General features: G+C 61.9%; 110 protein-coding genes, 3 tRNA genes, 5 pseudogenes and 1 riboswitch (2 of these 119 only partly in view). Of the genes and pseudogenes, 50 read left to right on the top strand and 68 right to left on the bottom strand.

Annotated features, from left to right (window positions below):
- Positions 1-205, bottom strand: partial view of an ATP-dependent Clp protease adapter ClpS gene (gene clpS / locus V4R08_RS03050; protein WP_335580164.1) — the 5' portion only. It extends 128 nt beyond the left edge of the window; the window shows 205 of its 333 coding nt (coding positions 1-205); the start codon lies at positions 203-205; the stop codon falls past the left edge of the window.
- 343 nt (positions 206-548) lie between these two features.
- Between clpS and V4R08_RS03045 the strand changes: the two genes are divergently transcribed.
- Positions 549-2,339 (top strand): TadE/TadG family type IV pilus assembly protein, encoded by a 1,791-nt coding sequence (locus tag V4R08_RS03045; protein ID WP_335577982.1) that lies wholly within the window; start codon positions 549-551, stop codon positions 2,337-2,339.
- Between the two features lie 75 nt (positions 2,340-2,414).
- Here the strand turns inward: V4R08_RS03045 and V4R08_RS03040 are convergent, their stop codons facing one another.
- Entirely contained in the window at positions 2,415-2,753 is a 339-nt protein-coding gene (locus V4R08_RS03040; RefSeq protein WP_335577981.1) for a phasin family protein, read from the bottom strand.
- Positions 2,754-3,118: 365 nt separating this feature from the next.
- Here V4R08_RS03040 and V4R08_RS03035 point away from each other — a divergent pair, with 365 nt between their 5' ends.
- Positions 3,119-4,885 carry a serine hydrolase gene (locus tag V4R08_RS03035; RefSeq protein WP_335577980.1) on the top strand — a complete coding sequence of 589 codons (1,767 nt, stop codon included), beginning with the start codon at positions 3,119-3,121 and terminating at the stop codon, positions 4,883-4,885.
- Positions 4,886-5,132: 247 nt separating this feature from the next.
- Here V4R08_RS03035 and V4R08_RS03030 read toward each other — a convergent pair whose 3' ends face one another.
- Both V4R08_RS03030 and V4R08_RS03025 read right to left on the bottom strand, forming a co-directional pair.
- Positions 5,133-5,852, bottom strand: coding sequence for a DnaJ domain-containing protein (locus tag V4R08_RS03030; RefSeq protein ID WP_335577979.1), 720 nt, complete (start codon positions 5,850-5,852; stop codon positions 5,133-5,135).
- Between the two features lie 92 nt (positions 5,853-5,944).
- Positions 5,945-6,721 (bottom strand): vWA domain-containing protein, encoded by a 777-nt coding sequence (locus V4R08_RS03025; RefSeq protein WP_335577978.1) that lies wholly within the window; start codon positions 6,719-6,721, stop codon positions 5,945-5,947.
- Positions 6,722-6,922: 201 nt separating this feature from the next.
- On the opposite strand from V4R08_RS03025, the gene panC reads away from it, so the two are divergent.
- Entirely contained in the window at positions 6,923-7,774 is an 852-nt protein-coding gene (gene panC, locus V4R08_RS03020; protein WP_335577977.1) for a pantoate--beta-alanine ligase, read from the top strand.
- 20 nt (positions 7,775-7,794) lie between these two features.
- On the opposite strand, the gene V4R08_RS03015 is transcribed toward panC, so the two are convergent.
- The 6 genes from V4R08_RS03015 to tolA all read right to left on the bottom strand — a co-directional run bounded on the left by V4R08_RS03015 (position 7,795) and on the right by tolA (position 12,752).
- Entirely contained in the window at positions 7,795-8,232 is a 438-nt protein-coding gene (locus V4R08_RS03015) for a DUF1489 family protein (RefSeq protein WP_335580163.1), read from the bottom strand.
- 51 nt (positions 8,233-8,283) lie between these two features.
- Positions 8,284-9,225, bottom strand: a complete 942-nt coding sequence (locus V4R08_RS03010) for a hypothetical protein (protein ID WP_335577976.1) — start codon at positions 9,223-9,225, stop codon at positions 8,284-8,286.
- A gap of 170 nt (positions 9,226-9,395) precedes the next feature.
- Complete coding sequence (locus tag V4R08_RS03005) at positions 9,396-9,599, bottom strand: hypothetical protein (RefSeq protein WP_086008320.1); 204 nt, start codon at positions 9,597-9,599, stop codon at positions 9,396-9,398.
- A 489-nt stretch (positions 9,600-10,088) separates the two neighbouring features.
- Positions 10,089-11,114, bottom strand: a complete 1,026-nt coding sequence (locus V4R08_RS03000; protein ID WP_335577975.1) for an IS110 family RNA-guided transposase — start codon at positions 11,112-11,114, stop codon at positions 10,089-10,091.
- A gap of 89 nt (positions 11,115-11,203) precedes the next feature.
- Entirely contained in the window at positions 11,204-11,860 is a 657-nt protein-coding gene (locus V4R08_RS02995; RefSeq protein ID WP_335577974.1) for a glutathione S-transferase family protein, read from the bottom strand.
- Between the two features lie 91 nt (positions 11,861-11,951).
- Positions 11,952-12,752, bottom strand: coding sequence for a cell envelope integrity protein TolA (tolA, locus tag V4R08_RS02990; RefSeq protein ID WP_335577973.1), 801 nt, complete (start codon positions 12,750-12,752; stop codon positions 11,952-11,954).
- A gap of 312 nt (positions 12,753-13,064) precedes the next feature.
- Here tolA and V4R08_RS02985 point away from each other — a divergent pair, with 312 nt between their 5' ends.
- A complete protein-coding gene (locus tag V4R08_RS02985; protein ID WP_335577972.1) occupies positions 13,065-13,334 on the top strand; it encodes a DUF3253 domain-containing protein in 270 nt (89 codons plus the stop codon).
- Positions 13,335-13,351: 17 nt separating this feature from the next.
- Here the strand turns inward: V4R08_RS02985 and V4R08_RS02980 are convergent, their stop codons facing one another.
- The 3 genes from V4R08_RS02980 to V4R08_RS02970 all read right to left on the bottom strand — a co-directional run bounded on the left by V4R08_RS02980 (position 13,352) and on the right by V4R08_RS02970 (position 15,541).
- Positions 13,352-14,149, bottom strand: coding sequence for a YdcF family protein (locus V4R08_RS02980; protein ID WP_335577971.1), 798 nt, complete (start codon positions 14,147-14,149; stop codon positions 13,352-13,354).
- A gap of 99 nt (positions 14,150-14,248) precedes the next feature.
- Positions 14,249-15,067, bottom strand: coding sequence for an aldo/keto reductase (locus V4R08_RS02975; RefSeq protein ID WP_335577970.1), 819 nt, complete (start codon positions 15,065-15,067; stop codon positions 14,249-14,251).
- A gap of 93 nt (positions 15,068-15,160) precedes the next feature.
- The gene (locus V4R08_RS02970; protein WP_335577969.1) at positions 15,161-15,541 is read right to left on the bottom strand and encodes a helix-turn-helix domain-containing protein; all 381 of its coding nucleotides are present in this window, start codon (positions 15,539-15,541) and stop codon (positions 15,161-15,163) included.
- Positions 15,542-15,620: 79 nt separating this feature from the next.
- Between V4R08_RS02970 and V4R08_RS02965 the strand changes: the two are divergent.
- Together V4R08_RS02965 and V4R08_RS02960 are read left to right on the top strand one after the other, a co-directional pair.
- Positions 15,621-15,791, top strand: a pseudogene (locus tag V4R08_RS02965) (polysaccharide deacetylase family protein); the annotation flags it as partial.
- An 84-nt stretch (positions 15,792-15,875) separates the two neighbouring features.
- Positions 15,876-17,162 carry a polysaccharide deacetylase family protein gene (locus V4R08_RS02960; RefSeq protein ID WP_335577968.1) on the top strand — a complete coding sequence of 429 codons (1,287 nt, stop codon included), beginning with the start codon at positions 15,876-15,878 and terminating at the stop codon, positions 17,160-17,162.
- Positions 17,163-17,230: 68 nt separating this feature from the next.
- Here V4R08_RS02960 and V4R08_RS02955 read toward each other — a convergent pair whose 3' ends face one another.
- The gene (locus V4R08_RS02955) at positions 17,231-17,461 is read right to left on the bottom strand and encodes a hypothetical protein (RefSeq protein WP_335577967.1); all 231 of its coding nucleotides are present in this window, start codon (positions 17,459-17,461) and stop codon (positions 17,231-17,233) included.
- 255 nt (positions 17,462-17,716) lie between these two features.
- Here V4R08_RS02955 and topA point away from each other — a divergent pair, with 255 nt between their 5' ends.
- From topA to rpmG, 5 genes are all read left to right on the top strand, one after another.
- On the top strand, positions 17,717-20,452 hold the full coding sequence (topA, locus tag V4R08_RS02950) for a type I DNA topoisomerase (RefSeq protein WP_335577966.1): 2,736 nt from the start codon (positions 17,717-17,719) through the stop codon (positions 20,450-20,452).
- A gap of 1 nt (position 20,453) precedes the next feature.
- Positions 20,454-22,805: a ribonuclease R gene (rnr, locus tag V4R08_RS02945; RefSeq protein ID WP_335577965.1), complete on the top strand. Its 2,352-nt coding sequence runs from the start codon at positions 20,454-20,456 to the stop codon at positions 22,803-22,805.
- Positions 22,802-23,242 (top strand): DUF983 domain-containing protein, encoded by a 441-nt coding sequence (locus V4R08_RS02940; protein WP_335577964.1) that lies wholly within the window; start codon positions 22,802-22,804, stop codon positions 23,240-23,242. The genes rnr and V4R08_RS02940 overlap by 4 nt, the downstream gene beginning before the upstream one ends.
- Before the next feature lie 43 nt (positions 23,243-23,285).
- Complete coding sequence (locus tag V4R08_RS02935) at positions 23,286-24,026, top strand: NUDIX hydrolase (protein ID WP_335577963.1); 741 nt, start codon at positions 23,286-23,288, stop codon at positions 24,024-24,026.
- A gap of 169 nt (positions 24,027-24,195) precedes the next feature.
- Complete coding sequence (gene rpmG / locus V4R08_RS02930) at positions 24,196-24,363, top strand: 50S ribosomal protein L33 (RefSeq protein WP_007603295.1); 168 nt, start codon at positions 24,196-24,198, stop codon at positions 24,361-24,363.
- A gap of 112 nt (positions 24,364-24,475) precedes the next feature.
- On the opposite strand, the gene V4R08_RS02925 is transcribed toward rpmG, so the two are convergent.
- Positions 24,476-25,849: a PleD family two-component system response regulator gene (locus V4R08_RS02925; RefSeq protein ID WP_335577961.1), complete on the bottom strand. Its 1,374-nt coding sequence runs from the start codon at positions 25,847-25,849 to the stop codon at positions 24,476-24,478.
- A 10-nt stretch (positions 25,850-25,859) separates the two neighbouring features.
- The gene (locus V4R08_RS02920) at positions 25,860-26,225 is read right to left on the bottom strand and encodes a response regulator (RefSeq protein ID WP_011510904.1); all 366 of its coding nucleotides are present in this window, start codon (positions 26,223-26,225) and stop codon (positions 25,860-25,862) included.
- Positions 26,226-26,459: 234 nt separating this feature from the next.
- On the opposite strand from V4R08_RS02920, the gene V4R08_RS02915 reads away from it, so the two are divergent.
- Positions 26,460-26,759 (top strand): DUF3572 domain-containing protein, encoded by a 300-nt coding sequence (locus V4R08_RS02915; RefSeq protein WP_335577960.1) that lies wholly within the window; start codon positions 26,460-26,462, stop codon positions 26,757-26,759.
- Positions 26,756-28,045 (top strand): DNA polymerase IV, encoded by a 1,290-nt coding sequence (locus V4R08_RS02910; protein ID WP_442935616.1) that lies wholly within the window; start codon positions 26,756-26,758, stop codon positions 28,043-28,045. The genes V4R08_RS02915 and V4R08_RS02910 overlap by 4 nt, the downstream gene beginning before the upstream one ends.
- Before the next feature lie 39 nt (positions 28,046-28,084).
- Here V4R08_RS02910 and V4R08_RS02905 read toward each other — a convergent pair whose 3' ends face one another.
- Positions 28,085-28,972 carry a cell envelope integrity EipB family protein gene (locus tag V4R08_RS02905; RefSeq protein ID WP_335577959.1) on the bottom strand — a complete coding sequence of 296 codons (888 nt, stop codon included), beginning with the start codon at positions 28,970-28,972 and terminating at the stop codon, positions 28,085-28,087.
- 246 nt (positions 28,973-29,218) lie between these two features.
- On the opposite strand from V4R08_RS02905, the gene V4R08_RS02900 reads away from it, so the two are divergent.
- From V4R08_RS02900 to V4R08_RS02890, 3 genes are all read left to right on the top strand, one after another.
- Positions 29,219-29,686 (top strand): RidA family protein, encoded by a 468-nt coding sequence (locus V4R08_RS02900; protein ID WP_335577958.1) that lies wholly within the window; start codon positions 29,219-29,221, stop codon positions 29,684-29,686.
- Between the two features lie 5 nt (positions 29,687-29,691).
- Complete coding sequence (locus tag V4R08_RS02895; protein ID WP_335577957.1) at positions 29,692-30,444, top strand: glycerophosphodiester phosphodiesterase; 753 nt, start codon at positions 29,692-29,694, stop codon at positions 30,442-30,444.
- A gap of 120 nt (positions 30,445-30,564) precedes the next feature.
- The gene (locus V4R08_RS02890; protein ID WP_335580161.1) at positions 30,565-31,806 is read left to right on the top strand and encodes a GNAT family N-acetyltransferase; all 1,242 of its coding nucleotides are present in this window, start codon (positions 30,565-30,567) and stop codon (positions 31,804-31,806) included.
- Between the two features lie 27 nt (positions 31,807-31,833).
- Here V4R08_RS02890 and tsaA read toward each other — a convergent pair whose 3' ends face one another.
- The 5 genes from tsaA to V4R08_RS02865 form a co-directional block, all read right to left on the bottom strand.
- Entirely contained in the window at positions 31,834-32,325 is a 492-nt protein-coding gene (gene tsaA / locus V4R08_RS02885) for a tRNA (N6-threonylcarbamoyladenosine(37)-N6)-methyltransferase TrmO (RefSeq protein WP_335577956.1), read from the bottom strand.
- A gap of 125 nt (positions 32,326-32,450) precedes the next feature.
- A complete protein-coding gene (locus V4R08_RS02880; protein ID WP_442935676.1) occupies positions 32,451-33,392 on the bottom strand; it encodes a transglycosylase SLT domain-containing protein in 942 nt (313 codons plus the stop codon).
- A 376-nt stretch (positions 33,393-33,768) separates the two neighbouring features.
- Positions 33,769-34,245, bottom strand: a complete 477-nt coding sequence (rpsI, locus tag V4R08_RS02875) for a 30S ribosomal protein S9 (RefSeq protein ID WP_335577954.1) — start codon at positions 34,243-34,245, stop codon at positions 33,769-33,771.
- A 2-nt stretch (positions 34,246-34,247) separates the two neighbouring features.
- Entirely contained in the window at positions 34,248-34,712 is a 465-nt protein-coding gene (gene rplM / locus V4R08_RS02870) for a 50S ribosomal protein L13 (RefSeq protein WP_335577953.1), read from the bottom strand.
- 152 nt (positions 34,713-34,864) lie between these two features.
- Complete coding sequence (locus tag V4R08_RS02865; RefSeq protein WP_335577952.1) at positions 34,865-35,293, bottom strand: PaaI family thioesterase; 429 nt, start codon at positions 35,291-35,293, stop codon at positions 34,865-34,867.
- 329 nt (positions 35,294-35,622) lie between these two features.
- Between V4R08_RS02865 and V4R08_RS02860 the strand changes: the two genes are divergently transcribed.
- Positions 35,623-36,900: an O-acetylhomoserine aminocarboxypropyltransferase gene (locus V4R08_RS02860; RefSeq protein ID WP_335577951.1), complete on the top strand. Its 1,278-nt coding sequence runs from the start codon at positions 35,623-35,625 to the stop codon at positions 36,898-36,900.
- A 63-nt stretch (positions 36,901-36,963) separates the two neighbouring features.
- On the opposite strand, the gene V4R08_RS02855 is transcribed toward V4R08_RS02860, so the two are convergent.
- Together V4R08_RS02855 and V4R08_RS02850 are read right to left on the bottom strand one after the other, a co-directional pair.
- Entirely contained in the window at positions 36,964-38,193 is a 1,230-nt protein-coding gene (locus tag V4R08_RS02855; protein ID WP_335577950.1) for an MFS transporter, read from the bottom strand.
- Positions 38,194-38,512: 319 nt separating this feature from the next.
- Entirely contained in the window at positions 38,513-39,595 is a 1,083-nt protein-coding gene (locus tag V4R08_RS02850; protein WP_335577949.1) for a COX15/CtaA family protein, read from the bottom strand.
- 109 nt (positions 39,596-39,704) lie between these two features.
- Between V4R08_RS02850 and V4R08_RS02845 the strand changes: the two genes are divergently transcribed.
- Positions 39,705-39,911, top strand: coding sequence for a DUF2842 domain-containing protein (locus V4R08_RS02845; RefSeq protein ID WP_335577948.1), 207 nt, complete (start codon positions 39,705-39,707; stop codon positions 39,909-39,911).
- Between the two features lie 195 nt (positions 39,912-40,106).
- Positions 40,107-41,300 (top strand): GNAT family N-acetyltransferase, encoded by a 1,194-nt coding sequence (locus V4R08_RS02840; RefSeq protein ID WP_335577947.1) that lies wholly within the window; start codon positions 40,107-40,109, stop codon positions 41,298-41,300.
- A gap of 24 nt (positions 41,301-41,324) precedes the next feature.
- On the opposite strand, the gene V4R08_RS02835 is transcribed toward V4R08_RS02840, so the two are convergent.
- On the bottom strand, positions 41,325-43,469 hold the full coding sequence (locus V4R08_RS02835; RefSeq protein WP_335577946.1) for a GumC family protein: 2,145 nt from the start codon (positions 43,467-43,469) through the stop codon (positions 41,325-41,327).
- Positions 43,470-43,736: 267 nt separating this feature from the next.
- Here V4R08_RS02835 and V4R08_RS02830 point away from each other — a divergent pair, with 267 nt between their 5' ends.
- The 4 genes from V4R08_RS02830 (at position 43,737) to V4R08_RS02815 (ending at position 48,537) form a co-directional block, all read left to right on the top strand.
- On the top strand, positions 43,737-44,444 hold the full coding sequence (locus tag V4R08_RS02830) for a polysaccharide biosynthesis/export family protein (protein ID WP_335577945.1): 708 nt from the start codon (positions 43,737-43,739) through the stop codon (positions 44,442-44,444).
- 3 nt (positions 44,445-44,447) lie between these two features.
- Entirely contained in the window at positions 44,448-45,581 is a 1,134-nt protein-coding gene (locus V4R08_RS02825; RefSeq protein WP_335577944.1) for a glycosyltransferase family 4 protein, read from the top strand.
- Positions 45,582-45,704: 123 nt separating this feature from the next.
- Positions 45,705-47,237: an undecaprenyl-phosphate glucose phosphotransferase gene (locus V4R08_RS02820; RefSeq protein WP_335577943.1), complete on the top strand. Its 1,533-nt coding sequence runs from the start codon at positions 45,705-45,707 to the stop codon at positions 47,235-47,237.
- A gap of 34 nt (positions 47,238-47,271) precedes the next feature.
- Complete coding sequence (locus V4R08_RS02815) at positions 47,272-48,537, top strand: O-antigen ligase family protein (RefSeq protein WP_335577942.1); 1,266 nt, start codon at positions 47,272-47,274, stop codon at positions 48,535-48,537.
- A gap of 14 nt (positions 48,538-48,551) precedes the next feature.
- Here V4R08_RS02815 and V4R08_RS02810 read toward each other — a convergent pair whose 3' ends face one another.
- From V4R08_RS02810 to V4R08_RS02800, 3 genes and pseudogenes are all read right to left on the bottom strand, one after another.
- Positions 48,552-49,730 (bottom strand): saccharopine dehydrogenase family protein, encoded by a 1,179-nt coding sequence (locus V4R08_RS02810; RefSeq protein WP_335577941.1) that lies wholly within the window; start codon positions 49,728-49,730, stop codon positions 48,552-48,554.
- An 80-nt stretch (positions 49,731-49,810) separates the two neighbouring features.
- Positions 49,811-50,103 (bottom strand): annotated as a pseudogene (locus V4R08_RS02805) (Fic family protein); the annotation flags it as partial.
- Positions 50,104-50,202: 99 nt separating this feature from the next.
- Entirely contained in the window at positions 50,203-50,448 is a 246-nt protein-coding gene (locus tag V4R08_RS02800; RefSeq protein ID WP_335577940.1) for a hypothetical protein, read from the bottom strand.
- A gap of 68 nt (positions 50,449-50,516) precedes the next feature.
- On the opposite strand from V4R08_RS02800, the gene V4R08_RS02795 reads away from it, so the two are divergent.
- Genes V4R08_RS02795 through V4R08_RS02785 form a run of 3 tightly spaced genes read left to right on the top strand, consistent with a single transcriptional unit; the run spans position 50,517 to position 54,123 of the window.
- A complete protein-coding gene (locus V4R08_RS02795; RefSeq protein WP_335577939.1) occupies positions 50,517-51,386 on the top strand; it encodes a hypothetical protein in 870 nt (289 codons plus the stop codon).
- Positions 51,334-51,873, top strand: coding sequence for a hypothetical protein (locus V4R08_RS02790; RefSeq protein WP_335577938.1), 540 nt, complete (start codon positions 51,334-51,336; stop codon positions 51,871-51,873). The genes V4R08_RS02795 and V4R08_RS02790 overlap by 53 nt, the downstream gene beginning before the upstream one ends.
- A gap of 9 nt (positions 51,874-51,882) precedes the next feature.
- A complete protein-coding gene (locus tag V4R08_RS02785; protein WP_335577937.1) occupies positions 51,883-54,123 on the top strand; it encodes a TonB-dependent receptor in 2,241 nt (746 codons plus the stop codon).
- A gap of 471 nt (positions 54,124-54,594) precedes the next feature.
- Here V4R08_RS02785 and V4R08_RS02780 read toward each other — a convergent pair.
- The 3 genes and pseudogenes from V4R08_RS02780 to V4R08_RS02770 all read right to left on the bottom strand — a co-directional run.
- Positions 54,595-54,668 (bottom strand) — tRNA-Gly (locus V4R08_RS02780).
- A 330-nt stretch (positions 54,669-54,998) separates the two neighbouring features.
- Positions 54,999-55,649, bottom strand: a complete 651-nt coding sequence (locus tag V4R08_RS02775; RefSeq protein WP_335577936.1) for a hypothetical protein — start codon at positions 55,647-55,649, stop codon at positions 54,999-55,001.
- A gap of 806 nt (positions 55,650-56,455) precedes the next feature.
- Positions 56,456-56,755: pseudogene (locus tag V4R08_RS02770) on the bottom strand (transposase domain-containing protein); the annotation flags it as partial.
- Between the two features lie 336 nt (positions 56,756-57,091).
- Between V4R08_RS02770 and V4R08_RS02765 the strand changes: the two are divergent.
- Together V4R08_RS02765 and V4R08_RS02760 are read left to right on the top strand one after the other, a co-directional pair.
- Positions 57,092-58,186, top strand: a complete 1,095-nt coding sequence (locus tag V4R08_RS02765) for an EAL domain-containing protein (RefSeq protein ID WP_335577935.1) — start codon at positions 57,092-57,094, stop codon at positions 58,184-58,186.
- A gap of 503 nt (positions 58,187-58,689) precedes the next feature.
- The gene (locus V4R08_RS02760; protein ID WP_335577934.1) at positions 58,690-58,935 is read left to right on the top strand and encodes a hypothetical protein; all 246 of its coding nucleotides are present in this window, start codon (positions 58,690-58,692) and stop codon (positions 58,933-58,935) included.
- A 30-nt stretch (positions 58,936-58,965) separates the two neighbouring features.
- Here the strand turns inward: V4R08_RS02760 and V4R08_RS02755 are convergent, their stop codons facing one another.
- The 3 genes from V4R08_RS02755 to V4R08_RS02745 form a co-directional block, all read right to left on the bottom strand.
- Positions 58,966-59,127 carry a hypothetical protein gene (locus tag V4R08_RS02755; RefSeq protein WP_335577933.1) on the bottom strand — a complete coding sequence of 54 codons (162 nt, stop codon included), beginning with the start codon at positions 59,125-59,127 and terminating at the stop codon, positions 58,966-58,968.
- A gap of 266 nt (positions 59,128-59,393) precedes the next feature.
- Positions 59,394-59,546, bottom strand: coding sequence for an aa3-type cytochrome c oxidase subunit IV (locus tag V4R08_RS02750; RefSeq protein ID WP_335577932.1), 153 nt, complete (start codon positions 59,544-59,546; stop codon positions 59,394-59,396).
- 266 nt (positions 59,547-59,812) lie between these two features.
- A complete protein-coding gene (locus V4R08_RS02745) occupies positions 59,813-60,391 on the bottom strand; it encodes a cupin domain-containing protein (protein WP_335577931.1) in 579 nt (192 codons plus the stop codon).
- On the opposite strand from V4R08_RS02745, the gene V4R08_RS18195 reads away from it, so the two are divergent.
- The 3 genes from V4R08_RS18195 (at position 60,382) to V4R08_RS02735 (ending at position 61,939) form a co-directional block, all read left to right on the top strand.
- Positions 60,382-60,705 carry a DUF6886 family protein gene (locus V4R08_RS18195; protein WP_442935615.1) on the top strand — a complete coding sequence of 108 codons (324 nt, stop codon included), beginning with the start codon at positions 60,382-60,384 and terminating at the stop codon, positions 60,703-60,705. The genes V4R08_RS02745 and V4R08_RS18195 overlap by 10 nt on opposite strands.
- A 307-nt stretch (positions 60,706-61,012) precedes the next feature.
- The gene (locus V4R08_RS02740; protein ID WP_335577930.1) at positions 61,013-61,276 is read left to right on the top strand and encodes a cupin domain-containing protein; all 264 of its coding nucleotides are present in this window, start codon (positions 61,013-61,015) and stop codon (positions 61,274-61,276) included.
- Between the two features lie 510 nt (positions 61,277-61,786).
- A complete protein-coding gene (locus V4R08_RS02735; protein ID WP_335577929.1) occupies positions 61,787-61,939 on the top strand; it encodes an aa3-type cytochrome c oxidase subunit IV in 153 nt (50 codons plus the stop codon).
- 1,081 nt (positions 61,940-63,020) lie between these two features.
- Here the strand turns inward: V4R08_RS02735 and V4R08_RS02730 are convergent.
- Positions 63,021-63,106 (bottom strand) — tRNA-Tyr (locus tag V4R08_RS02730).
- Between the two features lie 218 nt (positions 63,107-63,324).
- On the opposite strand from V4R08_RS02730, the gene rlmB reads away from it, so the two are divergent.
- Positions 63,325-64,176, top strand: a complete 852-nt coding sequence (gene rlmB, locus V4R08_RS02725) for a 23S rRNA (guanosine(2251)-2'-O)-methyltransferase RlmB (RefSeq protein ID WP_335577928.1) — start codon at positions 63,325-63,327, stop codon at positions 64,174-64,176.
- A gap of 68 nt (positions 64,177-64,244) precedes the next feature.
- Here the strand turns inward: rlmB and V4R08_RS02720 are convergent, their stop codons facing one another.
- From V4R08_RS02720 to V4R08_RS02695, 6 genes and pseudogenes are all read right to left on the bottom strand, one after another.
- Positions 64,245-64,820, bottom strand: coding sequence for a hypothetical protein (locus V4R08_RS02720; RefSeq protein ID WP_335577927.1), 576 nt, complete (start codon positions 64,818-64,820; stop codon positions 64,245-64,247).
- Between the two features lie 64 nt (positions 64,821-64,884).
- Positions 64,885-65,331, bottom strand: a complete 447-nt coding sequence (locus V4R08_RS02715; RefSeq protein WP_335577926.1) for a hypothetical protein — start codon at positions 65,329-65,331, stop codon at positions 64,885-64,887.
- A 704-nt stretch (positions 65,332-66,035) separates the two neighbouring features.
- Positions 66,036-66,401: a hypothetical protein gene (locus V4R08_RS02710; protein WP_335577925.1), complete on the bottom strand. Its 366-nt coding sequence runs from the start codon at positions 66,399-66,401 to the stop codon at positions 66,036-66,038.
- A gap of 141 nt (positions 66,402-66,542) precedes the next feature.
- Positions 66,543-67,039: pseudogene (locus V4R08_RS02705) on the bottom strand (IS66 family transposase); the annotation flags it as partial.
- 549 nt (positions 67,040-67,588) lie between these two features.
- A complete protein-coding gene (locus V4R08_RS02700) occupies positions 67,589-71,233 on the bottom strand; it encodes a nitrate reductase subunit alpha (protein ID WP_335577924.1) in 3,645 nt (1,214 codons plus the stop codon).
- Positions 71,234-71,788: 555 nt separating this feature from the next.
- Positions 71,789-71,850, top strand: a riboswitch (Fluoride riboswitch).
- A 924-nt stretch (positions 71,851-72,774) separates the two neighbouring features.
- Positions 72,775-72,957, bottom strand: a complete 183-nt coding sequence (locus V4R08_RS02695; RefSeq protein ID WP_335577923.1) for a hypothetical protein — start codon at positions 72,955-72,957, stop codon at positions 72,775-72,777.
- Between the two features lie 418 nt (positions 72,958-73,375).
- On the opposite strand from V4R08_RS02695, the gene V4R08_RS02690 reads away from it, so the two are divergent.
- The 5 genes from V4R08_RS02690 to gdhA all read left to right on the top strand — a co-directional run bounded on the left by V4R08_RS02690 (position 73,376) and on the right by gdhA (position 75,779).
- On the top strand, positions 73,376-73,585 hold the full coding sequence (locus V4R08_RS02690; RefSeq protein WP_335577922.1) for a hypothetical protein: 210 nt from the start codon (positions 73,376-73,378) through the stop codon (positions 73,583-73,585).
- Positions 73,586-73,707: 122 nt separating this feature from the next.
- Positions 73,708-73,782, top strand: a tRNA-Thr gene (locus tag V4R08_RS02685).
- A 176-nt stretch (positions 73,783-73,958) separates the two neighbouring features.
- Complete coding sequence (locus V4R08_RS02680; protein ID WP_335577921.1) at positions 73,959-74,195, top strand: hypothetical protein; 237 nt, start codon at positions 73,959-73,961, stop codon at positions 74,193-74,195.
- The gene (locus V4R08_RS02675; protein WP_335577920.1) at positions 74,170-74,427 is read left to right on the top strand and encodes a restriction endonuclease; all 258 of its coding nucleotides are present in this window, start codon (positions 74,170-74,172) and stop codon (positions 74,425-74,427) included. Before V4R08_RS02680 ends, V4R08_RS02675 begins: the two co-directional genes overlap by 26 nt.
- Positions 74,424-75,779 (top strand): NADP-specific glutamate dehydrogenase, encoded by a 1,356-nt coding sequence (gene gdhA / locus V4R08_RS02670; protein WP_335577919.1) that lies wholly within the window; start codon positions 74,424-74,426, stop codon positions 75,777-75,779. Before V4R08_RS02675 ends, gdhA begins: the two co-directional genes overlap by 4 nt.
- A 141-nt stretch (positions 75,780-75,920) precedes the next feature.
- Here the strand turns inward: gdhA and V4R08_RS02665 are convergent, their stop codons facing one another.
- Complete coding sequence (locus tag V4R08_RS02665) at positions 75,921-76,817, bottom strand: LysR family transcriptional regulator (RefSeq protein WP_335577918.1); 897 nt, start codon at positions 76,815-76,817, stop codon at positions 75,921-75,923.
- A 266-nt stretch (positions 76,818-77,083) separates the two neighbouring features.
- Here V4R08_RS02665 and V4R08_RS02660 point away from each other — a divergent pair, with 266 nt between their 5' ends.
- Both V4R08_RS02660 and V4R08_RS02655 read left to right on the top strand, forming a co-directional pair.
- Positions 77,084-77,818 (top strand): SDR family NAD(P)-dependent oxidoreductase, encoded by a 735-nt coding sequence (locus V4R08_RS02660; RefSeq protein WP_335580160.1) that lies wholly within the window; start codon positions 77,084-77,086, stop codon positions 77,816-77,818.
- A 191-nt stretch (positions 77,819-78,009) separates the two neighbouring features.
- Positions 78,010-78,609, top strand: a complete 600-nt coding sequence (locus V4R08_RS02655; RefSeq protein WP_335577917.1) for an NADPH-dependent F420 reductase — start codon at positions 78,010-78,012, stop codon at positions 78,607-78,609.
- Positions 78,610-78,829: 220 nt separating this feature from the next.
- Here V4R08_RS02655 and guaA read toward each other — a convergent pair whose 3' ends face one another.
- From guaA to V4R08_RS02625, 6 genes are all read right to left on the bottom strand, one after another.
- On the bottom strand, positions 78,830-80,452 hold the full coding sequence (guaA, locus tag V4R08_RS02650; RefSeq protein ID WP_335577916.1) for a glutamine-hydrolyzing GMP synthase: 1,623 nt from the start codon (positions 80,450-80,452) through the stop codon (positions 78,830-78,832).
- A 170-nt stretch (positions 80,453-80,622) separates the two neighbouring features.
- Positions 80,623-81,924 (bottom strand): RsmB/NOP family class I SAM-dependent RNA methyltransferase, encoded by a 1,302-nt coding sequence (locus tag V4R08_RS02645; protein ID WP_335577915.1) that lies wholly within the window; start codon positions 81,922-81,924, stop codon positions 80,623-80,625.
- 28 nt (positions 81,925-81,952) lie between these two features.
- Positions 81,953-82,372: an MAPEG family protein gene (locus tag V4R08_RS02640; protein ID WP_335577914.1), complete on the bottom strand. Its 420-nt coding sequence runs from the start codon at positions 82,370-82,372 to the stop codon at positions 81,953-81,955.
- 35 nt (positions 82,373-82,407) lie between these two features.
- Positions 82,408-83,025: a hypothetical protein gene (locus tag V4R08_RS02635; protein ID WP_335577913.1), complete on the bottom strand. Its 618-nt coding sequence runs from the start codon at positions 83,023-83,025 to the stop codon at positions 82,408-82,410.
- 145 nt (positions 83,026-83,170) lie between these two features.
- Positions 83,171-84,667, bottom strand: a complete 1,497-nt coding sequence (guaB, locus tag V4R08_RS02630; protein WP_335577912.1) for an IMP dehydrogenase — start codon at positions 84,665-84,667, stop codon at positions 83,171-83,173.
- A 185-nt stretch (positions 84,668-84,852) separates the two neighbouring features.
- Entirely contained in the window at positions 84,853-85,101 is a 249-nt protein-coding gene (locus V4R08_RS02625; protein ID WP_335577911.1) for a hypothetical protein, read from the bottom strand.
- A gap of 118 nt (positions 85,102-85,219) precedes the next feature.
- On the opposite strand from V4R08_RS02625, the gene V4R08_RS02620 reads away from it, so the two are divergent.
- Positions 85,220-86,692, top strand: coding sequence for a DHA2 family efflux MFS transporter permease subunit (locus tag V4R08_RS02620; RefSeq protein WP_335577910.1), 1,473 nt, complete (start codon positions 85,220-85,222; stop codon positions 86,690-86,692).
- A gap of 18 nt (positions 86,693-86,710) precedes the next feature.
- On the opposite strand, the gene V4R08_RS02615 is transcribed toward V4R08_RS02620, so the two are convergent.
- Together V4R08_RS02615 and V4R08_RS02610 are read right to left on the bottom strand one after the other, a co-directional pair.
- Positions 86,711-87,409 (bottom strand): RlmE family RNA methyltransferase, encoded by a 699-nt coding sequence (locus V4R08_RS02615; protein WP_335577909.1) that lies wholly within the window; start codon positions 87,407-87,409, stop codon positions 86,711-86,713.
- 136 nt (positions 87,410-87,545) lie between these two features.
- Positions 87,546-88,610, bottom strand: a complete 1,065-nt coding sequence (locus V4R08_RS02610) for a Ppx/GppA phosphatase family protein (RefSeq protein WP_442935614.1) — start codon at positions 88,608-88,610, stop codon at positions 87,546-87,548.
- 317 nt (positions 88,611-88,927) lie between these two features.
- On the opposite strand from V4R08_RS02610, the gene V4R08_RS02605 reads away from it, so the two are divergent.
- Positions 88,928-89,401, top strand: coding sequence for a YaiI/YqxD family protein (locus V4R08_RS02605; protein ID WP_335580158.1), 474 nt, complete (start codon positions 88,928-88,930; stop codon positions 89,399-89,401).
- 4 nt (positions 89,402-89,405) lie between these two features.
- A complete protein-coding gene (locus V4R08_RS02600) occupies positions 89,406-91,220 on the top strand; it encodes an ABC-F family ATP-binding cassette domain-containing protein (protein WP_335577908.1) in 1,815 nt (604 codons plus the stop codon).
- Between the two features lie 3 nt (positions 91,221-91,223).
- On the opposite strand, the gene V4R08_RS02595 is transcribed toward V4R08_RS02600, so the two are convergent.
- From V4R08_RS02595 to V4R08_RS02555, 9 genes and pseudogenes are all read right to left on the bottom strand, one after another.
- Positions 91,224-92,453, bottom strand: a complete 1,230-nt coding sequence (locus V4R08_RS02595; RefSeq protein WP_335577907.1) for a BaiN/RdsA family NAD(P)/FAD-dependent oxidoreductase — start codon at positions 92,451-92,453, stop codon at positions 91,224-91,226.
- A gap of 6 nt (positions 92,454-92,459) precedes the next feature.
- Positions 92,460-92,939, bottom strand: a complete 480-nt coding sequence (locus V4R08_RS02590) for a MaoC family dehydratase (protein WP_335577906.1) — start codon at positions 92,937-92,939, stop codon at positions 92,460-92,462.
- 3 nt (positions 92,940-92,942) lie between these two features.
- Positions 92,943-93,221: pseudogene (locus V4R08_RS02585) on the bottom strand (AMP-binding enzyme); the annotation flags it as partial.
- Positions 93,222-93,400: 179 nt separating this feature from the next.
- A complete protein-coding gene (mmsB, locus tag V4R08_RS02580) occupies positions 93,401-94,300 on the bottom strand; it encodes a 3-hydroxyisobutyrate dehydrogenase (RefSeq protein ID WP_335577905.1) in 900 nt (299 codons plus the stop codon).
- Between the two features lie 27 nt (positions 94,301-94,327).
- Positions 94,328-95,401: an enoyl-CoA hydratase/isomerase family protein gene (locus V4R08_RS02575; RefSeq protein ID WP_335577904.1), complete on the bottom strand. Its 1,074-nt coding sequence runs from the start codon at positions 95,399-95,401 to the stop codon at positions 94,328-94,330.
- Positions 95,398-96,543, bottom strand: a complete 1,146-nt coding sequence (locus V4R08_RS02570) for an isobutyryl-CoA dehydrogenase (RefSeq protein WP_335577903.1) — start codon at positions 96,541-96,543, stop codon at positions 95,398-95,400. The genes V4R08_RS02575 and V4R08_RS02570 overlap by 4 nt, the downstream gene beginning before the upstream one ends.
- Before the next feature lie 16 nt (positions 96,544-96,559).
- The gene (locus V4R08_RS02565) at positions 96,560-98,053 is read right to left on the bottom strand and encodes a CoA-acylating methylmalonate-semialdehyde dehydrogenase (protein ID WP_335577902.1); all 1,494 of its coding nucleotides are present in this window, start codon (positions 98,051-98,053) and stop codon (positions 96,560-96,562) included.
- Positions 98,054-98,159: 106 nt separating this feature from the next.
- Positions 98,160-99,329: an acetyl-CoA acetyltransferase gene (locus V4R08_RS02560; protein WP_335577901.1), complete on the bottom strand. Its 1,170-nt coding sequence runs from the start codon at positions 99,327-99,329 to the stop codon at positions 98,160-98,162.
- A gap of 328 nt (positions 99,330-99,657) precedes the next feature.
- Positions 99,658-100,251 (bottom strand): SET domain-containing protein, encoded by a 594-nt coding sequence (locus tag V4R08_RS02555; RefSeq protein ID WP_335580157.1) that lies wholly within the window; start codon positions 100,249-100,251, stop codon positions 99,658-99,660.
- A gap of 345 nt (positions 100,252-100,596) precedes the next feature.
- On the opposite strand from V4R08_RS02555, the gene V4R08_RS02550 reads away from it, so the two are divergent.
- The 4 genes from V4R08_RS02550 (at position 100,597) to V4R08_RS02535 (ending at position 103,354) form a co-directional block, all read left to right on the top strand.
- Complete coding sequence (locus V4R08_RS02550; protein ID WP_442935613.1) at positions 100,597-101,538, top strand: class I SAM-dependent methyltransferase; 942 nt, start codon at positions 100,597-100,599, stop codon at positions 101,536-101,538.
- Positions 101,539-101,681: 143 nt separating this feature from the next.
- Positions 101,682-102,152, top strand: a complete 471-nt coding sequence (locus V4R08_RS02545) for a hypothetical protein (RefSeq protein WP_335577900.1) — start codon at positions 101,682-101,684, stop codon at positions 102,150-102,152.
- Between the two features lie 118 nt (positions 102,153-102,270).
- Complete coding sequence (locus tag V4R08_RS02540; protein WP_335577899.1) at positions 102,271-102,963, top strand: methyltransferase family protein; 693 nt, start codon at positions 102,271-102,273, stop codon at positions 102,961-102,963.
- A 31-nt stretch (positions 102,964-102,994) separates the two neighbouring features.
- A complete protein-coding gene (locus V4R08_RS02535) occupies positions 102,995-103,354 on the top strand; it encodes a GFA family protein (RefSeq protein WP_335577898.1) in 360 nt (119 codons plus the stop codon).
- Positions 103,355-103,516: 162 nt separating this feature from the next.
- Here V4R08_RS02535 and V4R08_RS02530 read toward each other — a convergent pair whose 3' ends face one another.
- The 3 genes from V4R08_RS02530 to V4R08_RS02520 form a co-directional block, all read right to left on the bottom strand.
- Positions 103,517-104,200, bottom strand: a complete 684-nt coding sequence (locus V4R08_RS02530) for a lectin (protein ID WP_335577897.1) — start codon at positions 104,198-104,200, stop codon at positions 103,517-103,519.
- Positions 104,201-104,371: 171 nt separating this feature from the next.
- The gene (locus V4R08_RS02525) at positions 104,372-105,325 is read right to left on the bottom strand and encodes a Tim44 domain-containing protein (RefSeq protein WP_335577896.1); all 954 of its coding nucleotides are present in this window, start codon (positions 105,323-105,325) and stop codon (positions 104,372-104,374) included.
- Between the two features lie 147 nt (positions 105,326-105,472).
- The gene (locus V4R08_RS02520) at positions 105,473-105,817 is read right to left on the bottom strand and encodes a DUF1491 family protein (RefSeq protein WP_335580155.1); all 345 of its coding nucleotides are present in this window, start codon (positions 105,815-105,817) and stop codon (positions 105,473-105,475) included.
- 122 nt (positions 105,818-105,939) lie between these two features.
- On the opposite strand from V4R08_RS02520, the gene purB reads away from it, so the two are divergent.
- Entirely contained in the window at positions 105,940-107,247 is a 1,308-nt protein-coding gene (gene purB / locus V4R08_RS02515; RefSeq protein ID WP_335577895.1) for an adenylosuccinate lyase, read from the top strand.
- Positions 107,248-107,347: 100 nt separating this feature from the next.
- Here purB and V4R08_RS02510 read toward each other — a convergent pair whose 3' ends face one another.
- Complete coding sequence (locus tag V4R08_RS02510; RefSeq protein ID WP_335577894.1) at positions 107,348-107,893, bottom strand: cytochrome b; 546 nt, start codon at positions 107,891-107,893, stop codon at positions 107,348-107,350.
- A gap of 253 nt (positions 107,894-108,146) precedes the next feature.
- Between V4R08_RS02510 and V4R08_RS02505 the strand changes: the two genes are divergently transcribed.
- Together V4R08_RS02505 and V4R08_RS02500 are read left to right on the top strand one after the other, a co-directional pair.
- A complete protein-coding gene (locus V4R08_RS02505) occupies positions 108,147-108,755 on the top strand; it encodes a PilZ domain-containing protein (protein ID WP_335577893.1) in 609 nt (202 codons plus the stop codon).
- A 320-nt stretch (positions 108,756-109,075) separates the two neighbouring features.
- Positions 109,076-109,696 carry a transglutaminase-like cysteine peptidase gene (locus V4R08_RS02500; RefSeq protein ID WP_335577892.1) on the top strand — a complete coding sequence of 207 codons (621 nt, stop codon included), beginning with the start codon at positions 109,076-109,078 and terminating at the stop codon, positions 109,694-109,696.
- 206 nt (positions 109,697-109,902) lie between these two features.
- Here V4R08_RS02500 and V4R08_RS02495 read toward each other — a convergent pair whose 3' ends face one another.
- From V4R08_RS02495 to V4R08_RS02480, 4 genes are all read right to left on the bottom strand, one after another.
- Entirely contained in the window at positions 109,903-110,253 is a 351-nt protein-coding gene (locus V4R08_RS02495) for an FKBP-type peptidyl-prolyl cis-trans isomerase (protein WP_335577891.1), read from the bottom strand.
- A 254-nt stretch (positions 110,254-110,507) separates the two neighbouring features.
- The gene (locus tag V4R08_RS02490) at positions 110,508-110,918 is read right to left on the bottom strand and encodes a hypothetical protein (RefSeq protein ID WP_335577890.1); all 411 of its coding nucleotides are present in this window, start codon (positions 110,916-110,918) and stop codon (positions 110,508-110,510) included.
- Positions 110,919-111,053: 135 nt separating this feature from the next.
- On the bottom strand, positions 111,054-111,584 hold the full coding sequence (locus V4R08_RS02485) for a gamma carbonic anhydrase family protein (protein ID WP_335577889.1): 531 nt from the start codon (positions 111,582-111,584) through the stop codon (positions 111,054-111,056).
- Positions 111,585-111,621: 37 nt separating this feature from the next.
- Complete coding sequence (locus V4R08_RS02480; RefSeq protein WP_335577888.1) at positions 111,622-111,951, bottom strand: DUF6949 family protein; 330 nt, start codon at positions 111,949-111,951, stop codon at positions 111,622-111,624.
- A 209-nt stretch (positions 111,952-112,160) separates the two neighbouring features.
- Between V4R08_RS02480 and V4R08_RS02475 the strand changes: the two genes are divergently transcribed.
- Complete coding sequence (locus V4R08_RS02475; RefSeq protein ID WP_335577887.1) at positions 112,161-112,874, top strand: hypothetical protein; 714 nt, start codon at positions 112,161-112,163, stop codon at positions 112,872-112,874.
- Positions 112,875-112,882: 8 nt separating this feature from the next.
- Here the strand turns inward: V4R08_RS02475 and V4R08_RS02470 are convergent, their stop codons facing one another.
- On the bottom strand, positions 112,883-113,036 hold the 3' portion of the coding sequence (locus V4R08_RS02470; RefSeq protein ID WP_011511027.1) for a DUF3126 family protein. 65 nt of this gene lie beyond the right edge of the window; only the last 154 of its 219 coding nucleotides appear in the window; its start codon lies beyond the right edge, outside the window; the stop codon is at positions 112,883-112,885.

Raw genomic sequence — 113,036 nt, 5'->3', positions numbered from 1 at the left:
CGTGCAGCATGATCTCGGTCGCGGCTTCCACATCCTTCTGAAAGAACTTCTCAAGGACGTGAACGACGAACTCCATCGGAGTGTAATCGTCATTCAATATCAGCACGCGGTAGAGATTCGGACGCTTCGTCTTCGGTTTGACTTTGGTGATGACCGAAGCGGCCGGATCGCCTCGCCTATCGGTGCGCTCCTCATCGTCACTCATTCTCGGTGCGGGAGATGAACGGATATCCGCCATAAGCAGCACGGAACTTCCAGATGTCTCAATGGCAGGCAGCTTCAACATGGCTCAAGCGTTCGATATCTCCGCAGGATGAACGACAGCGGCAATTAGCCACGGTCGTATCAATCCAGGCAAGTTTTCACGGCCGCCTGTCCAGGTCGGTCGTCGGCTGGTCTGGTCGCTTAAGTATGGGTCCGTATTCGGCTGTTCGCAAGATCGTAAATTGCTACCGAAACGACCGTCTGCCGCGGTCCGGCCATCGAGCCGATGGTTAACGGGGGTCTCCCGGCTTGAGAGAATGTGGGATATGGCCGTTTAGGCTCCGTTGACGACGGCGGCAGTCTTTAGGCGTATCCCCTCAATTTATGCGGCTATTTACCTGCTTTCTCAGGACGACTTTACCACCCGTTTAGCCCTGCGGCTCGCAATGCCGGCTGAAACCAACGGATCGGTGACAGCCATGTCTGGTACGTCAATTCGCAAACGGATTCCCAGTTCGGCCGTCCGTTTCGGCCAAGATTTACGGGGTAATATCGCACCGATTTTTGCGATCGCTCTCCTGCCGTTGCTTGGCTTCGTCGGCGCCGCCGTCGACTATACGCGGGCGAATGCGGCGCGCTCGTCGATGCAGGCGGCAATGGATTCGGCGGTGCTGATGGTCTCAAAGGACGCGGCGGCTAACCCGACCATGACGTCGCAGCAGATCACGGATGCCGCGCAACGATATTTTTCGGCGCTTTATCATGACGCCGACGCTTTTAATGTCACCGTGAACGCGACCTACACGCCGAGCACGTCTTCGGCGGCGGCGACGATCCTCGCCTCCGGAACCGGCGCCATCAAAACCGACTTCATGAAGGTGGTCGGCTTTCCGCAGCTCAACTTCGGCACAAGCTCTACATCCACGTGGGGCAACTCGCGGATGCGCGTCGCGATGGTGTTGGACAATACCGGGTCGATGGCACAGAACGGCAAGATGTCGGCGCTGATATCCGCCGCGAAGGACATGGTCGACACGCTGTCTGGCTACAACAAGAATACCGGCGACATCTATATTTCACTCATTCCGTTTGCGAAGGACGTGAATGTCAATGGCGTAGTCGGGTCGAGCTACATCAAATGGAGCAGTCCCACCGGAACCTCAAATCCCGATACGTGGGACGAAAACAATGGTACGTGCAGCGCAGGCAGCAGTTACAAAACGATGCCCGCTTGCGTAGCAATAAGTACATGCAGCATCAGTGGATACTCTTCCAAGAGTTCCTGCACCTCCGCTGGCACGTGCTCGAACTCAAGCTATACGACCCAGAGCGCCTGCACCGCCGGCGGAACCTGCTCGAAATCAAAATACACGACCCAGAGTCAGTGTACGTCGAAGTCAGGCGTTTGGACCAGCGGAAACTATACCTGGACAGCAGGCGTATGGGGATCGGCAAAATGGACGCCGAATAACCATAACACCTGGTCGGGCTGCGTGATGGATCGTGACCAGAGTTACGATATCCAGAATGAGGCGGCAGTCCCCGGCGACACCAACACGCCTTCGTCGCTGTTTCCCGCTCAGGAATACACGCAAGGGTCAACGAACTACTGCAAGACAGGAAGCAACCCGTATCTTCAACCAATCATGCCGATGACCAATGACTGGAGCACCCTCAAGACCGCGATTGGCAACATGCAGCCGACAGGCGGCACCAACCAGGCCATCGGGCTTGCGTGGGGATGGCAATCCCTCAGCACCACCAATGGACCGATTCAGGCGCCGGCCAAGGACTCAACCCACATCTACCAGGACTATCTGGTTCTGTTGTCAGACGGTCTGAATACGCAGGACCGCTGGCCTGCATATGGCAACGGCAACACGCAATACACGTGCTCTCCGGGCAACGTTCTCTGCATCGACGCGCGCCAGGAAGCTCTCTGTCAGGCCGCAAAAGTCGCCGGCGTTACGATCTTCACGGTTCAAGTCAACATCGGTAACGTGGATCCGACGTCGCAAGTATTGCAGGACTGCGCCAGCAACGGCAATTTTCAAATGATCACTTCTGCGAATCAGACCGCCGGCGCATTTCAGAATATTCTCACGCAAATCTCGCAGCTCCGCATCGCGAAGTAACGACCGCGCGCTCCGACCAACAAAAGCCCGGCCGATGATGGCCGGGCTTTTTCATTTGAGGATAGTCTTGCGATATCAGCGGGCGACTGGAACGAACTTCGCGGCGAAGTCCTCGAACGGCTTGTAGGTCTGTCTGGCGAGATCGGCGTAGAGTTCGCCGATCTTCTGCGACTCCGCAACGAACGTCTCGTAGGCCGTCTTGGCGTATTCGGTCTGCACCTCGATGGCCTTGTCGAGCGATTTCACGCCGGCGAGTTTCTCGGTAAATGCGTTGCCATCTTCAAACGACTTCCGCGTGTAGTCGCCGAAGGCGATGGCGATGGCCTGGACGCCCTTCTGGAGGCTGCCCGCCGCCGCGACCGCGGCATCGAATTGCTCTTTTCCGTGCTGCTGAACTTCTTCGATCTTGATCATGATGGATTCCTCTCCCGGGTCCAGCCGGTGCTTCCGGCTCCTTCGTGAAAGTTATAGTGCACCGCACAATAAAATGCAAGAATTTTTGCATCGCACAAACGCACGATTCGACGCAAATCCAGCAGGTGCCATCAAGAGTTGCTTAACCTTTTGGAAACTCCGGCCCCCTAGGCTGATTTCCGCATCGTGAGCGTTCCCGTGGAAAATCAGAAAAACACGGTGAAACCAGCCTCTTAGCCAGAACGGCAACCTGACCTGCCACCTCGCCTGGAGACCGGTTCGCGCTGAACGTTCGGATCAGACGGTCGGGCACAATTTTGCCTCACGAACCGGTGACTAAAGTCGAAATGGGGACGGGGGAGTTCATGCTTCGCACAACCTTGGCTTCCTCGCGCGTGATGCGAGCTGGCGCAATCGGACTGGCGGCGATAGCCGCCGTCGTTTTCACGACCGACCACGCCGACGCACGCCGCGCCCGTCACCATCACCACCACCATCGCCAACACCAACAGGTGCGGTACAGCTACAATCCACCGTTCGCCTCGATCATAGTGGATGCCAATTCCGGCGCGACGCTTTCGTCCACCAATCCCGACAGCCTTCGTCATCCGGCATCGCTGACCAAGATGATGACGCTCTATCTGCTGTTCGAGCGTCTGGATGCGGGCAAGATCGGTCTCGATACCGAGATGCGGGTCTCAGCGCACGCGGCGGCGCAGGATCCGACGAAGCTCGGTCTGCGGAGCGGTCAGACCATCCGCGTCGAAGACGCCATCAAGGGCCTGGTGACGAAATCCGCGAACGATGCGGCGGTCGTGATCGCCGAGGCGCTCGGCGGGGATGAAAATGACTTCGCCAGAACGATGACGCGGAAGGCGCGTGCACTCGGCATGACCCGGACGGTCTATCGCAACGCATCGGGCCTTCCCGACGACGATCAGGTCACCACCGCGCGGGACCAGGCAACGCTCGGCCGCGCGCTGCAGGACCGGTTCCCGCGTTATTATCGCTACTTCGCGACGACCTCGTTCAAGTTCCGCGGCCGCACCATTCGTGGCCACAACCATCTGCTAGGCAGCGTCGAGGGCGTCGACGGCATCAAGACCGGGTATATCCGGTCCTCCGGCTTCAACCTCGTCACCAATCTGAGGCGCGGCAATCGCCACCTGGTCGGCGTCGTCATGGGAGGCCGCAGCAGCGGTTCGCGCGATGCGACCATGCGCAAGCTGCTGGCCGACAATCTCGACAAGGCCGCGACGCGGCGCACAGTCGCCGCCATCACCGAGAACAGCACGGCCGACGCCAATGCGCAGGTGGCCGAAGATCAGGCGCGCTCACGGCCAAAAGGCATGACGCAGGTCGACGGCGCCGTTCAGGTCGCAGCATCCGCCGAGCCGGTCGCGCTGCCGTCCGAACGTCCCGCTCACCTGACCCGCTCGCTGATAACGGCCTCGACCGCCGCGCTGCCGCCGAAACGGCCCAGGCCCGAGCCCGCCCCCCTGACGAGCGGCGTCATCGAAACCCCGCCGATCGACATCGTTCCCGGCTCTACCGAACCGATGAAGCCGGTGCGGGTGAAGACGGTACAGGTCAGGGCGGGATCGATCAGGTTGGCCTCGGCCGGGTCGGCGCCATCATTGCCGCCGATCGGCGGCAACACCGCAGCCCTTCGCGACGGGGCACCGGAAACCTCGGGGTCTGTCGTGGCGCGGGCCAACATGCCGCCGCAGCCTGCCAACTTCGGCACCGGCCATGGCATCCTTGGCGTGCTGCCGGCCTCCAGCGTCCCCTCCCCGGCATCGCAGAGGATGGCAAATGCCGATTCCGCATCCAGGGTTCTACCGCAGGCTGTTCAGCAAAACGGCGCGGTGAAGCCAGTGGCATCGCATTCGGGCTGGATCATCCAGGTCGGCGCGCTGGAAACCGAGCGCGAGGCACGCGAGCGTCTCGATGCGGCGAGAGGCCGCGCCCGCGGCATGCTGCGCAAGGCCGATCCTTTCACCGAACCTGTCGCCAAGGGCAACAAGAAGCTGTACCGCGCCCGCTTCGCCGGCCTCGACCGCAGTGAGGCCGAAGCCGTGTGCCGCACCCTGAAGCGTTCGGACATGTCCTGCATCACGATCAAAAACTGACCGCGCTGCTCGCGTCGCACTTTCAAATGGCCGGGCCTTACCCGGCCATTTCGTTTTGACGACGCCAGAGCCTGAGCCTGCGTGATCTCCGCAGCCGAAAACCCACGCCACGCAAACCACTCGTCAAGAATTGGCGGATACAGTTGAAAACAATGATCGGCCACGCCGGATAACGGCGGGCGAAAACGGGGCGTTGAACAGAAACAGGCAGAAGCGACTCGCAGTGTAGCGTTTGGTTGCGTTGGAGTTAGCTGCGATGAGTGCGAAGCAAAGTGTCCTTGGCCTCGTTTACACGGGCCGCCAGGTACGTCGTCCCCCCCTGGTCGGGATGCAGTTTCTTCATGAGCCCTCGATGCGCGCGCCGGATCTCGTCCCCGCCCGCCCCCGGCTGCAAGCCAAGGATCTGATAGGCCTCCTCGTCCGTCATTTTACCGCCCGACGCCGCGCGGCTTCGCCCCCCTGCCGGATCGCCTTGCGCGTTCTGACGCCAGGCGGGAAACCTGCGGTCCAGATAGCTTTCAAGTAACGCACAGCTCTCGGCATCGAAGCTCGTCATCATTGCGACAAGCTGCGGCAGGTCGAAATCGTCAAGCGAGCGACCCGCGTAGGGCCCGGCAATAATCCGTCCGCCGAGACGGCCGCTGTCGTGATCCAGGATCATGTCGAGAAACTGCGAGCGCACCTGGGACGTTTTTCCTGCCGAGGGCTGTGTCCGCGCGCCGAAAAGTCTGCCCAAGAACGACCCGCCGGACGGCGACCAGCCCAAAAGGCCGGCGCCGAAAATCCCGAGCGGCAGCGCAACCACCAGTTCTCCCTTGATGCCGACAAATGCGGCCACCGCGAGCGCTACGATGCCGCCCGCGAGCCTGACGGCTCGCGCCAGCACGGCCGGGTTTGCCGCCCGCAATAGTTGAAGCAGCAAATACAGAAAAACGAATGCAAGGAGGCCAGCAATCAGGATCGGCATGGCGGATAGATAGTATGTCAGCGCAACCGGCGAAAGCGATTGTTGACAGCGGTCACGGCAGCGCGGAGCGAACCCATGTTCGCACAAGCGCATTATGGCGCTAGTTTCATTTGTCCCAAAAGCCGGGTCGCACCGGCAGCGGTCCTCGACAGCCGTTGCAAGGCTCCCCGGCCGCCCGCCGCATAAGCCGCGGCGGCGCGAAGCAATTCACGCAACTGGGCCGCAGCGCCGGGATCGAACCGGCACCAGGCGCCGCCGGTCAGTCGCGCGATTTCACGAAACGCCCGCTCGGCAACCGCATCATGTCCTTCCTGGAACATGAACACAGGAACCTTCAGCAACCCCAGCTCGCCGGCTGTCGCGCAGATTTCGTCGACAGATTCTTCCATCGCGTCACCGACGAACACGACGGCCTTGATACCCGATGCGACCGCTTCGCTGCGCGCGTGTGAAAGAACTTTGCCTATTTGAGTATTGCCCCCACGGCAATCGATGGCACCCATCAACCTTGCCAGCTTTGCGCTGTCGGATATCCAGCCGCTGGAACGGCATTCGCCGAGTCCGCGATAGTAGACCAGGCGAATATCGAGGCTGCCGATGCCGGCGGCTTCGCGAAACATGTCGGCCTGGAGTGAGCAGGCCATATCCCATGTCGGCTGCCGGCTCATGGTGGCGTCGAGTGCAAACACCAGCCTGCCATGACTGCCCGTAGCTGAGGGCGACATCGCCCGCGCCTTGGCGACGAACGCGGCGATATCGGACGAAGCCGACGGCGTTATGTCAGGCAACGGAACATTTTCGCCGGACGGTGTACTCCGACGGGCGGACGGGTTAGCGGGAAATTTCGGCGGCGCCGGATCGCGGGACATCGATGCTCGCAAGCGATTGAAAGACACAATGTGGCGCAAACCACCGATGATTCAATACATGAACTATTCAACCCTGGCGACAACGCGGTCGCCCGGAAAATCCGGCCGCGGCAGTTGGCGATGCCGGATCGAGCTTGATAAGGTCCGCTTTCCGCCGCGGCTCGAAAGTGGCCCGTCCCGAAACCCATCCACCGAACAACAATGCCACGCGCCCCCGCTATTGCCCGCACCCTTCCCTCGCTGCGCCGCGCCCTGGAGGGTTTGCGGGCGCGCCGGGCAACCATCGCTTTGGTGCCCACCATGGGTGCGCTTCACGACGGGCATCTGGCGCTGATGCGTCAGGCAAAGCGGCGCGCGTCAAAGGTTGTTGTCTCGATTTTCGTCAACCCGACCCAGTTCGCGCCGCATGAGGATTTCGGATCGTACCCGCGGACCTGGAAGGCCGATATGGCCAAACTCGCGGAGGCGCGCGTCGATCTGGTGTGGAATCCGGACGTCGGCACGATGTATCCGCCGGACTTCGCAACCCGGATATTAACTGAGGGGCCAGCGACGGCAGGTCTCGAAGATCGTTTCCGTCCGCATTTTTTCGGCGGAGTCGCGACCGTCGTCGGCAAGCTGTTTGCGCAATGCCGGCCGGATGTCGCCCTGTTCGGCCAGAAGGACTATCAGCAACTCAAGGTCGTGACGCGAATGGCCGCCGATCTCGATCTCGGCGTCAAGGTCATCGGGATTCCGATCGTGCGCGAACGCGACGGACTCGCGATGTCGTCGCGCAACGTCTACCTGTCGGCCGAGCAGCGCGCCGTCGCGCCGACGCTCCATCGCGTCATGAAGGATGCCGTCAAACGGCTGCGCAACGGCAGCGATCTCGAAGCCGTCATGGCCGATGGGACGAGAACGATCGGGAACGCGGGCTTCACGCTGGATTACTTCGAGGCGCGTCACGCTGAAACGCTGGCTCCGGTCCGCTCGATCAAGGACGAACCAGTCCGGCTCCTGGTGGCGGCAAAAATCGGAACGACGCGTCTGATCGACAATATCGGCGTTTAAACCCGCCTCGTTTGTTACCTTTACAGCAGCCCCAGATCGCGCAACTCGCGCCGCATCGGCTCGGGCATCGCGGCAACGCTCGCCGCATTGCTGCCGAGGTCGGGCGGCGCATCGGCGGCAGACAGATAGCGCCAGCCCTGAAACGGACGCATCGGACGCGGCCTGACAGCAACCACCTTCGGCTGCATGACCAGACGGCATCGGCCGATGCCGTCGCCGTCGCGGAACGGCTCGATGCCGATCAGCTTCTCCCGGGCGGCGATTTCACCTTTGATGACCCAATAGAGCGAGCCGCCCGCGAGCAATTCTTCGGCGCGCTTCGGCGTCATCCGGGTGATGTGGATATGGTGGCGCGGCAGACCTTTCCCTTTTGCCTGCTTCATGCGCTCGGCGATCCAGCTCCTGAACTCCTTCAAGGATTCGCAGCCGACGGCGAGTTTGACGAGATGGAGGTGCATGTCAGCGGCGGCTCTCGAATGGATCGGCTTCAGCATTCGCTCGAAAACGCTCTAATTCTGCACGCTCGCTGACGATGGCTCCGGCGTAAGGCGGACGGGCGCCGCCGCGTGCGGTTTGGGTGCCGGCGGCCTCCTGGCCGCCGCCGGACGCGGCTTCGGAACCGTGTGCGAGGTCGGCGGTCGCGGCGGCGGCGGCGGCGCTGCCGCGCCCGTCGGCGGCTCGGGCGTCATGATATTGACCGGCGGGATGGATGCGGCCGTCGGAAAGTCCATGGTTGTCGGTTTGCCCGTCGGCTCCGGGGGCAGCATCGGCGTCGTACCGGGCATCGCAGCGCCCGTCGTTGCCACAGGTGCGCTCCACGACGACGCATAACGCATCACCAGCTTCTCGTAGCTTCGCTCCTCCATGTTGGCAGCAACCTGGCTGTGATCGGTCAGCGACTGGAAGGCGGCACAGTCCGACGGCCGGCAGTGATCGCGGGCGAGCAGCACATGGGCGACCAGACCATAGCGATCACGCTCGATCGCCCGCCGCAGCGCCTGCAACTCCGGCGACATGACGCTGTCGGCGGCGGCGACATCGCCGAACGACCTCAATCGGCTGATTTCCGAAGCCGCATAGGAGACGGCGGCGGCCGCCGCATCCGGCGTACCGAACAACGCCTTCTCGCAGGCGACCTCGACCACGTCGCCGGCAAGGCCGTCGATGCAGGACAACGCCGGCATCGCGACGTTGACCGGAGCGGGCAGGTTTTTCGACCCGAACGCCTCACCGCCATCCGGACCGAATCCGCGAATGGTGACGACCCCCGCGACTGCGATCGCGAGCAATGTGATAACGGTCAAGGCGCCGTTCGCGACCGACTTTTCGGCGCGAGCCAGCGTCAGGAGCACAATGGTCGCGAAGAATACCGCTACGAGCAGCGTCAGCCACATCGGGAATGTCGGCGAATGCCAGAGTTGATCGGGTGATGTCACCCACGCCCAGTTCATGCGCGTTGTCCCTCATGCCGAACAGTGGGACCAGCATAAAACGCAATCGGCAAATGCGAATGCAGATTCCCCGGTTATTCAATGACCAGGGAATGCGGCAAAATCAGTCTGGACCGGTCCGTTTCGGAGGGTTTCAGGGCAAGCTTTAGCTCGATTGTGCCGGACTTGTCCTAGCCGGCGGCGAGTTGACTTTCCTTTGCGACGCGCTCGAAAGCCTCCGCCGAATTCTTGATCCGGTACTGACAGTCGTCGCCGTCGGTGGGAAGCAATCGGATCACCTCGTAAGTGCCGCTCGCAGCCGGCCGTGCCACGTTGCTCGCGGTGAAATAGACCGTTTCTCCAACGAGATATTTATGCTTCAACGCCTTCTCCATCACGCAATGGCAATGCCAGCCTCCGCGGTCCCCCGCGGTGCTGCTAGCCATGATTTTCGATGGGTATAGCACGCGGCCGAGGCTTTTGGCCAGTCATAAACGACATGGCGGAATTACCAATTTTGCAGGTTTTCCAGTCATGTAAATGCATTTCCGGTTGCTGAATATGGAACTCCGAGAGTGGTGGTTGTGGATGCAACCACGGCACCGGAACCGGCGACCGGCCGGCTGTGTTGCCTGCCAACCGGCATCCGGACGCGGCCCTTTAATTGCCTTATGTTGTCAAGCCTCCTTGCGACGCCGGCACTGGGGTCATGGTCCTTTCCGAGGTCGCTAGGCGCCTCATGATGATGTCCGGGTCGGGTGCCTCAACGTGTTCAGCGGAGTGCAGACTAACCGCCACCAGCCGATTGACCGAGGTCACCACGACGACCGTCCCAGCGGGACATCGCCGACCCGGCGGACCGGGCCAGGAACTTGCAAAATACGTCAGGCCGGCTTCGCGCCCCAATCGAACGACGTGCCGTCGACCCAGATACAGTGGAGAACCACCGCGATCTTCCGGGCGATGGCGACCTTCGCCTTTTTCATTCCGATCCGTTTTGCAAGCTTCATTCCCCAGGCTTTGAGGGAGGACCATTTTTTGGTCCGATAAAGCAAAACGGTTGCTGCTTCGAACAGGTAAGTTCGGAGTAACCGGTCGCCCCATCGCGATATCTTGCCACTAGTGTCAATCTCACCAGATTGATTGCGCCGAGGTGTAAGGCCGAGATAGGCGCCGACCGAGGAAGCCGATCGGAAGCGGGACGGTTCATCGATAGTATGGCGGAATGTTAGGGCGGTCACCACGCCGACACCAGGCACCGTCATCAAGCGGCGCGTCGTCTCGTCCGACTTCGCCAAGCGGCGGACATCGTCGTCGAACTTGCTTTGCTGCTGACAGATATGCTCATGAATCGACAGGAGCGGCGCAATCACGCTGAGGAGGTGATGATCTTCACCCAATAGCTCGCTGACCTGATTGCGGAACTGTCGGCCGATGGCGCGGGGGAATAGCAACCCGCATTCCTTGATCAGACTGCGGACCTGGTTCTCGATATCCCGGCGCATGGACACGAGCCGGGCTCGCGCGACGAGTATCGAGCGGATCCTCTGGCTTTCCTCGCTTTTAACTTTGACTTCTCGATACCAACCGACCCGCACCAATTCAGCGAGACCTCGCGCATCGTTCTGATCGCTCTTGTTCATACGCACCGACAGGGCGGCGTGTGCATGCCGCGCATCAATGCAAACGACCGGAAGCTCGACCCTCCGAAGTTCGTGCCAAAGCCAGCTCGCCATCGCACCGGTCTCAAAGCCAATGCGCTCCGCCAGTGGCGCATGTTTACGAAGCAGCCTAGTCAGATCGCCGGGATCAGACTTGGCCTTTCCCTCGAAGATTAATTGCCCAGTCTCGCTGACCACGCATACTGCGGTTTCTCTCTGCGAGACGTCCAGCCCGACGTATTGCTTCATGACAGCTCCTCCGAATCATTTGATTGCGAGAGTTCAACGATAACGGAGCTTTTGTGCCGCGAGCGCCGACCGCAATTACGTCATCGTGTTCAATCGGCTTCTAATTTCTCGATCACGCGGGTTTCCGCGAGTCCCTGCTCGGTCCACTGCTGAAATGCCGGCAGCGACATCATGGCATCCATGTAGGCCCACACCGGCGGCGTCACGACGATCGCATAGGTCCGGAAGCGATGGACCACCGGCCCATACATGGCATCGGCTGCACTGAAGGATCCAAACAGGAACGGCCCGGCCTTCGCGTACTGCTGACGGCAATCCGTCCAAAGCTCCTGGATACGGGCAATGTCAGCGCCCGCATTATCGGAAAGCGCCTTCGCGCCGACCGGCCGGTGCAGGTTCATCCCGCACTCGCTCCGCAGCGCTGCAAAGCCGGAATGCATTTCCGCCGAGATCGACCGCGCGTGCGCGCGGCAGGCAGCATTCGCCGGCCACAGACCCGCCTCCGGAAACCGCTCGGCGAGATATTCGATGATCGCCAGCGAATCCCACACCGTCACGTCACCATCGATCAGCGCCGGGACTTTGCCGGCAGGAGTTACATCGAGGATGCGCTGTTTGTCGGCGGCGCCGGTATAGAGGGGAATAAATCTCTCCTCGAATGCAATGCCGCTGGCCTTGAGCGCTAGCCAGGGCCGCATCGACCACGACGAATAATTCTTGTTCCCGATCACGAGCGTCAGCGTCATTTCGATTCACTCCTGTGCCCGCACACTGGCTAAAAATGCGCCGGCCAGGCGCACGATGGCAAACCCGCCACGAGCGGCCTGCCGTCCTGAGTTATCCGCCCACGAAATCGCGCGGCGTGAAGCTGAGATCGAGGACCTTCCACTCGTCGTATTTATCCGGCGGCAGCATCGCGTAGGGCTGACACGCCACCAGCGCCGCGATCGCGCCCTTCATCAAGGCCGGCCCCTTCGCCGACGCACTGGCTTCGATCAAGGCAGGCGGCGCGGCGATTTTGCCATCGGTGGTGAACGGCACGCGCAGCACGATGCGAATGTTGTCGCCGGGCGAGACGGATGCGGGCATCTTCGAACAGGTCTTGAGATGACGCCGGAACTGCGCGGTATCCATCGCCGGAATATCCGCCTTGATGGCTTCCGCGGCACCGTTGCCGTCGCCCATGCCACTCGCCGGCAGACCGAGCAAAACGCCATACTTGACGCTGATATCGGGCTCCGGCGCGTTGTACGATGGCGGCGGTGCGGAATGCGGCTGTGTCGAAGGCTGGAGCGACGCTTGCTTCGAGGCGGGCGGCATGGGAGCGCTCGACGACGACGGCGCCGAAGCTGGCGAAGCCTCGGACGGCGTAGATTGCGCCGGCGCTATGGCCGCTTTCGTATTTGCCGTATCTGCCTGCGGCTTGTCGTCCGGACTATCGAACGCATCGGTGGAGGATGTTTGCTGCGGTTCCGGGAGAGCCTCCTTCGCGGGGGAAGGAATCTCCTTCGACGATACGATATCGACCGCAATCGGCTCGGGCGAGACATAGTCGAATGGATGCGCTTCGGTCATAACAAGACCGACCGCCAACGCCATGTGACCGGCAAGCGACGCAGCGGCCGAGCGTATGAACACCTGCGATTCCATCTCTTTCGTCAGCCGCGCTAGTGTCCCGAATCCGAAGTTCGCCAAACTGCGCTGTGCCCTCCGTAGCGAACTTCGGATTCGAAAGAACACTAGCAAACTTATGATTCTAGTGTGGTTTAGGTTCAGAAGTTCGCTTGAAGCGCTTGCAGAGGGAATGAAGCGAACTTCTGAACCACCACGTTAGCCGTGCCGCCATCATAACGGCCGGCCTCGGTTTCGTATGCAGCTATTTTGAATCGACGCACGGTATTGAACCATTGCTCTTGCAGGGCAACTATCATTGCGTCATGGCATCAGCCCATGACCACACAAGATTCGCAGCCAACGATCTCCCTCGAAGAAAACATTCTCAAGGTCCTGACGCGCGACACCACCAGGACGCTGAGCGCTCCCGAACTCGCACAGGCGATTGCCGCTGAATCCGACTGGCATCGCCTGCTGATGCCGATCCGGCGCGCGGCCGTGGCACTGGCACAGTCGGGGCGCCTTGTGATCTATCGCAAAGGCAAACCAGCCGATCCCCTGGACTTCCGCGGCGTATACCGGCTGGGGCTGCCGCGGCTGGACTGAACGGCTTTTTTTTATCGCTACCGCGGTCCCGGAAACAACACATCGCTCCGTCCCGTCAGCCGGTAGGCCAGCAGGCCGCACCATTCGTGGACGGCGGTATCGGCGCGAGCAAGGCCCGCGCTCAGCCTGTCGAACGGCGTCCACGCATCGATCCAACCCCTCGTGCGCCAGTCGACCGGATAGGCTTCGACATCGAAGCCAGCCTTGCGAAACACGCCGATCGCTCGCGGCATATGATAGGCGGACGTCACCAGCAGCCAGCGCTCGCCGGGCTTCGGAGCGATCAACCGGCGGGTGAAGCGTGCGTTTTCATCGGTGGTCCGCGACTCGCTTTCGAGCACGATGCGCCCGGGCGCAATGCCCAAACGTTCGAAAAGACGGCCAGCGATCGGCGCCTCGGCAACGGAGTTCGCGAACAGATTCCCGGTTCCGCTACTGTAAACGATACGCGCCTTTGGAAATCGCCGCGCCAATTCGAGCCCGCCGATGATCCGCTCAGCGGCTCCGTTGACTTCCACGGCCTTCCGCGCGGCGGAGGGTTCGGTCTCGATGGCTCCGCCGAGGATGATGATTCCGTCCGGCTCGCGGCCATCGAAATGCCATGCAGGAAAGCGTTCCGACAATGTCAGGAGCAGCACGTTGCTGAGCGGCGAATAGCCGAAAATCAGCAGCGCCATCACTCCTACCGCCAGCAAACCCGTTCCGGCACGCCGCCGCTTCATGACCAGCAGACACAGGCCCAGACCGCAGGCAAGCGCGATCGCGTTCGACGGCAGTGCGATAAATCCGATTATTTTGGAGAGCAGGAAGAACATGCAATCAACCGGCAAGCAGAGATGCGCCCTGCATGCGTGATCTCCAGACCAAGATCAATGGCAGAGCACAAAGGCGGCTCATCGCGCGCGGCCTGCGAGCTAATCCCATTTCGGAGCGAATCCGAAATCGGTCAGGCGTCCGTTAGCGCTGCCCATCGCCGATATCATTGCCATCTCGTCATCGGTCAGCGTGAAGTCGAAAATATCGATATTTTCCGACAGCCGTTCTATTCGCGACGTCCGCGGTATAGCCGCCACGTTTTGCTGAACCAGCCAGCGCAGGCAAACCTGTGCCGCAGTCTTGCCGTGAGCGGCCCCGATCCGGGCCAGCGTCTCATCGTTCTTGATGCGCCCCTTGGCGACGGGGCTATAGGCGACCAAAGCCATGTCGTGGCGCCGGCACGCATCCAGAACCTTGGCCTGATCGAGATACGGATGATACTCGACCTGATCGCAAACCAGAGGCTCCGGACAGAGAGCGACCGCCTGCTCGATCAATGCGACGGTGAAATTCGACACGCCGATATGACGCGCCATGCCGAGCCGCCTGACGTTGGCAAGCGCGCTCAAGGTCTCAGCCAGCGGAATTCGCGGATTGGGCCAGTGCAGCAACACCAGGTCGATCTGCGCGACGCGCAGTTGCTTGAGACTTTCCTTGACGGAACGTTCGAGATCGTTGGGCGCGAAATGCGTGGTCCAGACCTTGGTCGTGACGAAAACATTGTCACGACCGATGCCGGACGCGCGCAGGCCTTCGCCGACTTCGCGTTCGTTCTCATACATCTGCGCGGTGTCGATATGGCGGTAGCCGAACCTGAGCGCCTGCTCGACGAGACGCGCGCAGGCCCGGCCGCGAAGCTCCCATGTGCCCAGCCCGATGGCCGGAATGCGCGCGCCACTGGCCTCAATGAACCGCATCGCAACCTCCGGCTATCGCGCCGAGAGTAAACTGAGCCTTTGTGCGAACATTATGCCGTTTGCGACAACGCGCCAAGCAGTACGCCGACGCGCTCAGCCGGCGATATGTCCGTCGAGAGCAGCGAACACGGTTTCGGGCGCGTGCGCAATGACGGCTAGAAGCGCGCGCGCGGGTCCTCGCGGCGCCCGCTTGCCCTGCTCCCAGTTGCGGATGGTTTCAACGGGAACGCCCAGTCGCGCCGCGAACTCAATCTGGGTCAGACGCGCCCGCCGACGCAGGCTTCTGACCTCAGGTACTGTGACCGGAGGCACTGTGAGCGGAGATACTGTGAGCGGAGATACCGTAGCCGGCGCAAACCCTGCAACATGGCCCGAAGCGGGACTCGGGGCGGGCATGGACGGCGCAAGCGGAAACTCTCGCCCATCGCGGATTTCCACGATTCGTCCGTCCGCTTTCAAACGCAAGCGCTGCATGACCATCCCCGACTCAAGTGGATGGTCTGCGATGTGCGTTAAGACACGGTGAACAGTAGGACAATCGCCGTGGCGGACTGCGTGGAAGGGCATCATCCTGTTTCACGACACCCGCGTGCAAACTGCTGCCATGCTGCCCGATTTCCTGAAATACCTGCGCGTCAACGGCTATCGCGTGGTGCATGTCGTCCCGAAGCCGAAAGGCGCGGACAAGCATGTAAACCCCGACCACAACCCGAATATCCGCTAGCGGCCCATTACCGTAGGGTTAAGGCTGCGTTCATCGCCTGGCCTGTAGTTTCGGGCCGAAATGGACGGTCTGAAGGTATCTCGAATGGCAAAGACGTTGAACGGAGCCTGGCTGCGGCCACAGTGGATTCTTTGCCTCGGCCTGCTCGCCGCCACACTGGAATTCACCGCATTTCCCGCCCGGGCCGGCGACTGTCCCGGCAATCCCGATGCCCTCGGAACCTTCCGGACGCTGGTCGTGGACCCGCGCGAACATCCACGCATCGGCACCATGCAATACCCGGAAACGTTGCCGCTCCGGGATCATGAGGTGGTGCTGACCTTCGACGACGGCCCGCTGCCGCCGCATAGCCTCCAGATTCTCGATATCCTCGCTCGGGAATGCGTAAAGGCAACCTTCTTTACGATCGGCCGGATGGCGCACGACTATCCGCAAGACCTCCGCCGGGTGCTGGCAGCCGGTCATTCCATCGGCACCCATTCGCAGAACCATCCCCTTAGTATGAACCGGATGCCGATCGAACGGGCGCGAAAGGAAATCGACGACGGTATCGCTTCCGCGGCGGCGGCATTGGGCGATCCTGCGGCTGTGGCGCCATTCATGCGCATTCCCGGTCTGTTGCGGGCGAAGGGCGTCGAGGACTATCTGGCGTCGAAAGGCATTCAGGTCTGGAGCGCAGACTTTCCGGCGGACGACTGGCGGCACATCTCGGCCGACCGCGTCTATCAGCTCGCAATCAGCCGGATCGAGGCCAAGGGCAAAGGCATTTTGCTGTTGCACGACATCCAGGCGCGGACGGTGGCGGCGCTGCCCAGGATTCTCCGCACACTGAAGGAGCGCGGCTACCACATCGTTCACGTGGTTCCGGCCACACCTAGTCTGCCGAAGACACCGACCGAGCCGCAGGACTGGCGGTTGCATCCGACCCCGGAAACGGTCGCGATCTCGCATTGGCCCAAAGTGCCGAGCTTCAGTTTTGCAAACACCGGCACGCTCCCCGCTCCTGCGATCTCGGATTCCGATCTGCACGACGGCAAGTTGATGCTTTTGCCCGAGGCTTTCGAGCGCTCACGGCGTTTCGTGCGCGGCGCCGTGCCGCTGCCGGAAGAGCCGCTATGGCCGCGCCAATTGGCGGTGGCTGCCGGCAACGCCACCGACACGTTTCCGGTGCCCGCGCAAAATGTGTTCGCAATCCAGGAAAAATCCGCTGTGCCGCTTAACGCCGTCGTTCCGGTGTCGCACCACGCCGAGCAAACCGGCGAGCCAAGCGATGGCGTCGATGAAATTGCACATCTGATTGCGATCGATGCGAGCGCCGCGAAGCGCACGATTCCGGGAAGCGCGCCGGTGACCCCACCCGGATTGCACTAGCGCGCAGTCCGCAAGAGCAAGCGGAGGCTTACACAAATACCGGGACTTAGCCCGGCACCCGAAGCCCCTCAGCTCCGATCGCGCGTAGCGCGGAGGACGATGTCCTCGGCTTCCATCTGCGCCATGTCGAGCAGATAGCCGAGGGTTTCAAGACCGTGGCGCCGGGCAATCAGCCCAAGATCGGCGACCGCCGCCGCCAGATAGCGTGCGGCCTCGTCCGGACCGCCGTCACCGGCGGATTCGCCCGCGCAGGCCCTGTCGTCGCGGGAATCCGCTTTCCGGTCTGGTCGTCCCCTCATCCCGGAGACTCCTTCTCATCACAGTCAGGCTGATCACAGTCAGGGAGGAAGCTGTTCGCTTCCGTTACCCTTTATGATTGAACATCTATAGGTAGAGTTGTTAAAACAATACAATCTTTAAGAGAGGTGAGACCAAAGGTTTTCACACAAGTCTATTTGACTTAAGGGCGTGCTGCACCCATGTTCGCCCCGAAACCGTCCGCGCATCCCTCGCGGAACCGGCCTTGAGTTTTCTCATTAAGCCATTGGAATAACATGAATATCGTCATTGTTGAGTCGCCTGCAAAGGCCAAGACGATCAACAAGTATCTGGGCGCTTCCTACGAGGTGCTGGCGTCGTTCGGCCACGTCCGCGACCTCCCCGCCAAGAACGGATCGGTCGATCCGGATGCCAATTTCCAGATGATCTGGGAGGTCGATCCCAAGGCCGTCGGCCGACTCAACGACATCGCCAAGTCGCTCAAGGGCGCCGACAAGCTTATTCTCGCCACCGACCCCGATCGCGAGGGCGAGGCGATCTCCTGGCATGTGCTTGAGGTGTTGAAGCAGAAGCGCGCGCTGAAGGACCAGAAGATCGAGCGCGTTGTCTTCAACGCCATCACCAAGCAGGCCGTCACCGACGCGATGAAGAATCCTCGCCAGATCGACGGCGCGCTGGTCGACGCCTACATGGCGCGCCGTGCGCTCGACTATCTGGTCGGCTTCACCCTCTCCCCGGTGCTGTGGCGCAAGCTGCCCGGCGCACGCTCGGCCGGTCGCGTGCAGTCGGTCGCCTTGCGGCTGGTCTGCAGCCGCGAGCTTGAGATCGAGAAATTCGTCCCGCGCGAATACTGGTCGCTGATCGCGACCCTGGCGACCCCGCGCGGCGAAACCTTCGAAGCTCGCCTGGTCGGCGCCGACGGCAAGAAAATTCAGCGGCTCGACATCGGCAGCGGCGCCGAGGCCGAGGATTTCAGGAAGGCGATCGAGGCCGCCAATTTCACCGTCTCGACCGTCGAGGCGAAACCGGCGCGCCGCAACCCGCAGGCGCCCTTCACCACCTCGACCCTGCAGCAGGAGGCGAGCCGCAAGCTCGGCTTCGCGCCGGCGCATACGATGCGGATCGCGCAACGGCTCTACGAAGGCATCGATATCGGCGGCGAGACCACCGGCCTCATCACTTACATGCGAACCGACGGCGTCCAGATCGACGGCTCGGCGATCACGCAGGCGCGCAAGGTGATCGGCGAGGATTATGGCAACGCCTACGTGCCGGATGCGCCGCGCCAGTATCAGACCAAGGCCAAGAACGCGCAGGAAGCCCATGAGGCGATTCGCCCGACCGACCTGTCGCGCCGTCCCGCGGACATGAAGCGGCGTCTCGATTCCGATCAGGCCAGGCTCTATGAGCTAATCTGGATCCGGACCATCGCCAGTCAGATGGAGTCGGCGGAACTGGAACGCACCACCGTCGACATCGCGGCCAGGGCCGGATCGCGCGTGCTGGAACTGCGCGCCAGCGGCCAGGTCGTCAAGTTCGACGGCTTCCTGGCGCTGTATCAGGAAGGCCGCGACGATGAGGAAGACGAGGACAGCCGTCGTCTTCCCGCCATGAGCGACGGCGAAGCGTTGAGGCGCGAGAACCTCAGCGTCACCCAGCATTTCACCGAGCCGCCGCCGCGCTTCTCGGAAGCCTCGCTGGTCAAGCGCATGGAGGAACTCGGCATCGGCCGTCCCTCGACCTACGCCTCGATCCTGCAGGTGCTCAAGGATCGCGGATACGTCAAACTCGAGAAGAAACGGCTCTACGGCGAAGACAAGGGCCGCGTCGTCGTGGCGTTCCTCGAGAATTTCTTCGCGCGCTATGTCGAATACAACTTCACCGCCAACCTCGAGGAGCAGCTAGACCGCATCTCGAACAACGAGGTGTCGTGGCAGCAAGTCCTGAAGGATTTCTGGAATGACTTCATCGGCGTGGTCAATGAGATCAAGGACGTTCGCGTTTCCGAAGTGCTCGACGTGCTCGACAACATGCTCGGGCCGCACATCTATGCGCCGCGCGAGGATGGCGGCGATCCGCGCCAGTGTCCCACCTGCGGGACCGGAAAACTGAACCTCAAGGCCGGAAAGTTCGGCGCCTTCGTCGGCTGCTCCAACTACCCGGAATGCCGCTACACCCGTCCCCTCGCCGCCGATGGCGACGCTGGCGGCGACCGCGTTCTCGGCAAGGATCCACAGAGCGGTCTCGATGTCACGGTGAAGTCCGGCCGCTTCGGACCCTACATCCAGCTCGGCGAACCCAGCGATTATGGCGAGGGCGAAAAGCCGAAACGCGCGGGCATTCCGAAGAACACGTCGCCCGCTGACATGGAGCTGGACCTCGCCGTGAAGCTCCTTTCGCTGCCGCGCGAAATCGGCAAGCATCCGGAGACCGGCGAGCCGATCACAGCCGGCATCGGCCGCTTCGGTCCGTTCGTACGGCATGAAAAAACCTATGCGAGTCTGGAAGCCGGCGACGAGGTGTTCGACATCGGCCTCAACCGCGCGGTGACGCTGATCGCGGAGAAAATCGCAAAGGGGCCGAGCCGCCGCTTTGGCGCCGATCCGGGCAAGCCGCTTGGCGATCACCCCACTCTTGGCGGTGTGGTGGTCAAGAGCGGGCGATACGGCGTCTACGTTTCCGCTGGCGGCATCAACGCCACAATTCCGAGCGACAAGACCCAGGACACTATCACCCTGCCCGAGGCCATCGCGCTGATCGACGAACGCGCCGCCAAAGGCGGCGGCAAGCCGAAGCGCGCGGCAAAGAAAGCCAAGCCCGCCGGAACTGAAAAGACCGGCAAGGCCAACGCCGTGGCAGCAAAGCCGACCAAAAAGGCGGCTGCGAAACAGGCCTCCGTCAAGCCGAAGTCCGCCGCGGTGAGCAAGGCGCGCGGTTCGATCGCAGCAGTCAAACCGCCGGCCAAGGCTGAAAAAGCGCCCGCAAAGAAGAGTGCTGGCAAGAACGGCTGACGTGAGCAAACCGCGCGACAAGCGTTTCCCGGACCGCGAGACCATCGTCGCCTTCATTCGCGCCCATCCGGGGCGAGCGGGAACACGCGAGATCGCCCGCGAGTTCGGCCTGAAGAACGCGGATCGCGTCGAACTCAAGCAAATCCTGCGCGATCTCGCGGACGACGGTACGATCGTCAAACAAGGCCGCAAGCTGCAGCAGGCGGAAACGCTGCCGCCGACGCTGATAGCCGATATCACCGGACGCGATAGCGACGGCGAACTTCTCGCGACGCCCACCGAATGGGACGAGGAGGCAGGCGCCCCACCGAAAATCCGCATCCATGTGCCGCGCCGCACCAAGCCCGGCACCGCGGCCGGCGTCGGCGACCGCGCGCTGCTGCGCATCGAAGCGACGGAGCCGGACGACTCCGCACGCTATCGTGCTCGCGTCATCAAGGTGATCGATCACACCCGCGCGCGTATCCTCGGCATCTACCGCACCTTGCCTCAGGGCGGCGGCCGCTTGGTGCCGGTCGACAAGAAACAGGCCGGCCGCGAGTTGAACATCGCGAAAGCCGACAGCGCCGGCGCGGAGGACGGCGATCTCGTGAGCGTCGAACTCGTGCGTACGCGCGGTTTCGGTCTTGCGTCGGGCAAGGTGAAGGAGCGGCTAGGCTCGCTCGCGACCGAAAAGGCCGTCAGCCTGATCGCGATCCACGCCCACGACATTCCGCAGGCGTTTGCGCCGGCTGCCTTGCGCGAAGCCGAGGCTGCGAAGCCCGCGACCCTTCGTAACCGCGAAGACTGGCGCGCGCTGCCGCTCGTGACCATCGATCCGCCCGATGCCAAGGATCACGACGACGCGGTTCACGCCACGCCCGACGACGATCCGAACAACAAGGGCGGCGTCATCGTCACCGTCGCCATCGCCGACGTTGCCTATTACGTGCGGCCTGAATCGGCGCTGGACCATGATGCGCTGACGCGGGGCAATTCGGTTTATTTCCCCGACCGCGTGGTGCCGATGCTGCCTGAGCGCATCTCCAACGATCTCTGTTCGCTGGTACCCGGAAAAGCGCGCGGCGCCCTGGCCGTGCGCATGGTGATCGGTCCCGACGGCCGCAAGCGCTCGCATACATTTCATCGCATCCTGATGCGCTCGGCGGCAAAGCTGAACTACGCGCAGGCGCAGGCCGCGATCGACGGCAACCCCGACGATGCCACCGGCCCCCTGCTCGACCCGATCCTGAAACCGCTTTATGCGGCCTATGCGTTGGTGAAGCGGGCGCGCGACGAGCGCGATCCGCTCGATCTCGAACTGCCCGAGCGCAAGATTCTCCTGAAGACCGACGGCACGGTTGACCGCGTCATCGTGCCGGAGCGGCTCGACGCTCACCGCCTGATCGAGGAGTTCATGATCCTCGCCAACGTCGCCGCCGCGGAGATGCTGGAGAAGAAGGGCCAGCCGCTGATCTATCGGGTCCATGACGAGCCGACGGTGGAGAAAGTCCACAACCTTCGGGAGTTCCTGAAGACGCTCGACATGTCCTTCGCCAAGAGCGGCGCGCTGAGGCCCGAGTTGTTCAATCGCGTCCTCGATCAGGTCAAGGGCCACGACTCCGAGTCGCTGGTGAACGAGGTGGTGCTTCGGTCGCAGGCGCAGGCTGAATATTCCGCGGAGAACTACGGCCACTTCGGCCTCAACCTGCGGCGCTACGCGCATTTCACGTCCCCGATCAGGCGATACGCGGACCTGATGGTGCACCGCGCCCTGATCCGAGCGCTCGGCCTTGGCGACGGCGCGCTGCCGGACGCCGAGACCACCGAGACGCTGGCCGAAATCGCCGCGCAGATTTCCGTCACCGAACGCCGCGCCATGAAGGCGGAACGCGAGACCGCCGACCGCCTGATCGCGCATTTCCTCGCCGACCGCATCGGCAATATCTTCGAGGGCCGGATTTCGGGAGTGACCCGCGCGGGGCTGTTCGTGAAACTGACCGATACCGGTGCCGATGGACTAATCCCGATCCGGTCCCTGGGCACGGAATATTTCAACTATGACGAGGCCCGCCACGCGCTGGTGGGCTCGCGCAGCGGTGCCATGCACAAGCTGGGTGACGTGGTCGAGGTTCGTCTGGTAGAAGCTATACCCTTGGCTGGCGCCCTGCGTTTCGAACTCCTATCTGGAGGCCATGCCGGGCCACGCGATCACCGCGCGCGCGGCGGTCGGAACACGAAGGGGCCGCGTAGTCCACAGGGCACGCGGCATCCCGAAGTCCATTCGAAGGTCCATCCGGGCCGCAAACCGCGCAAGGCATCGCGCAAGCCGGGTAAGAGTAAGGCCGGCAAACCGAAGAAGGGCAAATCATGACGGCGCCTACTCCCGATACCGCGAGCACAGCCGCCACAATCTGGACCTCGGAAGGCGAGAAGCGCCATCTCTGGGCCGCGATGAAGCGCGGCTTTTCCGGCCGCTGCCCGAAATGCGGCAAAGGCAAGCTCTTTCGCGCCTTTCTGAAGACCGCCGACAACTGTTCGGAATGCGGACTCGATTTTTCCCCGCACCGCGCCGACGACCTGCCCGCCTATCTCGTTATCATCGTCGTCGGCCACATCGTGATACCGCTGGCGCTGCTGATAGAGAAAGAGTTTTCGCCGCCGCTCATCGCTCAGTGGGCGATCTATCTGCCGATGACGCTGTTCCTGGCGCTATGGCTGATTCAGCCGATCAAGGGCGGGGTGGTCGGCCTCCAGTGGGCCTTGCGTATGCACGGTTTCGACGAGAATTTTGTCGAAGATCAATTCTGATCTGGCAGTTCGGCCCGGTCATCGGAACTGCGCGGTTAGCGAGATGAGCGAGGCGGCGCAACACTCCCTGCAAGAGGCCAGCCGCCACCCCTATCGTCGCCCGAAAGATGCCGCCGCGCTGATCCTGATCGACCGCAGCGCGGCCGCGCCAAGAGTGCTGCTCGGCAAACGCCATGACAAGGTGATCTTCATGCCGGGCAAGTTCGTCTTTCCCGGCGGCAGCGTCGAAACGACCGATAATAAAGTACCGCTCGCTGCACCGATCCCGAAAGAACTCGAGGCCAACCTGCTCAAGGGCGGCCCGAAGATCCAATCGTCTCGCGCGCGCTCGCTTGCGGTTGCTGCGATCCGCGAGGCCTGCGAGGAAACCGGACTTTGCCTCGGACGCAAGAACAGAGGCGCCGTCGCAAGGTTGACCGGGGCCTGGCAACCGTTCGGCGATGCCGGATTGCTGCCCGACCCCTCCAGCCTTCACCTGATCGCACGCGCCATCACCCCGCCGGGCTACGTCCGGCGTTTCGACACCCGCTTCTTCAGCGCGGATGCATCCGCGATCGCCCATCGTATCGATGGCGTGATCCACGCCGACGCCGAACTGGTCGAGCTGGTCTGGGTCGAGATGGACGCAAAGTCTCTCGCCGACCTTCATCCCATAACCAGGAGCGTGCTCGGCGAACTCGAAAAGCGTCTCGCCGCCGGTCCGCTGCGTCACGATGCCGACGTGCCGTTCTTCCGTTTCTACGGCGGCAGGATGCACAGGGATGTTTTGCCGGGCGTAGCTTGAAACGTCATTTCCGGGATGGAAACCGGCTCTTTGCGGAGAATGGGCCTATCTCAAGCCCTCAACAGCCTCGAAATCCTTGACTTTGGGCATTTCGCGGCTAGTTTGCCGGCCAGACGCGGGCCTGATGCTGGGCCGGCTTTTCCGATCCCCGACATCAAAGGGTTTTCACATGGCCAAGGCGGTCACCATCAAGGTCAAGCTGGTTTCCAGCGCCGACACCGGCTTCTATTACGTCGCCAAGAAGAATTCGCGAACAATGACCGACAAGCTGGTCAAGAAAAAGTACGATCCGGTGGCGCGCAAGCACGTCGAATTCCGCGAAGCCAAGATCAAGTAAGATCACTTCATCGGCGGTGAATTGGAGCGGGGCTTTCATGCCCCGTTTTATTTTGCGTGGACCTGCGGCGGCAAGGATGCTGCTACGGTGCGAAAATCATACCGACGAAGGGTCATGCCGCCTCTGCCACGACGCGGTTTCGGCCGTCGTGCTTGGCGCGATAGAGCGCGATGTCGGCGCGCTTGAGAACGTCGGCGACCGGTTCTCCCTTCCGCTCCAGGATCGACAGTCCGATCGAGATGGTCACGTCAATCCGCTTCGCACCCTTGTGGACAGCGAACGGTTCGCCTGCGATCGAGCGGCGCAGCCGCTCGGCCACCATGCCGGCGACGTGCAGATCGGTCTCCGGCATCACGATCACGAACTCTTCCCCGCCATACCGGCAGGCGAGATCGATACCGCGGATGGATTTGCGGATTCGCACCGCGAATTCGCGCAGCACGTCGTCGCCGGCATCGTGGCCGTAGCTGTCATTGATCGACTTGAAGAAGTCGATATCGAGCATCATCAGGGCCAGCGGCTTGCCGCGCAGCGAGGCCTGCTCGGCCAGCGTAACCAGATGGCTTTCCATATAGCGGCGGTTGTGCAACCCGGTCAGCCCGTCGGTGACCGCCATTTCGATCGAGTTCTGCACGTTGTCGCGCAGGTGGTCGGTGTAACGGCGGCGGCGGATCTGCGTGCGGGCGCGGGCGAGCAACTCGTTCTTGTCGACCGGCCGCAGCAGATAATCGTTGACGCCGATTTCGAGACCACGCAGCAATCGCGTATTGCTGTTGGCATCGGCTATGGCAAGGATCGGAACGTGCCGTGTACGCTCCAGCGAGCGCGCCTGGCTGCACAACCGCAGGCCGTCGAAATTTTCCAGTCCGAGCGACACGATGAGAAGATCGTAATTGCTTTCGGCGGCATGAAACAGCGCCTCGGACGGATCGGTTTCGACATCGACGGTGTGCTCAGCGCTCAGCACCGAGGCCAGCCGCTCATACGACGAGGCGCGATCATCGACCAGCAGGATGCGCCCACCCTTCCCGGTGTCGGCAACCGCGTCGCGCTCCGGCGCCTGCACGCCGATTTCGAGCGAGGTGACGGCGCGCAGGCGCAGCTCGTCGGTCATCATCTTCAGACGTGTCAGCGAGCGGACCCGCGCGATCAGCACCACATCCGAGACCGGCTTGGTCAGGAAGTCGTCGGCGCCGGCCTCGAGCCCGCGCACACGGTCGGACGGGCTGTCCAGCGCCGTCACCATCACCACGGGGATGAAATGAGTTGCCGGGTCGGCCTTCAGCCGGCGGCAGACCTCGAAACCGTCCATGTCCGGCATCATGATATCGAGCAGGACGATGTCGCACTTGGCACGCGCGCAGACCTCCAGCGCCTGCGCGCCGTTGGACGCGGTCATGACGTCGAAATACTCCGCCGACAATCGTGCTTCCAGCAGCTTGACGTTGGCGGGGATATCGTCGACGACCAGAACACGCGCAGACACCGCTGTCTCCTTAACCCACGAACCGACGGACGGTCTCGATGAACTTGCCGACGGAAATCGGCTTCGACAGATAAGCCTCGCAACCGCCCTCGCGGATACGCTCTTCGTCGCCCTTCATCGCAAATGCCGTCACCGCGACCACGGGAATCGCGCGCAGCTCTGGATCGTCCTTGATCCAGCGCGTGACATCGAGACCGGACACCTGCGGCAACTGAATATCCATGAGAACGAGATCAGGGCGAAGCTTGCGGACCAGGTCGAGCGCCTCGAAACCGTTGCTGGTCCCCGACGTCTGATACCCATGAGCCTCCAACAGATCGCGGAAGAGCTTCATGTTGAGTTCGTTGTCTTCTACGATCAGGACCGTCTTGGCCACCCTGGCCTCCAGTCGACGCTGCGCTCACCCGCCTTGGTGAGCGAAGCATGCACAAGCATCACAAACTTATCCGCAAACTGGATTTAGATTTGCACCAGAACTCGCTCCAAAGCCGTTAAGGCGCAGTACGATCTTTATGCGAGCGGATTAGCACTTGCTTGAACACGTTTCAGGGACTCGGGCATGATGCTTCCAAAGTAGAGACGATAGGTTACGGAAAGGCAAACAGCCACAATGACAAAGCGTGTGCATAACCCGCGCGAAGTAGCTGAGATCGTGGCGATTCAGGCGCTTTCGTTCGTCGCTGGCGACGGCGAACGGCTGGGCCGGTTTCTGGCCGAAACCGGAATTGGTCCGGAGACCCTGCGCGCCTCAGCCTCCGATCCTCACTTCCTTGCCGGCGTGCTCGATTTCGTGCTGCGCGACGACGCAACCGTGACGGCTTTTTCGGACTCCTCGGGACATCATCCCACCACGATCGCCGCCGCGCGGGAGGCGCTCGGCGATCCCCTTTGGGAGCGCGAGGTTCCGTGACTGTAGGTTCGTCTGACGGTCCATTGTGCATTTGCCGGGACTGTTTCGGCGATCCCGGCTTTCCGGCGGTTCGTTGCAGCACATGCGGCTCTCCCCGGCTCGTGCGCCACTGCGCACTGCCGGCGTTGAGCCTCGCCCATATCGATTGCGACGCATTCTACGCCACCGTCGAGAAACGCGACAATCCTGCGCTTGCGGACAAACCCGTCATCATCGGCGGCGGCAGGCGTGGCGTGGTGTCGGCCGCCTGCTATATCGCCCGGACCTACGGCGTGCATTCCGCCATGCCGATGTTCAAGGCGCTGGCGCTCTGCCCCTCCGCCGCCGTCATTGCGCCGGACATGGCGAAATATGTCCGGGTCGGCCGCGAGGTGCGGCACGCCATGCAGGCGCTGACGCCGCTGGTGGAACCGCTGTCGATCGACGAGGCCTTCCTCGACCTCGGCGGCACCCAGCGTGTCCACGGCACGATTCCGGCCAAGGTGCTGGCAAAATTCGCAGCCGACGTCGAGCGCACCATCGGCATCACGGTGTCGGTCGGACTGTCGTGCAACAAATTCCTCGCGAAGATCGCCTCGGACCTCGACAAGCCACGCGGATTCGCAGCGCTCGATCAGGGCGAGGCGCGCATCATGCTCGCGGACAAGCCGGTCGGCTTCATTTTCGGCGTCGGCCCCGCCACCCAGGAGCGGCTGGCGCAGCGCGGCTTCCGGACCATCGGCGATCTGCAGCGCGCCGACGAGATCGACATGATGAAGCAATTTTCGACCGAGGGCCGCCGACTATGGCGGCTGGCGCGCGGCATCGACGACCGGCGAGTGATCGCCGACCGCGGCGCCAGGACCATCTCCAGCGAGACGACGTTCGAGACCGATGTCCGCGACTTCGCCACGCTCGAACGAATCCTCTGGCGTCTGTCGGAGAGGGTGTCGTCACGGCTGAAGACAAGCGGACTGGCGGGATCGACAATCACGCTGAAACTGAAGACCGCCGATTTCCGGCAACGGACCCGTTCGCAATCGGTCTCCGTCCCGACCCAACTCGCGTCGAAGATTTTCGCAACCTGCCGCGAAATGCTGGCGAAGGAAATCGACGGCACCGCCTTCCGCCTGATGGGAGCGGGCGTCAGTGCCTTGCGGCCGGGGTCACAGGCTGACGACACCGATATGCTCGATCGCCGCTCGGCCGATGCCGAGCGAGCGATGGACCATCTGCGCAACAAGTTCGGGAGCGCGGCCGTCATCAGGGGCATAGCCTATGACGGGCCCGAGAAACCACGTCAGTAAAAACGGCCAAGCCATTCGTAAGCTTACCTTATCCCGGCGTCATCGCTTGCAGGGTTTGGCGTTCTTGACGTCGCTGACGTCGAATTTGCCCAGTGTCCCGGAAATCACGAAGTCATTGTAGTCGAGCACCAGCGCCCGCGACACGCCATCCTCGAACAGTTCGAACGACATGACGTAGACCGGTGTTTGTTCGCCGCTGTTGGCCGGGACGTCGCGATCGTAGTAGCTGACGGTGACGGGCCATCGCGTCAGCCTCTTCATCTGACCGTTGGTGGTCGACGGATCCGGCGACGCTCCTGGTTTATCGCCGGGAATGGGTTTGCCGATAACCGCAAGCGTGTTGTAGACCTTCTCGCCGTTGTCCGAGCCGTCATAAACGGTGAGTTGGAGCAGCGATTTGCCCTCTTTCGCGGCCGCGATGATGCGCTGGATCTGTTCGGTCGGAAACACCACCTTGCCGTCGAGGGTGAACGTCTTGGCGACCGGTTGTTTCAACTTCACCGTGATCTTGTCGCCGGTCCGTTCAGCGATGCCGTCAACCTCGCTCTGATCGCTGTCGTCCGTGCGTGTCGCGATCTTGAAACGGTAGCTCCTGCCCTTCGCATCTTCCCAACTCGTCGATTGCAGATCGCTCAGCGTGGTCTTGCCTTCCCCGCTCTTCATTTCCGAGACTTGCCTGAAGTCCGACGTGTAACCCTCGCAGGCATTTCCGGAAAACTTGTAAAGGATCCGCCCGCGGGCACTGTCGAGCGAGGTGCTGCCGCGCGACTTCAGGAGGTTCAGATCGTACAACGCCTGATGAGCGAGAAATGGTACACCGGCCGCGGCGTGCGCGGCGCTGCCGAGTGGCGGACACGCCGCTGCTACAGCCAGCGTCAGAAACCCGGGCCAAAATCGCAAGGCTGAAAAATGGAAATAGTCGCGCATGTCGTCTCTCGATGTTGACCGAATCCGAGCATAGTCACTGCTCTATTGCGCCACAACTAGGGCGGCGCCACGACAGACTGCGATTTGACGGTCGATCCCGATAGTTTGATCGCGCTGTCGCCGGGTGCCGGGTATCCCGCAAAATCCGCCCCGGCCCGCCATCGCTTGCATGTGACATAACGATGGGCGAGATAGAGAGAGCCTGAGCGGAGTTATTCAGGCGGAACATCCATACCGGGGACTGACATGGCAGGAACGATCGAGCAGAAACTGGCGGCGCAGGGCATCACCTTGCAGGAACCGGCATCGCCTGTGGCGAATTACGTCGGCTTCGTCCGCACCGGCAACCTGTTGTTCGTATCCGGACAGCTCTGCTTCAATCCCGAAGGCAAGCTGATCGCCAAGGGCAAGCTGGGCGCGGGCGTCACAGTTGAACAGGGCAGCGCCGCGGCGCGTGGCTGCGCCCTCAATCTGCTAGCGCAGATCAAGGCCGCGCTCGGCGATCTCGACAAAGTGGTCCGCGTCGTCAGGCTGGGCGGCTTCGTCAACTCCGCTCCCGATTTCGTCGATGGACCCAAGGTGTTGAACGGCGCATCGGATCTGATGGTTGCGGCGTTCGGCGACAAGGGCCGCCATGCGCGCGTTACGGTCGGCGTCGCCTCCCTTCCCGCCGATGCGGCGGTCGAAATCGAAGGCCTGTTCGAGGTCGTCTGACGCCGATGCGCGCGCCCGACTGGCTGACGGCACGCCCGGTCGCCCATCGCGGCCTGCATGACGACGCCCGCGGCATCGTCGAGAGCATGCCGGGGGCGTTCCGAGCCGCCATCGCGGGAAACTTCAGCATCGAGACCGATATCCAGCTCACCGCCGACGGCGAGGCCATGGTTCATCATGACGATGAACTCGGCCGGCTGACCGAAGGTTCGGGCGCCCTGCGAACCAAAACCGCGGCCGAACTCAGGCAGGTCGTTTTCAAGAACACGTCCGAAAGGATGATGTCGCTTGCGGATCTCTGCGCGCTGGTCGCCGGCCGCGTGCCGCTGGTGATCGAGGTCAAAAGCCGTTTCGACGGCGACCGCAAACTGGTGCGGCGCATGGCCGACGTGCTGGCCTCCTATAACGGGCCTGCGGCCGGCATGTCGTTCGATCCGGATCAGGTCATGGCGCTGCGGGAATTGATTCCGTCGCGCCCGCGCGGCATCGTGGCCGAGCGCCGCTACACCAAAGCCGATTGGCCCGACACAACGCCGGAGCAGCGCGCGGCAATGACCCATCTGCGTCATGCCTTCCGCACCCGGCCTCATTTTGTCGCTTACTCGGTGGATGATCTTCCGGACATAACCTCATGGATTGCGCGAAACATTTTCCAATGCCCGCTGCTGACATGGACGGTACGCACGCCGGAACAGCGCGCGCGCGCCGCCAAATATGCCGATCAAATGATCTTCGAGGGTTTCCACCCGGACTTATGATCTTGCGACACTTGACGCGACTAGAATGGTGTCCAATCTGTTGGCTGACACCCCGACCATCACCAGCGGAGGTCACCGCGTAGAATGGCTGATCAAAGGCCGGACCGGTTCAGCTCCTTGATGACGTCACCCGACATATCGCTCGAAGCCGTCGAAGCCGTCAGCCAGATTTCGGCCGCGGACTGGGACGCCTGCGCCAACCCGGCGACCGAGCAACACCGGCCACCGGCGCCCGGTGAAGCCCCGGCTTCTTCATCGGCTCAAGATTCTTGTTCAAGCTCAAGAGAGCAATACAACCCGTTTGTATCACACGCTTTTTTTACTGCACTTGAAGCATCGAATTCGGCTTGCCCACGCACCGGATGGAGACCGCGCCACTTGATTGCGCGCCTCGACGGAGCGGTCGTGGGCATCGTGCCGTGCTATCTGAAGTCGCACTCACAGGGCGAATATGTATTCGATCATGGCTGGGCCCAGGCTTATGAAGGCGCCGGCGGGCGCTATTACCCCAAGCTCCTGGCCTCGGTTCCGTTTACACCGGCCACCGGCCCGCGGCTTTTGATCCGCGCCGGCAGCAACGAAGCGAGTGTCCGCGCCGCACTGGCCGGTGGTCTCGTCGGCCTCTGCGATGCGACACAGGCCTCATCGGTCCACGTCACCTTTGCCCGCCAGGAGGAATGGACGTTTCTCGCCGGGAACGGATTCCTCCAGCGCACCGACCAGCAGTTTCACTGGCGGAACGAAGGCTATTCGAGCTTCGAGGACTTTCTCGCCAGTCTCGCCTCGCGCCACCGCAAGGCCATCCGCCGCGAACGCCGCGATGCGCTGGCCAACGGCATCACCATCCATGTCCTCACCGGCAGCGAACTCACGGAAGAAGCCTGGGACGCCTTCTTCCAATTCTACATGGAAACCGGATCGCGCAAGTGGGGCCGGCCCTACCTGACTCGGTCCTTCTACTCCCTGATCGGCGACAGCATGAACCGGGATATCGCGCTGATCATGGCCCGGCGCGACAATCGCTGGATCGCCGGCGCCATCAATTTCATCGGTTCGAACACGCTGTTCGGACGGCACTGGGGCGCCATCGAGCATCATCCCTTCCTGCATTTCGAGGTCTGCTATTATCAGGCGATCGATTTTGCGATCCGTCATCGCCTGAAAACGGTGGAGGCCGGTGCACAGGGCGAGCACAAGATCGCGCGCGGCTATCTGCCGCAAACCACCTACTCGGCGCATTATATCGCCGACTCCGCGCTGCGCCGCGCGGTCGGTGACTATCTCAAGCACGAACGACATTATGTCGCCGAAGCGGCCCGCGAACTGACCGACGCCGGGCCGTTTCGCAAGAACGGCTGCTGATCTTCGCGCTGGCGGACAACCGAACCGTCAGCCGGTTTCGAAATCGCCGTCCTGCGGCAGCGCCAGCGGCGTGAACTGGCAACGGATCGGCTTGATGTCGAGCAGCGGCGTCTCGTCGAGACAATCCATTCCGCGCACCAGTACCGTCGATCCCTCGATACCGACCAGCTTCACCAGCGACGTTCCCAGTGGATTGGGACGCACCGGGGAACGCAGCGAAAAAGTGCCGTGCGTCGCGCCGCTGCTCTTCGGGGTCTGCAGCACGATGTCGCGACGCGACAGGTGCAGCCAGTAGATGACTTCGATGCTCTCATACCGATCGAGCCCCTGCAACGCAGGCGTCCAGGGATCGAAAATCTCGAGGCGGCAAATCGGGCCGTCGTGACACCCCTGACGCGGGGTCTTCAGACGGGACGTCCAGGGTGTGCGAATACGGCCGATGAACACCAGCCCGGCGTCAGTGGGCGGCGGCGGCTCGACGACGACCTCTCCTGCCCGCACTTCGCTTTCTCGCACCATCGTTAGCTCCTCGCATCCTGATATCACGATCCGGACCGTTATTCATCGCAAAGCATAACCCAATCTCGCCAGGTGGCGCAGGCCGGCGTCTGCCAAGCAGTTCACCCCGCTGCGGAATGCCGCACTCAACCTCTCACGCGCATATTTCGCAGTACGAGGCAGGCGCCGCCGGCCCGCTTGATCCGGTTGCAGAGACCATCGGCTCCCGCGCGCGTATCGGCCCCGATCCGCACCTGATAGAATGTCCGGGTGCCGCGGCTGCGCAGTACCGAGCCTAGCAGACTTGGATCGCGGTCGCCGATCACGGCGCCGAGCCGCCTGATAGCGCGTGCGTACATGGCCATGGCGCGGACGCGGCTGAAGCCGGCTGCGAGCTGCACGCCCCATGGCTTGTCGGCACCGAGCTTCACATGCTGTTCGAGTCCCGTGACAAACGGATTGGGCGCGCGCTTCAATAGCGCCATCAACTCGTGGCAGTTCGTCGCCGGTGGTTTCGCTGGCGGCTTGCCGTTTTTGCCGGCCGCAGCCCAGTCCTCGATCGGCGATCCTGTGATCGCGGCAACGTAGTTGCGGGTCTCGGCCGGCATCGACCCCTTGCCGTCAAGCCATTCCTGCACGCGGCGCGGCCCGGCATTATAGGCTGCGGCCGCCAGTCCGAGATTGCCGAATTGCCCGCGCAACTCGTTCAGGTACTCGGCCGATTTCGGCAGGGCCTGCACCGGATCGAACGGGTCGAGCAGCCGCCGCTCGCTCGCCGTTCCCGGCATGAACTGCGCGATGCCCTGCGCGTGCTGGCCGCTGCGGGTCAACGGCCCAACGGCATCGGACTGAAACCGACTCTCCTGCCAAATCACGCGCGCAAAGAATTCCAGCGGCAAGTTCTCGGCCTTCGCCGCCGACTCGACCATCAGGCAGATCGATTCGCGCGTGTCCTGATCTGTCTTGACGGGATCTGTCTTGGCGGGGTCTGTTTTGGCGGGATGTCCGGGATCGGCCGCCGTCTCCGCGCCGACCTGTGCAAAGGCGACTTGCGGCATCACCAGCATCATAGCCAACGCGTAGCGCATGAGAACGGCAAGGCACGATGCCATATCGTTTCTCTTCCACGACGGCGACAAAGCCGGCTTCATCCCGCGAGCGTAACAGACTTCTTCAAAAGCCTGCTACAGTCCCTTCCCCTCCAAACGAAAATTGAATGAAGCTCCGAATTGCGACATTCGCGGCCAGGCTGTGGCGAATGCAAATTCGTGCCATTTATAGCGGTTCTCGATTACACGGAATCAATCCGTACTCCGGTGTCATGCGCGGGCATAGCCGTTCGAAGAACGGCGGCGCTTACGCGCGCCTATGCCCCGCGCATCCACCTTTCGAAGATTGATGGATTGTCGGGTCGAGCCCGGCAATGACGATAATAGAGATGTTCCCGTCCAAATGTGAAGCAAACTAGCGCTTCGAGAACTGGAACGAGCGGCGGGCTTTCGCCTTGCCGTACTTCTTGCGCTCGACCACGCGGGAATCGCGGGTCAGGAAGCCACCCTTCTTGAGAACGCCGCGCAATTCGGGTTCGAAGTTCGTCAACGCCTTGGAAAGGCCGTGACGAACGGCACCCGCCTGACCGGACAGGCCGCCGCCGGCAACAGTGCACACCACGTCGTACTGACCGGCGCGCGCCGCGGCAACGAGCGGTTGCTGGATCATCATTCGCAGCACCGGGCGCGCAAAGTAAACTTCGACCTCGCGAGCGTTGACCAGGATCTTGCCGGCTCCCGGCTTGATCCAGACGCGGGCAACCGCGTCCTTACGCTTGCCAGTGGCGTAGGCGCGGCCGTACTTGTCGACCTTCTTGGTGTACTGCGGCGCTTCCGGAGTGGCCGGCTTCAGCGCGGACAACTGGTCGAGAGACTGCATGGTATCGGACATCGTTATGCGGCCCTCATGTTCTTACGGTTCAATATGCCGACATTGATGACTTCCGGCTGCTGGGCTTCATGCGGATGCTCGGCTCCAGCGTAAACGCGGAGGTTGCCAAACTGCACACGCCCGAGCGGCCCACGTGGAATCATGCGCTCAATGGCCTTCTCGATGACGCGCTCCGGGAAACGACCCTCCAGGATCGACTTCGCCGTGCGCTCCTTGATGCCGCCGATATAGCCGGTGTGATTGTAATAGACCTTATTGTCGCGCTTGCGGCCGGTGAGAACTACCTTGGCGGCATTGATGATGATGACATTGTCGCCGCAATCGACGTGCGGCGTGTAGATCGGCAGATGCTTGCCGCGCAGCCTCATCGCAACGAGGGTGGCGAGCCGTCCAACCACCAGACCGCTGGCGTCGATCAGCACCCACTTCTTCGTCACTTCGGCTGGCTTTGCCGAGAACGTTTTCATGTGAGAAATCCGTGAAAAGAGACCTCGGCGCCCACGCACCGAACCGATGGGGTTCTAGAGAACCGACCAACTCCAGTCAACGTCAATGGCGTAATGTTTTTATCGTCAAATCAATAGCTTACAAAAATGGTTCTATAGTACCTGTAAAATTTTCAAGTATTCGGAATGGAATAGGTGGACACTACGTGGGCGATCGGGTCGGGCGACGTGCCGGACAGCAGCGTCACTTCCCCGACCGCCAGCCGCTTGCCGAGCTTGAGAAGCCGCGCCGCGGCAAGCACGTCCTGACCCGGGCGTCCCCTGCGCAGAAAATTGATGTTGAGGTTGGCGGTGACCGCGAGGCCGACCGGGCCGATCCGCGACAGCAGCACCACATACATGGCGAAATCAGCCAGCGCCATCAACGTCGGCCCGGAGACCGTCCCGCCCGGGCGCAACATCCGCTCGCTGTAGCGCTGGCGCAGCAGGCTGGTTTCGCCGTCGGCGCTTTCAATTGTGATATCGCCGTCCCTGAAGGCCTGGGGGAACTCGGCGTGCAGAAACGCCTCGAGTTCGGCCACGCTCATTCTCGCGGTCGCCATGTCTTCCCGTCCCTGCTTTCGCCTCGTGCCGCCTGTTACATTAAGAAGATGGCTTCGCCCAAGTGGATAATTCGATAACAGCTAGTGAAGTGAATTTGACATTCGCGACCCACCTGGCCGCGCGTCCGGGACGCGAATGTCAAATTCAAAACTCCACTAGAAACCTGATGCAAATGTTAGAGTCGGACCACTAGGCCTGCGCGGCGAGACCGCGCACTCCTTGCTGAAACAGGCAAAGTTTCCGGCGGCGCCTTGACGGCGGCGCATGATCCCATCAGCATCGAAAATGCTCTAGCGGAACAACCTCCGACCGATACACAGGAGATGAGATGACCGATCGCATCCCCGGCTTTGCAACGCTTGCTGTCCACGCCGGCGCGCAGCCCGATCCGACCACAGGCGCACGCGCGACACCGATCTATCAAACCACGTCGTTCGTGTTCAACGATGCCGACCACGCGGCGTCGCTGTTCGGATTGCAGTCGTTCGGCAATATCTACACCCGCATCGGAAACCCGACCAATGCCGTGCTGGAGGAGCGTGTTGCCGCCCTCGAAGGCGGCACCGCCGCGCTCGCGGTGGCCTCCGGGCACGCCGCACAGGTCGTCGCGCTCCAGCAATTGTTGAAACCCGGCGACGAAGTCATCGCCGCCCGCAAACTCTATGGCGGGTCGATCAACCAGTTCACCCATGCATTCAAGAGCTTTGGCTGGAACGTGGCGTGGGCCGATCCAGATGAGGTCGAAACGTTCGAGCGCGCGGTCACGCCGCGAACACGGGCGATCTTTATCGAATCCATCGCCAATCCCAGAGGATCGATCACCGATATCGAAGCCGTCGCCGCCATCGCGCGCAAGGCCGGCGTTCCCTTGATTGTCGATAATACCATGGCGAGCCCTTACCTGATCCGGCCGATCGAACATGGCGCCGATATCGTGGTTCAGTCGCTGACAAAGTTCCTCGCCGGCCACGGCAACTCGCTCGGCGGCATCATCGTCGATGCAGGCACGTTCGACTGGTCGAGAGACAACAAGTATCCAATGCTGAGCGAGCCGCGTCCGGAATATCACGGCATCAAGCTGCAGGAGACGTTCGGCAACTTCGCCTTCGCGATTGCCTGCCGCGTGCTGGGCCTGCGCGATCTCGGCCCGGCGCTGTCGCCGTTCAACGCTTTCATGATCCTGACCGGCATCGAAACGCTGCCGTTGCGGATGCAGAAGCATTGCGAGAATTCCCAGGCGATTGCCGAGTGGTTGGCCAGCCACCCCAAGGTCGCGGCCGTCAACTATGCCGGATTGCCCGGCGACAAGTACAACAAGCTCGCCCGCAAATACACGCCGAAGGGCGCCGGCGCCGTGTTCACATTCAGCCTGAAGGGCGGATATGACGCCGGCGTCAATCTGGTGTCGAAACTCAAATTGTTCTCGCATCTCGCCAATGTCGGCGATACCCGCTCGCTCGTGATTCACCCTGCATCGACCACGCATAGCCAGCTCGACGACGACGCCAAGACCAAGGCCGGCGCCGGACCCGACATTGTCCGCCTGTCGATCGGCATCGAGGACAAGGAGGATCTGATGGCCGACCTCGATCAGGCCATGACGTAGAAAAAGTGGCTTATATAGCCGTCGCCTTTTGCGTACTTAATGCGGCGGCCGCGCCGCTGGCGATCAGGTTTCTTCGCCCATGACCGGTGCCCGCCGGACTTCAGTCAGATAATTGAGGGTCAGCGACACCCAGATGATGCCGTAGAGCAGCATGAAGCAGCTTGAGTTGAAGCCGAGCCAGTCCAGGATCGCACCGAACGTGATCGGCAGCAAAAAGCCACCCAGGCCACCCGCCATGCCGACGATGCCGGATACCGCTCCCATGCTGTCGGGGAAGTCATCGCCGATATATTTGAACGTCGAAGCCATGCCGCAGGCAAAGGCGATGCCGAGCGCGAAGAGGAGCATCGTGAAGAACCACGACGGCAGAGCGATACGGAAACTCAGCGGATCGCGGATCGTATGCACGATCAGGTCGGTCTTGGGATAGGATAGTAGAAACAGGCAGACCCAGGCCGCCCACAGCACCCACCACGTAACATTGTGGCCCCCGAAGCGGTCCGACAACCAGCCGCCGAAGGCGCGGAAAGCGCCGCCGGGAAGCGAGAAGCAGGCAGCCAGAAGCGAAGCCTGTGCGATGGTGAAGCCGTATTCCGTCTTGAAGTATTGCGGCATCCAGATCGACAGCGCGGTGAAGCCGCCGAACACGATCGAGTAGTATTGGCAATATTTCCAGACGCGCGGATTGCGCAGCACGGACAGTTGTTGCCACATCGATGCTACTGGACCGCCGGCGCCGGGATCTGGCTTGGACAACGCCCAAAAGAAAAAGGCCGTGACCAGCAGCGCGACGGCATAGACCTTGGGCACCATCTGCCAGCCATAGGCCTCGATCAACCACGGAGCGACGAACATGTTGAGCGCGGCGCCGATCGTCCCTGCGCCGAAGAAGCCCATTGCAAAGCCCCGGCGCTCCTTAGGAAAGAAGCGCGCGACATAGGGGGTACCGACCGAAAACGAGGCGCCGACGAGACCGAGCGCCAATCCGAGCAGCAGAAACTGCCAAAGCGCGGTCGCATAAGAGGACAGCCAAAGCGGGATCGCGCAGCCGATCAGCAACAGCAGCATGATGATCCGTCCGCCGAAGCGGTCGGTCCAGATGCCCAGCGGCAAACGAAACAACGCGCCGGTGAGGACGGGCGTCGCCGTGAGGAGACCGAACTCGGTCGAGCCAAGCCCAAGCTCTGCGCGGATCGGAATGCCGATCACGCCGAACATCATCCAGACAGCGAAGCAGACCGTGAAGGCCCAGGTGGCGATAAGCAGGACCGACAAGCTGCCAGATTTCGCCATGCTTTACCCCGATTCAGGCTAGCCATCGAACGGGAGGGGATTTTGCGGTTTCCGGCTTATCGATCCTGACTCATGACTTCGACATCATGACGCACGTTCGCAAATCTGTATAGCGCCAGAAATTCGCGCTTTATCCGACTGAGGTTATGCCGATATGAATCCGGACGTGACGATTTAATCAAATCGCACCCCGCTTGGCATGACCCGAAGTCATGCGGCGTCAAGCTCCTGCGCGGCCGGCTTGCGATCTTGTGCGGAGCTAAAAAACAAAAACCGGAAACAAAGGCTCCGGTCACGCGGAACGTTCAACCCGGCTGGCCTATCCCGCCGCCACGCGCAGGCGTTGCCGTTCCAGCGCCGTGTTACCGACCATCAGCCGTTCCGCCTGAACGACAGCGAGCGTCAGGACGAGGACCGCAACCCCCTGATGCACCAGCCCAAGCTGGATCGGCACCTGGTGCAGGAGGGTCAGGATTCCGAGTGTCGCCTGCAGCGTCACTGCGGCGGCCAGCCAGAGCGCCCCGCGAACAACGGCGGGGCTCGCCCGCGACACAACCGCATCGATTGCATGTAAAATAGCAATCGCAAACAGCGTATAAGCCATCATGCGATGCTCGAACTGAACCGTGAGCGTGTTCTCGAACAGATTACGCCACCATGGCTGTTGGAAAAACAGCCGCGCCGCCGACGGAATAAACGAGCCGTCGATGGATGGCCAGGTGTTGAAAACGTAGCCTGCGCGCAACCCGGCAACCAGCGCTCCGAAATAGAGTTGCACAAACACTAGCACCAGCAGAACGCCGCTGGTCACTCGCAATCGCATTGGCGACAGCAATGACGGATGATCCGACAATCGCCGTACGGTCCAGACGATCGCCGAGAAAATCAGCAACGCCAGCACCAGGTGCGTCGCAAGACGATATTGCGAAACCTCGACGCGCTTGGTGAGGCCGGACGCGACCATCCACCAGCCGACCGCGCCCTGAAGTCCGCCGAGACCAAAGATGATCCACAGCCGCCGCTTCAGATCCGACGGCAACATGCCGCGCCACATAAACCAGAGAAACGGCAACAGGAAAGCCACGCCGATAAAGCGTCCCAGCAGCCGATGGCTCCACTCCCACCAGAAGATGGTCTTGAACTGGTCGAGCGTCATGCCCGCGTTCATCTCGCTATACTGCGGTATCTGCTTATAGCCATCGAAGGCCTGGGACCACTCCTCTTGGGAGAGCGGCGGCAGCGTCCCGGTCACCGGCTTCCATTCGACGATCGAAAGACCGGATTCGGTGAGCCGGGTTGCTCCCCCGACCAGCACCATGGCGGCGATCAGCAGCGCCATCAACACAAGCCACCATCGCACGGCGCGCAGGTGGAACCCCTTTTGTACGATCGGACGGGTCATCAAAAGCCGTGGGTTGAATGCATTTTTCGCGCCCTTTATAGTCCACCGCAGCCTCGGTGCAAGCCTCGTCCCAGCCACGAAGTGCATTTTTGAGTTGTATTTTTAAGGTATGCGGATCCGCACCCGAAAATTCCTCGGCACGATCGCCCTGCTCGTTCTGGTCGTTGTCTGGTCGTTGCTGGGCATGACGGTTGCGCAGACGCCGTGGCTCGCGGCGTCGGGTCTCTACCAGGCGATCTTCTATGTCGTCGCCGGGCTCGGCTGGGTCTTGCCGGCCATGCCGATCGTCAGCTGGATGACGAAACCCGACGCTTAAAGCATTTATCGCGGCCAATTCCGCAGGCCGCGGCCGCGGGTCTCTAGCGGAGCAATCATGGCCAACAGGCTTTCAGGAGCCCGCCCCTCGATCCGGCTCCCCGCTCGCCTATCGCCATTACCCTTTGTTGACATTTCCCATGCAAAGGTCCGCCAAACGGAAAAAGTAAACAAAATACGATAACAGGCTTTAGCGATGACCATGGCGGCTGTGATCGAAAGCCCGACGGCCAGGATACGGGCGCGGTCAGGCGAGAAACGTATCGCGCATCTCGACATCCTTCATGATCTGCGGGAGGCAGAGCCGGTCTGGCGCAGCCTTGAGGCGTCGCAGTTCTCGACGCCCTATCAGCGGTTCGATTTTCTGTCTGCCTGGCAGCGGCACGTCGGAACCCGAAGCGATCTTCAGCCCTGCATTATCGTCGCCTACGACGCCGAGCGGCGGCCGCTGCTGTTGTTGCCGCTTGCAGCCGGCGCAGAGAATGGCGTCCGCGTCGCACGCTTCATGGGCGGCAAGCACACGACCTTCAACATGGCGCTCTGGCAGCGGGATTTCGCGGCCACGGCCACGCAGGCCGATCTCGACACGCTGGTTCGAGGGATCCGCGAGCTTCCCGCGAAGATCGACGTGCTGGCGTTCACGCGGCAGCCGCAGCGCTGGCGCGAACTGCAAAATCCGATGGCGCTGCTGCCGAACCAGATCTCCACCAATAGCTGCCCGCTGATGACGATGGTGCCGGGCGCACCGCCGTCCGAACTCATCAGCAACTCGTTTCGCCGCCGGCTCAAGGGCAAGGAGCGCAAGCTTCAGGCGCTGCCCGGCTTCAGCTACCGCGTGGCGACGACCGAGCCCGAGATCAAGCGGATGTGTGATGCGTTCTTCACGATCAAGCCGCTGCGGATGGCCGCGCAGAAGCTGCCGAACGTGTTCGCCGATCCCGGCATCGAGGATTTCCTGCGCGCGGCCTGCCTGACGCCGCTGCCGGACGGCGGTCACGCCATCGAAATCCACGCCCTCGAATGCGACGCCGAGGTGATCGCGATCTTCGCCGGCGTCGCCGACGGACACCGGTTCTCGATGATGTTCAACACCTACACCATGTCGGAAAATGCCCGCTACAGTCCCGGCCTGATCCTGATGCGCGATATCGTCGACCATTATGCCGAGCGCGACTACACATCACTCGATCTCGGGATCGGATCGGACGACTACAAGCGCCTGTTCTGCAAGGGCGACGAACCGATCTTCGACAGTTATCTGCCGCTCACCACGCGCGGCAGGATGGCGGCCATCGGCATGTCCTCGATGGCCCGCGCCAAGCGCCTCGTGAAACAGACGCCGGCGCTGAAACGGATGGCGCAGGCGCTGCGCGGCGCGCTGCACCGCTGACGACGCATCAGGTCCGCCGGACCATCAGGCCGCCTCGCGGGGACCTGTCTGGATGTCCGGCAACTGCGGCGCCGGATCGAGCATCGTCACCGACGCGAATCCTATGGCCGTGAGCTGACCGCTCAATCGTGCACGCGCATCGGCGCTCATCGACGGGTCGGGAACGACGATCGCGCGCGCCTGATCGGTCAGCAGCCTCGCCGGCAGATCGGTGGCGGTGCCGGCGACAAGCAGGACGTGATCGTAGACGCGCAGCAAAGCATCGAGGGCGATCGTCAGGCGCGGCGATTGCAGCAGCGCGCGATCGGCATCGGAACGTCCGGCAGCGACCAGATGAACCGCCGACAGCCGGTCGCTGGTGATTACCTGTCCGAATGACGTCTCGCCCAGCATCAGGTCCGCCAGTCCCGGCGCCGCCGGATCGACCGAGGCGGCGGTCAGGACCGGCGAGGAGGGCGACAGATCGACCAGAACAACCTTGGCGCTGCGCGCCAGTAGCCGCGCGAGCGCGAGCGCGCTCAGCATGATGCTCTCGTTCTGGCCGCTGCCCATGATGGTGATCTTGCGCGCCGCCTCGCCCGCGGTCCGCAGGTCGTCGGCGAGGCGGTCGATCCCGATCGGGTCCACCGGCTCGGTAAGGGTTTTGCGCGGCTCCGGCGCGGCGGCGGCTTGCGGCGAGACAGCGCCGAACCCGGCCGGGGCCCGCGGCGCGGTGATGCGCAGCAGCTCGCCGGTCGCGACAGTGCCGGCCGTCAGCATCAGGGTCGCCAGCGTCGCGATCAGGACGATGGGCAGCTTCTTCGGGTACGCCGGCGTGTTCGAGACGATGCCGCGCGAGATGACGCGGCCATCGGACGGTGTGGCATCGATGGTCTCGCGCGTGGTGGCTTCACGATATTTTGCGAGATAGGATTCCAGCAGGTCGCGTTGCGCCTTGGCTTCGCGCTCCAGCGAGCGCAGCTTCACATCGTCGCCATTGGACGATGTCGCCTGCTTCTTCAACTGATCGAGGCTGTTGCTGAGACCCTCGACCCGACCGCTGGCGATGCGGGCATCGTTTTCCAGCGACCGCGAGATCTTGCCGGCCTCTTCGCGCAACTGCCGATCAAGATCCGCAAGCTGGGCTTTCAGTTCCTTGATCCGCGGGTGTTGACCGAGCAAGGTCGAGGACTGCTCCGCCAGTTGCGCGCGCAGCGTCACCCGCTGTTCGGAGAGGCGGCGGATCAATTCCGAATTGAGAACCTCCGAAGCCTCGATCGGTTTGCCGCTCTGAAGCATCCCGCGGATCAGCCGCGCCTTCGATTCCGCATCGGACTTGAGCGCACGCGCGTTGTTCAGTTGGGTGTTGATTTCACCCAGTTGCTGGTTCGACAGCGGGGTGTTGTTGGTGCCGATGAACAGGCTGGACTTCGACCGGAAATCCGCGACCCGCGATTCGGCATCCGCGACCTTCTTGCGCAAGCTGTCGATTTCTCCCGATAACCACTGACCGGCGGCCTTCGCCTGCCCCTGACGCGCGCTCAGTTGCAGGACGAGATAGCCGTTGGCGATCGAATTCGCGATGCGCGCCGCAAGCTCCGGATCGCGCGACTGGAATTCAATGACGATCACGCGGGATTTATCGACGGCGTAGGCGGTCAGCCGGCTGTAGTAGGCATCCAGCACGCGCTCCTCCGGCGTCATCCGGAGCGGGTCGCGGCCGATTCCGAACAGCGCCAGCAGCGACTTGATCGGCGACACGCCGCGCAGCACCGGATCGAACTCCGGATTCTCCGCGAGCTTGTTCTTCTTGATCACCTCACGGGCAAGATCGCGGGACAGCACCAGTTGCACCTGGCTTGCGACGGCTTCGGGATCGAGCGCGGTGCGCTCGTCGTTGCGCTCGCCGTTCGGACGCAGGAAAACGTTCTCACGGCCATCGATCAGAATGCGGGCTTCGGACTTGTATCTGGGCGTAATCAGATTGACGACGATAAGCGAAAGCACGAAGGCGAGAAGCGTCGGGACGATGATCGCGCGCTTCCTGCGCAGCAGCGCCTGCCAGATGACGCGCAGATCGAGGTCGCCCGGCTGCAGCGGGACGGCGCTCGGCGCCGCAGTCATTGGTGCGGATACCGTCTTCGAAACCGGCGTCTTATCCTTGCCGGCACGCCATAAAGCAAACCGCATCGCATACTCCCGCTGGACGCTTACGACTCCTAGCAGCTTAATTTTGCTGGTGGTCCCATTCTAACATCCGCAAGAAAGCTCGCTGGACGGGATGCGAGTATTAGAATCGGACCACGAGGCCGAATGCGACGATTACAGCCCATTATGGTTGCTGTCGGGTTAACTCCGCGCGCCGCCGAAGGCGCAGGTCGGCGCGTCGCGATGCTCGATTACGCTTTGTTAACCACAAAAGCCCTTAAATGGATTTGATATTTCATGGAATGCCTGATGCGAAGCGCGCGCGCCGCCACCCTGTGCCTGCTGACCGCGCTGGCGCTGTCGGGGTGCATGCGGCACCCGGCGCCGGTGGCGATGGTGCGCCCGCATAACGATCTCGATGCGCTGGCCTATGGCGGGCGGCTGGCCGTTGCGCCGCCGCCGACCTCTCGCCGCGACATGCGGTTTCGAGCGGCCCGCGCTGCCGCGGTCGCGCCGCACGTTGTCTACGCCGCGGCTCCGCCGCCCGTCGCGCGCGATCCCGCCTACCGCCTCGATGCCGGCGACCGGCTGCGCATCGTGGTCTATGGCCAGGAAGGCCTCACCAACAGCTATCTGGTCGATGCCGGCGGCAGCATCACCATGCCCTTGATCGGCGCCGTCACCGCGCGCGGCCGCACGCCCGCCGAACTGTCCGCGGCGATCGCCGCGCGGCTGCGCAACGGCTACATCCGCCAGCCCTATGTTGCCGCCGAAGTGGAGGCTTACCGGCCGTTCTTCATTCTCGGCGAGGTGGCGGCCCCCGGCCAGTATCCGTTCGTGCCCAACATGACGGTCGAGAGCGCAGTCGCCATCGCCGGCGGCTTCTCGCCCCGCGCCAAGCGCGACCGCGTCACCGTCACCCACACCGATGCCCGCGGCACCGTCCGTCTCGTCGTGTCCACCGCAACTCTGCTCAGCCCCGGCGATACCATCCTCGTCGGCGAACGTTGGTTCTGAGGCATGACGCCCTCGCCTGATCGACCGCTTCGCATCCTGCATGCCGTCCGCGCGCCGGTTGGCGGAATCATCCGGCACATCCTCGATGTCGCAAACGGGCAAGCCGATCGCGGCCATCTCGTCGGCATCGTCGCCGACAGCCTCACCGGCGGCGAGCGCGCGGATGCGGCTTTCGCAGAGATCGCGCCGCGACTGAAACTGGGTGTCCACCGCATCCCGATCCGCCGGGAACCTCACCCCACCGATCTGTTTGCGTGGATGCGGTTCGCCGCGCTGATACGGGAGTTGAAGCCGGATATCCTTCATGGGCACGGCGCCAAGGCCGGCGCCTTCGTGCGGCTCAAGGGATCGTCGAAACGCACGGTCCGGATCTACACGCCACACGGCGGGTCCCTGCACTATCCACCGGCGACGGTGAAAGGCGCCTTCTACAGCCGCCTCGAACGCGCACTGATGAACCGCACCGACTTGTTCCTGTTCGAGAGCGCCTTCGCGCGGAACACCTATCAGCGGATCGTCGGGACCCCGGCCGGCCTCGTGAAATGCGTCTTCAACGGCGTAACCGCCAGCGAATTCGATCCCGTTACGCGTGCCGACGATGCGACCGACCTGGTCTATGTCGGCGAGTTCAGACATATCAAGGGCGCCGATCTCCTGATCGATGCGGTGGCGCGATTGCGGGCCGACGGCAGGCCCGTCACCCTCACCCTCGCTGGCGACGGCGAGGAAACCGCAGCGCTGAAAGCCCAGGTCCAGCGGCTCGATCTCGGCGATGCCGTCCGCTTCATCGGACACGTCAAGGCGCGCTACGGATTCTCGAAGGGGCGGTTGCTGGTCGTGCCATCGCGCGGCGATTCCATGCCGTATGTGGTAATCGAAGCGGCGGCGGCGGGTATTCCCATGGTCGCGGCGAACGTCGGCGGCATCCCGGAGATTTTCGACGCCCACACCGGCGCGCTGTTCGCTCCCGGAACCGTTGGCGTCATGGCGGATGCCATCGAGGCCGCACTGGACGACCCCGCGGCCGCGGGCGCGCGCGCAAAATCGCTGCGCGGGCGCATCTTCCAGCATTTCTCGCAGAAGGCGATGGTCGATGGCGTCATGGCAGCCTATCGCGAGACGTTTGCAAAACGTTAACTATCTTGAACTGCTTCACGTTCTGAGCAACCAAATCTTCCCGATTGAGTCCCTAAACCGCACCGGAGGGCGGTTGCCCGGCGCCGCATCCTGTCGTTGCGGCGCAGATGTGGACTTGAGGACATGGACCCTATCAGCGCGCGCTCGAGGACCGATGCGGCGGCGAACGGTGGCCCTGCGGTACCCGTGGAGCGCCGCCGGCGGCTGTCACCCGCGGCGCTTGCGGTCACCAATCAGAGGGTGCGGCCGGCCTATTCGCCCGTCGTCATCACCGGCGTCGTCCGTGCCGCCGATTTCGTGCTGCTGAGCCTGATCGGCGTCGCGCTCTACCTCGGATACGCCGCCCGCATCGATGGCTTCAACTGGCGCTATATCGAGGCGATCCTTGCCGTGGCCGCCGCCGCGGTCGTCTGTTTCCAGGCCGCCGATATCTACGACATCCAGGTATTCCGCGGCCAGTTGCGGCAGATGGGGCGGATGATCTCGTCCTGGGCGTTCGTTTTCCTGCTGTTCATCGGCATCTCGTTCTTCGTCAAGCTTGGCGATGCCGTCTCGCGGCTCTGGCTCGCCTCGTTCTTCTTTGTCGGTCTGGCCGGCCTGATTGCCGGGCGGCTCTTGCTGCGCGCCGTCATCCGCCGCTGGGCGCGCGACGGCCGGCTCGATCGCCGCACCGTCATCGTCGGTTCGGACGAGAACGGAGAAAATCTCATCAACGCGTTGAGAGCGCAGGATGACTCCGACATCGAGATTCTCGGCGTGTTCGACGACCGCAACGACTCGCGCGCGCTCGACACCTGCGCCGGAAGCCCGAAACTCGGCAAGGTCGACGACGTGCTCGAATTCGCGCGGCGCACCCGGCTCGATCTCGTGCTGTTCGCGCTGCCGATCTCGGCGGAAACCCGCATCCTTCAGATGCTGAAGAAGCTGTGGGTGCTGCCGGTTGATATCCGGTTGTCCGCGCACACCAACAAGCTTCGCTTCCGCCCCCGCGCCTATTCCTATCTCGGCGAAGTCCCGATGCTCGATGTCTTCGAGGCTCCGATCACCGACTGGGATCTGGTGCTGAAATGGCTGTTCGACAGAACAGTCGGCGCTTTCATCCTGCTGCTGGTCTCACCCGTGATGGCGCTGGTCGCACTCGCGGTCAAGCTCGACAGCCCTGGTCCGGTGCTATTCCGGCAGAAACGCTTCGGCTTCAACAACGAACGTATCGACGTCTTCAAGTTCCGCTCGCTGTTTCACGATCAGGCCGATCCGCTGGCCACGAAGGTCGTGACCAGGAACGACTGTCGCGTCACCCGTGTCGGACGCATCATCCGCAAGGCAAGCCTCGACGAGCTGCCGCAACTCTTCAACGTCGTCTTCAAGGGCAACCTGTCCCTCGTCGGACCGCGCCCTCACGCTATTCAGGGTAAACTGCAAAGCCGCCTGTTCGACGATGCCGTGGACGGCTATTTCGCGCGCCACCGCGTCAAGCCCGGCATCACCGGCTGGGCGCAGGTCAACGGCTGGCGCGGCGAGATCGACAACGAGGAAAAGATCCAGAAGCGCGTCGAGTTCGATCTCTATTACATCGAGAACTGGTCGGTGCTGTTCGATCTCTACATTCTGCTCAAAACTCCGCTGGCCCTCCTGAAATCAGACAACGCTTATTGATCCGATCCTCGTGCATCGAGTTTGCGAGAGTGTAATGGCGTACCCCGCAGCGGTTGACAGTTCGCTTCCGCAATTGACGCCGATGCCGGGCGTTGCCGCGCTCCAGCGCTCGCTGTTGTGGCTGGTCGGGGCCGGCGGCGCGATCGTCTACATCGAACCCAGCCCATACGAATTTGTGACCCTGGCGGCGATAATCGTGTTCTTCGCGACGGGCCTGCGGATGCGGCTGGCATTCGTTCCGCTGCTCATGCTGCTGTTTCTCGTCAACATCGGCTACACGATCTGCGCTGTATACCTGATGGACAAGACGCCGATCGTGAACTGGATCATGACCTCCTGGTACATGGCAGTGACGGTCATCTTCTTCGCGCTGGTGTTTTCGGAGGATACGGCGGCACGGCTCGAACTGCTGCGGCGCGGCCTGATCTTCGGTGCGGTGATCGCGTCGGTGGCCGGCATCGCGGGCTATTTCCATCTGGTGCCGGGCGAACACGACCTGCTGACGCTCTATGGCCGCGCGCGCGGCACCTTCAAGGATCCGAACGTGCTCTCCGCGTTCCTGATCCTGCCGGCGCTGTTCGTGCTGCAAAGCGTCGTCACGGATGGTTTTGGAAAGACTGTTCGCAGCGCCATCGTGCTCGGTATCATCAGCCTTGCATTGCTGCTGGCCTTCTCGCGCGCGGCCTGGGGCCAGTTCGTGCTGACATCGGCTTTCATGCTGGCCCTGATGTTCCTGACCAGTCCGTCAACGAAACAACGGTCGCGCCTGGTCACGACGGCGGTGATCGCGACTGCGGCGATTGCGCTGCTGCTGGCGATCCTGCTGTCGTTCAATTCGATCGACAGCCTGTTCAAGCAGCGCGCGAGTTTCGACCAGAGCTACGACGAAGGCCGCTTCGGCCGCTTCGGCCGGTATATTCTGGGGTTCCAGATGGCACTGGACGTGCCGCTGGGCATCGGTCCGCTACAGTTCACGCGGTTCTTCCCGGAAGACACCCACAACTCATATCTGAATGCCTTCATGTCCGGCGGATGGATTTCGGGCATCTGCTATCCCGCGCTGATCTTCACCACCGTGATTCTGGGTTTTCGTTACATTTTCGTCCGGGTTCCCTGGCAACGGACTTACCTGGCGATCTTCGCGGCGTTTCTGGGAACCGTCGGCGAGAGTTTCATCATCGACACCGATCACTGGCGTCATTTCTGGCTGATGCTCGGCACGATGTGGGGCATGTTCGCGGCATCCCACCAGTACATGGCCGACGCCCGGCAGGCTACCGTCCAACATGCGCCGCAATAGAGCTGGCAAAAATTCTATGGCTCGATCGTGAACGTCAGCCCCGCGCGATCGACGAGACGTTTAATCAGCGCGTCCTTCATCGCAGCGCCCGGCGTCCAGAAACCGCCCGCAACGTCCGGTGTGTCGCGCCGCAGGCAGATCGCACATTCTGCGATCATTTTGGAGGTCGATCCGTAGCCCGGATCGCGGTCGCCGGTTACCACGGCCTTCACCTGCCGCCCGTCGGGTCCGATGCCGACGAAGAGAAGATCGTAATGTCCGCTCTCGCGCTCCTCCTTCGACGGTCCCTCGCCCGGTTTCGGACCGCCCTGCGCGCCGAGCTTGTTGTTGGCGGCAATGATGGCTTTCGCGGTCGCCTCGCCGGTCTCCTTCGGCCCTGCGACCATCATCTCGTCGTAGACGAAATCCCGGCTGTAGGGAAACTCGAGCAAAAAGTTGGACCGGTGTACGTTGCGGGTGTTGATGTTCGCCATCACGAACGGCGCCAGCCACATCCCGATGTCCTCGTCGAACAGCGGCTTGTTGCCCGGCGGCTGCTTCGGCCCTTCGAAACCCGGCGTCAGCACGAAGGGATCGCGCAGTTTCGGCAACAGAGTCGGATCGTTGGCGGCCGCGGCGAAGATTGCCTTCATGCTCGCGGCGGTGCCGCCGGAAAACGTGCCCTTCATCTTGCGCACGCGGCCCTTGACCCGCGCGACGCGCGATCCGAGTTGCTGTTTCGCGGCCTGCTGAAGAAAGAACACGCCGAGTTCGAACGGCAGCGAATCGTAGCCACACGAGAACACGATCCGCGCGCCGCTCTTGCGCGCCTCCGCCTCGTGCGCGTCAATCATCTGCCGCATCCATATCGGCTCGCCGCAGAGGTCGAGATAGTCGGTCCCGCTGGCCGCGCAGGCCGCGACCAGACCGGAACCATAGAGTTGATAGGGTCCGACCGTGCTCAGCACCGACGCCGTGCGGCCAACCATGGCTTCGAGCGACGCGGGATCGACGGCATCCGCGGCGATCAGCGTCAAGTCGTGCGGCGCGCCGATGGCGTCGCGCACCGACGCGAGCTTGTCGAGACTGCGTCCGGCAATGGCCCACTTCAGATCACCGCCGCGATATTCGGCGGCAAGATATTCCGCGACGAGCCGGCCGGTGAACCCGCTTGCACCGTAGACAATGATATCGAATTCCGCCGACGACGCCATGACCGATTCCCCGAGAGTGTCCTGCTTATAGCGTTTTCGAGCGAAGTGGATACCGGTTCGCGTGAAGAAAACGCGTCAAATATGGTTTCGGCTCCGTCGAATGCACGATCAAGGCAGCCGATGAACCACAGCAGCCAGGACGCGATGTCGAGGTCGCCCTTCTGCGTCGACTCCACCATGTCGTAATAGACTTTGCGCTCGGTGCGGATTTGCGCGGACATGCTGTAGAAACGCTGCGCGGTTCCCTCCGCGCGCGCCAGCGCAAGGTCGGCAATGGCGGGGCGATGCGTCCGTTGCCGTCATCGAAAGGGTGAATGGTGACAAACCATAGATGCGCGATTCCGGCTTTCAGGACGGGGTCGTTTGGCGACGTGGCGACGGAAATGCTCAACGACGATCTCGACCTTCTGACCGATGGCGGTGGGGTGAAGATTGGCATAGCGGGCTCCCTTACGCTGGCCGCGCCGCCCGCTCAATTTGGGGTCACGCCCGATGATGTCGAGCAACATGGGGCGAGGCCATTTTCTCCCGCCCCAGGTGCGCAAGCACTGGAGCGATAGAGATAGGCGACGCGAAACTCGCCATCCACGTCGGGGTTGCCCGCTCCGCCGTCACGACCACGATTGAATGGCAGGAAACGAGTGCGGCCATCTTGCAGCCGCGTGGTCATGGATACGGCCAGCGCGAAATGCACCAGCGCGCCGCGCTTGAAGGTCAACAAAGGCTCCCCTGCGGGAGAGCGGTCTTTGCGATATTGCTTTTCGGCGTGGCGGAAATTGGAGCCGGTTGTTCGCGGTCAAATTCTCTGGACACGTTATATATACACAGCTATATATACACTCAGATATAATGAATCGGATACTTTATTATTTGGAGCGCAACATTTTGATCGAGTTGTCCGCGCATCAAAGCTGGCGAATGATTCTCATTGGCATCGACGATACCGATAATCTCGAAAGCCACGGGACGGGCTATCTCTCGCGACAGCTGGGCGCGTTGATTGCCTCTTCGGGGACAGCACGGGTCCACGAGATTACCCGCCATCAGTTGCTTTTCGATCGACGCATTCCCTACACGTCGCACAACAGTTCGCTTTGTCTGCGGGTTGAAGTTCCGTCAGATGACACGTCCGCCTTGGCGGATATGTGCCGGGCCTATCTGCTGGAGCACAGCGCCGTCGGATCCGATGCCGGCTTGTGCATCGCGGCTTGGTCCAACGTGCCGCCTGTTGTCGAGGATTTCGGCTTCAAAGCAAAAAAGGAAATCCTCACCCGGGACCAGGCCCGAGATCTGACGCGACGCGAGGGGCTGTTTCTCGAAGGACTAACCGGCGATCATGGCGGCGTGATCGGCGCGCTTGCCGCAGTCGGCCTGCGCAAGAGCGGCCGCGACGGTCGTATCGCCTGGCGACCGGGCCTGCGCGAAACCCGCGGCATTGTCACAGGCGCCCATCTTCTGACTCACTCCGGGATCGATGCCATTCGCCAGGTCCATAGCGGCGAACCGGTGGACGCGTCCGATCGTATCAGCGTCAACCCATGGCCGCGCGGCGTCATGATTGATGGCCGGGCCGTTCTCCTCGTCGAACCAACAGGAAAACCCAATGACCAATGTCAATGGCAGCTCGCCCCAAAGGATATTCTCCGGCAGTACTGATGCGGCGGTCGACGCTTTCACGGGCTTCGGCATCTGTCTGCTCGCCGGCGGGTTGGTCTGGGCAGTCGATGCATGGCTACGACTGCCGCTGCATCTGCCCGGTTGGCGCGGCCTGATCGTGATGGCAATATTGGTAGGCGCGCGCGGCGTCACCGGGCTACCGTGGGCGGCCAGCGCCGCCGTCTGCAGTGCCGCCGTTGTCGGTTTCGCCGCGGGCAACATTGGCCCTCACGGCGTTCTGATCTATCTGGTGCCGGGGTTGGTCATCGATTCTTTCGGCTTACTCGGCCCGGCGTGGCGCAGCTCGCTATTACGCATCGGCTTTTCCGCCGGCGCCGCCAACGCGGCCAAGTTCATCAGCATTCTGGCCTTTGGCGCCGGCTTTCGTGGCGTCGGATCCCTCCTCCCGTTGTCCAGCCATTTCCTGTTCGGCCTGGCCGGCGGCGCTTTCGCTGCCATCCTGCTGATGCGCGCTCGCCGAAAGTGAACCCATACAATGACACGGCACATTGTTACCGCGATCCTGGGGTTGTCGGCTGCGATCGCCCCAGCCAAGGCCGACGAAGAAAGCCAGAAACGTACCGAGCCTTATATGCTTGGTGCAATCGTCGTCACCGGGCAGACGCCTGATCGCGCCGCGAGCAAACCAACGCCAACTGGTCAGAGCATTAACCGCGCCGCGCGCAAACCGGCGCCAGCCGCGACCGATCATGAGGCCAACCAGACGGCGGGCAACCTTGCATCGTCAGGGCTTGATCGGGCATCCGACCGGGCGACGTTTGAAAACACATCGACCGTCACCGAGGAGCAGATCGCGCAAAAGGGCGCGCGCAGTCTCGACGAAGCGGTGCGCGCCGTTCCAGGCGTGGTCGTCACCAGTGGCGGCCAGAGCATCCCCCGCATCATGATGCGCGGTCTACCGCCGCGGCAAACGCAGATTTTCCTCAACGGTGTCCCGCTGAATTCCGCTGTCGACGGCCAATTCGATCCCTCCCTGATCCCGACCGAGAATATCGACCAGATCAAAATCATCCAGGGCCCAAGCTCGGTTCTTTATGGGCCAGGAACGATTGCCGGCGTCATCGACATCATCACCAAGAAGGGCGCCAACGGGATTCATGGCGACCTCGGCACCGAGATCGGCGGCGGTGGCGCGCATCGCGGCTACGGCACCTTGTCTGGCGGCTTTGAGGATTATGATTTCTTCGTCAGTGGCAGCCACACGGACCGCGATGCTTTTCTTCTGCCCGACGGCAGTTATCGATCCAACAGCGACAATGAGCAGTCCAATCTGTTCGCCAATTTCGGCGCACGCGTCGGCGATTGGCGGCTTGGCGCAACTGTCAGCTACCTGAAGGGTTACCAAGGTCTGGCGCCAAACACGATCGCTTCAGGATCCGGGAATCCGTTTACCCCAGGACAGAATTTCGAACGGCTCGATTCGATCGAGGGACAGTCGGCGCAATTCGATGCCGCCTACGAGCCGGGCGGTCCGTTCGCGCTGCGCTTTACCGGCTATCTCAATCAACTCGACATCCACGACAGACGCTTCGACGACGCCACCTACACGACCATGAGTAGCCCCTCCGTCAAAACATTCGACGAGATGATCCGCACCAAGGTCAGCGGCGGCCAGGCCGGGATTCGCTACGGTCTTGGCGCTTTCGGCAACATCACGTCGAACGTGGCGGTCCGCCGGGAAGCGGACGATCTGTCAGGCGTGATTCGTGATGTCGTTCTCCCGGTAAACGGTGCCGGCTGCGGCGGTGGTGGCGGCGGTGGTGCTGCTGGTGGCGGCGGTGGTGCTGGTGGCGGCGGCGGTGCTGGTGGCGGTGGCGGTGCTGGTGGCGGTGGCGGCGGCGGTGGTGGTGGTGCTGGCTGCGGCGGCGCCGGTGGTAACACCTTTGGCTGGCGTGCCCTGGATGAATCTCATGCGTTGACGACCACATCGGCCGCTACCGAATATCGCGTCGATCCGTTGCCGCGATTGCATTTGACGATGGGTTATAGCCAGCATTGGTTTCAGCGGCCTGATGCAACGAACACGGGCGCGCAGTGGATGGCGAGCGTCGGCTACGACCTGACATCGGATCTGCTTGCCTTCGGCACTTATGCCCGCAAGGTTCGTTTTCCGACTATCGATCAGCTCTTCAACCCGCAGCAGGGCAACGCGACGCTGCGCCCCGAACAATCGGACAACTATGAAGCCGGCCTCGCCTGGACGATCGCGCCGAGAGCACAGTTACGCGCAAGCGCGTTCCACAACGATGTGAGCAACTTCATCCTCAACGACCAGATCAATCAAGTCTTCGTCAACCGCGACGTCATTATCTCCGGCGTCCAGGTCTCGGGCGTCTATTCGCCGCTGTCGACACTGACGTTCCGGCCTGGTTATACCTATCTCGACATGCGTTATCCGTCGTCGGGATTGCCCGTCGACTATCGGCCGCGCCATGTTGTCGATATGCTGGTCGCCTATGAACCCTATCCCGGTTTGCAGGTGTCGAGCGACCTCTCCTATTTCATGGACCAGTCGGTGGGTTCGAAATCGAACGCCGCCGTGCGGCAGGCGCTTCCCGACTATGCGGTGGTCAACGCACGGATCCGCCAATCCTTTGGTCACGGCATCAGCGGCTATGTGCGCGCCACCAATCTGTTCAACAGCAAGTACGATTATGCAGTCGGATTCCCAGCCGCAGGCCGCACGGTCTACGCCGGACTAGAATATCATTTCTAGACTTTCATCGACCGTAGGAATGTACGAACTTTGCGAGGTGTTCTTCTTGAGCCTCAAGAGCAGGAAGGACGGCCAAATTCTCCGGACCAGCTCTGACAGCACCTTCGAATGCCTTGTCGCGCCTGTGGCCTGCGGGGAGGTCCCGCCTGAACCCGCAATCTTGTCCAGGTATCGGTCGCCGGCGTTGGGGTCATTAGGGCCGGCGGTCGTCCAAAGATCTCTTGAGCGGCTCGCTTGCAGTCGACGCCATCGAACGACTCTTCATTGAGTGAACAACGGCGCGAACGTCTGACATCAAATCATGTGCCGTACGTGTGACATGGAGCATTTGGGAATGGTTGGTATCGGTCGCCGGAATGTTTGGAAATGCCGGTCAAATAAGGATTTTTTGAATCTCGTCACGGAAATGCATTGTGGCACACGATAAAAACTGGCAAATCGATTTAAGCTTTTGATAGCGCGAGATAATTTTGGAGCGGGTGAAGGGAATCGAACCCTCGTATTCAGCTTGGAAGGCTGCTGCTCTACCATTGAGCTACACCCGCGCTCGCCGATCACCTATCACGTCGCGCCGGTGCCCTCAACCGTCCCGCAGCGCGACGGTCGCGCCCGGAAAGGATGAGCCAGCTCCCTTAACATGCGGCGATTTTGCGCCTATTATGTTCCGGTTTCCATCAAACGAAAGGAGGTGATTCAGTGTCTTATAACGAGCGCTGTCACCTCGCTGGGATCGCCCGCTAGGCTTTTGAGCCTGGCGATGGGCGGCTCAGCGCCCGGGACCAGCGAGACAACACTGGGGGCGCGGCGGGGCAACCTCGCCGCGCCTTTTCGCTGCGACGGCGGCAGATGCGACCGAATGCATCCGCGGATGGACATCATCGCGCGTTGGCATAGTGGTTATGACGATGATGGTGACGCCTCGCGTCATGCCGTCCTCGTCCGCTCCAGCCGCCAAGCTGGAAATGTCCGCTGTCGGCGTTTGCCCATTGCGCGCCGGAAATCAACCCGCAGGAGTTCGCCAGCGCGATCTCGTTGTGAGGCATCCGTGGGCGCGTGACGTTACGCCCGTACTGGTTGATATCGAGCGCCAGCCCAGCCGGATGCAGCGAGGCACGCACGCTGCCATGCGCGCGCCATCCGCCCATAAAGCGGATCCGATAACCCTGCCGGTCAAGGGCCGAAACAAGGCACTGGAAAGCACCGGTGGCGTGGCTGGCAACATGCGCCGTGGCGCCGGAGGCCGAGCGAACCACACCGGCCGCCCGCCCCGCGCCTTCGGCCATGACCCGTGCAAGCCCTTTCGGGATTCGCCTGTGCGATTTGTAACCTGCCCGGTGTCTGACCGCGGAATGACGGGAACGGGCGCGGGCGGGCTCCGCCGAGTCATACAGCGGCCTCCCGTTGCCATAGCAGGGACGCATCACATCGCAGCCCGTGGCAATCTGCATTTTTTTAGAAGAAGATTTGGCAGACGAAGGTGTAACGACAATGCAAAGCATCGCCGATGCAAGAAGCAGTCGGATCATCGTATCTCCGGGAAATGCTGGAGTGCGGGAACGCAGCAACTAAAGCCCTGCTCTGAAATGTCCGGCATGGAACCGCTGGTCATGATAGCGGCTACCTATGACCGGCAACCACGACCTGTCCAGCTAGACGCGGATAGGCGTATGAATTAACATTGAGGGTTTAGGTTAAACCGCGGGCTTGCACGGACCGCCGGGTAATGGCCTGAGGCCAAAAAGCCTAGTCAAATCAAATAGGAGCTTGCCAGCGGTGGGGGGTAGGTGTGGGATACACCAGCGCCGCCAATGGCTCGAAACGACGACCTTTGAGACGACGGAGGCTTGAACAATGAATGACTTTTGGAAATGGCGCAGTTCTTTGCAAGAATTCAAGGGAGAGGGTGACAGCATCAGGCGCGGTAGAAATAGTTTCATTTACGGCGCATTACTGTTGCTTGCTATCATCGCTGTATTCGCGATCTTCGAATACGCGCAATGAAATCGCGAAGCACTGGAAATGGGAGAGCCTTCTGTCCTTTGCATTTACGGCGGCGTGCTGCGCCAGCTTGACGATCCAAGGGTCGGAATCCATAACGAGATCATTCGATATCACATGCTGCAACTGTTTTCGCAGGCAGCGTTCCCATGGCTTTGCGCGACGAGATCGTTAAGGACGCGCAACGGGGTGGCGACTTCCGGCTGCGAAGGACGTTCCGCAAACGGAACGCACGCCGCGTGAGGTTTCCACCGATTCCGCTCTCGGGCAGTCACGACATGATCTCCATTTGGAACGGAGTTCTGCTTCGACATGAGCGATATAAGCGGTGTTTTCAGGTCACTTCCCTGGTATCCAGCGCAGCGGTATAGGCCCAAGGCAGCAGGTCGTCGATCTGGCTGTTGGGATGGCCGTTGACGATCCTAGTGATGACGTCGGCCAGATAGTTATGCGGTTCGATGCTGCAAAGCTTGCAGGTCTCGATCAGCGAGGCGATGACGGCCCAGTGCTCGCCGCCGCTGTCGGAGCCGGCGAACAACGCGTTCTTGCGGTTGAGCGCAATCGGCCGGATTGAGCGTTCGACGATGTTGCTGTCGATCTCGATGCGGCCGTCATCGAGGTATCGCGTGAGCCCCTACTCCGACCTGCTGACGCAGGCATCGCGACGTGGGTGGTGCGGAGAGTGCAAGATGGCGTCCGATCCGAATAATTTGAATCGCATTGGCCGGCTTAACCTTACGTCGTCGTTCCTGTTGAACATTATCTCAGCCCCATATTGCCGTCTCCGCTGGCATGACACCTTAAGCCCGGCGCGAGAGCAGGACATTATGACACCGGCTGACAAAGATACTTCATGACACCGGCTGACAAAGATACTTCCGTTCGATCGGCGGCTTCCGGCCGACTCAGCTTGAGGCCGCGGGTATGCGTCGTCGACAGCAAACCGCGCAACCGCACCTTCCTCATCGATGTGCTGGAGGACATCGGGTTTATCACTGTCGAATGCACCGACATATCCGAGATGCACACTCTGCTGAAGGCGCAGACGTTTAGTCTCGTTGTGCTCGGGGCGTCGGCCGACGATATCGAAATCGACAAGATTCTACAAACGCTCGCCACGATTCAATTCGAGGGCAAGGTGCTGCCGATCGCAGTGCCGAGGTCGATACTCGCTTTCGCCATCCAGGAACGAGCGCGCGATCTCGGCATTGAAACCCTGCCCGCGCTGCCAGCGTTGTTCACTGCCGACATGTTGCACAGAACCATCGCTGCGCTGATCCCGGCCGAGGCCCCGCCGAGCCCTGTGGTGGATGTGGCCGAGGCGCTCAGCGCCGGATGGCTCGAATTGTGGTACCAGCCCAAGATCGACATCTGCACCCTTGTCCCACGTGGTGCGGAGGCGCTGATCCGTATGCGTCATCCAGCTTGGGGCGTGGTGTTACCGACCGGCTTCCTCCCTGATAATAACGACACAGCTTTCCGTAGTCTCTCGGATTTCGTAATCGGACAGGCGCTCGATGACTGGCACTATTTCATCGAGCACAATGGCCCGGTGAATCTGTCGATCAACCTTCCCGTATCATCCCTGTTCGACGAGTCAGCCTTCACATCTCTGTGCAGCAAGATGCCAACGCACCCGGCCTTCGGCGGTCTGGTCGTTGAACTGAAATACACCGAGGTGCTTGCCAACCTTGAGCGCGTCATTGATATTGCCGAGCGCATCCGCTCTCACAACATCGCGGTGTCAATTGAGGATATCGGCGCCGACTGGCCTGCGCTAGCCGCACTTGCGACCGTTCCGTTCATTGAGTTCAAGGTCGACCGCCAGTTCATCACCGGCTTTGGCAATGACCGCCTGAAACAGAGCGTCTGCCGCGGCATCGTCGATTTCGCGAACGAACACGGTGTTCGGACGGTCGCCGAAGGCATCGAGAGCCGCGCCGACTTCGTCACCGCGCGACAGCTGGGTTTCGAAGTCGCTCAGGGCTTCCTGTTCAGCAAGGCGATGACAGCGCGCCAGTTCGCCCACACCGCGCTAACTCGTCCGATAACACTGCCTGAGTGAATCGGACGAAGATGTTGGATACAGCCCACTGCGAGACAATTGTTCCTATGTACACGCCCCGCGCTCGACGCAAAAAACGCTTGCGCAACGGCCAACGCCTCACGTCGTGTTCAGCCGTCAACTCGCGCTTGTTCTCCGATCGTGAACCATTGGGTCACGCTAAAGCCTCTCGCGCGATCTTTAAAATCCTCTCGCGCATTGGCCCTTTGTCATGCGCCCTCCCCTCGTCGTCACCGGATCTAAAAACGATATGCCGAAGCGATAGCCGACTCGAAGCCCCAATAGTTCGCGGCACGCATGCAGATCACGACACGCTTGCCTTCCTCCGCTTCTGGGAATATTCGAATGGCTGTGGGAAATGCCGGAGCAGATTGAGCGGACGGCGAATCGCGAGACCGTCGTAGAGCGGTTGAAGGCCCTCCATTTGGGATAGTCTCGCCCTTGAGATCGCCAAGCGCCGGAGGTTATCATTGATCCGGGACAATGAAACGAAAGGTGCGACCATGAGCAACGAAGACAAAATCACCGGCACCGTCCAATACCGCGGTAAAAAACGGATATATACTGCGGACTTTGAGGCCGACACGCACGACGATTTGGTCTGCCTATTCCCAACGAACTTCGTGGCTGCTGTGCCAGCGATCAAGAAATTGCTGGATTTGTCTTACGAAGAAACGGCGCTCAATCAGCTAAAAAAACTTGTCGATGAAGAGATTGAGACGAAAGCCCCGACGATGAGATTTAGATAAAAGGGAGCCAACCACGCCTTTTTTGTTGCCTCAACGCATCGCAGCGACGATGTTGGCGAACATGATCACTAGCGCCGCAACCCATCCGGCCCGTTGAACGATCTTTCGTTCACGCCATGGCATGCGCTTGAAGCCACGCTCTTCCTTTAGCTCGCGTTGATTTTCATTATTCAAGCCCGGGGTGCTGTTCATCCCGTGTAGGTATCGAAGCGGCCATACTTTACGCGATTACTCGATGATACCAGGCTCTATAAAATGAAGGACCTGTGCTAATCGATTGGCCGAAGTAGAAGCGCTCGCCGCGAGCAAGTAAAAACTCATTCTCACTCCCCCGGCTCAGGTCATGCGCGCAACCCGTGACGGCAGGTGGAAAGCCACGGATCACGCGCACGACCAAAGCACTGCGCCACATTGCCAGCAAACTGAAATCAGGGCCGGCCGGAATGACGACCGGACAATCAGCCGATGAAAATCGCCATCAGCACGACAATGGTGGCTATGGTCGCTGTGGCGGTCATCCCTATCTTGACGAAAGTCTTAAACTGCCGCTCGTGCGCCGGATAATCCATTCCATCCGCCGTCGTGAATACCATTTCGCTATGGTCCGACATGTCAATCCTCCCAAGGCATGGTTGATCTACCGTGACAAATTAGCGCAGTCTCCATTTCTGTCGATCCTTCGGCGCGTCACGATCATGTGATGCATCGGATAATAGAGCGGCATCGATCAGTTGGCCGAGACCAGCATGGCCGTTTGATCGATTGCTTCGCAATAGCGAAACAAGTTGACGTCTGACTCACCAAGCACAGCGGCCGTGCTCTGCTCATCCGTCACGGGCGGCTCTGGCCAACCGCAGAAGCACGAATTTATTGCTCGTCAGGCTGTCGCGCTCGACCTCTGCGACAACATTGCATCAAGTTCTGGTAGCAGAACGATGCCGTCCTGATCGCTACCTGATGAATGCACGACGAGCCACTTGCACGGCGCTCCGCTCTCATTGCACGGAGCATGCGGGACATCCGCCGGCATATAGACCTGATCCTCGGCCTTGACTGCGACGCGATGCTCAAGTTTGTCGCCGTAATAGACCGCGCATTCACCTTCCAAAAGGTAAGCGATCGTCTCGATACCCTTGTGGTAATGGACCTTTGCCCTGGCACCCGGAGGCATCGGCAGCACATTCAAACAGACCTGTTTTGCTCCGGCCGTCTCCTTCGATACGCCGGCTCCGTAAGTAAAGCCCTGCTTGCCGACATAGGTCTGGCCGGGCTCAATCACTCTCACCGCATCTGAGAATCCTGACATTTGTAATCTCCCAACAAGCCAATCGACCGGATGTAATTTACCACAAAAATTCGAGGCTACCCGCACGCACGCCGGATGGACGCGCCGGAAGCGTTCCCCCTTGAAGCGGGCATGGATATGGGCAACCGAGCAACCGAGCAGTGTTGGCAAGAAGAATCGGCTGGGCGGTAACCGCGCTGCGGCCTACGTCGAACGTGAGCGGCTTGCTGATCTCGCGACCATCACAATACATCGCTACGATTTGCCACCGAAAGCTTCGAGGATTTACACGATGCAGGCATGTGGTTAGCCGGGCGGCGGTGAAGCCGTTGCGTTGCGATGCTCTTTTCGATCTGCCGTCAACTTTCGCCCCTCGTAGCGTGGACCTGCATGTGGTCGATAGCCTACTTCTCTTGAAACCCCTTTGGAAAACGACCCTGTACGAAAGCGGAATTAGACTTCGCAATGCGAAAGGGTGGGCTTAATCTCGCCAGTACCCTCTACTGCTATGTAGGCCCGAAGGACGAGATCAGGGAATACGGCAAGCGCGTTCTCGGCTTTAGGGACTGGAATGCAAAACAAATAAGAGCGCACTCACCAACATTGAAGGCAACAATGTCTTACTCCGATCAGCGCACCCTATGCCTTGGCCTCGTTATAGCCTGCTTGTTTTCGGGCCACGCTCTGGCAGACGCGGTTCCTAAGGCAGTAACCGTCAGTCCGCTTGCTTCGACCAACAAGACCGCCTCAGGCCAGCCGATCACCCTTCCAGCAGGACGGACCACAGTTTCAGTGTCGCGCTACATCATCGCACCGGGCGCCACGCTGCCGGTCCATAAGCATCCCTATCCGCGCTATGCATATGTCCAGGCAGGACATCTCGCTGTCTATGCCGCCGACACTGGCCAACGCTACGATTACAAGGCCGGCGACTTCATCGTTGAGATTCTCGATGGATGGCACTACGGCGAAAATACAGGCGCGGAGCCGGTCGAACTCCTGGTCATTGACCAGATGCCCGAAGGTAGAACGACGAACACGGTGCTTAAACCGTGACATCACGACGGTCGATCGAGGCGCACTTAAGGCCGGAATAGAAAACGTCGCCGGCCCGGATGCCGTCCGGCAGCCCTTCTATATGCCGAACGATTGGTCGAGAGTCCTTGCCAATGAAAAGCCGGCGCGGGTCAATGTCCCGTGGTTATAATTCTGATCCCATTGGTTGACCGCGAACAGCACAATTGCCAGAACGAAAATCATTCTCAGCCTCGCGGGCTTGCGTGGCTTGCTAAGAAAATAGAAAGCCCCGGCGGAGCGCTTCCCTCGCCTATGTCAAAAGGCCGTCGCATCTGCTTCGGGCGCCTTTTTCGGAAGGCCTCATCATCGTAATCGCGATGGGTTTGGTATGCGTCTCACGCATCCTATTGCGCTACCGCAAATCATTCATGCAACAGGTATGTATCCTTGGCTCGTCGAATGGCGGCTACCGCGGACGCTCAGCTATATCTGTCTGACCGGTCACCGTCGTGAAAGACGCAAGATCAACCGTATCCTGGGAAACTTGACATGTCTGATCATAGCCAAATCGTGTACTCGACGGCGGAATGGATGGATTATCCGGAGCATGAGAAAACGTATAATTTCTTCGTCAAATTAGGAACGATCTTCGCATCGACCGCCGCCACCGTTCTCGCGTTGATGGCGATTTTCCTTACCTGATTGTCCGATCGTCGTTCCAAGGGCCGGCATTTCTGCCGGCCTTTATCTTGCCGTCGCACACGCGGTGAGGCATCCGACTATGACGAAAGCCTCCCTCGGCAACATACACGTACTCAGAAGAGGATGATTAAATGCACAATCAGCTTTGCCGAACAAACCGCGATGCCGAAATCCGTCAGTATCAGCAAAAAGTGTCTCTGCCGTTCATCTAATTCCGAGAAGATTCTGCGCATGGGAACTCCTCCTCCCCGCGCAAACATCCGCTATCCTTGGTTAGTTCCGCTCTTGAATGAACCAAGGAGACATTCGGATACTCACTTTTCGGCGAGGCAGGTCCATGTAATCCGCCCCGCTCGTCACCGCGCGGGTAGAAACCCCGACAAACTGTAAGATTGGTCAGAATAGAAAACCCGGGGCTGGGTCTATGAGACTCAGCAGCGGCCAACAACATCCTCTTGTGCAGATCGTGCAAGGGGTGTCGAGGCCGCCGCTCGGAGGCGTCCTTCCAGTCAAACGCCCGATTAGCTAACGCTCCCAACTAGCATTAAGCCATGCGAATTGCGCTTGATAGAAGCCAAGTCGGGGCGGGGTTAAGCTGTGCCCGGAACCCTTCCCTTCCCCGCGCATTAACCGGCTGGAACGGGATACCTCACCCTCGCAATTCCCGAACCCGACTTGGGCCCGCTGTGGCCAACTACCGGCGGGCCTCTTTGTGACCCAAATCTTAGCGGCTGACGCGCGTCGCGCTGCTCTCTCTGCTCAACAGCACAGTCGGCGACCTCACGACTTGGGAGCATTACCGGCTTCGTCTACGATCCAGCAGTACCGACCGAGTATCCGCCGACTTACCGCACCCCGACCCACACCCAAGGGTGCGACGAATCTTCGACGCGGGCAATGCCGCGCGACTGACCGCCCCGTGCCCGGCTGTGCAGCGTCGATCGCACAAAACGCGACCTTACCGCATCCAGCAAAAGCTGGAGTTCTCGTTACCCAGGTTGTTACCCTTGGACAAAAATGAAAAAGAAAACGCACCCCGGATCGCGGCGACGAAAATCGACTTTATGCTGTAAAATCATGGTGGTGGGGGAGGCAGGACTCGAACCTGCGAAGCCATAAGGCGGCTGATTTACAGTCAGCTCCCTTTGCCACTCGGGACACTCCCCCGCAACGCCGTCGGATGTCACCCCACCGAAAAGTGGCCGGGCCGACCGTGGATGACATTGAAGGCACCTGCCCGGAAGCCGGGCGTGCGGTTGCGCCGCGTTTATGAGCGAAGCGCCCCGTCAAAGTCAACCGAGAGCGTTGGGGATTGCGTGTTTCCGCACATCGGACGATGAAAACGATGAAATTGCCATTGTTTCAGGCCCGTGAGACAAGCGCACATGAGCGATCATGATCCACACCCGCGATTCCAGCGCACTTCCCGGCCATGGGGAGACAGCCGTGCCAGGAAGGCCGGAGACCGGAAACGCCCCCGGGGGCGGGGTTCGGCGCGGAATGGCGGCGAGACCGGAGCCGACGGCCCGGCCATCCTCTATGGCTGGCACACGGTGACGGCCGCACTGGCCAATCCACGCCGCCGAATCCGGAAGCTGCTGCTCACCGAAAACGCGGCACGGCGGCTTGCGGATGAAAACATCGAGACGCGGCTCACGCCCGAGATCGTGCGTCCGAGTGCGATCGACCAGCGTCTCGGCCCAGACGCGGTGCATCAGGGGCTGCTCGCCGAAGCCGATCCCCTGCCCTCGCCGGATATCGACACGCTGGCGCAGGAAGGCATCGTGCTGGTGCTGGACCAGATCACCGATCCGCACAATGTCGGCGCGATCATGCGATCGGCCGCGGCCTTCGCGGTGAAGGCGGTCGTCACCACGGCGCGTCACAGCCCCGAGGCCACCGGCGTGCTCGCAAAATCCGCATCCGGCGCGCTGGAACTGGTGCCGCTCGTGCTGGTGCAGAATCTGGCACGGGCACTGACCGAACTGAACGACCGCGGCTTCATGACCGTCGGCCTCGACAGCGCCGGTGGCGAGGATCTCGCCGCCATCCAGTTGCAACAACCGCTGGCACTGGTGCTCGGCGCCGAAGGCAAAGGCCTGCGCCAATTAACGCGGGAGACATGCAATGCAGTCGCGCGTCTAGACATGCCCGGCGACATCAAGAGTCTCAACGTCTCGAACGCCGCGGTGCTCGCGCTCTATATCGGCGCGAGCCGCCTCGGCCTGATGCGCTGACGGCGCACGAAAACGCCCGCTCGCATTGGCGTTGCGAGCGGGCGCTTATTTCTCGGATGAGCGTCAGATCAGTAGCGGCGACGCAGCACGTGATGGCGGTGGCCATGATGATGACGATAGTGCCGCGATCCATAGACCACGCGCGGGGCTGCGAAGCGATGGCCATAGTGGCGCGGCGCATAGCCATAACGAACGCCATGGCGATGCACGCCGTAATGCGAACGCGGGTGGCGCCAGCGATAGCTGTACACGACCGGGCCGGTCACGCGCGCGCCGTCATAGTAGTGATGCATGGCATTGGCATAACGGCCGCCGTCGTAGGGGTAGTAATAAGGGCGCCTGTAGGCATTCCATCCGGCTACGGCGCTTTCCTGATAGGTCGGCACCGGCGCGAAGTTGCCCGGACCGCCGAAGGCCGGCCCCTGATTGACATAATAATATTGTGTCGGAGACGGCAGACGTTGATAGGCGGCGACGCCGTAGCCAGCGCCGTAATAGCCTTGATAATAACCGCGCGCGCATGGGTTGTAAGCCTGGCACGGCGAACATCCGCTCGTGAACAGCCCGCCGCACGCCATCGCGGGCGCGGCGCTTGCGGCCACCACGGCAACGGCCGCGACCAATCCTGAAATCATCTGACGCATTGACTCTCTCCTGCTGCTTCTTTGTTCGATTTGAAGTCGTAAGCTTTCGAAACTGTCGGGGGTCTCAATGAAAGCCTCGGGGCAAATCCGAGCGTCCGATCTGGGGCGCGAGGATCACCGCCGGAGGCGTCTGCGGGATATCGGATTGCGCGGGCGTGGGTTCGGAATGGGCCGACCATGATTGGTGAAAGCTTTCGGCGCGCGGCGGCGGCTTGCGATTTGCCGGAGGTTCGATCTCAAGCCGACCGTAACCGGGCGCGTGACCGAGGCTCGGATAATAATGACCGACGTGCGGCTCGGGATCGACGTAGCGTCCGCCATACACCGTCGGCTGCACATGGTTCCGTCGGGCAAGGCCCCAGTCGCCCTCGACAATGGCGTAGGAAGCATCGACACCGTTAATGATGATGGGAACGCCGGGCCGGCCGGGAATCACGATCACCGGACCGCTGTCCGCGAGAGCTGTCAACGACGTCCCGATCAGAATGGCCAGCGCGAGTCCGATACGCATCACAAGGTTCCGGTTTAGGGCAGACCCTAATCGAACCGGCGCCGGCAAGGGTTAAAGCCACCGCCGAAACTGCCGGTAAGCCTAACGTGCAGGCATGCGCCGGCGTTCAATTGCGACTGATCCCGCTATCGAAATGTTAACGCGAAAAGCTGGCGAGGCCATGTCGGTCGCCGGCTTCGGCATCGTTTCCATGACCGGCCCATCAGGCGATTCCATCCCTTGAGTCCCAGTCAATATTTTCCCGGCACGACTCCCAGACGGATTCGACTATGCCTTGGCTGAGGCGGGGAAGACTAGGTTTGCTCCCAAACCCTTGGCGGGGTCCGCCAGTATCTCCAGCGGTACTTACAGGAACGCAATCGCCGAACGTCCAGCAAAGCTGCGGCAGCGGTTCGGAAATCGGAGGAGCGGCAGACATAGCTGCGCTTGGATTACGATCAGTACCGACGCTCAGAGGCGCAGCGGCTGTTTGATGGTCTACCTTCAGCTGAAAGGCGTCGATCGAGGCTTTGGCACACACAAAATTAGACGCTACGTCTCTAACTTCATGGCTCCAACACTACTACGCGTGGAAAAGCTCCGTCTCACTATCGAGCGGCATCCAGGCCTGGTCGCCGACTTTGAGCAGGGATGCGCGATCAACGCGTGCTTGCCAACAACGCTCGTAGGATTGCCGCAGGACGCCCGTGACGGTCCCAGCCGCCTCAAGCCGTCACGTAGACGATGAGCACGACAAAGCCGCTGATCGCGAGCGTGGCGTGAATGCCGATCAGCGTGCCCGAGAGCCGCCGCTTGCGAAGGCGTGCTGAAAAGAGCGTCAAGCCGACAACGGCCGCCAGCGCGACCAGCACGGCTGCAATCATGCCGAACGAGCCGGCCCCCTGCTCGAGCCCACGAGGCGGCCCACGTAAGGCGAGACCGAGACAGCCGAGACCGCCGATGGCGATCAGTCCGTGCAATGCCGCCAGCCGCCAGGACGGCATTGCAGCGCCTTCACGCATATACAGAACCGCAAGCACGGAGCCCAGCAGCACGGCAATTCCGAGGATGGTGAAAGCGGTGATCAGCACTGGCTCAACCCTTTTGTAGTCCCGCTCTCGATTGCCTATATGATTCCTGAACGGCGCTTATCGCATGCCACAAAAGATAAAAAGTCACAGAACTTCCTATCCAGTAGGCTTGGCGCGCTGGCCCGGCCGTCCGAGTCGGACCTACATAGGATTCATAGCGTAAGCGCTGTTCCTATGCCACAGCTTTGAGTTCTTTCTGTAGGCCCACGGCAGCAACTGATCGATATCGCGGTTGGGGTGACCATTGACGATGCGTGAGGACGTCGGTCAGATACGCGAGCGGGTCGATGTCATTCAATTTGCAGGTCTCGATCAGGGACGCGACGGTGGCCCAATGCTCGGCGCCTCCGTTAGAACCCGCAAACAATGCGTTCTTCCGGCTAAGCGCGATCGGGCGGATGGAGCGCTCGACGGTGTTGTTGTCGAGTTCGATGCGGCCGTCATCGATGAAGCGCGTCAGGCCCTCCCAGTGCGACAGGGCGTAGCGGATGGCGATCGGTGCCGGACCAGATACGGCGAGCTCATAGAAGCCAGGCCGAACGTGAGACCAGCAGAATGCCCTTGAAGCCCTTCAGATGGGTAATTGGCCGTTCAGATTTGCGATCGGGTGCGTAGATGTAAACGGCGCCCGATGGATCTCCAGATTGCCCGTCACTTGCGCCACCTAAGGAACCTCTGAGCAACGTCACTTTTTCTGAAGTAGTCGCAACAGGTTTGCGTTGGCGGTGAAGGATCCTTTGTTTACACCTGCCGCGGGCGGCATTCGCCCGGCGACTTTGTCAAGCGGACGCAAGTGTCCTGCGGGCAAGGAATAGGTTTGCGAGCGCGAGCATGGGAGGTCGCCCCCCCCCGGCTCAGGGCGGCAATATTGGGCAGACCGAAACACATGCAGTGAGCGTCTGCGTCAACACCGACCCGCTCCGCCATTCACTATGCGTCGCGGTCCGATCGGTTTGCAACGCGGTTGCGGATGAAGGGCTCACCGGCACGCTGCGTTGCAAATCGCTCTTATCCCGGAAACGGCCGCACGTGAGAACGGCTCAAGGATGCGACCTTATCGACGCCCAGATGCAGCATGGTGTTGACGAGTTCGCGATTTGGTCAAGTGTTTCCCGACGCCAACCCGCTCAGGCGCACCGAAATGCGCCGGAACCGGTTCGTGATCATGATCATGCGTCGTGAGACACCTACCATTCCAGCTTCTCCATCTTGCGCACGACGACGTGGGTGTCACGCGTTAAGATACCAGTCGGACCCCAGTAGTTCCAGCCGTATGTGAACTGGGCATAGCCACCAGCCAAAAACAGCGGGTTGATGCGAATACGCGTCAGACTGTTGTGGCCACCGCCACGCCACTTACGCTCCTGCGATTTCGGAATGTACACCGTACGCTCGACCGCGTGATAGTACATGCAGGTGCCAGGCTGAATTCGGCGACTCACGTTGGCGCGGGTGACGACCACACCGTTGTCGTTATAGACCTCGACCCAGTCGTTATCCTCGATACCGACCTTCTCCGCGTCTCTGTCATTGATCCACACCGGATCCATGCCGCGAGACAACATCAACATGCGGTGGTTATCTTTATAGGTCGAGTGAATGCCCCACTTGCCGTGCGGCGTGATGTAGTTCAGCACCAACGAATGCTCATCAACCCGGCTCTTCACAATATCGCCGGTCTTGCGCGGGTTGAGCCGCGGCTTGTAGGTCGGGATGTGCTCGCCGAAGTCGAGGTACCACTGGTGGTCGAGGTACAGCGACTGCCGGCCGGTCAGCGTCCGCCAAGGCACCAGGCGCTCGACGTTCATGCACCAGGCTGAATAAGCACGCCCGTCGTTCACCATGCCCGTCCAGCAGGGGCTCGTAATGATCCGTCTCGGTTGACGCGTAAGGTCATAGAACGTCGCCGCAACGTTTCGGTTGGGCTCCGCAAGATCGACGAGCGGGAGGCCGACGTGATGCTCTTCCTGATGGAAGGCCTGATAGCAAGCCTCGCCGTTCGCTTCCGGAGCACACGTCAGCACCGTGTTGCACGCGTCGAGCACGTCCTCGAGGCTCGGGTAACGCTTGCCGCCCCACTCCACACACCGCATATGCTTCGGATCCGGCATCGGCATGATGGGATTTTCGAGCATCCGGTCGTACTGCTTCTTGATCGGAACATTCACCCCGACCGCAGAGACGCCATCCTCCCGCGCCTTCGGCCCGAACGAAATGAATTTGTTGTACAAATTCGCGTAGTCACGCTCGACCACGCGCACGTGCGGGAACGACTTGCCCGGCACCGCCTTGCACTCGCCCAAGGTCCAGTCGAGAATCTCCGGCTGTGCCATTTCGTCGGGGGTATCGTGCATGAGCGGCTGAAGGATCACATCGCGCACCGGCTTGGAGAACGCCAGCGGAGCCAGCTCGCTGACCTTCTTGGCGAGCAGCTTGAAGATCTCCCAGTCCGTCTTGGACTCCCACACCGGCGGAACCGCCTGTCCCAGCACGTGCAGGAACGAGTGCAGATCTGTCGTGTTGAGGTCGTTCTTTTCGTACCAGAACGCCGTCGGCAGTACGATGTCGGAGTAGAGCCCCGTCGTGTTCATCCGGAAGTTGATGTCGATCACCAGGTCGTACTTTCCGCGCGGCGCTGTCTCGTGATACTTAACCGTCGTCGACTTACCTCTTGCACGCTCCTCTGCGATCACGTTGTCATGCGTACCAAGGTAATGGCGCAGGAAGAACTCATGTCCCTTGGCGCTCGACTGCATCGCGTTGCCGCGCCAGATAAACCATATCCGCGGCCAGTTCTCCTCGGCATCGGGATCTTCGATCGCAAGATCCAACTTCTTGCTCGCGACCTGATCGACAACGTAAGCCTCGATCTCCTGAGCACTCTTCGCACCGGCACGCTCCGCTTCAGCCACGACCTCGATCGGGTTGCGGTGGAAATTCGGCGTAAACGGCATCCAGCCACAACGGACCGCTTTCGCCTCGAGGTCGATCGCATGCCCCTTGGCCCATTTCGGATTTGGCGCCGTCAGGCCGTACTCGGTAAACTCCGCCTCGTAGCGCCACTGACAGCTATGGGCGTAATGCCAGGTCGACGACTGCACGACCCGCGGCGGCTTGGACCAGTCGAGAGCCAGAGCAATCGAGGCCCATGGCGCAACGGGCGCAAGCTTTTCCTGACCCACGTAGTGGTTGATGCCGCCGCCATTGACGCCGCAACAGCCGCACAGGATCAAAGCAACCGTAGCCGACCGGTAACAAAGGTTGTTGTAGTACCAATGGTTGGCGCTGGCGCCCACGATCACCATGGATTTGCCGTTGGTGAGTTCTGCGGTGGTCGCAAACTCACGCGCAAACCTGATCGCCGTCTCGCGACCGATACCGGTGTGGCGCTCCTGCCATGCTGGCGTATAGGGCGCATTCTCGTCGTCATAGCTGGTCGCAAACGAACCCTCGAGACCGCGGCTGTGACCGAACTGGGACATCATGATGTCGAAGCCGGTCGTGCACAGGATCTCGCCCTTGTCTGTTGCGATCCGTTTCACCGGCACGCCGCGCGAGACGACGCGACCGTTCGCGAAATCGTCGAACCCAACCTGCACCACGTCATCGGATCGATCGATAAAGCTCAGCACCGGATCGAGTGGACTATTGTCCAGGGTATCCTCGCCGGACAGGTTCCATTTGCCGTGCACAGAACCCCAGCGATCACCGACCTGACCCTTCGGCGCTCGCAGTTCACCGCTGTTGGCGTCAAGCAACAGCATCTTCCAGTCGCCGTTCTCGACATCCTTGTAGCGCGGAACGCGGTTGGAACGCAGCAAGCGACCCGTCTTGTAGGTGTTCCCGTTGGGCTCCAGCTCCACCAGGAACGGAAGGTCGGTGTAACGCTTGATGTAGTCGACGAAGTACGGAACCTGACGATCGATGTAGTATTCCTTGAGGATGACGTGGTTCGCCGCCATCCACAACGCCGTGTCCTGTCCCGCCTGGATCGGAATCCACTCGTCGCAGTATTTGGCGACCTGGCTGAAGTCCGGCGAGAGAACCACAAACTTGGTTCCCTCGGTGCGCGCTTCCGAGATGAAGTGCACGTCGGGGGTACGGGTCATGTTCAAGTTCGACGCCATCGAAACGATGAACTTGCTGTTGTACCAGTCCGCGCTTTCGCACACGTCGGTCTGGTCGCCCCAGATTTCCGGGAACGAGGTCGGCAGATCGGCGTACCAGTCGTAGAAGCTCATTAACCCGCCGCCGAAGAGCGACAGAAAGCGTGTGCCGGCCGCAAACGACAGCATCGACATCGCCGGAATCGGCGAGAAGCCCATCACCCGGTCCGGTCCATGCTTGCGCGCGGTGTGCAAGCTGGCAGCAGCAATCAGCTCGACCAACTCTTCCCACTTGGCGCGGCGGAAGCCGCCCTTGCCGCGTGCCTTCTGAATGCGCTGCCGCTTTTGCTCGTCTCCGATCAGCGCACCCCAAGCCTGCACCGGATCGGCGTGCGACGCCTTCGCTTCCTTCCACATGTCGAACAGCGGACCGCGGACGTATGGATACTTCACCCTGATTGGGCTGTAGACATACCACGAGGCAGAGATGCCACGCTGGCAGCCACGCGGCTCGTAGGGCGGCAGACTGCGCTCAAGAAGCGGGTAGTCGGTCTGCTGCATCTCCCAGGTGATGATCCCGTCCTTGACGTAGATCGCCCAGGAGCAGCCACCGGTGCAGTTGACGCCATGCGTGCTGCGGAAAACGTTATCGTGGGACCAGCGGTTGCGGTAGAACTCTTCCCACTTGCGCTCTCGGGGATTAACTAGGTCAAGTATCCAGCTCATCAGCGTCTCCTGTTTTTCGTCCGGCCGCGAGGCCTGTCGTCACTTACATTTTGTCACTCACATTCTTCTCGTCTAACCGCTATATCGATACTGCCCATCGCGCCTTTCCTTCTCCAAAGAATTACCCTTCGCCGGGAGATGCTATTCCTCCCGTCGTTTGTCGTGCGCAGGGTTAGGCGGCGAGAGTCTGCTTGCTCACTTGCAGGCAAACAAATCCACCAACCTGGGTTTGAGGTAAACGCTCCCACCGCGATCAATACCGCAGTAGGAGTCGTCAGCCTTGCGGGCGGTTTGGGGGGACTTCTTCCCAGATGATTTGCTAGCATAGACTAGAGTTTTTGATTTCTGCAACGCTGCAATCCATGCGCGATGGGACGATCTCCTCTGCGCTAATCGCGATGGTCGACCGATTGCGCAACGTTGACCAAGCGCGAACCGATGATGCCGATGTCGATTGCGCACAGCAAAAGCACTCCATCGTCTGTGCAATTCGGCCATCGTCTTCTTCGAGAATAAGCGCTTGTTATTGACCCTGGCTCCGCGCAATGCGCAAAATTGGAATAGGGAATTGGAGTCTCCCTTTAACCGTCGACGGAACTGATGACTCCTGCTGACTGAAAGCGCGGCAAGCGTCCGGTGTGATAACCAGATGACTAAGTTAACAGCCGCGCATTGTGGTGAGCGGGAGGTCGCGTGGCTCCCTTTGTAAAGGTTTCCCAAACAGACCATTTGTCGTTGAGGTCATCCGTTCGCGTAGGGACCGCCGCCGGTCTTCGTCATTTGTCCCGTCTGCCATCACGACATCGTCAGAGCGAGAACAGGTACATTGGTGCTCATCCGACATGGGGAAAGTAGATTCAACAAATAGGATCGCTTTACAAATAAGCAGCACTGCATCGGTTGGGCGTGCGCGTGGCAATCCCTTCCTTGCTCGCGAGATGCCGGACTTGGGCCCGCGCGTTGATCCACGGTGGATTGTCGGCATTGCCCTGACCCGCTCGAATCCGCTACCGACCAAGCGAATCGTGTCGTGTGACGGCGATATTCGGGCCACCGTGCGAGCGCTCATTATTGCTAATGAATTTTGGAGTCGGAATTGAGGGAGCTGTCTGCGACCACTTCCAAAGGCCTTGCACGTGGGCGGGTAAAAGGACCCCTTAAACCAGAGGTGCAGACGATGGCCGATGTAGCGTACTACATCGCCGTCCCGTCGTGATGAGCAACCGAACGACGCACTCTGACTAATGATTTTCCATGCCGGGTGTTTTGTGTCGATAGCTTCGAAATTTTTTGAGACCGTTAAGCGCTTCCGCTATCCTTGGCTTTTCTTGAACATCCGACGTGAACGTTCAACCGGCTATTGGCTCCCCTGTCGTTGCGGTTCAATAGTGTTGAGGTATTCTGAGCGATATGCGCCTGCACTCAGCGTTTCTGATCCACGTACTGTGCAAGGGGTAAAGAATGATCGATCGCGCGGGAATAAATCAACTGAAGTGCCCGAAGTGCGGCGAGTCATTCCCGTGAGCGAAACAATCCGCTGACTAACTGCTAAGCTCTGTTTTGAAGCGTCCAACCAAGCGTTCCCCGTCCCACAATTCCACGTTACGGGCGCCGACTATCTTCTTTGCAGCTTCGATTGCCTGAGCGTCATCTGCGCTCGCTATGAGCGTGTCGCTCTGGATGTGGCCTTTGTCGTTGAGGATGTATACTCGATAATCGGTCACGCTATCCTATCTCCAGATTTCTCTATCTCCGGCGCCTACGGCAGAGCCGAGCCGGTGATTAGCTAGACATGGCATCATTTACAGCAATCACAACCCAAGATGATAGTCTTGCTGTTGTTCTAAAGGAAAAGGCGCTCCGAACAGGGCGCGTTTTCCTTTGTGGGACGTTCTGCGCCGCCACCAGCGCTCGATACTGGACGAAGCCCGCATCAAGGAGTTCCATAAACCAAGAGATCGGCTCTAGCGTCTTCTACAAAGAAAGCTGTGTACTTTTCTATAGGCATTATGAAGCCGTGTTAGAATGCGGGTGGCCAATTCGATTCTTCGGTTTTGGAATTGTGCGGCGAGCATAATGTTGCAGTTGCGCTCTTGAGTATCTCCACTCCGCCGTACGCCTCCACAACTGAGGAGCGTCGCCATGTGGCTCTTAAAGCACCAACCCCGTATCCAGAAGACCTGCGACTTCTGCAATCAGTCCGCCTTCGGCCTCATGCGCCGGCACCACGAGGGCAAGACATTCTGCTCCCCGTTCTGCGAGGCGTCATTCGCCAACTGTCGGATGATAGAGGAGCCGAAGTTCATTCCCGACCCGTATGGCGACTTCATCGCCGCGCTCAGATACCCCTAGGGATACCATGCCAGCAATTGAACACTCGCTGGATGCAAGAACCTTGTCGGCACCCTTCGTCCCCGGCAAGCCCACTAAGCCCCTCTTACTTGAGGGGCCTCCTTTTGCTAAACAGCCGACAGGCCGGCGTAGCACAGCGGTAGTGCAGTGGTTTTGTAAACCAAAGGTCGGGAGTTCGATCCTCTCCGCCGGCACCACCATCGAGATGCCTAAGGGATGCCTAATAAGAGAAACTATTGTTTATAACCAATAACTTAGGTGTTTACAACCGCGGTTTTGTAAACCAAAGGTCGGGAGTTCGATCCTCTCCGCCGACACCATCCTTCCAGCGCAAGGCCCTACGCACCCAAATCAGTTGCGCTGCCGTGAGCTCTTGAAAGAGGTCCGTAGCCGGATCGAGGTCGCGCTCGCCGAGGGACTGCGCGATCACGTCCGCGCGGCGCCGCCGGATTTCTTCGCGTGGCCGATCGTCGATCTGCTGCTCGCCATGGGCTGTGGCGGATCGGCTGCAGATGCCGGGCGCGCACTCGGCCGCAGCAGCGATGATGGCGTTGACGGCGTAATCGATCAGGACGCGCTGGGGCTTGGATCGGGCCTCCATTCAGGCTAAACGCTATGGGCTAGGCAACAGCGTCGGCCCTGGCGCAATCCGCGATTTCCTCGGCAATCTCAATCGGCACACAAGGCCGCCAAAAGGCTTGTTCGTCACCACATCGGCCTCACCGCGAGCACTCGCGAAAGGGCCATGGCCGCCAGCCTTTCGGCGCAGGTGTTCGAATGATCCGCTCCCACCCACGCCCGCCGATCATGAACCCCGCATCACCACAGGCTTCCCGCAATGAACAGCATAGACGAAAAGCTCCAGCCCATCCTCGCCTCTGTTATCCGCCGCAACGCGGGCGAGGCGGAATTCCACCAGGCCGTCCAGGGCGTGCTGGAGAGCCTCGGCCGCGTGGTGGCCAAGCACCCGCATTACCTCGACCAGGCGCTGATCGAGCGCATCTGCGAACCCGAACGGCAGATTATCTTCCGCATCCCCTGGGTGGACGATGCCGGCCATGTGCAAATCAACCGTGGCTTTCGCGTGCAGTTCAATTCCGCGCTCGGCCCCTACAAGGGCGGCATGCGCTTTCACCCTTCGGTGAATGTCGGCATCATCAAGTTCCTGGGCTTTGCACAGACCTTCAAGAACGCGCTGACCGGCCTCCCCATCGGCGGCGGCAAGGGCGGAACCGATTTCGATCCCAAGGGCCGGTCGGAGGGCGAGATCATGCGCTTCTGCCAGTCGCTCATGACCGAATTGTACCGCCACCTCGGCGAATACACCGATGTGCCCGCCGGCGACGTCGGCGTGGGCGGGCGCGAGATCGGCTATATGTTCGGCCAGTTCAAGCGCCTGACCAACCGGTATGAGGCCGGCGTCTTCACCGGCAAGGCGCTGGCCTATGGCGGCTCGCGCGCGCGGACGGAGGCGACCGGATACGGCAACACCTATTTCGTGCGGGCGATGCTGGAAACCAGAGGCAGCGGCTTCGACGGCAGAAAGGTGGTCGTTTCCGGTTCGGGCAATGTGGCAATCTACACGATCGAAAAGGTGCAGTCCTTCGGCGGCAAGGTTATCGCCTGCTCCGATTCCAGCGGCTATGTCGTCGATGAAAGCGGTGTTGACCTCGCACTAATCAAGGAAATCAAGGACGTGCGGCGCGGGCGTATTGAGGAATATGCCAAGGCCAGGGGCGCGGGCGCGCACTTCGTTCCCGCCGGCAAAGGCTCCGTTTGGGATGTGCCCTGCGATGTCGCCATGCCTTCGGCCACCCAAAACGAGCTTTCCGGCAAGGATGCAGCCACGCTGGTGAAGAACGGCGTGATCGCGGTGGGCGAAGGCGCGAACATGCCATCGACCCCCGAAGCGATCAGGCTGTTCCAGGAGGCGCGCGTGCTGTTCGCTCCCGGCAAGGCGGCCAACGCCGGCGGAGTCGCCACGTCGGCGCTGGAAATGCAGCAGAACGCCAGCCGCGACAGCTGGACCTTCGAACAGACCGAGGAGCGTCTCGCCACGATCATGCGCAACATCCACGATACCTGCGCCGCTACCGCCGACGAATATGGGGCGCCGGGCAACTATGTGCTGGGCGCGAACATTGCGGGTTTCGTGCGCGTGGCGGAGGCGATGCAAATGCTGGGCGTGATCTGACCGGTGCCGTGCAAACAGCGGGCCGGCGACAGGGCAGCACCTCCCTCGCCGAGCCTGTTGCATGCCGTCAGAATACCGACGCCATCAGCCGCCGCACACGTAAATCGGGTACGGCAAGCGTCGCCGGCGACCCGCCGGGCGTCAGTCGCGCGATAAGCACAGCCCCGCGAGAAGCGGCGCGTATGCGGCGAGCCTGCGGGATACGAACTCAGTGAAGAGCCGCACGCGCTTCGTCTTGTGCGTTTCCCCCTGCGTAAGAAGCCAGAGCGTTCCATGCATGTGCAGGTCGGTGCCCGGCACCCTCGCCAGGAGTGGGTCGGCATCTCCGACGAAGCACGGCAGTATCGTCATCCCGAGCCCTTGCCGTACTGCAACGATCTGCGCCTCGCCGTCCGTGGTCCTGAACGGAACCCCCGTGGTACGAACCTCACCCTCGCGGGCCCAGTCCGGGATGCCATGAATGCTTATGACGATCCACCGGATGGGATCCGGCGCACCTGCACGCCACGCGGCTAGTCGATCGCGGGACATGTAGACGCCGCCGAACAGCTCCGGTCCCTTCAGGCCGTGAAGATTGAGCGGCAGGGTTTTGCGGTCGTAAACGACGCGGATCGCGACGTCGGCCTCTCGGTTGGTCAGATTTGCCAACTCGCCGGACGACAAGATTTCCATCTCGATGTCCGGATGCAGACGCGCAAACTCAGCGAAGTCGGGCATGAGCAGGTGTGTCGCGAGGGGCGGCGCCAGTGTCACCCGAAGAAGCCCGCGCACGCCCCGGTCGCGACCGAAGACGCGCGTCTCCAGCTGGTGCGACGAAGCTTCCATCTGGTTCGCGAGATCGAGGACCTCCTCGCCCGCAGCCGTCAGGCGGTAGCCCGAAGGCAGCTTTTCGAACATGTGCGCTCCGAGGCGTTCCTCGAGCTGAGCGATGCGTCGCAGCACTGTGGTGTGGTTCACCCCGAGGCGCTCGGCGGCAGCCCGCACCGAGCCTCCGCGCGCGACGGCAAGAAAGTAGCGAACGTCATCCCAGTCGATCATGGTGCAATCCCGCACCGCGGTGCGCCTTTCCGAAGCCCGTATCTAGCACATCGAGCAGCAGTACGGGCGGTCTATCATAGCTTATGTCAACGAGCGCGGCCCAATTCCGAACGGCGGACACCGATCGTCGCGGATGGCGTCAGTCGTCCATCCGGATCGATTTCGCACCACCGATGTGCGCGCTTGCGCACTCAACAACTGACGCCGGCGGCCCCATTTCGAGGTTCTCAGGGCAGATGCTGTCCCGAACCACGAAAGGAGAAGTCATGGGAAAGCTTGAGGGTAAGGTTGCAGTCGTCACGGGTGGCTCGAGCGGCATGGCGCTGGCAAGCGCCCAGCGGTTCGTTGAAGAAGGCGCCTATGTTTTCATCACGGGCCGGAAGCAGGAGGCGCTCGATGAGGCCGTCAGGCTGATTGGCCGGAACGTGACCGGCGTGCGCGGCGACGCTTCCAATCTCGACGACCTCGACCGCCTGTTCGATACGGTCAAGCGGGCAAAGGGCAAGATCGACGTCCTGTACGCGAGCGCCGGCACGGGCGAAGCCGCCCCACTGGGCGGGATTACCGAGCAGCACTTCGATACGGCCTTCAACCTGAATGCACGCGGCACGCTGTTTGCGGTTCAGAAGGCGTTGCCGCTGTTCAACGATGGCGGATCGATCTTCATGACCGGGTCCGTTGCTTCGGTGAAAGGTTTTCCTGGTTTCAGCGTGTATGCGGCGAGCAAGGCGGCGTTGCACGCATTCGCACGCGGGTGGCTCAACGAACTGAAAGGCCGGAATATCCGGGTGAACGTGCTGAGCCCCGGGCCGATCGCCACACCGATGCAGGACCAGGTTCTCACCGAGGAGGCGAAGCGGATGTTCGAATCCGTGATCCCGCGGGGAAGGATGGGGCGTCCTGAGGAAATTGCAGCGGTCGCGCTGTTTCTTGCTTCAGACGATTCGAGCTTCGTGAATGGGGTGGAGTTGTCTGTCGATGGCGGCCTCTCGGCCATCTGAATTCGCGCCGGATCGCGGGAAGCGGCTGATCGGCGGGTACTGGCATGTCCGTGGTTGAAGGACTTCCGCGCTGAACGGTCGACCAGGCCGCGCGGAAGTCGTTCACGACGGGACGTCTACACAACAAGACGGATTACCCAGCGCCGTTGAAGGCCGGGGAAATCAATACCAACACGGATAGGAGAAGCATCATGAGCTACGCGATTGTAGGATTCGGCAAGATAGGCCAGGCCCTCGCCCACGCCTTCGCCCGTAAAAACATCGACGTGACCGTCGCGAGCCGCCGGCCGCCCGAGGCGTTGGCGCCGCAGGCTCGGGCGATTGGCCCCACGGTCGTCGCCAAGTTGCTGCGGGAAGCACTCGAGGCCGACACGATTATCTTGGCGGTCCCGTTCTGGGAGCACCGCGAGGTTGCGAAGGCTCTGCCGAACTGGGAAGGCAAGACAGTCATCGACGCGATGAACGCGTTTCCAGTGCCTGAAGAACTGGACGGTCTTCCGTCCTCCGCCTTCGTCGCGAAGGCGTTCACCGGCGCCAAGCTCGTCAAAGGGTTCAATCACCTGATTGCAGCCACCCTGGCTGCCGATCCGATCGTCGAGGGCGGGCACCGGGTCGTCTTTCTGTCGAGCGACGACGAGGACGCGACCGCTCCCGTGGCGGCCTTGGCCAAACAACTCGGGTTCGCACCCGTCAAGCTGGGAAAGCTCAACGAGGGTGGCACGCTGGTGCACGCACGCGGCCGCACCTGGGGCCAGCTCATCTTCCAGGATCTGTTCAAGAAGGAGCAGTAATCGATCTACGACCGCGTGATTTGGCCCGAAAAGCACGATCCCAAACCGTCGGCCATCTATGTGCTCAATGACGTCGACGTGAAGGCACCCGCTTAAGCGGCGTGACGCCCGATGGAGCGGCGGACTACGGGTCCGCTTAGCATCTATCGACTGCTATCCATGGCCCAGGATTCGCCCGAGTGTCCTCCTGCTATCTGATACTACTCCGTGGCACCCCCCGTCATTCCCACTCGATTGTGCCGGGCGGCTTTGACGTCACGTCGTAGACCACGCGGTTGACGCCTTTGACCTCGTTGATGATGCGTGTCGCGGTCGCGCCCAAAAACGCCATGTCGAAGGCATAGAAGTCGGCGGTCATGCCGTCGGTCGAGGTCACCGCGCGCAGGCCGACCACATAATCGTAGGTGCGGCTGTCGCCCATCACGCCGACCGTCTTGACCGGCAGCAGCACTGCGAACGCCTGCCAGATTTTGTCGTACAGCCCGGCCTTGCGAATCTGGTCGATATACACGGCGTCAGCCTCGCGCAGGATGTCGAGCTTTTCGCGGGTGATCTCGCCGGGGCAACGGATCGCAAGGCCCGGCCCCGGAAACGGATGGCGGCCGACGAAAATCTCCGGCAACCCGAGTTCGCGCCCCAATGCACGGACCTCGTCCTTGAACAGTTCGCGCAGCGGCTCCACCAGTTTCATGTTCATGCGATCAGGCAGGCCGCCGACATTGTGGTGCGACTTGATCGTCACCGACGGGCCGCCGGTAAACGATACGCTCTCGATCACATCAGGATAGAGCGTGCCCTGCGCCAAAAATTCCGCCGATCCTTTTCCCAAGGCTGCGATCTTTTTGGCTTCCGCCTCGAACACGTCGATGAACAGACGCCCGATGGTCTTGCGCTTCGCTTCCGGGTCGGTAACGCCGGCAAGCTCGCCCAGGAATTGCTTCGACGCATCAACGTGGACCAGCGGGATATTGTAGTGATGACGGAACAGCTCCACCACCGTCTTGCCCTCGTCCTTGCGCAGCATGCCGTGATCAACGAATACGCAAGTGAGCTGATCGCCGATCGCCTCGTGGATCAGGATCGCCGCCACAGACGAATCGACACCGCCGGACAGGCCGCAGATCACCCGTCCCTGGCCGACCTGAGCGCGGATTTTCTCGATCGCCTCTTCGCGGAACGCGCGCATGGTCCAGTCGCCGGTCAGTCCCGCGACCTTGCGGACGAAATTGCGAATGAGTTTCGCGCCGTCGGGCGTATGCACCACCTCGGGGTGGAACTGCATCGCATAGAACTTGCGCTTGTCGTCCGCGATCACCGCGATCGGCGAGCCCTGCGCTTTCGCCACCGCCCGGAAGCCATCGGGCAGTTTGGTGACGCGGTCGCCGTGGCTCATCCAGACGTCGTAGTGACCGCCCTTCTCCCAGACGCCGTCGAACAGCGCGCAGGTGTCGGTGACCTCGATGGCGGCGCGGCCGAATTCGCGATGATGCCCGGCCTCGACGGTGCCGCCGAGCTGCTGCGCCATGGTCTGCTCGCCGTAGCAGATGCCGAGCACGGGCACGCCCGCCTTGAGGATCGACATCGGCGCCGTCGGCGCATTCTCGTCGAGAACCGAGGCAGGCCCACCCGACAGGACCACCGCCTTCGGCTTCATCTCAAGAAAGGCCGCTTCCGCCTTCTGGAACGGGACGATTTCGGAATAGACCCCCTCCTCGCGCACGCGCCGGGCGATCAGTTGGGTGACCTGGGAGCCGAAGTCGACGATGAGAATCTTGTCGTGCGCCGAGGCCACATGGGCGGACGGACCGGGCGATGAAGCGGAGGTTTTGCTGGAGGCTGTCATGGCAAGGAATTACGCGAGCGGCACCGGCGTCGCAACCCTGAAGGACCGTCATTGCGAGCGAAGCGAAGCAATCCAGAGAAAAACGGCAGACTGGATTGCTTCGTCGCTGCCGGGACGACGCTCCGCGTCGCCCGTACGCTCCTCGCAATGACGGTGGCTAATCCAAAATCTCAGGCTTTCTTTTGCAAGACGCTGACGAAAAACCCGTCCGTTCCCGTCCGGCGCGGTGTCATCAGCAAGCCTTCGTCCGACCGGTACGTCGCCGCGAGAAAATTGTCCGTCTTGTCCCACAGCACGGACGCGGTCTGCGCCGGCGGGGTCACGGTGAAATCTGAGTGGCGGCCGATAAACTTACGGACTTGCTCGCTATTTTCCGGCGGCAACACCGAGCAGGTGATGTAGGCGATGCGTCCGCCGGGTTTCACCAAAGCGGCTGCACGATCAAGCGCTTCGATCTGGTCTTTCAACCGTACTTCGAGTGCACCCGGGCGCATCCGCCATTTGGCGTCGGGATTGCGCCGCCATGTGCCGGTTCCGGTGCAGGGCGCGTCGATCAGCACGAGATCGGCCGACGCCCTGATATCGGACAATGGATCGTCCGCGCCCTTCGGGGTCCGGACATCGGCATTGTGCACGCCGGCGCGCGACAGCCGCTCGTGGATCGGGGCAAGCTGGCGCTTGTCGCGATCGGTTGCAATGAGGCGCCCCCGACCCTGCATCATGGCTGCCAGCGCCAGGGTCTTGCCGCCCGCGCCTGCGCAGAGGTCGATCACTTGCTCGCCGGGTTTTGCTCCGGACAGCATCGCCGCGAGTTGCGAGCCCTCGTCCTGCACCTCGATGCCGCCTTTGATGAAGTCCTCCTCGGCATGGACGCCGGGATTACGGGCATCGGCGCCAAGCTGGATGCGCAAGCCGAGCGGCGACCACGGCGTCGCCGTCGCGCCGAGATGGCGCAACGCGCCAAGCACCTTCTCAGGCTTCGCCTTCAGCGTATTGACGCGCAGGTCGAGCGGCGCGCGGCTCGCCATTGCCGCGGCCTCGACGGCGCGGTCGTCACCGAACACGTCCGCCAGATATCCGTCCAGCCATTCCGGATAGTCTCCGGCGATATGCGCGGGCGCGTCCATGACGGTGCGCGAGGCCAGCGCCGCGCGTTCACCCTCGGAGAGCGGTGCGGGCGCGAAGCGGCTGCCGTCGCACAGCGCCGCGATGGCATCGGCACCCAGCCCTCGCTCGATCCTGAGCATTCCGAGCAGGCGCGAACGCGGCGCCGCATCGTCCATGATCCAGGCGCTGGACGCCTGACGGCGCAGCACATCGTAGACCAGCCCGGAGATCGCGGCGCGGTCGCCCGAGCCGGCGAACCGATGCGCGGTGCCCCATTCCTTCAGCGCCTTCGCCGCCGGCACCCGCTGGCCGTCGATGGTTTCGATCACTTCGATTGCGGCGGAGAGCCGCGCGGCCGGTGTCATGGCAAACTTTCGATTGGAGCGAGGGCGCTCACACGAGCAAGATGCGCAGGGCGAAATAAATCCACATCGCCAGCAGCACCACCACTCCCGCGAACCAGACCATTCCACGCCGCGGGACGTTGTTCGATGTCACGAAGATGCCGGCATGGACGAACCGTGTGATGACGAATACCCACGACAGCAGCACGATGACAAGGTCGGCGTGACGCAGCGGCAACGCCAGCGCGATCAGGACATAAAACAGCACCGGCACTTCGAACTGGTTGCTGAAGCAGTTCGCGATCTGGGTGGCGCGCATCGACCAGTTCGGTTCGCGGAGTGCGATGTCCTCGAACCGGGTCTCGCCCGACCTCAAAGACCTCGTCCTTGCTACCGCCATCCCCATCAGCAACGCGAACGCCAGTCCGATCAGCACGAACACCGGCATCAGCACCGCTTGAACAGACATTTTTTAATCCCCGTTCCCTGCGCCGACGCAATCTGTCACGCCGCGATCCCGGCCAGAGCCTTGTCGAAGGCATCCGCTGCGCTTTCCAGATCCTTGAACGCGAGCCCGCTGTCGGCGGACTGCTTCTGGCCGTGATTGTCGCGAATGGCGTCGACCGGCTCGCCGCGCTCGAGCATCGCCTGCGGCGCGATCACAAAGAACATGTGCTCCGAAATGTCCTGATCCTTCGGCAGGAATACGCCGAGCGAGACGATGTCGTTGCCGCGCCGATAGGAGATGTAGCGATCGACGGCGACGAATCCCGCGCGCTGCAATCCGCCGAGCTTGGCCTGCCCGTCGCTGCCCACCAGCTTGTGCGCGCGAAAGCCCTTTACGCCGGCAGACTTCGCTTTCGCGGTCTCTTCCGACAGATCGTATTTTTCGGCCATCTGCTTGCCGACCTCGGCGAGACGAACCGACATATCGCGCTCGAAATCCTTCAGCTCGGTGCGCGGCTTCGCAGCCTTGCGCGGCTTCAACGCATTTCGCTTATCGAGTTCCGCATGGCATCGCACAACCAGCTCGTCGACCGATTTCCGCTCCGCATTGGCAAGCAAATTTTTCAGATCGGAATCCGAAAGCGCGGCAATTCTGTCATCCGTCCAATCGACCATGGTTCCATGTTCTCTTCTGAATAAAATTCGTGAGGTCATCTCGGAAACGAGGCAACCGCTCCAAAGCGCGGTTCCGGCGCGGAGGATCCGATACAACGCCGACAGTAATCCGTTTTCGCGCCGCTGTACGGCTCAATTTGGACGATTAGCCGCCGCCGGGATAGTTCGGGCTTTCACGCGTGATCGTGACATCGTGGACGTGGCTTTCACGCAAGCCCGCACCGGTGATGCGGACGAAACGCGCCTTATCGTGGAATTCGGCGATGGTGCGGGCGCCGACATATCCCATCGCCGCGCGCAAACCTCCGGCGAGCTGGTGCATGACGTTGCCGACCGGCCCCTTGTAGGGAACCTGCCCCTCGATCCCCTCGGGAACGAGTTTCAGCGTATCCTTGATGTCCTGCTGGAAATAGCGGTCAGCCGAGCCGCGCGACATCGCACCGACGGAACCCATGCCGCGATAGGCCTTGTAGGAGCGCCCCTGCCACAGATACACCTCGCCCGGCGTTTCGTCGGTGCCTGCAAGCAGCGAGCCGACCATAACGATGTCAGCACCGGCGGCGAGCGCCTTGGCGAGATCGCCGGAAAACTTGATGCCGCCATCGGCGATCACGGGCACGTCGGCCTTTCTCGCCGCATCGACCGCATCCATGATGGCGGTGAGCTGCGGCACCCCGACGCCTGCCACGATGCGGGTGGTGCAGATCGAACCCGGGCCGATGCCGACCTTGACGGCGTCGGCGCCGGAATCGATCAGCGCCTGCGCGCCTTCCGTGGTGGCGATGTTGCCGGCGATGACCTGCACCGCGTTCGACAGCCGCTTGATGCGATTGACCGCTTCGAGCACGCGGCTGGAATGGCCGTGCGCGGTATCCACGACGATCAGATCGACCCCGGCATCGATCAGTTGCTCGGTGCGCTCGAAACCGCCTTCGCCGACCGTGGTTGCCGCAGCAACGCGCAGCCGACCCTGCGCATCCTTGCAGGCCAGCGGATGCGCCACCGCCTTTTCCATGTCCTTGACCGTGATGAGACCGACGCAGCGATACTTGTCGTCGACGACCAGCAGTTTCTCGATGCGATGCTTGTGCAGCATCCTCTTGGCTTCTTCCTGGCTGACGCCCTCGCGCACCGTCACGAGATTTTCGTGCGTCATCAGTTCGGAAACTTTCTGCCGCGGGTCGGTCGCGAAGCGGACGTCGCGGTTGGTGAGAATACCGACGAGCTTGCCCGGCGAGGTCGCACTGCCGCCGTTCACCACCGGAATGCCGGAAAAGCCGTGGTCGTTCATCAGCGCCAGCGCGTCGGACAGCATCGCGTCGGGGCCGATGGTCAGCGGATTGACCACCATGCCGGACTCGAATTTCTTCACCTGCCGCACCTGCGCAGCCTGCCCCTCCGCATCGAAGTTGCGATGGATGACGCCGATACCGCCGGCCTGCGCCATCGCTATCGCCATCCGCGCCTCGGTGACGGTGTCCATGGCTGACGCCATGATCGGGATGTTGAGCGGAATGGCGCGGGTGACGCGGGAGCGGATATCGGCTTCGGAGGGCACGATGTCGGATGCGCCGGGCTTCAGCAGCACGTCATCGAACGTGTAGGCTTCCTTGAAATCCCGAAATCCGTTTGCACGCGCCATCGCCAACTCCAACTCCATTGGGCGGCACGGACGCCGCAAAACCCATCAGGATGGAATGGCCGGTCGGCGACACCTTGGCGTCGCCGTCGAATCAAGTTCCATCGGCTGGATTGGCGGTGGTCGATAGCATGGCAGCCTCTGGAATCAAAGCGTTTGGCTGCCATGCACGGGTTTTTCCCGGAGGTTCAGCGCGGATAGTCCGGCGGCGGCCCGTGCTCCCGGATCGCATCGACCACCTCGCGGTGCCGGCGGTCCTCCCGCTTCATGTGGACCGCGATCAGCGCATGGGCGGACGGCACCAGGAACAGGATCGGGAAAATCCACCCGAAAATCGCGCAAAGCACGATCACGACCACGTTCAGGATGGCCGAGAACGGTTGCCCGTTGAACAACAGCCCGAGCGGCGGCAGCAAGGCGGCGAGCACATAGATCATCGCGGGGTCTCCCAGAACTCACCAGGGATTTAGGAAGGCCTGCCGGCTGCGCAATAGCGCGCCGGCTCTATCGATGCTACAGCCCCGCTCCGCCGTCCGGTTGCTCCCGCGAGCCTGCATGAACAAGGAACGCCTGATCCCGCTCATCGTCGCCGCCGCATTGTTCATGGAAAACATGGACTCCACGGTGATCGCGACCTCGCTGCCGGCGATCGCCGCCGACATCGGCACCAGCCCGCTGACGCTGAAGCTCGCGATCACCTCGTACCTCTTGTCGCTGGCGATCTTCATTCCGGCGAGCGGCTGGACCGCGGACCGGTTCGGGGCGCGCACCGTATTCAGCACGGCGATCGCCGTGTTCATGATCGGTTCGATCGGCTGCGCGCTATCGTCGTCGGTGACGGATTTCGTAATCGCGCGGACCCTGCAAGGGTTGGGCGGTGCGATGATGACGCCGGTCGGCCGCCTGGTGCTGCTGCGCTCGATCGACAAGAGCGCGCTCGTCAACGCGATGGCGTGGGTGACGGTGCCCGCCCTGATCGGGCCGGTGGTCGGTCCGCCGCTCGGCGGCTTCATCACCACCTATTTCTCGTGGCACTGGATCTTCCTGATCAACATTCCGGTCGGCCTGCTCGGCATCGTGCTGGCGCAGCGCTTCATCGATCCGATCCGCAGCGAGAACCTCGAACGCTTCGATCTCTACGGCATGGTGCTGGCAGGCGTCGGGCTCGGCGGCATCGCCTTCGGCCTGTCGGTCGCCGGTCTCAACCTGCTGCCGTGGGCGGTGGTGATCGCGCTGATCGGCATCGGCTCGGTCTCGATGACGCTTTATGTGGTGCACGCCCGGCGCACCGACTCGCCGGTGCTGGATCTCACGCTGCTGCGCCTGCCGACGTTCCGCGCCAGCATCTATGGCGGGTTCCTGTTCCGCCTCGGCGTCGGCGCGCTGCCGTTTCTGCTGCCGCTCCTGATGCAAGTCGGTTTCGGGCTGTCGCCGTTCGGCTCGGGACTGGTGACATTCTCCTCGGCCGTCGGCTCCATGGGCATGAAGGCGCTTGCCGCCCGCATCATCCGCACCTTCGGCTTCCGCAACATCATGATTATCAATGCTATCGTGAGTTCGGTTTTTCTCGCGGCCTGCGCGCTGTTCACCATCACGACGCCGCTGTTGCTGATCATGATCATACTGGTCGTCGGCGGTTTCTTCCGCTCGCTACAGTTCACCGCGATCAACGCGCTGGCCTATGCCGACGTCGAGCCGGAGCAGATGAGTCGCGCCACCACGATGGCCAGCGTCAACCAGCAACTGGCGATTTCGGCGGGCGTCGCAGTCGGTGCCTTCTCCGTGGAGTCCGCGATGCTGTTCGATCACAGCACGGAACTCACGGCTGCGGATTTCGGACCCGGCTTCCTCGTGGTCGCGGTGCTTGCAGCGACGTCCACTTATTACTTCTTCAGGATGCCCGCCGATGCAGGCCATCAGGTGTCGGGGCGGCGCATGGTGGTGATTTCCGATCCCACCCGCGAGTCCGAGGCCGAGGAAGAAGCCGCTCGCGAGACCGTTACCGCGCGCGATCAGAAACTGAGCTGAAGCGTGACGAGTGACGCTTTAACCCGCACGTAACTCTGCTGGCGTGCCGCGAAACCCCGTCGCCATCACGTAGCGCTCCGATGAATCCTGCCGGCTCGAGGCTGGCTTCACATGCCGGACCGTGCGGAAATCGCGCTTGAGCTGCACCAGCAGGTCGGCATCCGCTCCGCTCTGAAACACTTTTGCGATGAACGTCCCGCCGGGCCGCAGCACGTCGGCTGCGAACGCAGCCGCGCTCTCCACGAGGCCGATGATCCGGAGCTGATCGGTCTTGCGATGGCCGGTGGTGTTGGCGGCCATGTCGGAAAGCACGATATCCGCGCCCCCTTCCATCATCGCAATCAGTTTCTCGGGCGCATCGGCATCGAGAAAATCGAGCCGGGCAAACGTCACGCCGACGATTTCCGGCATCTCCAGGAGATCGATGGCGACCACCTTGCCCCTGCCGTCGACGGCGCCGACGCGCTTGGCCGCGACCTGGCTCCAGCCGCCGGGCGCTGCGCCGAGATCGACCACCGCCAGACCGGGTTTCAGGAAATGATACTTGTCGTCCATCTCGATCAGCTTGTAGGCGGCGCGCGAGCGCCAGCCGTCGCGCTTGGCCTGCGCCACATAAGGATCGTTGAGCTGCCGCTCCAGCCAGAGTTTGGACGACAGCTTTCGCTTGCCGCCGGTTTTGACGGTCACGCGCAGCCGGCCGGTGGTGTCTTTCGCCATATCTACCCGTCACGCCCGGACTTGATCCAGGCATCCATCAAAAGAACAAACCGCACTGCGCGATGTCATGATCTTGTTCACTCTGGATGGATTGCCGGGTCAAGCCCGGCAATGACGGAGGACCAACCTTTGTGCATCAACTCAGTTGAATGACGCCGTCCTCGCGCATCATTTCGACCAGCATACCCTCGCGCAGGCCACGATCGGCCACTCGCAGCCGCGGCAGGGGAAAGGCCTGCCGAATGGCATCCAGGATAGCGCACCCCGCCAGAACCAGATCGGCGCGCTCGGCCCCGATACAGCCGTTGACCACTCGCTTTTGATAATCCATCCCGCACAGCCGGGCGATAACCTGGGTGATCTCGATGTCGTTCATCCAGATACCGTCGACCTTGCGGCGGTCGTAGCGCGCAAGACCGAGATGGAGCCCGCCAAGCGTGGTCACCGTGCCCGAGGTGCCAAGGAGGTGCATCCCGTAGAGATTCAAGCCATGCTCGGCCCCGAACGCCGCAACATGGGCCGTGACTTCACTCACCATCGACGCGTAGGACTCCGGCGTTATATCGTGTCCGCCAAACCGCTCGGCCAGCGTCACGACGCCGATCGGAATCGACATCCATGCCTTGATATGCGGGTCACTGCCCTCGCGGTCGCGTTCGATCCGGACCAGTTCCGTCGAGCCGCCGCCGATGTCGAACAGGATTGCGCCGCGCGCTTTCGGATGGATCAGCGGCGAACAGCCGATTACCGCAAGCGCGGCTTCCGTCTCCCGATCGATCACCTCAAGCTCGATGCCGGTTACGGCGGCGACGCGGTTGCGAAAATCCGCGGAGTTCGACGCCGCTCGGCAGGCCTCCGTCGTGATCAGCCGCAGCCGACGTGCTTTCTTCGCACGCATCTTGTCGCGGCACACGACGAGCGCGGCGATCGCGCGTTCGATCGCCGCCTCGCTGATACGCCCCGTCGACGAGATGCCCTCGCCCAACCGGACGATCCGCGAAAACGAATCGATTACGCGAAAGCCGCCCTCGCTCGGACAGGCGATCAGCAAACGGCAGTTGTTGGTGCCGAGATCGAGCGCGGCATAAACGCCGGAGACGTCAGCTGGCGAATCGCCGACAGCCGTTGCCATAGTCACGGCCAGTCCCTGCGGGCTGCCGCGCGATTCAGGATCAGCGCGACGCAGCGTATCGTCATTCATGAAATCGTCTTTCCGCGACCCGCCGGGCCGACGAGCTATTCTTTTTCACGGAAAGTTTAGCAGCGCAGGTCGTCAGCGCAACCGCCCGCGCGGGCCGAATGTCCGATTGCGCAGTCTGGGTCCCCGGACGCTTGGTCCGAGAAACAATTTTGCGAGAGCCGGCCGACAAACGCCATTCTGACGGATTTTCCTATGCCAGACCGCGCTTCCCGTCAGCCACTCGACAACGATATTGCACTGCAAAATTTTCAGTGTCGCAATCTTCTCTGACATGGAGTAACACGCGCTGTCACGACCTCGCAGCCGATGATCCGCCATTGACCTCCATTCGTATCTACGTTGACGCCGATGCCTGTCCGGTGAAGGATGAGATTTATCGCGTCGCCGCGCGCCACGGCCTGCCCGTCAGCGTGGTCGCGGGCGGGTATATTCGCGTGCCCGACGATCCTCTGATCGAGCGCATCGCGGCCGGACCCGGCATGGATGCCGCCGATGACTGGATCGTGGAACGCGCCGGCAAGACCGATATCGTCATCACGGCGGACATTCCGCTGGCGAGCCGCTGCGTCAAGGCAGGTGCCAGCGTGATCGCGCCGAACGGCAAGCCGTTCACGGAGCAGTCGATCGGCATGACGCTCGCTGTCCGCAACCTGATGACCGACCTGCGATCAACCGGTGAAGTTACCGGTGGTCCGCGCCCGTTCCAGCCACGCGACCGCTCGGCGTTCCTGTCGGCTCTGGACCAGACCATCCGCCGCATCCAGCGCGCCTTCGCTGCGCTAAAGAGCTAGGACCATGGCGCCGCCGCTGATCCAGTTGAAGGACATCGCGCTGACGTTTGGCGGCACGCCGCTTTTGTCCGGCGTCGAACTCGCGGTATCCGAATCTGAGCGGCTCTGCCTGATCGGCCGCAACGGCTCCGGTAAATCGACGCTCTTGAAGATCGCCGCCGGTCTCATAGGGCCCGACAGCGGGAGCCGCTTCGTGCAGCCCGGCGCCACCGTGCGCTATCTGCCGCAGGAGCCTGACTTCGCCGGCTTCAAAACCACGCTCGCCTATGTCGAGGCCGGGCTCGGCCCCGGCGACGATCCCTATCAGGCGCACTATCTGGTCGAACAGCTCGGCCTCACCGGCGAGGAAGACCCTGCCCATCTCTCCGGCGGCGAAAGCCGGCGCGCGGCGCTGGCGCGGGTGCTGGCGCCCTCGCCCGACATCCTGCTGCTCGACGAGCCGACCAACCATCTCGATCTCACGACCATCGAATGGCTGGAGGGCGAACTTGCCTCTCGCCGCGGCGCGCTGGTGCTGATCAGCCACGACCGGCGCTTCCTGTCCAACCTCTCGCGCAGCACCGCCTGGCTCGATCGCGGCCGGATCCGGCAAATCGACCGCGGCTTCGCGAAATTCGAGGAATGGCGCGACGAGGTGTTGGCGGAAGAGGAGCGCGACCAGCACAAGCTCGACCGCAAGATCGTCGCCGAGGAACACTGGCTGCGCTACGGCGTCTCGGGGCGGCGCAAGCGCAACGTCAAGCGGCTTGGCAATCTCCACGCGCTACGCCAGCAGCGCCGCGACTATCGCGGCACGGACGGCAGTGCAAATCTCGCCGCGGCAGAGGCCGACAAGTCCGGCAAGCTGATCATTGAGGCGAAGGGCATCGGCAAGTCTTATGGCGATCGAACGATCGTCGAAAACCTCTCGATCCGCGTCCAGCGCGGCGACCGCATCGGCATCGTCGGCCCCAACGGCGTCGGCAAGACCACGCTGATCAACATGCTTACGGGAGCCGACATGCCCGACGGCGGCACGATCCGGCTCGGCGCCAATATCGAGATGGCAACGCTCGACCAGCACCGCGAAAGCCTCGATCCGAAATCGACGCTGGCGGAGGCACTGACCGGCGGCCGCGGCGATCACGTCATGGTCGGCGGCAAGCCGAAACACGTCGTCAGCTACATGAAGGATTTTCTGTTCGCGCAGGAGCAGATGCGCACGCCGCTCGAGGTGCTGTCCGGCGGCGAACGCGGACGCCTGATGCTGGCGCGCGCGCTGGCAAAGCCGTCCAACCTGCTGGTGCTGGACGAGCCGACCAACGACCTCGACCTCGAAACGCTTGATGTGCTGGAGGACATGCTCGGCGACTACGAGGGCACCGTGATTCTGATCAGCCACGACCGCGACTTTCTCGATCGCGTCGTGACCTCGGTGATCGTTCCCGAGGGCAATGGCCGCTGGATCGAATATGCTGGCGGCTACACCGACATGCTGGCGCAGCGCGGAGCGGACCTGACACGCGAGGTGCCGAAATCCGCACCGGCGCCCGAGGCGGAGCGTTCCGCGAAGGCGGCGCCTGCGGTCGCTCCGGGAAAACGGCGGCTAAATTTCAACGAGAAGCACGCGCTGGAGACGCTGCCGAAATCCATCGCAAAACTTCAGGCAGAGATCGCAAAACAGCAGCAGCGCCTTGACGACCCCGACCTCTATACGAAGGATCGCGCCACCTTCGACAAGGTGTCGGCCGCGCTGACGACCGCACACACCGAATTGCAACAGGCCGAGGACCGCTGGCTCGAACTGGAAATGCTGCGCGAGGAGATCGAGGGAGCGTGAGGGTTAACGCCGCAGCCATTTCAGCGCGCCTCGCCCAGCCGCCGCGCCGGTCGCGAACGACGCCTGCAGCAGATAACCGCCGGTCGGCGCTTCCCAGTCCAGCATTTCGCCGGCAGCGAACACTCCCGGCATCCGGCGGATCATGGTGTCGTCGTCAAGCTCGCTGAACGCAAGTCCGCCGGCGGAGGAGATCGCGCGCGCGATCGGCGCGATGCCGGTCAGCGTGATCGGAACGGCGTGGATCAACGCCGCGAGCGATGCCGGCGGCATCGTTCCCGGCTGTTGACCGGTAACCATCGCCGCTTCCTGCAACAGACCGATCGCAACGGGCGCAAGACCCGCCGCCTTGCGCAGCCAGTTCGAGACGGATTGTTTTCCGCGCGGCACGCTCAATCGCGCCGACAGATTGTCCGTCGCAACATCGGGCCGCAAGTTGATGTGAAGCGTCGCATGGCCCGACGCGATGATCGCCTCGCGCAACACCGAAGACAGCGCGTAAATTCCGCCGCCTTCAACACCGGTGCGCGTGATGACGGCTTCGCCACGCACCTCGTGCGAGCCGCACGACAGCGCGACGTTCTTCAGCGGCTGACCTTCGAAACGATCACGGAAGACGCTGGACCACGCCACGGTGAATCCGGAATTGGCAGGCCGCAGCGGCGAGATCGCGATCCCCCTGCCCGCGAGCCATTCGACCCACGCGCCATCGGAACCGAGCCGCGGCCAGCTCGCGCCGCCGAGCGCCATGACCGTCGCATCCGCCTCGAAGGTACACTCGCCATCAGGCGTCTGAAAGAGCAGGCGGCCATCGCGGTCCCACCCGGTCCAGCGATGCCGCAGCATCAGCGTCACGCCGAGGGAATCGAGCCGCCTGAGCCACGCGCGCAACAATGGGGACGCCTTAAGCGTTCTCGGAAACACACGCCCGCTCGACCCGACGAACGTCGGTTGTCCGAGATCGTCGGCCCACTTTCGCAACGCCTCGGGCGTGAACGCATCGATGGCCGGTTTGAGATGGGGTACGGCCGCGCCGTAGCGCGCGAGAAACTGCGGCAGCGGCTCGCTGTGCGTCAGATTGAGTCCGCCGCGCCCCGCCATCAGGAACTTGCGGCCCGCGGACGGCATCGCGTCGAATACGGTCACGCGCACGCCGCCTCGCGCGAGAACCTCCGCGGCCATCAGCCCGGCAGGACCGGCGCCGAGGATCGCGGCTTGAGTATGGAGGGCATCCATAAGCTATCAGGAAAAGTACAGGAGGGTGAGCCAGTCGGCGACGAGCGCTGACCGCTTCTCGCCCTCGATCTCGACGCTGACGGCGGTGCACGACAACAGTTCGCCGGGCTTACGGAGTGTCGCCTCCGTCAGCGTGAAGCGGCCCCGAACGCGAGAGCCGGATTTCACCGGCGAGATGAACCGGAGCCGGTCGAAGCCGTAGTTGACGCTCATGGTCACGCCATCGACCCGCGGCATCACCTCATACGACATGACGCTGAGCAGCGACAGGGTCAGGAACCCGTGCGCGACGGTGGTGCCGAATGCCGTTTCGCGTTTGGCCCGGTCGGGATCGACATGGATGAACTGATGGTCCTCGACCACGCCGGCATAGTCGTCGATCCGCTTCTGGTCGATCAAGTGCCATGAGGAAACGCCGATCTCCTTTCCGACCATCTGCCGATAGGCATCGAGCGAGACCGGCGGTGTCTTCCAGACCTCATTCACGACTCACGTCTCCGCAGCTTTTGACTTCAACGCATGAAGCTCCGGAAAATCCTCCTCGCAAAATTCTATCTCGCGCAGTGCGTCGCCGCGATCGTTGTCGTGTTCGAGGCGGCGAAGCTGAACGCGGCGGATCTTTCCCGAAATCGTCTTGGGCAATTCGGGAACGAGTTCGAGCTTGCGAATGCGCTTGAACGGTGCGAGTCGTTCAAACATGTGCCTGTAAATCGACAGCGCCGTCTCGCGCGAACGCTCCGCCCCGCCGACCAGCAGGACGTAGGCCTCCCGAAGCGGCACGACGTTGCCGAGCAACAGCAGCAAATGATCGCCGCGTTTCAATCCCTGCGCGCGCAGGAAATTCGCTATCTGATTCGAGCGCCGTGACATCGATTTGAGCCCATTGACCGCGGCATCGTAATCGGTGCGATGGCGCAGCAGAAACGCGCGCGCCTCGACAAACGTGGTCATCGGCCGCCCCTGTTGTCCGCAAGGGCGCGGATGTGCCGGATGATGCCGGAGAAATCGACCCCGCCGTTTCCGGCCGCGTCGAAGGTTTTGTAAATCTCCTGCGCGTGCTGTCCGAGCGGCGTCACCGCACCGCCGGATTTCGCTGCTTCCTGCGCAAGCGTCAGGTCCTTGAGCATCAGCGCCGAGGCAAAGCCGGGCTTGAAGTCGTTATTAGCGGGCGACGCGGGAACCGGGCCCGGCACCGGGCAATAGCTCGTCAGCGACCAGCACTGGCCCGACGCGGTCGAGGCGACATCGAACAGCGCCTGATGCGACAGGCCGAGCTTTTCCGCCAGCACGAAGGCTTCGCCGACCGCAATCATCGAGATGCCAAGGATCATGTTGTTGCAGATCTTGGCCGCTTGCCCCGCGCCGTCACCGCCGCAATGGACGATCTTCTTTCCCATCGCCTCAAGAAACGGTTTCGCCGCCACGAAGGCCTCGGCTTCGCCGCCAGCCATGAAGGTCAGCGTCGCGCCCCTGGCGCCGCCGACGCCTCCCGAGACCGGCGCATCGACCGACGGCAGCACAGCCGTGGCCGCCAGCATATGGGCCCGCCGCGCGCTTTCGACATCGATGGTCGAGCAGTCGATCATCAGCGCGCCCCTGACTGCGCAGGGAATAACATCGGTCCAGACCGACACCACATGCCGACCGGCCGGCAGCATGGTAATGATGACATCCGCATTCGTCACCGCCGCCCTCGCGCTGTCGGTGATCGCTACGCCGTCCGCCTTGGCCGTATCCCTCAAAGCTGGCACGAGATCGAAACCGTTCACCTTGTGGCCCGCCTTGACGAGATTGGCCGCCATGGGTCCGCCCATGTTGCCGAGACCGATGAATGCGATGGTCGCCATGCTGGCCTCCAGTCGAGGTTATTTTTTCTAATTGAATACGAGTTCATCCGCGCCGATGTTGGCAAAATACGGCGCAATCATCTCCGGCGTAACCTCCTCGATCCGCGGCGGCGACCATTTTGGCTCGCGGTCCTTGTCGATGACCGCGGCCCGCACGCCCTCGCGAAAGTCGTCGCTCGCGAAGACCGCAAGCGCTGCACGATATTCACGCGCGAGACATTCCTCCAGCGTGGCCGAGGCGCGCGCGAGTCGCAGCAGCTTCAGCGTCACGACCATGCCGCGCGGCGACTTCTCGTTCAGGGTCTTGAGGGTCGAGCGCGCGAGTTCGGAGCCGTCACGATTCAGGGTCGCGAGTATGTCGTCCATTCGACCATGAGCGAACCACGCATCGATCCGCGGCCGGATTGCCGCAACGGGGCCCGCGGTTTCGCCGCTCGCAAAGCTCGCGATCGTTGCTCTCACGCGGGCCGCATCCGCGCGGGCGCCGAGATCGGCCAGCGCCTCGCGAAGCGCCGCGAGTTTTCGCGACGGCACCCCGGCATCGGCGAAGCCGGCGTAGATCGCGTCAGGCCCGTTCATGGGCTGGCCGGTCAACCCGAAGTAGGTTCCGGTCTCGCCCGGCGCGTGCGACAACAGCCAGGTGCCCCCGACATCCGGAAAGAAGCCGAGGCCGACCTCCGGCATTGAGAGCCTGGTTCTCTCGGTAACAACGCGGTGCCCGCCATGCGCCGACAATCCGACGCCGCCGCCCATCACGATGCCGTCCATGAAGGCGACATAGGGTTTTGGAAATTTCGCAATCCGCGCGTTGAGGATGTATTCCTCGCGCCACAGCACCTTGCCGAGATCGCCCGCAACCTTCGCGCTTTCCCAGAGCGAGCGAATATCGCCGCCCGCGCACAGGCCGCGCTCGCCCGCTCCTTCGAGAAGGATCAGACCGACTGCGGGGTCCGCCTCGAATTCGTCCAGCGCATTGCCGATCTCGCGGAACATCTCCAGGGTGACGGCATTGATCGCCTTCGGGCGGTTGAGGCGAATGATGCCCGCGCTTCCCTCCCGCCGTGCGATCAGATCGGTCTCGTCGCCTGCAACGACCTTCATCGCGCGCCCTCTATCAGCTTGCGCGACACGATCAGGCGCATGATTTCGTTGGTGCCCTCGAGAATCTGATGCACGCGCAAATCGCGCACGATCTTCTCGATGCCGTATTCCGAGAGATAGCCGTAGCCGCCATGCAACTGCAATGCCTGATTGGCGACCTCGAAGCCGACATCGGTGGCAAAACGCTTTGCCATCGCGCACAGCATGGTGGCTTCAGTGTCCTCCTGGTCCAGCGCGGAGGCCGCACGCCACAGAAAAGTTCGCGCCGCTTCCAGTTCGGTCGCCATGTCGGCGACCTTGAATTGCAGGGCCTGGAACTCGTCGAGCCGCTTTCCGAACGCCTTGCGCTCCTTCATGTAGGCGAGCGTCTTGTCGAGCGCCGATTGCGCGCCGCCGAGCGAGCACGCGGCGATGTTCAGCCGCCCGCCGTCGAGTCCGGCCATCGCGATCTTAAAACCGATGCCCTCGTCGCCGAGCCGATTGGCCACGGGCACGCGCGCGTTCTCGAAGATCACCGCGCGGGTCGGCTGCGCATTCCAGCCCATCTTGCGCTCGTTGGCGCCGAACGAGACCCCCGGTGTATCGCGCTCGACCACGAGCGTCGAAATGCCGCCCGGCCCGTCGTCGCCGGTGCGCACCATCACCACGTAGAGGTCGCTGGCGCCGGCGCCGGAGATGAACTGCTTCTGCCCGTCGAGTACGTAGTGATCGCCGTCGCGCACCGCGCGGGTCCGCAAGGCCGCGGCGTCCGAACCCGCGCCGGGCTCGGTCAGGCAGTAGCTCGCCAGCAAGTCCATGGCGCACAGTTTTGGCAGCCACTTGCGCCGCTGCTCGTCCGAGCCATAGGCATCGATCATCCACGACGCCATGTTGTGGATCGAGATGAACGACGACACGGTAGGGCAGCCCTGCGCCAAGGCCTCGAAGATCAGCGCGGCGTCGAAACGGCTCAGCGCCGAACCGCCGACATCGTCGCGGATGGTGATGCCCCCGATGCCGAGGCTTGCCGCCTCGCGCATCACGTCCACCGGAAAATACTTGTCCTCATCCCATTTCAGCGCGAACGGCGCGATCTTCCCGGCGGCGAAATCGCGCGCCATGTCGCGGACAGCGATCTGATCCTCAGTGAGCGCGAACTGCATGCGTGATCCCTGCCGATCACTTGCTGTGGAACGCGAACTGCGTCCCTTCCTTGACGCCGGAGGGCCAGCGCGAGGTAACTGTTTTGGTCTTGGTATAAAATCGCACCGAGTCGGAACCGTACTGATTGAGGTCGCCGAAGCCCGAGCGCTTCCAGCCGCCGAAACTGTAGTAGGCCACCGGCACCGGGATCGGCACGTTGATGCCGACCATGCCGACCTGGACGCGCGAGGCGAACTCCCGCGCGGCGTCACCGTCGCGCGTGAAGATCGCGACGCCGTTGCCGTATTCATGGTCCGACGGCAACCTGACCGCTTCGTCAAAATCGTTGGCGCGGACCACCGACAGCACCGGACCAAAGATTTCTTCCTTGTAGATCCGCATGTCCTTGGTGACGTTGTCGAACAGACAACCGCCCATGTAGAAGCCGTTCTCGTAGCCTTGCATCTTGAAACCGCGGCCGTCGACCGCGAGCGTCGCGCCTTCCTTGACACCGATCTCGACGTAGTTCTTGACGCGCTCCAGCGCCGCCCTGCTGACGAGCGGGCCGAAATCGGCGGACGCATCGGTGGACGGACCGATCTTCAGGTTCTCCACGCGCGGGATCAGCTTCTCCATCAGGCGGTCGGCGGTGGTCTTGCCGACGGGGACCGCGACCGACACCGCCATGCAGCGCTCGCCGGCCGCGCCGTAGCCCGCACCGACCAGCGCGTCCACCGACTGATCCATGTCGGCATCCGGCATGATGATCATGTGGTTCTTGGCGCCGCCGAAACACTGCGCGCGTTTGCCGGCCGCGGCCGCGCGTGAATAAATGTAGTGCGCGATCGACGAGGAGCCGACGAAGCCGACCGCCGCGATATCGGGGTCGTCGAGAATGGCGTCGACCGCCTCCTTGTCGCCGTTGACGACATTGAGAATGCCCGGCGGCAAACCGGCCTCCAACATCAGTTCGGCCAGCCGCATCGGCACGCCCGGATCGCGCTCCGAGGGTTTGAGGATAAAAGCGTTGCCGCAGGCGATCGCCGGCGCGAACTTCCACATCGGGATCATCGCCGGGAAATTGAACGGCGTGATGCCGGCGACAACGCCGAGCGGCTGACGCATCGAATAGCTGTCGATGCCGGGACCGGCGCCCTCGGTGTAGCCGCCCTTCATCAGTTCGGGAATGCCGACGGCGTATTCGACGACCTCGACGCCGCGGAAGATGTCGCCCTTGGCGTCGGGAATGGTCTTGCCATGCTCACGCGCCAGTAGTTCGGCCATCGCATCGTTGTCGCGCGCCACCAGTTCGAGAAATTTCATCAGCACGCGGACACGGCGCTGCGGATTGGTCGCGGCCCACGCCGGCTGCGCGGCCTTGGCGTTCTCCACCGCTTCGCGCAACTCGGCTTTCGACGCCAGCGCGACCCTGGCCTGCACTTCGCCGGTCATCGGCTGGTAAACGTCGGCGAACCGCCCCGACCTGCCGCTGACGGTCTTGCCGCCAATTAGGTGTCCGATGGTGCGCATGTTTCCTCCCGGCCGCGTTCGCAAGAGTCCGCTTGTGATATCCTGACCCGCATTTTCGAGTCTTCAAAGGGTTTCGGCGCGCAGCCCATTTACTTGACTTGGCCAGCTACTTGGCGGGCTCAAGGATCGAGACGTAGTTCGCAACCGCCGTGCCGCCCATGTTGAAAATGCCGGCGAGCTTGGCGGCCCTGATCTGCATACCCTCGGGCGCCTCGCCCGCGAGCTGCATCGCGCTCAGCACATGCATGGAGACTCCGGTGGCGCCGATCGGATGGCCCTTGGCCTTGAGGCCGCCGGACGGATTGATCGGCAGCTTGCCGTCCTTCCGGGTCCAGCCTTCCTTGATGGCGCGCGCGCCCTGCCCCTTCGGCGTCAGGCCCATGGCCTCATACTCGATCAGCTCGGCGATGGTGAAGCAGTCGTGGGTCTCGACGAACGAGAGATCGGACAGCATCACACCAGCCTTTGCCAGCGCCCGCTGCCATGCCACCGTGCAGCCCTCGAAATCAAGGATGTTGCGCTTCGACATCGGCAGGAAATCCTGCGCGTGACCAGTCGCGCGGATGTTGACCGCCCGACGCGCGGACCGGGCCGTCTCCGCATCCATCAGCACCAGCGCGGCCGCGCCATCCGACACCGGCGAGCAGTCGGTGCGCTTCAGCGGCCCGGCAACGAACGGGTTCTTCTCGCTCTCGGAGCGGCAGAACTCGTAGCCGAAATCCCTGCGTATCTGCGCGTAAGGGTTGGCGACGCCATTCTTGTGGTTTTTCGCCGCGATCATCGCCAGCGCATCCGACTGGTCGCCGTATTTCTGGAAATAGGCCTGCGCGATCTTGCCGAAAACGCCGGCAAAACCGCCGGGGGTATCGCCGTCCTCCGGCAGATAAGAGGCGCGCAGCAGATTGCGGCCGATCTCGGGACCGGGCGTGTGCGTCATCTGCTCGACGCCGACAACCAGCACGATCTTCGCCGCACCCGACGCAATGGCGCGGACACCCTGATGCACCGCCGCCGATCCGGTGGCGCAGGCATTCTCCACCCGCGTCGCCGGCTTGAAGCGGAGTTCCGGATCGGCTTGCAAGACAAGCGAGGCGGTAAAATCCTGGGGCGAGAAACCGGCATTAAAATGCCCGAGCACGATTTCATCGACGTCGCCGGCGGAAATGCCGGCATCGGCCAACGCGTGGGTTGCGACCGTCACCACAAGGCTTTCGACGGTCTCTGCGCCCAATTTCCCGAATGGCGTATGTGCCCATCCGACAATGCTGGCGGTCATGGTCGTACTCCCATGTGCTGGCCGAGCTTCACGCCGTGATATAGTCTCTCAATAGCGCAGAGTTCAGGGTGAGCCCCGGAATTTTCATCATTCGCCGGCGCATAATGGATCATGCCGCCGGGCAGAGCGGCGTCTGCGGAAACAACCACGAGACCGCTTGCCGGACCTGTCAACTCATGACTTACCGCCGAGCCATGGCTTTACATGGTTCCGAACATTCACGTCAGTTCTTGACCAGCACAAGCAAGACGATCCGGATGCCTGGGCATCGCCGGACATACGCCACGGATGGCCGGACCAGACCGGCCATGACAGATCAACGCGGCTCTTAAGAACGCTTCCTTGATGTCCGGCCCTTCGCGACCGTCGATCGCCTCTCCGACTTTTTTGGAGCGGCGGCAGGCGCCTTGTGGCCGTTCAGATTTTTGCCGTTGCGCGCGACCCCGGCGCGCTTTTCAGCCCTCGCCCTGACGCGCTTCTTCTCCTCGCGCGCCGCGGCCCGCAACTTCCTGCGTTTCTTTTCGCAGGCGTCGCACTTGCAGCCGATCGGCTTCAGGTACTCCTTGAAGTAGTCGGTGCCGTAGTCGTAGTTGATTTCCTCGCCGGGCGCGATGTCCTTGATGGCGCGGATGTCGACGCGCCGCTTGATCTTGCTGACGTCGGATTCCGCATTCGGTTTGCAGGCGTGGTTGATGTAGCGCGCGATGTTCTTGCGCACCGAGCCGTCGATGGTCCAGCGGTTGGTGATCTGAAAGAGATACTTGTTCTCGACCGCGTCGTCCTTCTCCTTGTTGCAGTCGAGCAGCGGCCCGAAATACCGGACGATCTTCGTGCCCTTCTTGATGGGTTTGGTGGCGAAGAGGCCGAGCCCGGTGCGGGAGCGGCCGATTCGATAAGGCTTGTTCGGAGAAATGACAGGCATGGTCGGCTGGAAATGCTCAATCGTGACGGCAGGAATCGCGAACACGCTGTTTGACATGATTCCGCAGGCATTGTCAGGGGTTTCGTTCCTTCCGATCGAACCGTCCAACGAATTTGCAGGAAATTGCGTGGCTTTCTATCGCGCCGCAACACATTGCCGCAACACATTTAAGTCGTTGAAGTGTTTGCGCTGTGGCGCGAGACCACACTCTCATTGCCCACGCTTGCCCTATAGCGCAATCCACCCATCACACGACGGCGGGTTTATCTTCGCGTTGGTTTCTGCGATAAGCAACTCGCGTTAGACGCGCGAGCGGCAGTCGAACTCTCGGAAAAGGATGAAGCATTGTTGAAAGCAGAATTCTCACGGATCAATCAGGCGAAAGCGGTCTTCGATGATATCTACATCCAGGACGATCCCAGATCGTATTTCTCGGTCCTTGGCGATCTCGACTATATGATCACGGATGTAGCCGAACCCGTCATCCGCCAGATTCTATCCGCCAAGGCTTCTGTCACCGATACCAAACCCGTCGTGCTCGATGTCGGCTGCTCGTACGGCATCAACGCCGCAGTGCACCGATTTCCGCTGACATTCGGAGGCTTGCGTCACCGCTACGCCCGGCGCGAAATAAAGGCGGTCAGTTCCGAGGAGTTGATGCGGTTCGATCGCAATTTCTATGCGAGTTGGCCCGATCTCGGCCCAGCCCGGTTTATCGGCCTCGATGTGTCGGCGCCGGCAGTTCGCTACGCGACGCGCGTCGGGCTTCTCGATCAGGGCATCGTCGCCGATCTCGAAAACGAAACGCTTTCGGCGGAGAACGCGCGCATTATCCGCCCCGTCGATGTCATCATGTCGACGGGCTGCATCGGCTATGTGACGGAAAAAACATTCAGCAAGCTTCTCGATGCGACAGAGAAGAAGCCATGGATCATTTCCTTCGTGCTGCGAATGTTCCCTTTCGACGCGATTGCGAAAACGTTCGCGCAGCGCGGCCTGGTGACAGAACGGCTGAGCGGCGTGACCTTCGTCCAGCGTCGCTTTCGCGACGCCGAGGAGTTCGAGAACAGCCTGGCAAACCTCGCAGCCGCCCAGATCGACCCTACCGGCCTCGAATCCGAGGGTTTGTTTCATGCCGATTTGATTCTTTCGCGGCCGGAGGCCGATGCGCGCGCCGCTCCGCTGGCAGACATCGTAACCGTTGCCAGCGGACGAGGCCGCCCGATCGCGCCGCGTTATGTTCATGTCGAAAGCGACGACGGCCCGCGGGTGACGCTGGAGCCGTGAATCGTGCCGGGTCCGGCGTGATCATTATGACATTCCGGAATATGTCGTGGGGTCGTGGAATGAGGTTTGGCCGGATATGAACGCGACGCTGTCCGCGCGTGCCAACCAGCTTGATTGTTTCCGTTTGGAGATCGATCCTTGAAATGACAAGCCTGCGCTCCTGCCTCGCCGCCAACCTCTGTCTCGCTACCGCGATGGCCTTCGCTGTTTCGCCGGCCCGCGCCGACCGCTGCGACGATCTCGCCGCCCAGCTCAAGAGTCACATCAACGGCCTGCACGTCGGAAAGACCGCCGCCAATGCGATCTTCCTGTCGCATCCCGCAGCCAGGCAACTGATCCTCGGTTGTCCGAACCGCAAGTTCACCAACGAGCTGATCGCGGGCACGGACAACCGCAAACCGAAGCCGGAGTTTTACGATCTGGTGGCGCAGGCTTCCGCCATCATCTTCACGATCCCGAAGGCCGATACGCTGAGAGGCGTTACCCGTTGCATCAGGCGCATGGGCTTGTTGCGCGGCGACGATGTGCGGATGCGCTATCGGCGGCTGAACATGCATTGCACCCGCACCAAGACCAGCGCGGCAATCGCGGTGTCACGCGGCAACGACGAGTGACGAACGACGACTTCGAGTCCTGTTCGGTTCATTTGAGATCCGCTTCCGGCTCGATCTCGCCGGCGGCGAGCTTGCTGCTGTCGCAAGTTCGCCGCGAAGACACGGTAATGGGGACCGCATGGATGACAAGCGCGACCTGATCCGCCGGTTGATGACCCAGAACACGGTCTGGATCGCCATCTTGGGCGTGCTGCTGTTCATCCCGGCAGGCAGCCTGCACTGGCCGGCCGCCTGGCTGTTTCTGGCGACGCTCGGCTTTCTCGGCATCGTCGGTGGATTTTGGTTTGTGCAGATCAATCCCGGACTGCTGACCGAACGGATGCGGCCGATGATCCAGAAGGGCCAGCCGAAGGCGGACAAGGTCTTCATGCTGGTAATAGGACCGGTCAGCATGATCTGGCTGGTCGTCATGGGTCTCGATCAACGCCATCAGTGGTCGGACATGAGTTCTGGATTTCAGGTCGTCGGTTTCGCGCTGTTCATACTGTCGCTCGCCATTTCGTTCTGGGTGATGCGGGAGAACACATTCGCAGCGCCGGTGGTGAAAATACAGGCCGAGCGCGGACATCAGGTGATCCGCACAGGTCCCTATGCGCTCGTCAGACATCCGATGTACGACGGCGCGATCTTCTTTTTCCTCGGAGTTTCGCTGCTTCTGGGATCCTGGTGGGGCGCCGCAATCACACCAATCTTCATCGGGCTGTTCGCGATGCGTGCCGTGATCGAGGAAAGGACCCTGATCGCCGGCTTGCCGGGCTATCAGGACTACATCGGACAGGTCCGCTACCGGCTGTTGCCCGGAATCTGGTAATGTGACCGCTCGTTCTGGACTGGGGGGCCAAATGCCCGACGTGAAAACATGCACCGGCGGCTGTCATTGCGGTCAGGTGCGCTTCGAGTGCACAACGGACCTTGCCATGGTGACGGCATGCAACTGCTCGATCTGCACCAAGAAGGGATTGCACTTCACGTTTCTGCCGCCGCAAAGTTTTCAGCTCCGGGCCGGCGAAAACAACCTCAGGGAATACCTGTTCAACAAGCACGCGATCCGGCACCAGCTCTGCATCGACTGCGGTGTCGAGGTGTTCGCACGCGGCAAGAAGCCGGACGGGACCGAAGTGGTGGCGCTCAATGTGAGCTGCATCGACGGCGTCGAGCTGTCCAAGCTCACATTGACGCCGGTCGACGGCCGGAATTTCTAAAACGTTTCACGCTCGGACGGAAACATCTCGATTATCCGCCATTGCCGGGCTTGACCCGGCAATCCATTATCTCCGACGAATATGGATGCACGGGTCTCATAGGCGAGCGGAAGCGACGCCGTTCTTCGAACGGCTGTGCCCGCGCGTGACGCAAAGTCCGCGTCAGTTGACCGCGAAGCAATAAAACAGCCCAGCGCCGCCGGTGCTCTTGAGATCGTTCTGGCTACAGCCGCCGTCTGGCCCGCGCGAGGGATGCGCTGCGTTCCAGGATTTGGCGGTCGGATTGCTGGCGGGGCCGTTGATGTCGGAGTGCCCCAGCATGGCGGCGCCATGTATGCTGCTCGTCCAGTTCCCGCAGGTCCGGTCTTCGGTGCCGGCGAAGGCCGTCCCATTGGGCTGCGAGCCCGTCAGCATGTCGTGACGATTGGGGGTATCGCCGTAACCGTTGACGACGTCGCCCTTCTCGGTCAGCGCCGTCTCCTTGTTGATGCCGTTGGCGCCATGCAGTTCGGCCACGTCTTTCGCGATCACGACGCCCTTGGCGTTCCGCCACGGCCCCTTGCCGATCCGATCCCGCGCGTTGATGGCCGGCTTGCCGTCGACAGCCTGGGTCGACAGATAGGCGTGCCAGGTCTTCGCTCCCGCGCCCGCAGCCTGCGCCAGCGTCTGACAGAAATTGTCGGCGCCCGCGAGTCCGCCGAGATTGCCGCCGTTGCCGATCCCGACGCTGGTCACGAAGAAGCTCATGTCGGCCGTCTGCGCATAGGCCGGTTGAGCCGCCGTCAAAAGCAGTCCGGCGGCCAGACCAAGGCAAATTCGCGGAATGATCCCGTCAGCTGCAATCATCGCTTTCTCCGATCGATTTATCGCGCCTGGTTTCAACACGATACTCCTGCAACCCGCGCGCCGTAAATTTAATCCCGAGATAATGCGCAAATCGGGCCCTTCGTTCAACGCAAACAAAAAAGGCGCCACGAGGCTGTCGCGGCGCCCTCTCGTTAGCCAAGGGGCGGCCGGTCAGGTCTGCTGGATCGCGGACAGTTCCCATTTTCCGCCGCCGAGGCGCGCAAAGGTCCAGACGTCGGTCACCTCTTGCGGCTTGTCGCTGCCTTCGACCACGCGACCGCTTGCGCGCTCGATGGTCTTGTCGATCAACGAATAGCGCAGCGCCACCGTGGCATAATCCGTAGTGCGCTCGCGCCAGGCTTCCGCGAGATCGCCCTGCAGGAGCTTGACGTCGGACACCTTGTTGACGACGCCGCGGGCGTCGTTGGCCCGGAGATCCTCGGTGAAGTACGACACCATTTCCGGCGTCGCCAGCGTGTGCAGCGTGTTGACGTCCTCATTCGACCACGCAGTCTGAATTTCTCCGAGCAGACGCTCGAAGGCTTCATAGTCGGACGGGGTGATTTCCAGCGGAGGTGCGTTCGACGCCGAAGCGAAACCGAGACCGCTGCGGGGGTTCGCCTGAGCAGCGGGACCCGGCGCAGGCCCAGATCCAGGTCCGGCATAGGCGGGCGCATTGCGCCGCCGCCACCACGACATCGCAAAGCGGACGACGAGATAGATCAGGCCGATCTGAAGCAACAGCCCGATCATGGACGACAGACCGCCGAGGCCGCCGAACAGGCCGCCGCCGAACAGCATGCCGAGCAGCCCGGCGCCAAGGAAGCCGGCGGCAAGGCCGCCGAGCATGCCCATGCCGGGCCGCCGGTTGAAGCCACCCGTCGCGGCAGCGCCGGCGCCCGGGCGGCCGGGCTGGGCCATGGTTCGGTCGAGCGGACGCGCCGCGTTCGGCGCGGTACTGGTGACCGGCGGCGCGGAGAAGGTCCGCGAACCGCGCGATCCGTAACTCCTGCCTCCACCGATGCGAGCGTCCGCCGCGGAGACGGCAAACATCAAGGGGAGCGCCACCGACAGGACGATGGCGAAGGCCTTCATCACGCCGGACGCCCGCTGTATTAATTTCATGTGGTTGTTCCTTTATTCTCCGCAGGGAAAAGCGTCCCTAACATGGGTAATTTCGCGCAAAAGGAAAGTCCTATCGCTTGGCGAAACTGCGGCGCTGGGTCACGGGAGCGCGTCAAATCGCCGACAGCAAATACTGAAACTGCTTCGTCATGTCGGCGCTAAGTCGAGGAAGTGCCGCCCTGCCCTGTCTTCGATTTCAACGATCCAGGCGTCTGGATCGAACCGCACTTCCTTCACAAGGCGCTCTTCGACCGCCTGCTCGGCAACGGGCTCGCTTGATGACGGAGCAAAAACCCGTTCAACCGGCCGGCTGTCATCGTATACGGCTTGCGGCGCCGGGGCGTACAGCATCGCGTTGCCGTCAAGAAGCGCCAGCTTGATGAACACGGCGCCGGCCTCCTCGGCACCACGCCGGCGCACCGCGCCGAATATGCCCTCGGTCTGACAGCGGCGCAGATATGCCGCAACCCATATACTCGATTTCAAACGCATGGGGATGACGATAGGCCGTTCGCGGAAGCAGCGCCAGTTCGACATTCAATCCGCATCGTTTGTGTCCTTCCGACAGCTCTGCTAAAGCGCGGCATCATCCCTGAAAACCTCAAGGATCGTCGATGATCCCCCGTTACACCCGCCCGGAAATGGCTTCGATCTGGGAGCCGCAGACCCGTTTCAAGATCTGGTTCGAGATCGAGGCCCACGCGGCGGACGCCCAGGCCGAACTGGGCGTGATTCCGAAAGAAGCGGCCGAAACCATCTGGGCCAAGGCGAAAGACGCGACGTTCGACGTGGCGCGCATCGACGCCATCGAGCGCGAGACGAAACACGACGTCATCGCCTTCCTCACCCATCTTGCCGAAATCGTCGGTCCCCAGGCGCGCTTCGTGCATCAGGGCATGACCTCCTCCGACGTGCTCGACACCTGCCTCAACGTCCAGCTCACCCGCGCCGCCGATATCCTGATCGCCGACATCGACAAGCTGCTCGGGGCGCTGAAGACGCGCGCGTTCGAACACAAGATGACGCCGACCATCGGCCGCTCGCACGGCATCCACGCCGAGCCGGTGACCTTCGGGCTCAAGCTCGCTTACGCCTATGCGGAGTTCACGCGTGCCAAGGAACGCCTGATCGCCGCCCGCAAGGAGGTCGCGACCTGCGCGATCTCGGGCGCGGTCGGCACCTTCGCGCAGATCGATCCGCGCGTGGAGGAGCACGTCGCCAGGGCGATGGGATTGACCCCCGAGCCGGTCTCGACGCAGGTAATCCCGCGCGACCGCCACGCGATGTTCTTCGCGACGCTGGGCGTTATCGCGTCGTCGATGGAGCGTCTTGCCACCGAGATCCGCCACCTGCAACGCAGCGAGGTGCTGGAGGCCGAGGAATTCTTCTCCGAGGGTCAGAAGGGTTCGTCGGCGATGCCGCACAAGCGCAATCCGGTGCTGACCGAGAACATCACCGGGCTTGCCCGCATGGTGCGCGCCTTTGTGACGCCGGCGCTGGAGAACGTGGTGCTGTGGCACGAGCGCGACATCTCGCACTCCTCGGCCGAGCGCATGATCGGTCCCGATGCCACGGTGACGCTCGACTTCGCGCTCAATCGCCTCGCGGGCGTGATCGACAAGTTGCTGGTCTATCCCGCCACCATGCAGAAGAACCTCGATCGCCTCGGCGGGCTCGTGCATTCGCAGCGCGTCCTGATCGCGCTGACGCAGAAAGGCGCGAGCCGCGAGGACGCCTACAGGCTGGTGCAGCGCAACGCCATGCCGGTGTGGCGCGGCGAAGGCGACTTCCAGACGCTGCTGAAGAACGACGCCGATGTGAAGGCATACATGTCGGATGCCGAGATCGCCGAGCAGTTCGACCTCAACTATCACTTCAAACACGTCGAGACGATCTTCAGGCGTGTGTTCGGGGAGAGCTGAACCGTTTATCGGTTCGTCAAGCGTGGACTTGATCCATGCATCCATCCTCCTTCAAGGGATGGATTGCCGGGTCAAGCCCGGCAATGACACGGCGATGTATTCACTCGCCCGTCACCATCCGCGCCACCACGCGGTCGCGCTTGATGAAGCGATGGTAGAGCGCCGCGAGGAAATGCAGGACAACCAGTCCGATCAGCACGTAGGCGAGCCAGATGTGCCAGTGCTCGAAGAAGCGGGCATTGTCGCGATTTTCCGAGGTGAACTGCGGCACCCGGAACAGCCCGAACCAGTCGGCATAATCCGGTTTATGCGCCCCGGAATGCGCCCAGCCGAGCAGCGCCACGACGATCGTGATCGCATAGAGCGCCCAGTGATTGACGTGCGCCAGCGCTCGCTCCCACACCCGTGAGCCGTCGGGCGGCGCCGGGACCGGATTGAGGCCGCGCCAGATCAGGCGAAGGACCATCAGCAGAAGGATGACATAGCCGATGTCGGCATGGATCGAGCGATGGAAGAGCTTGTCCGCCTTCGGCACGAAGTGGTTGAACCAGTAACCATAGGCCAGCATGGCGATGACCGCGATACCAAGGATCCCGTGAAAGGCGCGGGACAGGGCGCCCCAGGTAGTGGTTGAGTTCCGAAGCATGGCCGACTCGTGCTTTCAGATAGCGGGTTACGTTTTGCCCCAGAGGCCATGGCCGGGAGGTTTCAACAAGCCCCTCCGGTGTCGCCAACACCATGTGATGATTGGAATCGGTCTAAGGATGTTCCGCGTGCATAACGCCGGACACGGATTGACCCGCGCAATCGAGGACCGCCCTGGATCGCTAACGCCGCGTTAACCCTGACAACCGTAGGGTTCACCAATACCGATTACCGGTCGACCGGTGGACCGATTTATGGCGTTGGCGCAGAAAATCTCAAGCCTTCCGGTTGAGCGCCGGCGATTTCAGCGGGTCAAGGTGCACCTGCTGGGCCGTTATATGCTGCCGGACCGGCGCGAGTTTCCTTGCCAGATCATCAATATGTCCCCGGGCGGGCTGGCGATGCTTGCGCCCGGCATCGGCAACGTCGGTGACCGGATCGTCGCCTATCTCGACCACATCGGCCGGGTCGAAGGCAAGATCACCCGGATTGTGGATAGCGGGTTCGCCATGAGCGTCAGCGCAACACCCCGCAAGCGCGACAAGCTCGCAGCGCAACTCACCTGGCTTGCCAACCGCGATATCCTCAACCTTCCCGAAGACCGCCGCCACGACCGCATCGTGCCACGCAGCCCGATCGCGACCCTTACGCTCGAGGACGGCACCAGGATCACATGCCGGATCGTCGATCTGTCGATGTCGGGCGCCGCCATCTCGGCCGAAACAAGGCCGCCGCTACAGTCCCGGGTCGCGCTCGGCAAGGTGCTCGCCCGCGTGGTCCGAAACCTGGAAGACGGCTTCGCGCTCGAGTTCGTTCACGAGCAGCATCCCGACACTCTCGAAGATAACGTCACCGCCCGGTAAACGGCGGTTCTCGCAAACTCCCGACTTTGCGATCCCCGCCGGCGGCTTCCTCCGCGTTGGAGGCCGCGGTTGCGCAGCGATTTTTCGGTTAACGCCACGCGCGTTCCGATGCGGAAACCCCGATTTTAGCGGGCTTCAATCGCTAACATCTAAAATTTGAATCAAGTGCGATCTCTTAAAATTTTAATCGAATTCGATTCAAGTACAGATTCAATTGGCGGAAAACTTTACTTGCATTCGGTTCAAATACACTTCGAGTACTTAGCGGCGATGCAAATCCTTTGTGTGAAATGTGGTCCCAACAAGAAACGGGGGCCACAATGGTCAACAGGGGACAGGGAGTGGGACTGGCGGTCGTTGCCGCCGTCCTATGGGGGCTAGCGACGCCGGTGGGCGCTGCAGAAGCACGGCAGCTTTATGCAAGTCTCGGCGGCACCACGCGGGCGCCGATCGGCTGGGTCGAATTCTGCGGCGACAATCCGAAGGAATGCCACAACGGCGCAACGCAGCCGCGGGATATCGTTTTGACGCCTGACGCCTGGCGCGATCTTTTGAAGGTCAACCGCTGGGTCAACGAAACCATCAAGCCGATGACGGACCAGGAACACTGGGGCGTCGTCGAAAAGTGGTCGCTGCCGACCGACGGCTACGGCGATTGCGAGGACTACGTCCTGTTGAAACGCAAGATGCTGATCGACGCGGGCTGGCCGCGCGAGGCGTTGCTGATCACGGTGGTTCGCGACAAGCAGGGCGACGGTCATGCCGTCCTGACCGTCAAAACCGACAAGGGCGAATTCATTCTCGACAACCAGAACGAGGACGTCGTGGCCTGGACCAAGACCGGCTACCGCTTCATGAAACGGCAATCGCAAAGCGACCCTGATGTCTGGGTTGCGCTCGACGACAACCATCCGGCGGTCGCAACGGCCAGCTCACGATAAACAAGAGAACACGAGACCCGCGACCGGTCATACCCCTCCCCGTCCCAGACCGGATCGCGCGCGGCCAGCCTCCCCCAAGGGCTGGCCGCACCCCTTTTCAGAGCAGCCTGTTTGAAGGAGAGTCACTTCCCGGAGCAGATCACGCCCCTCGAAGCGCGACGTGCCGGAGTCCCAAGCAGCGGATCGGCTTTGCCGACAGCGGCGGCTCAGGCCCTCAGGCCGAGCAGTTCAACCTCAAAGATCAGCGTCGCATGGGGTGGAATGACGCCGCCGGCGCCGCGCGGGCCGTAGCCAAGCTCCGGCGGGATGATGAGCGTGCGCTTGCCGCCGACCTTCATGGTCATAATGCCTTCGTCCCAGCCTGCAATGACCCGACGCTTGCCGATCGGAAATTCGAAAGGCTCGTTGCGGTCCACCGAGCTGTCGAACTTGTCGCCCTTCTGCCCGTTCACATAGAGCCAGCCGGTGTAATGCATGATGCAGATCTGGCCGGGCTGCGGGGACGGGCCCTCCCCATCCTTGGTGTCCGTGATCTGCAAACCTGATGCTGTAGTCATGATTTTCTCCGCGGTCTGGCCGCTGCTGTGGCCGGAGCATCGATCAGAACGATGCTGCCCGACGCAATCGCAAGAGCAAACGCCAAAACGCCCGCACACCGAAACGCCCGCATCGCCGCATTCTCCAGCCTGTGATCGGCGCACATGTCTAACCCAAGGGCTGCGCGACGACCACGGCTTTTTGCGGGGCTCGTCAATGTTGAGGCGGCGCGCGAACTGCGCACGCCGCCATCAGATCGTTGGAATGTCCGCGATCAGCGGCAGACTTCGACCCGCTGCCAGCGCCAACCGTGGCGGGTGTGGACCCGGCGGCGGCTCAGATAGCAGCCGCCGTCGTCGTCGTAATAGCTGCTGTAGCCGTAAGGATAGCCGTAATAACCGTAATAGCCATAATCGTCGTAGGGATAGCCCCAGCCATAGGCATAAGGCGACGCGAAACCGAGCCCTATACCAAAGCCGCGGCCATAAAACCCGTGGTTATGGAAGCCTCCGTGGAAGCCGTGAAATCCGCCGCCATGGAATCCACCGCCATGAAACCCGCCGCCGCCATGAAATCCACCACCACCGCCAAATCCACCGTGGCCGCCGCGGGCCGAGGCAGTGGTCGGCGAGGCCAGTCCCACCGCGGCAACCGCCAGCAATGCGATCATCGTTTTGCGCAACATCGTCAAACTCCGTCCAGCTTCCCTTCGTCCCACCGATGACATACGCCGGCCGTGCCCGATTGTTTCTTCCGGCGACCTTCATTCGCTCGAATTTTGGCTCAATTCTCCGCGATCCGCACAAGGTACTGCCGAATCTCAACCGATCCGATTCAGGCCCTTTTTGAAGCGCAGCCCGTTTGCTGCGTAGAACTTCGCGCCGCTTCGCATCGCCTCGGTCTGGACAGGCTCCAGCGTGCGGATTACGCGCGCCGGCGCGCCGACGATCATGGAATATTCCGGGAATTGCTTGCCTTCGGTGACCAGCGCGCCGGCGCCGACGATGCAGCCACGGCCGACCCGCGCGCCGTTCATGACGATCGAGCCCATACCGATCAGCGCACCATCCTCAATGGTGCAGCCATGCAGTATAACGTTATGACCGATCGTACAGTTGGCCCCGATCGTCAGCGGAAAACCCTCGTCGGTATGGCAGGTGCTGCCGTCCTGGACATTGGACCCCTCGCCGACCTCGATCCACTCGTTGTCGCCGCGCAGCACCGCGCCGAACCAGACGCTCGCGTTCTCGCGCAGGCGAACCCTGCCGATCACCGCGGCGGTGTCGGCGATGAAATAGCGTCCGCTTTTCGGAAGGTCGGGCGCCTGCCCGTCGAGTTCGTAAATCGCCATGACGGCCTCCTGCAGGAAGACCATGCCATGGCCCAGTTCAGGCGAGCAACCCGACCGCCTGCAGCGTCATCACCACGCAGGTGCCAGACATCAAGCTCCAGAACCCGGCGATCACGGTCGCCATCATGACGAATTCAAAGCGGCGGCGTTCGATGCGTCGTCCGCGAAGCGTGTTGCGCATGATGATGAAGGGCGCAGCGAACACCAGGAACGGCACCGCGGCGAAGGCCCTTGCAACAACGCCCTGCTGCAGCAATCCGAAGCCAGCGGGACGTTTGACGAACGCCTGATAGCCGCTGGCCAGCGTGCCCGCGATGGCGAATCCGAGGCACAGGGCGAAGAAGGAATTCAATGCATCCGGCGACATCGAAAGGACGTCCGTTACACGACCACGACGTCCTTTGCTTCGCAAAATACCGCTCTCCCCGCCACCTTATCCTTAAGGAAGGGTTAACGCGGCACGCGGCCGCGACCTTTCGCGGCGTGTGCGGTGCAGCCCGACCTGCCCCATGAAAACTCCACAATGCGTGGCATAGTCGCGCCTGATTCGTCCTCGGAAAAGCCCCACCCTGCCGCATGACCCTGCTGTCGTCCGTCCCGCGCCGATCGCGCGGATCAGTTAAACCGCAGCGCGGTCATCTCGCTCCGCTTCTCGCAGCCGTCCTGATCGCGGCGCCTGCGGTAACGGCAGTCGCCTGGCTGTTGTGGCCGACCTGGACGTCCAAGGCGTTTGACAACAATGAGCGGCTGCCGGTCAGTATCGGCGAGACGTTGTTCAACGTGCCGCAGCACGCCTTCCGCCGAAAAGTTCAAAAACATTCGGGACCGCAGGAACGCGTCGATCTGAATTTCGCCTATCCCTCGCTGGCGGCGCCGGACGCGCCAAGGCATGTCACCGCCGAGACGATCGAAGATACGCCGCAGCCGATCGACCGCATCTTCCTGTCGATCGCCGCGCATCACGATTCGCTGGCGCCGGACATCCTCGTCCGCACCATCTATCCGCGCTATCTCGACGCGACCCGGACGCAACCTCGGGAGGGGCTGTCGATGCGCGCGTTCCGCGACGGCACGCCGTATGCGGGCGAAGATTTGTTCTCTGCCGAGGCGCCGGCACTGGTGACGCGATGCACCCGCGATGCGGCGACGCCGGGCATGTGCCTGAGCGAACGCCGCATCGGCGGCGCTGACCTGACGTTCCGCTTTCCGCGGCAATGGCTGACAGAGTGGCGCGACGTGGCCGGTGCGATGGAGCGGCTGGTGCAGCAATTGCACGAACCGCAAAGCTAGCGCGGTGATTAGCCGACGTCAGCCAGATCCTCCTCGAGGATCGCCATCTGGAACTGGAACGAGCGGTCGTCGTCCTCGTCATCGACGAACAGCACGCCAATGAACTCCTCGCCGATATACACCTCGGCCGAGTCATCCTTCTTCGGCCGCGGCACCACGCGA

The sequence above is a fragment of the Nitrobacter sp. NHB1 genome, assembly GCF_036964665.1.
GTDB lineage: Bacteria > Pseudomonadota > Alphaproteobacteria > Rhizobiales > Xanthobacteraceae > Nitrobacter.
Note: the sequence above shows the minus strand (reverse complement) of the source record. Positions and strands in the feature narration are given on the sequence as shown.

Coding starts and splice junctions, on each gene's coding strand:
- V4R08_RS03040 (WP_335577981.1), bottom strand. CDS start 2,753: ATGATCAAGATCGAAGAAGTTCAGCAGCACGGAAAAGAGCAATTCGAT.
- V4R08_RS03035 (WP_335577980.1), top strand. CDS start 3,119: ATGCTTCGCACAACCTTGGCTTCCTCGCGCGTGATGCGAGCTGGCGCA.
- V4R08_RS03030 (WP_335577979.1), bottom strand. CDS start 5,852: ATGCCGATCCTGATTGCTGGCCTCCTTGCATTCGTTTTTCTGTATTTG.
- V4R08_RS03025 (WP_335577978.1), bottom strand. CDS start 6,721: ATGTCCCGCGATCCGGCGCCGCCGAAATTTCCCGCTAACCCGTCCGCC.
- panC (WP_335577977.1), top strand. CDS start 6,923: ATGCCACGCGCCCCCGCTATTGCCCGCACCCTTCCCTCGCTGCGCCGC.
- V4R08_RS03015 (WP_335580163.1), bottom strand. CDS start 8,232: ATGCACCTCCATCTCGTCAAACTCGCCGTCGGCTGCGAATCCTTGAAG.
- V4R08_RS03010 (WP_335577976.1), bottom strand. CDS start 9,225: ATGAACTGGGCGTGGGTGACATCACCCGATCAACTCTGGCATTCGCCG.
- V4R08_RS03005 (WP_086008320.1), bottom strand. CDS start 9,599: ATGGAGAAGGCGTTGAAGCATAAATATCTCGTTGGAGAAACGGTCTAT.
- V4R08_RS03000 (WP_335577975.1), bottom strand. CDS start 11,114: ATGAAGCAATACGTCGGGCTGGACGTCTCGCAGAGAGAAACCGCAGTA.
- V4R08_RS02995 (WP_335577974.1), bottom strand. CDS start 11,860: ATGACGCTGACGCTCGTGATCGGGAACAAGAATTATTCGTCGTGGTCG.
- V4R08_RS02985 (WP_335577972.1), top strand. CDS start 13,065: ATGACCACACAAGATTCGCAGCCAACGATCTCCCTCGAAGAAAACATT.
- V4R08_RS02980 (WP_335577971.1), bottom strand. CDS start 14,149: ATGTTCTTCCTGCTCTCCAAAATAATCGGATTTATCGCACTGCCGTCG.
- V4R08_RS02975 (WP_335577970.1), bottom strand. CDS start 15,067: ATGCGGTTCATTGAGGCCAGTGGCGCGCGCATTCCGGCCATCGGGCTG.
- V4R08_RS02970 (WP_335577969.1), bottom strand. CDS start 15,541: ATGCAGCGCTTGCGTTTGAAAGCGGACGGACGAATCGTGGAAATCCGC.
- V4R08_RS02960 (WP_335577968.1), top strand. CDS start 15,876: ATGGCAAAGACGTTGAACGGAGCCTGGCTGCGGCCACAGTGGATTCTT.
- V4R08_RS02955 (WP_335577967.1), bottom strand. CDS start 17,461: ATGAGGGGACGACCAGACCGGAAAGCGGATTCCCGCGACGACAGGGCC.
- topA (WP_335577966.1), top strand. CDS start 17,717: ATGAATATCGTCATTGTTGAGTCGCCTGCAAAGGCCAAGACGATCAAC.
- V4R08_RS02940 (WP_335577964.1), top strand. CDS start 22,802: ATGACGGCGCCTACTCCCGATACCGCGAGCACAGCCGCCACAATCTGG.
- V4R08_RS02935 (WP_335577963.1), top strand. CDS start 23,286: ATGAGCGAGGCGGCGCAACACTCCCTGCAAGAGGCCAGCCGCCACCCC.
- rpmG (WP_007603295.1), top strand. CDS start 24,196: ATGGCCAAGGCGGTCACCATCAAGGTCAAGCTGGTTTCCAGCGCCGAC.
- V4R08_RS02915 (WP_335577960.1), top strand. CDS start 26,460: ATGACAAAGCGTGTGCATAACCCGCGCGAAGTAGCTGAGATCGTGGCG.
- V4R08_RS02905 (WP_335577959.1), bottom strand. CDS start 28,972: ATGCGCGACTATTTCCATTTTTCAGCCTTGCGATTTTGGCCCGGGTTT.
- V4R08_RS02900 (WP_335577958.1), top strand. CDS start 29,219: ATGGCAGGAACGATCGAGCAGAAACTGGCGGCGCAGGGCATCACCTTG.
- V4R08_RS02895 (WP_335577957.1), top strand. CDS start 29,692: ATGCGCGCGCCCGACTGGCTGACGGCACGCCCGGTCGCCCATCGCGGC.
- V4R08_RS02890 (WP_335580161.1), top strand. CDS start 30,565: ATGACGTCACCCGACATATCGCTCGAAGCCGTCGAAGCCGTCAGCCAG.
- tsaA (WP_335577956.1), bottom strand. CDS start 32,325: ATGGTGCGAGAAAGCGAAGTGCGGGCAGGAGAGGTCGTCGTCGAGCCG.
- V4R08_RS02880 (WP_442935676.1), bottom strand. CDS start 33,392: ATGCGCTACGCGTTGGCTATGATGCTGGTGATGCCGCAAGTCGCCTTT.
- rpsI (WP_335577954.1), bottom strand. CDS start 34,245: ATGTCCGATACCATGCAGTCTCTCGACCAGTTGTCCGCGCTGAAGCCG.
- rplM (WP_335577953.1), bottom strand. CDS start 34,712: ATGAAAACGTTCTCGGCAAAGCCAGCCGAAGTGACGAAGAAGTGGGTG.
- V4R08_RS02865 (WP_335577952.1), bottom strand. CDS start 35,293: ATGGCGACCGCGAGAATGAGCGTGGCCGAACTCGAGGCGTTTCTGCAC.
- V4R08_RS02860 (WP_335577951.1), top strand. CDS start 35,623: ATGACCGATCGCATCCCCGGCTTTGCAACGCTTGCTGTCCACGCCGGC.
- V4R08_RS02855 (WP_335577950.1), bottom strand. CDS start 38,193: ATGGCGAAATCTGGCAGCTTGTCGGTCCTGCTTATCGCCACCTGGGCC.
- V4R08_RS02850 (WP_335577949.1), bottom strand. CDS start 39,595: ATGACCCGTCCGATCGTACAAAAGGGGTTCCACCTGCGCGCCGTGCGA.
- V4R08_RS02845 (WP_335577948.1), top strand. CDS start 39,705: ATGCGGATCCGCACCCGAAAATTCCTCGGCACGATCGCCCTGCTCGTT.
- V4R08_RS02840 (WP_335577947.1), top strand. CDS start 40,107: ATGACCATGGCGGCTGTGATCGAAAGCCCGACGGCCAGGATACGGGCG.
- V4R08_RS02835 (WP_335577946.1), bottom strand. CDS start 43,469: ATGCGGTTTGCTTTATGGCGTGCCGGCAAGGATAAGACGCCGGTTTCG.
- V4R08_RS02830 (WP_335577945.1), top strand. CDS start 43,737: ATGCGAAGCGCGCGCGCCGCCACCCTGTGCCTGCTGACCGCGCTGGCG.
- V4R08_RS02825 (WP_335577944.1), top strand. CDS start 44,448: ATGACGCCCTCGCCTGATCGACCGCTTCGCATCCTGCATGCCGTCCGC.
- V4R08_RS02820 (WP_335577943.1), top strand. CDS start 45,705: ATGGACCCTATCAGCGCGCGCTCGAGGACCGATGCGGCGGCGAACGGT.
- V4R08_RS02815 (WP_335577942.1), top strand. CDS start 47,272: ATGGCGTACCCCGCAGCGGTTGACAGTTCGCTTCCGCAATTGACGCCG.
- V4R08_RS02810 (WP_335577941.1), bottom strand. CDS start 49,730: ATGGCGTCGTCGGCGGAATTCGATATCATTGTCTACGGTGCAAGCGGG.
- V4R08_RS02790 (WP_335577938.1), top strand. CDS start 51,334: ATGACCAATGTCAATGGCAGCTCGCCCCAAAGGATATTCTCCGGCAGT.
- V4R08_RS02785 (WP_335577937.1), top strand. CDS start 51,883: ATGACACGGCACATTGTTACCGCGATCCTGGGGTTGTCGGCTGCGATC.
- V4R08_RS02775 (WP_335577936.1), bottom strand. CDS start 55,649: ATGATCCGACTGCTTCTTGCATCGGCGATGCTTTGCATTGTCGTTACA.
- V4R08_RS02760 (WP_335577934.1), top strand. CDS start 58,690: ATGAGCAACGAAGACAAAATCACCGGCACCGTCCAATACCGCGGTAAA.
- V4R08_RS02755 (WP_335577933.1), bottom strand. CDS start 59,127: ATGAACAGCACCCCGGGCTTGAATAATGAAAATCAACGCGAGCTAAAG.
- V4R08_RS02750 (WP_335577932.1), bottom strand. CDS start 59,546: ATGTCGGACCATAGCGAAATGGTATTCACGACGGCGGATGGAATGGAT.
- V4R08_RS02735 (WP_335577929.1), top strand. CDS start 61,787: ATGTCTGATCATAGCCAAATCGTGTACTCGACGGCGGAATGGATGGAT.
- rlmB (WP_335577928.1), top strand. CDS start 63,325: ATGAGCGATCATGATCCACACCCGCGATTCCAGCGCACTTCCCGGCCA.
- V4R08_RS02720 (WP_335577927.1), bottom strand. CDS start 64,820: ATGCGTCAGATGATTTCAGGATTGGTCGCGGCCGTTGCCGTGGTGGCC.
- V4R08_RS02715 (WP_335577926.1), bottom strand. CDS start 65,331: ATGCGTATCGGACTCGCGCTGGCCATTCTGATCGGGACGTCGTTGACA.
- V4R08_RS02700 (WP_335577924.1), bottom strand. CDS start 71,233: ATGAGCTGGATACTTGACCTAGTTAATCCCCGAGAGCGCAAGTGGGAA.
- V4R08_RS02690 (WP_335577922.1), top strand. CDS start 73,376: ATGTGGCTCTTAAAGCACCAACCCCGTATCCAGAAGACCTGCGACTTC.
- gdhA (WP_335577919.1), top strand. CDS start 74,424: ATGAACAGCATAGACGAAAAGCTCCAGCCCATCCTCGCCTCTGTTATC.
- V4R08_RS02665 (WP_335577918.1), bottom strand. CDS start 76,817: ATGATCGACTGGGATGACGTTCGCTACTTTCTTGCCGTCGCGCGCGGA.
- V4R08_RS02660 (WP_335580160.1), top strand. CDS start 77,084: ATGGGAAAGCTTGAGGGTAAGGTTGCAGTCGTCACGGGTGGCTCGAGC.
- V4R08_RS02655 (WP_335577917.1), top strand. CDS start 78,010: ATGAGCTACGCGATTGTAGGATTCGGCAAGATAGGCCAGGCCCTCGCC.
- guaA (WP_335577916.1), bottom strand. CDS start 80,452: ATGACAGCCTCCAGCAAAACCTCCGCTTCATCGCCCGGTCCGTCCGCC.
- V4R08_RS02645 (WP_335577915.1), bottom strand. CDS start 81,924: ATGACACCGGCCGCGCGGCTCTCCGCCGCAATCGAAGTGATCGAAACC.
- V4R08_RS02640 (WP_335577914.1), bottom strand. CDS start 82,372: ATGTCTGTTCAAGCGGTGCTGATGCCGGTGTTCGTGCTGATCGGACTG.
- V4R08_RS02635 (WP_335577913.1), bottom strand. CDS start 83,025: ATGGTCGATTGGACGGATGACAGAATTGCCGCGCTTTCGGATTCCGAT.
- guaB (WP_335577912.1), bottom strand. CDS start 84,667: ATGGCGCGTGCAAACGGATTTCGGGATTTCAAGGAAGCCTACACGTTC.
- V4R08_RS02625 (WP_335577911.1), bottom strand. CDS start 85,101: ATGATCTATGTGCTCGCCGCCTTGCTGCCGCCGCTCGGGCTGTTGTTC.
- V4R08_RS02620 (WP_335577910.1), top strand. CDS start 85,220: ATGAACAAGGAACGCCTGATCCCGCTCATCGTCGCCGCCGCATTGTTC.
- V4R08_RS02615 (WP_335577909.1), bottom strand. CDS start 87,409: ATGGCGAAAGACACCACCGGCCGGCTGCGCGTGACCGTCAAAACCGGC.
- V4R08_RS02610 (WP_442935614.1), bottom strand. CDS start 88,610: ATGAATGACGATACGCTGCGTCGCGCTGATCCTGAATCGCGCGGCAGC.
- V4R08_RS02600 (WP_335577908.1), top strand. CDS start 89,406: ATGGCGCCGCCGCTGATCCAGTTGAAGGACATCGCGCTGACGTTTGGC.
- V4R08_RS02595 (WP_335577907.1), bottom strand. CDS start 92,453: ATGGATGCCCTCCATACTCAAGCCGCGATCCTCGGCGCCGGTCCTGCC.
- mmsB (WP_335577905.1), bottom strand. CDS start 94,300: ATGGCGACCATCGCATTCATCGGTCTCGGCAACATGGGCGGACCCATG.
- V4R08_RS02575 (WP_335577904.1), bottom strand. CDS start 95,401: ATGAAGGTCGTTGCAGGCGACGAGACCGATCTGATCGCACGGCGGGAG.
- V4R08_RS02570 (WP_335577903.1), bottom strand. CDS start 96,543: ATGCAGTTCGCGCTCACTGAGGATCAGATCGCTGTCCGCGACATGGCG.
- V4R08_RS02565 (WP_335577902.1), bottom strand. CDS start 98,053: ATGCGCACCATCGGACACCTAATTGGCGGCAAGACCGTCAGCGGCAGG.
- V4R08_RS02560 (WP_335577901.1), bottom strand. CDS start 99,329: ATGACCGCCAGCATTGTCGGATGGGCACATACGCCATTCGGGAAATTG.
- V4R08_RS02555 (WP_335580157.1), bottom strand. CDS start 100,251: ATGCCTGTCATTTCTCCGAACAAGCCTTATCGAATCGGCCGCTCCCGC.
- V4R08_RS02545 (WP_335577900.1), top strand. CDS start 101,682: ATGACAAGCCTGCGCTCCTGCCTCGCCGCCAACCTCTGTCTCGCTACC.
- V4R08_RS02540 (WP_335577899.1), top strand. CDS start 102,271: ATGGATGACAAGCGCGACCTGATCCGCCGGTTGATGACCCAGAACACG.
- V4R08_RS02535 (WP_335577898.1), top strand. CDS start 102,995: ATGCCCGACGTGAAAACATGCACCGGCGGCTGTCATTGCGGTCAGGTG.
- V4R08_RS02530 (WP_335577897.1), bottom strand. CDS start 104,200: ATGATTGCAGCTGACGGGATCATTCCGCGAATTTGCCTTGGTCTGGCC.
- V4R08_RS02525 (WP_335577896.1), bottom strand. CDS start 105,325: ATGAAATTAATACAGCGGGCGTCCGGCGTGATGAAGGCCTTCGCCATC.
- V4R08_RS02520 (WP_335580155.1), bottom strand. CDS start 105,817: ATGCGTTTGAAATCGAGTATATGGGTTGCGGCATATCTGCGCCGCTGT.
- purB (WP_335577895.1), top strand. CDS start 105,940: ATGATCCCCCGTTACACCCGCCCGGAAATGGCTTCGATCTGGGAGCCG.
- V4R08_RS02510 (WP_335577894.1), bottom strand. CDS start 107,893: ATGCTTCGGAACTCAACCACTACCTGGGGCGCCCTGTCCCGCGCCTTT.
- V4R08_RS02505 (WP_335577893.1), top strand. CDS start 108,147: ATGGCGTTGGCGCAGAAAATCTCAAGCCTTCCGGTTGAGCGCCGGCGA.
- V4R08_RS02500 (WP_335577892.1), top strand. CDS start 109,076: ATGGTCAACAGGGGACAGGGAGTGGGACTGGCGGTCGTTGCCGCCGTC.
- V4R08_RS02495 (WP_335577891.1), bottom strand. CDS start 110,253: ATGACTACAGCATCAGGTTTGCAGATCACGGACACCAAGGATGGGGAG.
- V4R08_RS02490 (WP_335577890.1), bottom strand. CDS start 110,918: ATGTTGCGCAAAACGATGATCGCATTGCTGGCGGTTGCCGCGGTGGGA.
- V4R08_RS02485 (WP_335577889.1), bottom strand. CDS start 111,584: ATGGCGATTTACGAACTCGACGGGCAGGCGCCCGACCTTCCGAAAAGC.
- V4R08_RS02480 (WP_335577888.1), bottom strand. CDS start 111,951: ATGTCGCCGGATGCATTGAATTCCTTCTTCGCCCTGTGCCTCGGATTC.
- V4R08_RS02475 (WP_335577887.1), top strand. CDS start 112,161: ATGACCCTGCTGTCGTCCGTCCCGCGCCGATCGCGCGGATCAGTTAAA.